This window comes from Mycolicibacterium wolinskyi str. Jessa 2025 (assembly GCF_049241375.1).
In the GTDB taxonomy this organism is placed as follows: domain Bacteria; phylum Actinomycetota; class Actinomycetes; order Mycobacteriales; family Mycobacteriaceae; genus Mycobacterium; species Mycobacterium wolinskyi.
In genome coordinates this window covers 5,946,974-6,060,336 of record NZ_CP185960.1, presented here as the reverse complement: position 1 = coordinate 6,060,336, position 113,363 = coordinate 5,946,974, and the positions used below count along the sequence as shown (strand labels likewise).

105 protein-coding genes, 3 tRNA genes and 2 pseudogenes (2 of these 110 running past the window's edge) are annotated in these 113,363 nt (G+C 66.2%); 68 read left to right on the top strand and 42 right to left on the bottom strand.

All coding sequences use genetic code 11. The annotated features are described in order from the left end of the window. Together ACOI2T_RS30030 and ACOI2T_RS30025 are read left to right on the top strand one after the other, a co-directional pair. Positions 1-1,054, top strand: partial view of an AAA family ATPase gene (locus ACOI2T_RS30030; RefSeq protein WP_409502164.1) — the 3' end only. It extends 1,364 nt beyond the left edge of the window; the window shows 1,054 of its 2,418 coding nt (coding positions 1,365-2,418); its start codon lies beyond the left edge, outside the window; the stop codon is at positions 1,052-1,054. Further along, a complete protein-coding gene (locus tag ACOI2T_RS30025; protein WP_409502163.1) occupies positions 1,051-1,386 on the top strand; it encodes a hypothetical protein in 336 nt (111 codons plus the stop codon). The genes ACOI2T_RS30030 and ACOI2T_RS30025 overlap by 4 nt, the downstream gene beginning before the upstream one ends. Positions 1,387-1,486: 100 nt before the next feature. Here the strand turns inward: ACOI2T_RS30025 and ACOI2T_RS30020 are convergent, their stop codons facing one another. Next, the gene (locus ACOI2T_RS30020) at positions 1,487-2,284 is read right to left on the bottom strand and encodes a hypothetical protein (RefSeq protein WP_409502162.1); all 798 of its coding nucleotides are present in this window, start codon (positions 2,282-2,284) and stop codon (positions 1,487-1,489) included. 129 nt (positions 2,285-2,413) lie between these two features. Here ACOI2T_RS30020 and ACOI2T_RS30015 point away from each other — a divergent pair, with 129 nt between their 5' ends. After that, on the top strand, positions 2,414-3,019 hold the full coding sequence (locus ACOI2T_RS30015) for a DUF2510 domain-containing protein (protein ID WP_409502161.1): 606 nt from the start codon (positions 2,414-2,416) through the stop codon (positions 3,017-3,019). A 634-nt stretch (positions 3,020-3,653) separates the two neighbouring features. Here the strand turns inward: ACOI2T_RS30015 and ACOI2T_RS30010 are convergent. After that, the gene (locus ACOI2T_RS30010; RefSeq protein ID WP_409502160.1) at positions 3,654-4,790 is read right to left on the bottom strand and encodes an SMP-30/gluconolactonase/LRE family protein; all 1,137 of its coding nucleotides are present in this window, start codon (positions 4,788-4,790) and stop codon (positions 3,654-3,656) included. Between the two features lie 171 nt (positions 4,791-4,961). Here ACOI2T_RS30010 and ACOI2T_RS30005 point away from each other — a divergent pair, with 171 nt between their 5' ends. Continuing rightward, complete coding sequence (locus ACOI2T_RS30005) at positions 4,962-6,074, top strand: hypothetical protein (protein WP_409502159.1); 1,113 nt, start codon at positions 4,962-4,964, stop codon at positions 6,072-6,074. 67 nt (positions 6,075-6,141) lie between these two features. On the opposite strand, the gene ACOI2T_RS30000 is transcribed toward ACOI2T_RS30005, so the two are convergent. Then, positions 6,142-6,795: a GntR family transcriptional regulator gene (locus ACOI2T_RS30000; protein WP_409502158.1), complete on the bottom strand. Its 654-nt coding sequence runs from the start codon at positions 6,793-6,795 to the stop codon at positions 6,142-6,144. A gap of 95 nt (positions 6,796-6,890) precedes the next feature. On the opposite strand from ACOI2T_RS30000, the gene ACOI2T_RS29995 reads away from it, so the two are divergent. From ACOI2T_RS29995 to ACOI2T_RS29980, 4 genes are all read left to right on the top strand, one after another. Beyond that, positions 6,891-10,274 (top strand): molybdopterin-dependent oxidoreductase, encoded by a 3,384-nt coding sequence (locus ACOI2T_RS29995; protein WP_409502157.1) that lies wholly within the window; start codon positions 6,891-6,893, stop codon positions 10,272-10,274. Positions 10,275-10,298: 24 nt separating this feature from the next. Next, on the top strand, positions 10,299-11,231 hold the full coding sequence (lhpI, locus tag ACOI2T_RS29990; RefSeq protein WP_409502367.1) for a bifunctional Delta(1)-pyrroline-2-carboxylate/Delta(1)-piperideine-2-carboxylate reductase: 933 nt from the start codon (positions 10,299-10,301) through the stop codon (positions 11,229-11,231). Between the two features lie 4 nt (positions 11,232-11,235). After that, a complete protein-coding gene (locus tag ACOI2T_RS29985; protein WP_409502156.1) occupies positions 11,236-12,663 on the top strand; it encodes a short-chain fatty acid transporter in 1,428 nt (475 codons plus the stop codon). A 197-nt stretch (positions 12,664-12,860) separates the two neighbouring features. Continuing rightward, the gene (locus tag ACOI2T_RS29980) at positions 12,861-14,378 is read left to right on the top strand and encodes a DUF6880 family protein (RefSeq protein WP_409502155.1); all 1,518 of its coding nucleotides are present in this window, start codon (positions 12,861-12,863) and stop codon (positions 14,376-14,378) included. 72 nt (positions 14,379-14,450) lie between these two features. On the opposite strand, the gene ACOI2T_RS29975 is transcribed toward ACOI2T_RS29980, so the two are convergent. Beyond that, positions 14,451-16,424 (bottom strand): OPT family oligopeptide transporter, encoded by a 1,974-nt coding sequence (locus ACOI2T_RS29975; protein ID WP_409502154.1) that lies wholly within the window; start codon positions 16,422-16,424, stop codon positions 14,451-14,453. A gap of 190 nt (positions 16,425-16,614) precedes the next feature. Between ACOI2T_RS29975 and ACOI2T_RS29970 the strand changes: the two genes are divergently transcribed. Further along, a complete protein-coding gene (locus ACOI2T_RS29970) occupies positions 16,615-16,986 on the top strand; it encodes a hypothetical protein (protein WP_421874964.1) in 372 nt (123 codons plus the stop codon). Here the strand turns inward: ACOI2T_RS29970 and ACOI2T_RS29965 are convergent. Then, positions 16,957-17,988 (bottom strand): TIGR03617 family F420-dependent LLM class oxidoreductase, encoded by a 1,032-nt coding sequence (locus tag ACOI2T_RS29965; RefSeq protein ID WP_409502152.1) that lies wholly within the window; start codon positions 17,986-17,988, stop codon positions 16,957-16,959. The genes ACOI2T_RS29970 and ACOI2T_RS29965 overlap by 30 nt on opposite strands. A gap of 274 nt (positions 17,989-18,262) precedes the next feature. Between ACOI2T_RS29965 and ACOI2T_RS29960 the strand changes: the two genes are divergently transcribed. Beyond that, the gene (locus ACOI2T_RS29960) at positions 18,263-20,593 is read left to right on the top strand and encodes an esterase-like activity of phytase family protein (protein WP_409502151.1); all 2,331 of its coding nucleotides are present in this window, start codon (positions 18,263-18,265) and stop codon (positions 20,591-20,593) included. Positions 20,594-20,706: 113 nt separating this feature from the next. Further along, positions 20,707-21,045 carry a hypothetical protein gene (locus tag ACOI2T_RS29955; protein ID WP_409502150.1) on the top strand — a complete coding sequence of 113 codons (339 nt, stop codon included), beginning with the start codon at positions 20,707-20,709 and terminating at the stop codon, positions 21,043-21,045. 83 nt (positions 21,046-21,128) lie between these two features. On the opposite strand, the gene ACOI2T_RS29950 is transcribed toward ACOI2T_RS29955, so the two are convergent. Next, positions 21,129-22,133 (bottom strand): hypothetical protein, encoded by a 1,005-nt coding sequence (locus tag ACOI2T_RS29950; RefSeq protein ID WP_409502149.1) that lies wholly within the window; start codon positions 22,131-22,133, stop codon positions 21,129-21,131. A gap of 76 nt (positions 22,134-22,209) precedes the next feature. Between ACOI2T_RS29950 and ACOI2T_RS29945 the strand changes: the two genes are divergently transcribed. Both ACOI2T_RS29945 and ACOI2T_RS29940 read left to right on the top strand, forming a co-directional pair. After that, a complete protein-coding gene (locus tag ACOI2T_RS29945; RefSeq protein WP_409502148.1) occupies positions 22,210-22,407 on the top strand; it encodes an antitoxin Phd in 198 nt (65 codons plus the stop codon). Continuing rightward, on the top strand, positions 22,404-22,784 hold the full coding sequence (locus tag ACOI2T_RS29940) for a type II toxin-antitoxin system death-on-curing family toxin (RefSeq protein ID WP_067856174.1): 381 nt from the start codon (positions 22,404-22,406) through the stop codon (positions 22,782-22,784). The genes ACOI2T_RS29945 and ACOI2T_RS29940 overlap by 4 nt, the downstream gene beginning before the upstream one ends. A 22-nt stretch (positions 22,785-22,806) precedes the next feature. Here the strand turns inward: ACOI2T_RS29940 and ACOI2T_RS29935 are convergent, their stop codons facing one another. From ACOI2T_RS29935 to ACOI2T_RS29925, 3 genes are read right to left on the bottom strand one after another with little or no spacing between them, the layout of a single operon-like run. Beyond that, complete coding sequence (locus ACOI2T_RS29935) at positions 22,807-24,444, bottom strand: peptide chain release factor 3 (RefSeq protein WP_421874961.1); 1,638 nt, start codon at positions 24,442-24,444, stop codon at positions 22,807-22,809. Positions 24,445-24,478: 34 nt separating this feature from the next. Then, complete coding sequence (locus ACOI2T_RS29930) at positions 24,479-24,868, bottom strand: type II toxin-antitoxin system death-on-curing family toxin (protein ID WP_409502146.1); 390 nt, start codon at positions 24,866-24,868, stop codon at positions 24,479-24,481. Further along, the gene (locus ACOI2T_RS29925) at positions 24,865-25,071 is read right to left on the bottom strand and encodes a CopG family transcriptional regulator (protein ID WP_067856365.1); all 207 of its coding nucleotides are present in this window, start codon (positions 25,069-25,071) and stop codon (positions 24,865-24,867) included. Before ACOI2T_RS29925 ends, ACOI2T_RS29930 begins: the two co-directional genes overlap by 4 nt. Positions 25,072-25,217: 146 nt before the next feature. Here ACOI2T_RS29925 and ACOI2T_RS29920 point away from each other — a divergent pair, with 146 nt between their 5' ends. The 3 genes from ACOI2T_RS29920 (at position 25,218) to ACOI2T_RS29910 (ending at position 27,704) form a co-directional block, all read left to right on the top strand. Further along, positions 25,218-25,778 carry an LOG family protein gene (locus tag ACOI2T_RS29920; RefSeq protein WP_409502145.1) on the top strand — a complete coding sequence of 187 codons (561 nt, stop codon included), beginning with the start codon at positions 25,218-25,220 and terminating at the stop codon, positions 25,776-25,778. A gap of 255 nt (positions 25,779-26,033) precedes the next feature. After that, complete coding sequence (locus ACOI2T_RS29915) at positions 26,034-27,290, top strand: L,D-transpeptidase (protein ID WP_409502144.1); 1,257 nt, start codon at positions 26,034-26,036, stop codon at positions 27,288-27,290. A 78-nt stretch (positions 27,291-27,368) separates the two neighbouring features. Next, positions 27,369-27,704, top strand: a complete 336-nt coding sequence (locus tag ACOI2T_RS29910; protein WP_409502143.1) for a hypothetical protein — start codon at positions 27,369-27,371, stop codon at positions 27,702-27,704. Positions 27,705-27,707: 3 nt separating this feature from the next. On the opposite strand, the gene zwf is transcribed toward ACOI2T_RS29910, so the two are convergent. Next, positions 27,708-29,198, bottom strand: coding sequence for a glucose-6-phosphate dehydrogenase (zwf, locus tag ACOI2T_RS29905; RefSeq protein ID WP_067856202.1), 1,491 nt, complete (start codon positions 29,196-29,198; stop codon positions 27,708-27,710). A 307-nt stretch (positions 29,199-29,505) separates the two neighbouring features. Here zwf and ACOI2T_RS29900 point away from each other — a divergent pair, with 307 nt between their 5' ends. Continuing rightward, complete coding sequence (locus ACOI2T_RS29900) at positions 29,506-29,655, top strand: hypothetical protein (RefSeq protein WP_110775241.1); 150 nt, start codon at positions 29,506-29,508, stop codon at positions 29,653-29,655. On the opposite strand, the gene recD is transcribed toward ACOI2T_RS29900, so the two are convergent. The 9 genes from recD to ACOI2T_RS29855 form a co-directional block, all read right to left on the bottom strand. Next, entirely contained in the window at positions 29,652-31,301 is a 1,650-nt protein-coding gene (gene recD, locus ACOI2T_RS29895; RefSeq protein WP_409502142.1) for an exodeoxyribonuclease V subunit alpha, read from the bottom strand. The genes ACOI2T_RS29900 and recD overlap by 4 nt on opposite strands. Beyond that, on the bottom strand, positions 31,294-34,524 hold the full coding sequence (gene recB / locus ACOI2T_RS29890; RefSeq protein WP_409502141.1) for an exodeoxyribonuclease V subunit beta: 3,231 nt from the start codon (positions 34,522-34,524) through the stop codon (positions 31,294-31,296). Before recB ends, recD begins: the two co-directional genes overlap by 8 nt. After that, the gene (gene recC, locus ACOI2T_RS29885; protein ID WP_409502140.1) at positions 34,521-37,706 is read right to left on the bottom strand and encodes an exodeoxyribonuclease V subunit gamma; all 3,186 of its coding nucleotides are present in this window, start codon (positions 37,704-37,706) and stop codon (positions 34,521-34,523) included. Before recC ends, recB begins: the two co-directional genes overlap by 4 nt. Before the next feature lie 24 nt (positions 37,707-37,730). After that, positions 37,731-38,954 carry an MFS transporter gene (locus ACOI2T_RS29880; protein ID WP_409502139.1) on the bottom strand — a complete coding sequence of 408 codons (1,224 nt, stop codon included), beginning with the start codon at positions 38,952-38,954 and terminating at the stop codon, positions 37,731-37,733. Then, a complete protein-coding gene (locus tag ACOI2T_RS29875; protein WP_409502138.1) occupies positions 38,951-39,409 on the bottom strand; it encodes a MarR family winged helix-turn-helix transcriptional regulator in 459 nt (152 codons plus the stop codon). The genes ACOI2T_RS29880 and ACOI2T_RS29875 overlap by 4 nt, the downstream gene beginning before the upstream one ends. Before the next feature lie 392 nt (positions 39,410-39,801). Next, positions 39,802-40,512 (bottom strand): crotonase/enoyl-CoA hydratase family protein, encoded by a 711-nt coding sequence (locus ACOI2T_RS29870; RefSeq protein WP_409502137.1) that lies wholly within the window; start codon positions 40,510-40,512, stop codon positions 39,802-39,804. An 18-nt stretch (positions 40,513-40,530) separates the two neighbouring features. Then, a complete protein-coding gene (locus ACOI2T_RS29865; RefSeq protein ID WP_409502136.1) occupies positions 40,531-41,388 on the bottom strand; it encodes a DUF8453 domain-containing protein in 858 nt (285 codons plus the stop codon). A gap of 62 nt (positions 41,389-41,450) precedes the next feature. Then, entirely contained in the window at positions 41,451-42,440 is a 990-nt protein-coding gene (locus tag ACOI2T_RS29860) for a phospholipase effector Tle1 domain-containing protein (RefSeq protein ID WP_409502135.1), read from the bottom strand. A 228-nt stretch (positions 42,441-42,668) separates the two neighbouring features. Then, positions 42,669-43,379 (bottom strand): MBL fold metallo-hydrolase, encoded by a 711-nt coding sequence (locus ACOI2T_RS29855; RefSeq protein WP_409502134.1) that lies wholly within the window; start codon positions 43,377-43,379, stop codon positions 42,669-42,671. A 126-nt stretch (positions 43,380-43,505) separates the two neighbouring features. Here ACOI2T_RS29855 and ACOI2T_RS29850 point away from each other — a divergent pair, with 126 nt between their 5' ends. The 13 genes from ACOI2T_RS29850 to rplA all read left to right on the top strand — a co-directional run bounded on the left by ACOI2T_RS29850 (position 43,506) and on the right by rplA (position 50,006). Next, positions 43,506-43,955 (top strand): RrF2 family transcriptional regulator, encoded by a 450-nt coding sequence (locus ACOI2T_RS29850; RefSeq protein ID WP_409502133.1) that lies wholly within the window; start codon positions 43,506-43,508, stop codon positions 43,953-43,955. Beyond that, a complete protein-coding gene (locus ACOI2T_RS29845) occupies positions 43,952-45,187 on the top strand; it encodes a globin domain-containing protein (RefSeq protein ID WP_409502132.1) in 1,236 nt (411 codons plus the stop codon). Before ACOI2T_RS29850 ends, ACOI2T_RS29845 begins: the two co-directional genes overlap by 4 nt. A 119-nt stretch (positions 45,188-45,306) precedes the next feature. Continuing rightward, positions 45,307-45,379: transfer RNA gene (locus ACOI2T_RS29840), tRNA-Thr, on the top strand. A gap of 50 nt (positions 45,380-45,429) precedes the next feature. Next, positions 45,430-45,503, top strand: a tRNA-Met gene (locus ACOI2T_RS29835). A gap of 38 nt (positions 45,504-45,541) precedes the next feature. Beyond that, positions 45,542-45,709, top strand: a complete 168-nt coding sequence (gene rpmG, locus ACOI2T_RS29830) for a 50S ribosomal protein L33 (RefSeq protein ID WP_003881823.1) — start codon at positions 45,542-45,544, stop codon at positions 45,707-45,709. A gap of 10 nt (positions 45,710-45,719) precedes the next feature. After that, positions 45,720-46,196: a (3R)-hydroxyacyl-ACP dehydratase subunit HadA gene (gene hadA, locus ACOI2T_RS29825; RefSeq protein ID WP_067856235.1), complete on the top strand. Its 477-nt coding sequence runs from the start codon at positions 45,720-45,722 to the stop codon at positions 46,194-46,196. Next, positions 46,183-46,611 carry a (3R)-hydroxyacyl-ACP dehydratase subunit HadB gene (gene hadB, locus ACOI2T_RS29820; protein WP_067856238.1) on the top strand — a complete coding sequence of 143 codons (429 nt, stop codon included), beginning with the start codon at positions 46,183-46,185 and terminating at the stop codon, positions 46,609-46,611. The genes hadA and hadB overlap by 14 nt, the downstream gene beginning before the upstream one ends. Before the next feature lie 13 nt (positions 46,612-46,624). Then, the gene (gene hadC / locus ACOI2T_RS29815) at positions 46,625-47,134 is read left to right on the top strand and encodes a (3R)-hydroxyacyl-ACP dehydratase subunit HadC (protein WP_067856240.1); all 510 of its coding nucleotides are present in this window, start codon (positions 46,625-46,627) and stop codon (positions 47,132-47,134) included. A gap of 172 nt (positions 47,135-47,306) precedes the next feature. After that, a tRNA-Trp gene (locus ACOI2T_RS29810) sits at positions 47,307-47,379 on the top strand. 70 nt (positions 47,380-47,449) lie between these two features. After that, positions 47,450-47,908, top strand: coding sequence for a preprotein translocase subunit SecE (gene secE / locus ACOI2T_RS29805; protein WP_409502131.1), 459 nt, complete (start codon positions 47,450-47,452; stop codon positions 47,906-47,908). Positions 47,909-47,934: 26 nt separating this feature from the next. After that, positions 47,935-48,723 (top strand): transcription termination/antitermination protein NusG, encoded by a 789-nt coding sequence (nusG, locus tag ACOI2T_RS29800; RefSeq protein ID WP_067856248.1) that lies wholly within the window; start codon positions 47,935-47,937, stop codon positions 48,721-48,723. A gap of 67 nt (positions 48,724-48,790) precedes the next feature. Then, positions 48,791-49,219, top strand: coding sequence for a 50S ribosomal protein L11 (gene rplK / locus ACOI2T_RS29795; protein ID WP_067856251.1), 429 nt, complete (start codon positions 48,791-48,793; stop codon positions 49,217-49,219). A 79-nt stretch (positions 49,220-49,298) separates the two neighbouring features. Continuing rightward, on the top strand, positions 49,299-50,006 hold the full coding sequence (gene rplA / locus ACOI2T_RS29790) for a 50S ribosomal protein L1 (protein WP_067856377.1): 708 nt from the start codon (positions 49,299-49,301) through the stop codon (positions 50,004-50,006). Positions 50,007-50,123: 117 nt separating this feature from the next. On the opposite strand, the gene ACOI2T_RS29785 is transcribed toward rplA, so the two are convergent. The 7 genes from ACOI2T_RS29785 to ACOI2T_RS29755 form a co-directional block, all read right to left on the bottom strand. Beyond that, complete coding sequence (locus tag ACOI2T_RS29785) at positions 50,124-51,374, bottom strand: RNA polymerase sigma factor (RefSeq protein WP_409502130.1); 1,251 nt, start codon at positions 51,372-51,374, stop codon at positions 50,124-50,126. Between the two features lie 6 nt (positions 51,375-51,380). After that, positions 51,381-52,076 carry a YciI family protein gene (locus ACOI2T_RS29780; protein WP_409502129.1) on the bottom strand — a complete coding sequence of 232 codons (696 nt, stop codon included), beginning with the start codon at positions 52,074-52,076 and terminating at the stop codon, positions 51,381-51,383. A gap of 88 nt (positions 52,077-52,164) precedes the next feature. Further along, on the bottom strand, positions 52,165-53,025 hold the full coding sequence (locus ACOI2T_RS29775; RefSeq protein WP_409502128.1) for a cyclopropane mycolic acid synthase family methyltransferase: 861 nt from the start codon (positions 53,023-53,025) through the stop codon (positions 52,165-52,167). A 199-nt stretch (positions 53,026-53,224) separates the two neighbouring features. Next, positions 53,225-54,097 carry a cyclopropane mycolic acid synthase family methyltransferase gene (locus ACOI2T_RS29770; protein ID WP_067856263.1) on the bottom strand — a complete coding sequence of 291 codons (873 nt, stop codon included), beginning with the start codon at positions 54,095-54,097 and terminating at the stop codon, positions 53,225-53,227. A gap of 163 nt (positions 54,098-54,260) precedes the next feature. After that, positions 54,261-55,166 carry an alpha/beta fold hydrolase gene (locus tag ACOI2T_RS29765; RefSeq protein WP_409502127.1) on the bottom strand — a complete coding sequence of 302 codons (906 nt, stop codon included), beginning with the start codon at positions 55,164-55,166 and terminating at the stop codon, positions 54,261-54,263. Then, a complete protein-coding gene (locus ACOI2T_RS29760) occupies positions 55,167-56,525 on the bottom strand; it encodes an ABC1 kinase family protein (protein WP_067856269.1) in 1,359 nt (452 codons plus the stop codon). Positions 56,526-56,609: 84 nt separating this feature from the next. Continuing rightward, positions 56,610-57,608, bottom strand: a complete 999-nt coding sequence (locus tag ACOI2T_RS29755) for an oxygenase MpaB family protein (RefSeq protein WP_409502366.1) — start codon at positions 57,606-57,608, stop codon at positions 56,610-56,612. A gap of 93 nt (positions 57,609-57,701) precedes the next feature. On the opposite strand from ACOI2T_RS29755, the gene ACOI2T_RS29750 reads away from it, so the two are divergent. Continuing rightward, the gene (locus tag ACOI2T_RS29750; RefSeq protein WP_067856275.1) at positions 57,702-58,301 is read left to right on the top strand and encodes a TetR/AcrR family transcriptional regulator; all 600 of its coding nucleotides are present in this window, start codon (positions 57,702-57,704) and stop codon (positions 58,299-58,301) included. Between the two features lie 8 nt (positions 58,302-58,309). Here the strand turns inward: ACOI2T_RS29750 and ACOI2T_RS29745 are convergent, their stop codons facing one another. Together ACOI2T_RS29745 and ACOI2T_RS29740 are read right to left on the bottom strand one after the other, a co-directional pair. Then, positions 58,310-58,912, bottom strand: coding sequence for a DinB family protein (locus ACOI2T_RS29745; RefSeq protein WP_067856277.1), 603 nt, complete (start codon positions 58,910-58,912; stop codon positions 58,310-58,312). Between the two features lie 3 nt (positions 58,913-58,915). After that, the gene (locus ACOI2T_RS29740; RefSeq protein WP_409502126.1) at positions 58,916-59,440 is read right to left on the bottom strand and encodes a DinB family protein; all 525 of its coding nucleotides are present in this window, start codon (positions 59,438-59,440) and stop codon (positions 58,916-58,918) included. A gap of 61 nt (positions 59,441-59,501) precedes the next feature. On the opposite strand from ACOI2T_RS29740, the gene ACOI2T_RS29735 reads away from it, so the two are divergent. After that, positions 59,502-60,467: a helix-turn-helix transcriptional regulator gene (locus ACOI2T_RS29735; RefSeq protein ID WP_409502125.1), complete on the top strand. Its 966-nt coding sequence runs from the start codon at positions 59,502-59,504 to the stop codon at positions 60,465-60,467. 49 nt (positions 60,468-60,516) lie between these two features. Here ACOI2T_RS29735 and ACOI2T_RS29730 read toward each other — a convergent pair whose 3' ends face one another. Further along, on the bottom strand, positions 60,517-61,065 hold the full coding sequence (locus tag ACOI2T_RS29730) for a nucleotidyltransferase family protein (RefSeq protein WP_409502124.1): 549 nt from the start codon (positions 61,063-61,065) through the stop codon (positions 60,517-60,519). Positions 61,066-61,127: 62 nt separating this feature from the next. Here ACOI2T_RS29730 and ACOI2T_RS29725 point away from each other — a divergent pair, with 62 nt between their 5' ends. Genes ACOI2T_RS29725 through ACOI2T_RS29710 form a run of 4 tightly spaced genes read left to right on the top strand, consistent with a single transcriptional unit; the run spans position 61,128 to position 67,576 of the window. After that, the gene (locus ACOI2T_RS29725; protein ID WP_409502123.1) at positions 61,128-61,886 is read left to right on the top strand and encodes an endonuclease/exonuclease/phosphatase family protein; all 759 of its coding nucleotides are present in this window, start codon (positions 61,128-61,130) and stop codon (positions 61,884-61,886) included. A gap of 18 nt (positions 61,887-61,904) precedes the next feature. Continuing rightward, a complete protein-coding gene (locus tag ACOI2T_RS29720; RefSeq protein WP_409502122.1) occupies positions 61,905-66,041 on the top strand; it encodes a glycoside hydrolase family 38 N-terminal domain-containing protein in 4,137 nt (1,378 codons plus the stop codon). Next, the gene (locus ACOI2T_RS29715) at positions 66,038-66,649 is read left to right on the top strand and encodes a DUF7158 domain-containing protein (protein ID WP_409502121.1); all 612 of its coding nucleotides are present in this window, start codon (positions 66,038-66,040) and stop codon (positions 66,647-66,649) included. The genes ACOI2T_RS29720 and ACOI2T_RS29715 overlap by 4 nt, the downstream gene beginning before the upstream one ends. An 18-nt stretch (positions 66,650-66,667) precedes the next feature. Further along, positions 66,668-67,576: an ROK family protein gene (locus tag ACOI2T_RS29710; RefSeq protein ID WP_409502120.1), complete on the top strand. Its 909-nt coding sequence runs from the start codon at positions 66,668-66,670 to the stop codon at positions 67,574-67,576. Here the strand turns inward: ACOI2T_RS29710 and ACOI2T_RS29705 are convergent. Next, a complete protein-coding gene (locus tag ACOI2T_RS29705; protein ID WP_409502119.1) occupies positions 67,477-67,899 on the bottom strand; it encodes a winged helix-turn-helix transcriptional regulator in 423 nt (140 codons plus the stop codon). The genes ACOI2T_RS29710 and ACOI2T_RS29705 overlap by 100 nt on opposite strands. Positions 67,900-67,977: 78 nt before the next feature. Between ACOI2T_RS29705 and ACOI2T_RS29700 the strand changes: the two genes are divergently transcribed. The 6 genes and pseudogenes from ACOI2T_RS29700 to ACOI2T_RS29675 all read left to right on the top strand — a co-directional run bounded on the left by ACOI2T_RS29700 (position 67,978) and on the right by ACOI2T_RS29675 (position 78,972). Next, positions 67,978-68,409 carry an anthrone oxygenase family protein gene (locus ACOI2T_RS29700; RefSeq protein WP_409502118.1) on the top strand — a complete coding sequence of 144 codons (432 nt, stop codon included), beginning with the start codon at positions 67,978-67,980 and terminating at the stop codon, positions 68,407-68,409. A gap of 339 nt (positions 68,410-68,748) precedes the next feature. Next, positions 68,749-69,276: a 50S ribosomal protein L10 gene (gene rplJ, locus ACOI2T_RS29695; protein ID WP_085146479.1), complete on the top strand. Its 528-nt coding sequence runs from the start codon at positions 68,749-68,751 to the stop codon at positions 69,274-69,276. 34 nt (positions 69,277-69,310) lie between these two features. Then, positions 69,311-69,700: a 50S ribosomal protein L7/L12 gene (rplL, locus tag ACOI2T_RS29690; RefSeq protein WP_067856314.1), complete on the top strand. Its 390-nt coding sequence runs from the start codon at positions 69,311-69,313 to the stop codon at positions 69,698-69,700. Positions 69,701-69,879: 179 nt separating this feature from the next. Then, positions 69,880-70,995, top strand: a complete 1,116-nt coding sequence (locus tag ACOI2T_RS29685; RefSeq protein ID WP_067856317.1) for an ABC transporter ATP-binding protein — start codon at positions 69,880-69,882, stop codon at positions 70,993-70,995. Positions 70,996-71,472: 477 nt separating this feature from the next. After that, positions 71,473-74,983, top strand: a pseudogene (gene rpoB, locus ACOI2T_RS29680) (DNA-directed RNA polymerase subunit beta). A gap of 35 nt (positions 74,984-75,018) precedes the next feature. Continuing rightward, positions 75,019-78,972: a DNA-directed RNA polymerase subunit beta' gene (locus ACOI2T_RS29675; protein WP_409502117.1), complete on the top strand. Its 3,954-nt coding sequence runs from the start codon at positions 75,019-75,021 to the stop codon at positions 78,970-78,972. Positions 78,973-79,101: 129 nt separating this feature from the next. Here ACOI2T_RS29675 and ACOI2T_RS29670 read toward each other — a convergent pair whose 3' ends face one another. After that, entirely contained in the window at positions 79,102-79,704 is a 603-nt protein-coding gene (locus ACOI2T_RS29670) for a maleylpyruvate isomerase family mycothiol-dependent enzyme (protein WP_409502365.1), read from the bottom strand. 102 nt (positions 79,705-79,806) lie between these two features. On the opposite strand from ACOI2T_RS29670, the gene ACOI2T_RS29665 reads away from it, so the two are divergent. After that, positions 79,807-80,559 carry a deoxyribonuclease IV gene (locus ACOI2T_RS29665; protein ID WP_409502116.1) on the top strand — a complete coding sequence of 251 codons (753 nt, stop codon included), beginning with the start codon at positions 79,807-79,809 and terminating at the stop codon, positions 80,557-80,559. Positions 80,560-80,649: 90 nt separating this feature from the next. Then, complete coding sequence (locus ACOI2T_RS29660) at positions 80,650-81,816, top strand: phosphatase PAP2 family protein (RefSeq protein WP_409502364.1); 1,167 nt, start codon at positions 80,650-80,652, stop codon at positions 81,814-81,816. Here the strand turns inward: ACOI2T_RS29660 and ACOI2T_RS29655 are convergent. After that, a pseudogene (locus ACOI2T_RS29655) lies at positions 81,754-82,020 on the bottom strand (cupin domain-containing protein); the annotation flags it as partial. The gene ACOI2T_RS29660 and the pseudogene ACOI2T_RS29655 overlap by 63 nt on opposite strands. A 118-nt stretch (positions 82,021-82,138) precedes the next feature. Between ACOI2T_RS29655 and ACOI2T_RS29650 the strand changes: the two are divergent. The 5 genes from ACOI2T_RS29650 to ACOI2T_RS29630 all read left to right on the top strand — a co-directional run bounded on the left by ACOI2T_RS29650 (position 82,139) and on the right by ACOI2T_RS29630 (position 87,521). Continuing rightward, positions 82,139-83,311 (top strand): hypothetical protein, encoded by a 1,173-nt coding sequence (locus ACOI2T_RS29650; protein WP_409502115.1) that lies wholly within the window; start codon positions 82,139-82,141, stop codon positions 83,309-83,311. Positions 83,312-83,368: 57 nt separating this feature from the next. Further along, positions 83,369-84,997: an acyl-CoA dehydrogenase family protein gene (locus ACOI2T_RS29645; protein ID WP_409502114.1), complete on the top strand. Its 1,629-nt coding sequence runs from the start codon at positions 83,369-83,371 to the stop codon at positions 84,995-84,997. An 88-nt stretch (positions 84,998-85,085) separates the two neighbouring features. Next, a complete protein-coding gene (locus ACOI2T_RS29640) occupies positions 85,086-86,024 on the top strand; it encodes a crotonase/enoyl-CoA hydratase family protein (RefSeq protein ID WP_409502113.1) in 939 nt (312 codons plus the stop codon). Positions 86,025-86,043: 19 nt separating this feature from the next. Beyond that, positions 86,044-86,757, top strand: coding sequence for a PaaX family transcriptional regulator C-terminal domain-containing protein (locus ACOI2T_RS29635; protein ID WP_409502363.1), 714 nt, complete (start codon positions 86,044-86,046; stop codon positions 86,755-86,757). Next, a complete protein-coding gene (locus tag ACOI2T_RS29630) occupies positions 86,754-87,521 on the top strand; it encodes a crotonase/enoyl-CoA hydratase family protein (protein ID WP_409502112.1) in 768 nt (255 codons plus the stop codon). The genes ACOI2T_RS29635 and ACOI2T_RS29630 overlap by 4 nt, the downstream gene beginning before the upstream one ends. On the opposite strand, the gene ACOI2T_RS29625 is transcribed toward ACOI2T_RS29630, so the two are convergent. After that, positions 87,518-87,928: a DUF3060 domain-containing protein gene (locus tag ACOI2T_RS29625; protein ID WP_085146487.1), complete on the bottom strand. Its 411-nt coding sequence runs from the start codon at positions 87,926-87,928 to the stop codon at positions 87,518-87,520. The genes ACOI2T_RS29630 and ACOI2T_RS29625 overlap by 4 nt on opposite strands. 20 nt (positions 87,929-87,948) lie before the next feature. Beyond that, entirely contained in the window at positions 87,949-88,278 is a 330-nt protein-coding gene (locus tag ACOI2T_RS29620) for a DUF3060 domain-containing protein (protein WP_409502362.1), read from the bottom strand. 203 nt (positions 88,279-88,481) lie between these two features. Between ACOI2T_RS29620 and ACOI2T_RS29615 the strand changes: the two genes are divergently transcribed. The 13 genes from ACOI2T_RS29615 to ACOI2T_RS29555 all read left to right on the top strand — a co-directional run bounded on the left by ACOI2T_RS29615 (position 88,482) and on the right by ACOI2T_RS29555 (position 101,827). Continuing rightward, positions 88,482-89,033 carry a DUF3558 domain-containing protein gene (locus ACOI2T_RS29615; protein WP_067842046.1) on the top strand — a complete coding sequence of 184 codons (552 nt, stop codon included), beginning with the start codon at positions 88,482-88,484 and terminating at the stop codon, positions 89,031-89,033. A gap of 1 nt (position 89,034) precedes the next feature. After that, a complete protein-coding gene (locus ACOI2T_RS29610) occupies positions 89,035-89,568 on the top strand; it encodes a DUF3558 domain-containing protein (RefSeq protein WP_409502111.1) in 534 nt (177 codons plus the stop codon). 86 nt (positions 89,569-89,654) lie between these two features. Continuing rightward, positions 89,655-90,269, top strand: a complete 615-nt coding sequence (locus ACOI2T_RS29605; RefSeq protein WP_067842052.1) for a TetR/AcrR family transcriptional regulator — start codon at positions 89,655-89,657, stop codon at positions 90,267-90,269. 279 nt (positions 90,270-90,548) lie between these two features. Next, positions 90,549-90,923: a 30S ribosomal protein S12 gene (gene rpsL / locus ACOI2T_RS29600; protein ID WP_007167812.1), complete on the top strand. Its 375-nt coding sequence runs from the start codon at positions 90,549-90,551 to the stop codon at positions 90,921-90,923. Further along, a complete protein-coding gene (gene rpsG, locus ACOI2T_RS29595; RefSeq protein ID WP_036429170.1) occupies positions 90,923-91,393 on the top strand; it encodes a 30S ribosomal protein S7 in 471 nt (156 codons plus the stop codon). The genes rpsL and rpsG overlap by 1 nt, the downstream gene beginning before the upstream one ends. Positions 91,394-91,518: 125 nt before the next feature. Beyond that, positions 91,519-93,570 carry an elongation factor G gene (fusA, locus tag ACOI2T_RS29590; RefSeq protein WP_234817011.1) on the top strand — a complete coding sequence of 684 codons (2,052 nt, stop codon included), beginning with the start codon at positions 91,519-91,521 and terminating at the stop codon, positions 93,568-93,570. A gap of 163 nt (positions 93,571-93,733) precedes the next feature. Next, positions 93,734-94,924, top strand: a complete 1,191-nt coding sequence (gene tuf, locus ACOI2T_RS29585) for an elongation factor Tu (protein ID WP_067842055.1) — start codon at positions 93,734-93,736, stop codon at positions 94,922-94,924. A gap of 249 nt (positions 94,925-95,173) precedes the next feature. Further along, positions 95,174-96,064 (top strand): hypothetical protein, encoded by an 891-nt coding sequence (locus ACOI2T_RS29580; protein WP_409502110.1) that lies wholly within the window; start codon positions 95,174-95,176, stop codon positions 96,062-96,064. A 93-nt stretch (positions 96,065-96,157) separates the two neighbouring features. After that, on the top strand, positions 96,158-96,976 hold the full coding sequence (locus tag ACOI2T_RS29575) for a cutinase family protein (RefSeq protein WP_409502109.1): 819 nt from the start codon (positions 96,158-96,160) through the stop codon (positions 96,974-96,976). A gap of 66 nt (positions 96,977-97,042) precedes the next feature. Next, positions 97,043-97,879, top strand: a complete 837-nt coding sequence (locus ACOI2T_RS29570) for an SHOCT domain-containing protein (RefSeq protein ID WP_409502108.1) — start codon at positions 97,043-97,045, stop codon at positions 97,877-97,879. A 251-nt stretch (positions 97,880-98,130) separates the two neighbouring features. After that, positions 98,131-99,651, top strand: a complete 1,521-nt coding sequence (locus ACOI2T_RS29565) for a basic amino acid/polyamine antiporter (RefSeq protein WP_409502107.1) — start codon at positions 98,131-98,133, stop codon at positions 99,649-99,651. A 14-nt stretch (positions 99,652-99,665) separates the two neighbouring features. Beyond that, a complete protein-coding gene (locus tag ACOI2T_RS29560; RefSeq protein WP_409502106.1) occupies positions 99,666-100,913 on the top strand; it encodes an arginine deiminase in 1,248 nt (415 codons plus the stop codon). Positions 100,914-100,975: 62 nt separating this feature from the next. After that, positions 100,976-101,827: a mycofactocin-coupled SDR family oxidoreductase gene (locus ACOI2T_RS29555; RefSeq protein WP_409502105.1), complete on the top strand. Its 852-nt coding sequence runs from the start codon at positions 100,976-100,978 to the stop codon at positions 101,825-101,827. A 19-nt stretch (positions 101,828-101,846) separates the two neighbouring features. Here ACOI2T_RS29555 and ACOI2T_RS29550 read toward each other — a convergent pair whose 3' ends face one another. The 4 genes from ACOI2T_RS29550 to ddaH are packed head-to-tail and all read right to left on the bottom strand — an operon-like array spanning position 101,847 to position 106,368. Next, complete coding sequence (locus ACOI2T_RS29550; RefSeq protein WP_409502104.1) at positions 101,847-102,728, bottom strand: universal stress protein; 882 nt, start codon at positions 102,726-102,728, stop codon at positions 101,847-101,849. Beyond that, the gene (locus tag ACOI2T_RS29545; RefSeq protein WP_067842069.1) at positions 102,725-104,230 is read right to left on the bottom strand and encodes an amino acid permease; all 1,506 of its coding nucleotides are present in this window, start codon (positions 104,228-104,230) and stop codon (positions 102,725-102,727) included. Before ACOI2T_RS29545 ends, ACOI2T_RS29550 begins: the two co-directional genes overlap by 4 nt. 27 nt (positions 104,231-104,257) lie before the next feature. After that, entirely contained in the window at positions 104,258-105,505 is a 1,248-nt protein-coding gene (gene rocD, locus ACOI2T_RS29540) for an ornithine--oxo-acid transaminase (protein WP_409502103.1), read from the bottom strand. Further along, positions 105,502-106,368, bottom strand: a complete 867-nt coding sequence (gene ddaH, locus ACOI2T_RS29535) for a dimethylargininase (protein WP_409502102.1) — start codon at positions 106,366-106,368, stop codon at positions 105,502-105,504. The genes rocD and ddaH overlap by 4 nt, the downstream gene beginning before the upstream one ends. 112 nt (positions 106,369-106,480) lie before the next feature. Here ddaH and ACOI2T_RS29530 point away from each other — a divergent pair, with 112 nt between their 5' ends. Together ACOI2T_RS29530 and ACOI2T_RS29525 are read left to right on the top strand one after the other, a co-directional pair. Next, positions 106,481-106,927 (top strand): Rv2324 family transcriptional regulator, encoded by a 447-nt coding sequence (locus ACOI2T_RS29530; RefSeq protein WP_409502101.1) that lies wholly within the window; start codon positions 106,481-106,483, stop codon positions 106,925-106,927. 70 nt (positions 106,928-106,997) lie between these two features. Beyond that, a complete protein-coding gene (locus ACOI2T_RS29525) occupies positions 106,998-108,182 on the top strand; it encodes an FAD-dependent oxidoreductase (RefSeq protein ID WP_409502100.1) in 1,185 nt (394 codons plus the stop codon). A gap of 54 nt (positions 108,183-108,236) precedes the next feature. Here ACOI2T_RS29525 and ACOI2T_RS29520 read toward each other — a convergent pair whose 3' ends face one another. Continuing rightward, entirely contained in the window at positions 108,237-109,517 is a 1,281-nt protein-coding gene (locus ACOI2T_RS29520; protein ID WP_409502099.1) for a VOC family protein, read from the bottom strand. Next, positions 109,514-110,029 (bottom strand): RNA polymerase sigma factor, encoded by a 516-nt coding sequence (locus ACOI2T_RS29515; RefSeq protein WP_067843545.1) that lies wholly within the window; start codon positions 110,027-110,029, stop codon positions 109,514-109,516. The genes ACOI2T_RS29520 and ACOI2T_RS29515 overlap by 4 nt, the downstream gene beginning before the upstream one ends. Before the next feature lie 116 nt (positions 110,030-110,145). Between ACOI2T_RS29515 and ACOI2T_RS29510 the strand changes: the two genes are divergently transcribed. Next, the gene (locus ACOI2T_RS29510; RefSeq protein ID WP_409502098.1) at positions 110,146-110,859 is read left to right on the top strand and encodes a phytanoyl-CoA dioxygenase family protein; all 714 of its coding nucleotides are present in this window, start codon (positions 110,146-110,148) and stop codon (positions 110,857-110,859) included. Here the strand turns inward: ACOI2T_RS29510 and ACOI2T_RS29505 are convergent, their stop codons facing one another. Together ACOI2T_RS29505 and mftR are read right to left on the bottom strand one after the other, a co-directional pair. Next, positions 110,860-111,903 (bottom strand): DUF2332 domain-containing protein, encoded by a 1,044-nt coding sequence (locus tag ACOI2T_RS29505; protein ID WP_409502097.1) that lies wholly within the window; start codon positions 111,901-111,903, stop codon positions 110,860-110,862. After that, entirely contained in the window at positions 111,900-112,502 is a 603-nt protein-coding gene (gene mftR / locus ACOI2T_RS29500; protein ID WP_458127387.1) for a mycofactocin system transcriptional regulator MftR, read from the bottom strand. The genes ACOI2T_RS29505 and mftR overlap by 4 nt, the downstream gene beginning before the upstream one ends. 92 nt (positions 112,503-112,594) lie before the next feature. Between mftR and mftA the strand changes: the two genes are divergently transcribed. The 3 genes in view from mftA to mftC are tightly spaced (at most 2 nt apart) and all read left to right on the top strand, a layout consistent with a single transcriptional unit that may run on beyond the window. Further along, positions 112,595-112,690, top strand: a complete 96-nt coding sequence (gene mftA / locus ACOI2T_RS29495; protein WP_084356358.1) for a mycofactocin precursor MftA — start codon at positions 112,595-112,597, stop codon at positions 112,688-112,690. Positions 112,691-112,692: 2 nt separating this feature from the next. After that, complete coding sequence (gene mftB, locus ACOI2T_RS29490; RefSeq protein WP_409502095.1) at positions 112,693-113,007, top strand: mycofactocin biosynthesis chaperone MftB; 315 nt, start codon at positions 112,693-112,695, stop codon at positions 113,005-113,007. Then, positions 113,004-113,363: the 5' end (the start) of a mycofactocin radical SAM maturase gene (gene mftC, locus ACOI2T_RS29485; protein WP_409502094.1), read on the top strand. The gene runs 819 nt beyond the window's last position; only the first 360 of its 1,179 coding nucleotides appear in the window; the start codon lies at positions 113,004-113,006; its stop codon lies beyond the right edge, outside the window. The genes mftB and mftC overlap by 4 nt, the downstream gene beginning before the upstream one ends.

The following is a 113,363-nucleotide window of genomic DNA, read 5'->3' as shown; positions in this document are numbered from 1 at the left end:
ACTGAGCGAGGTGATCGCCGCCGCGGAAACGCTTCGTGAGCAGGCCGCCGACGAACTCGCCCGACGCGAAGGCACGTGGGCGCCGGTAGCTGCACAACTGGCCGGCTGGGTCCGCCTCGAAGAACAAGCCCGCGATATCGACGACGAGCTCAAAGCCACCACCGCGGCGAAGAAGTGGGTCGGCGACCATGCTGCGGAGTTCCGCAATTTGCGGTTGAAACCGATTGCCGCGCAAGCACGTAACATCTGGAAGCAGCTGCGTCAGGAAAGCAACGTCGATCTCGCCGATATCTCGCTGGAGGGGGCTTCGACTCGACGGCGGGCCGTACTGGAAGGGTCTGTCGATGGCAAGCCCACCAAGGCGCTGTCGGTGATGAGCCAGGGCGAGCTGCACGCCCTGGCGTTGGCGTTGTTCCTGCCGCGGGCAACGTCGGTCAAGAGTCCGTTCCGGTTCGTCGTTCTCGATGACCCGATCCAGGCGATGGATCCATCGAAGATCGACGGCTTCGTACAGGTGCTTACCGAGATCGCGAAAACCCATCAGGTCATCGTCTTCTCTCACGACGACCGGCTCGCTTCCGTCATCCGGGAAACCGGGGTTGATGCCCGGCTCATCGAAGTGATACGGGAGACCGGGTCGCGAGTAACCGTACGGGACAACGTCAATCCCGCTCTGCGTCATGTGAGCGACGTCTTCGCGTTGATCAAGGACGATCGGATGCCAGACGATATCAAGCGTCGCGCAGCACCCGCTCTGTTCCGGATGGCGTTGGAAGCCGCTGCAAAGCAGTCGTTTTACGCCAGGAGGTCAATGGCAGGGGAGCTACTCACCGATTCCGAACAGGCGTGGCTATCGGCGAAGAAGACGTCGAGTCGGCTCGCGCTCGCGGTGCACGGTGATCCATCGACCGATCTGACGCCATGGCTCAAACCGGAACGCAAGCGGGCCCTGCGGATCTGCAATGCGGGCGCCCACGGCACCGCCGACCAAGTGTCGATCCACGATGCCCGCGACCTGGAGAAGACCGTGCGGGAAGTGCTGGCTCTGCGGTGAGCGCGCTGGAACTGCTCAGTCAGGCACAACGTGTGTTGGGCACGCCATGCGCCGAGGGGTTGTCATCGCGGTTGGCCGCCTTCCTTGCCCGCCAAGCACTCGAGGAGATCATCGACCAGCGATGCAAGGCCCTCGATGCGCACGCACCGTGGGCCAATGCGCGCAGCAAGTTGATCGTGCTCAAGACCCTCGACGACACGGAGGCCGCCTACCGCGCGGCGCTGGCCTGGAACCGGCTCAGCGTCGCCTGCCATGTGCACGCATTCGAGATGCAACCATCCACTGCCGAGATCGAGCATTTGTGCGGTGCCGTTGCTTCGCTGCTGCCGTGAACCGACTTTTCGTAGTCAGCAAGACCTCTTCTCGGCCATCCGTCATCACTCTGGTCGTGGCTTCTACCCCGCCACTAGCACGAGGACTGTCCTGACCCCATCACGTTCCTCCGGAAGCCTGCTGTTGCCGACGCCAGATTTCGGGCACCATCGTCGTCAGGTACGCCTTCGTGTAGACAGTGTTGCCAGGCTCGGCAGGTGGCGCGAGTTCGGTTGGCCAGCAGAGGTATACGCCAAGGACGCCGACCGTGGTCGCTTTGGCAACGTGGAAAGAGGTTCCCGTTGCCTCGACGCATTTGGTCCATGAACGCTCGACCGTGCCCGAGAATGTCGCCATCGGATTCCAGGGATTCTGGAACATCCCGGCGGGAATGAAACTCTCGGGCCCGAACCGTAACCGGTCCATCACCGTTCCGTTCGGCAGCGTCTGCGGCCGGGAAAGTGGGCCCATATCGGCCTCGGGGGAGGCGTCGAACGCGTTCTGGTTCGCGTAGATACTCACCTCTCGCGCGAGCCCCGTGATGACAGCCTCGAACGTTTCCTCTTGGCTGACCTTCGCGAGGAAGCGCCACTGACCGAAGTCGGCACAGAGGCGCGTGATCTCCGTACCTTGATCGTCGACCACATACGCGGCCATGGACTCAGTGCCCTCGACAGGGATGATGTTGGTAAGCGACGCGGCAGGATCACCGGCGAACCCGGGGACCGCCTCCACCTCTCCTCGGTCATTGACGTTCACGACAACCTCGGCGCCCGAGGGGTCTCGCCAGATCGCATTGAACCACCCGTTTGGCGTCGAGTACCCGCGCAGTTCATCCCAGTGTTCGCGAACGAACCCGGTGACGGCGTCCCAGTCGCGCAGCGGTAGCCCGATGCAATCAAACAGTCCATGGTCCATGCAGATGATGTTGTCAGCCGGTGCCGACAGCGAGCCGGATACTTCTCGGACTCCTCCCGACGAAACTGAATGTTGTCGGTGCCCCCTGTCATTCTGATCGGCTCGCCTCAGCCATGAAAGGAGTCAGCAATGACCGATCAGAACCGACCTTCCACACCGGCGCCGGGCTGGTATCCCGATCCGGGCGGCCAGCCCGGCCAGCGTTATCACGACGGCCGACGGTGGACTCAACACTTCGTACCCACACCGCCGACTGTGCCTGCACCCGCAGCGCCGGCGGTCGCGGTGGCGGTATCCGCAGGGGGTGGAACCAACCACGCACTGCACCTGGTCCTCACGGTGTTGACTTGCGGCTTGTGGCTACCGATCTGGATCTTGGCCGCCATCTTCGGCGGCGGATCATCATCGTCGGTGGCTGTCGGCACAGGTGCCGGTGCGATCGCGCGAACATCGAACCGTCGGCCATTGATCGTGGCAGCGGTAATCGGCGGGCTGCTCCTACTCGGTGTTGTCGCCGAGCATCCTTGGCTGCTCGTTGTTTTCGCTGTCCTGGGGATTCTGGCCGGCGTGGGGTTCTGGGCGCTGAAGTCTGCGCAAGCCCGTGAAGAGCAGCAGCGTCACGAGCAATTCCAACGCGACATGATCGCGAACCGCGCGGACTACGAAAACCGGCTCTACCAAGAGGGTGATCCTCGCGGAACCCATGGCCAATACATGCCGCCGGAATCCCCGTGAGGGAACTGGCGAAACATGAGGTTTGGCACGGGATCCACGGCAACTGGGGACCGTCGAGGGCGCAGACAATTGCGGCGCATCTGCTCATCTACGGCCTGGCATTCGATCTTGCGATACGTGTCGCCACATGGTTCGGGCTGCTCGTCTGGGTGAACTATGCCGCGGCGCTGCTCGTGCTGGCGTTCTGGGTGCTGGCCGCAAAGACCGTGAGGAATTGCATCGGTTCGAGGTCGACCAAACGTTGCTGGAACTCGCCAACCACGAGGGCGATGTCGACCGGGCCGCTTCGCCGCCGGCCCGGTCCTGGCGCAGCTCCACATGAGCGACGGCAATATCGAAGCCGCGTGGCAGGCCGCCGACCGCTACGGTCCCGGCTGAGCATGGAAGGAACTGGGCATCCGAGGCGCCGATGCGCGGCCGGTGGCGGGGGCCGATCTGTACCGGCCGGGGCTTGAGAAGGATTGCGTTACCCCGACTCGAAGTTGTATCCGGACATCGCCGAGCGACTGGCGACGAGGGCTGAACTGTATGAAAAATGCAGCCGCAGAGACGGGTTCGCGTCGTTCATCGCCCAGATCCGCCAGGAGTACGGCCGACGAGCCGCCCTGATGAAAGCGCTGGACGCGAAGAAACTCTAGACGGCCCCGTGTGACTCCACGTACAGCGCATAGAGCGAATGAGACGCCGCCATGTACAGCCGGTTGTTCTCCGGCCCGCCGAACGTGAGGTTGGCGCACCGTTCGGGCAGGCGGATGAATCCGATCGCCTTGCCTTGTGGGTTGAACACCTTGACGCCGTCGAGATCATCGGGCTTGCCGCGGAGTTGGTAGACCTGACGGCCGCCGACGTCGGTCGGCTGTTCCTGGAGCGCACCGTTGCTGCCCCAGCCGCACCAGAGATTGCCGTCGCGGTCGACGGTGAAACCGTCGAGCGCGCCCTGGTCGGCGGCGTCGATCAGCTTGGTCTTGTTGGAGACGGTGCCGTCGTCGGCGACGTCGTAGCTCCACAGGCTGCGGTTCGGGGTGCCCTTCCATTCGACGACGTAGAGCTTCTTCTCGTCGGGGGAGAAGGCCAGGCCGTTCGGATTGACCAGGTCGGTGATGACTGCCGTGATCTGCTTGTCCGGGGTGAGCCGGTAGACGTTGGTGGTGGGTTGCTGGGGCTCGGCGCGGCTGCCTTCCCATTCGCCATTGATCCCGAACAGCGGATCGGTGAACCAGATGGTGTCATCGGACTTCACGACGATGTCGTTGGGTGCGTTGAGGCGCTTGCCCTCGAAACTGTCGGCCAGCACCGTGATCTCGCCGTCCTCCTCGGTGCGGGTGACACGGCGCGTGTCCGAGTGCTCACAGGTGACGAGCCGGCCCTGGCGGTCCCGCGCATTGCCGTTGGCATAGTTGGCGGGGCTGCGGAACACCGAGAGGGTGCCGTCCTTCTCGTCGAACTTCATGATCCGGTTGTTCGGAATGTCGCTGCAGAGAAGGTATCTGCCGTCGGGGAAATAGGCCGGGCCCTCGGCCCAACGCATACCGGTGCCGACCTGCTCGAGTGTGCTCGAATAGATCCGGTACTTCGCGAAGCTCGGATCGAGGATCTCGACGGCCGGGTCGGGATAGCGCAGGTTCGGTCGGAACGAGGACGGCTCGGGCGGCGATGCGGGCAGCTGCGGCGACGACTGCGGTGGGGACGATTCCGAGCACGCGCTCGTGGCCATGGCGGCGGCCACGGTAGCTGCCGCGCCCAGGAGCAGGTTGCGCCGTGTGGTGTACATCGAATCTCTTTCAGTAGGGCCAGTATTGGCTCCGACCTGATTGTTAGCGTGAAATTACGCGTGATTCGGAGGGCGGTCTAATCCCTTTCCGGCATCGATCGATACCGCTGCGACATTGATCCGTGGGGCGAGTCAGCCGACATGTCACTGCCCCTGAGTAGCGTCCGCGTTATGAGTGACAAACGACGCGCGCGCCGGGCCAAACAGGTCCGCCGAGATGCGCGGCGCGCGAAGAAGCGCAACCTGGAAAACCGTACCGAACCGACGCTCACGGACATCGTGCGCCGCGCCATGGCGCGTGGGCATCCTGCTTATCTGCTGGACCTGGCCAGCAGGGCGATCCACGCGGCGCAGCGGGATACGAGCCGACTGAACAACATCCTGACCAACTTGATCGGCATGCGGAACCGGGAGACGTCGGCGTTGCTGGCCGTAGTTGCCGAACTTCTCGTCGACGAACCAGCGGCACAGCTCCGATGCCGACAGGAGCTCGCGGAACGCAACGATCATCTGCCGCGATGGATCAGTGCCCTACCACGGGTCGAGGCGTACCGGGCGGTGCGCCGAACCCATGTGCTCGGCGATGCCGACGAACTCGTCATCGGTGCGCGCCTCGACGGTCACCATGAGTTGACGGTAGCGGTTGCGATCGACCACAACATGTTGTCGGGAATTGTCGATGGCGGCGTGGTACCGGATCCGATCGACGAGGCACTCGCGCGGGTGGCCGAATCCAGCACCGATACCGATGTTGTCGAGATGAGCCTGGCTGACGCGCGAGCGTGGATCGAAAATGCGTTCATCAAGCAAACATTCATGCCGACGGCCGACAACTGGCCGCTGTACCGGCCACTGGTGCAGTGGTTGGTGCAGCGACTGCCGGAAGGTGGTACGCACCGGTCACGGGCGGTGGACTGGAAGGCGACCGAGGAGCTGTGCGACGCGTTCTTCGCGACCGATGCCGCGGCGCCGTTCACCGACCACAGCCATCGGGACTTGCTGCTAGAACTCCTCGATGATGATCGGGATCCGTCTCGGTGGAGTGCGGCGCGTGTGGAACGAGCGATCGGCGGCACGCAGTACTTCGACGACTGGATTCCGTTGGAGGTAGCGCTGGACGCCCCCGACTTGTTGCGCGCGTTCATCCCATTCGCTCACGCGCAGAGTGGGATTCGAGACGAGTTGACGTCGCAGACCGTCGCCGTGCTCGACGAGCTCAGGTCGAGTTACAAGCGCGAGATGCTGAGCCAGGCGGAATACTTGGGCCTCGACGACGCGGTGTAACGAACGCTGTGTGCGGACAATGCATCCCGCGTAGCGCCGGGCCTTCTTGTCCTTTAGACGGATAGCGTTACTGCTGATCGGTTCCGGCCCATTCGCCGCGCGTGTGTTCGAGATGTGCCCGCACAAGCCGGTCCACCGCGGAGGCGTCACCCGCGTCGATCGCGGCGAGCAGCAGCCGGTGCTCGGCCGCCGACGCACCGAGCTTGTCTTGCCGCGCCAGCGCTTTCAGTCCGTAGAGGCGGGTTTGGTCCCGCAGATTCGCCACGATGGACACCAGTCGCGCGTTGCCGAGCAAGCCCAGGAGTTCCAGGTGGAACGCCCGATCGGCTTCCAGAAACCGGATGACGTCACGGTCCGCCGCGGCCTGCTCGATGTCCTGGGCCAGCAACTCGAATCGTTCCCGCTCGCCCGCGATTCCGCGTTCAGTCAGCTGAACCATGGCCGGCACCTCAAGCAGCAGCCGCAGCTGGTAGATGTCATCGAGATCGGCATCGGACAGCGGCACCACCCGGAAACCCCGGTTGGGCACCGCCTCCATCAATCCCTCGTGCACGAGCGTGAGCATCGCCTCGCGCACCGGGCTGTTGGAGACGCCGAGCCGCTCGGCCAGGGCGGCCGCGGAATAGATGTCGCCTGGCTTGATCTCGCCGGAGACCAGCGCCTGACGTAGCACGTCGAGCGCTTGCTCGCGCAGGCTTACTCGACGCAGAGCCGTGCTCAATAGACCCCTCCGATCGCTGCCCGCTTGACAGGGTATCGCCAAGGCACAACTATAGCCGGTTATCGGTAATCGATTACCGGCCACTGAGGAGAGGGATGCCGATCCGCCACGGATACTGCACGCTGTGCCGTTCGCGGTGCGGTGCGCTCTACACCGTGGAAGGCGATCGGCTCCTTTCTGTCGCGCCTGATCCGGCCCATCCGACCGGCGCCGCGTTGTGCCCGAAAGGCCGGGCCGCCCCCGAGATCGTGCACAGCCCACGCCGGCTCACCCGGCCGCTGCGTCGTACCAAACCGAAGACCGCCGACGACCCCGGCTGGGTCGAGATCGGGTGGGACGAGGCGCTGACCGAGATTGCCACCCGGTTCGACGAGATTCGCCGAGAGAGCGGACCGGAGGCCGTCGCGTTTTCCGTGACCTCGCCCAGCGGTACCCCGATCTCCGACGGGATCGATTGGGTGGAGCGGTTCATCCGGCTCTTCGGGAGCCCGAACATCGCGTACGCCACCGAAATCTGCAACTGGCACAAGGATCACGCGCACGCCTTCACGTTCGGCCGCGGCATTCCCGCCGCCGACTACGCCAACACCGACCTGGCTGTGCTCTGGGGGCACAACCCGGCCCGGGTCTGGTTGGCCCAGTCCACCGCGATCGCCACGGCCCGGGCGCGCGGGGCGAGGGTGGCGGTGGTCGACCCGCGCTCGGCCGGCAGTGGTGCGCAGGCCGACCTGTGGGTACGTGTGCGGCCCGGCTCCGACGGGGCGCTGGCCCTCGGCGTGGCCAACCGGCTCATCGAAGCCGGCCGGCTCGACGAGGAGTTCGTCCGACGTTGGAGCAACGGCCCGTTGTTGGTGCGCGACGACACCGGCCGGTTCCTGCGGGGTGACGATCTGGTGGCCGACGGGCTTCCGTCGGAGTCGTACGTCGGATTCGACGGCCGGCAGGTGGTGCCCTACGACACCCGCTATCCGGCACCGGAAGGATTGGCGTTGGACGGCACAGTCGTCGTGCCCACCCGGGACGGAGATATGCGGTGCAGCACGGCGTTTCAGCGCTATCGGCAGCTCTGCGCCGAGTGGCCGCTGGAGCGGGTCGCGGCGGTCACGTGGGCGCCGGAGGCGGACATCGCCGCCCTGGCCGACGCGATCGCCGACGCGCAGCGGGTGGCCTATCACAGCTGGTCCGGCGTAGGTCAGCACACCAACGCGACGCAGACCGAACGGGCCATCGCCTGCCTGTACGCGCTCACCGGATCCTTCGACAACCCGGGCGGCAACGTGATTCACCCCGCGCTGCCCGTCAACGCGATCACCGGTTTCGACCAGCTCGGGGCGCAGCGGGCCAAGGCGCTCGGTATCGACGAACGTCCCCTCGGTCCTCCGTCGCAGGGCTGGGTGACGGCCCGCGACCTGTACACCGCGATCCTCGACGAAGAACCCTATCCGGTCCGTGCGTTGATGGGATTTGGTTCGAACCTGCTTGTCTCCCAGTCCGATCCGATCCGCGGCCGCGAGGCGCTGCAGCGCCTGGACTTCCACGTCCATGCCAACCTGTTCATGAACCCGACCGCTGAGCTGGCCGACATCGTGCTGCCGGTGAACAGCCCGTGGGAACGCGAAGCGCTCAAGACCGGCTTCGAGATCAGTCACGAGGCGCAGGAGCGGATTCAGTTGCGCCGCCGGATGGTGCCGCCGGTGGGGGAGAGCCGGTCGGACACCGAGATTGTCTTCGCGTTGGCGACGCGGCTCGGGCTGGGCGAGGAATTCTTCGGCGGCGACGTCGTGGAGGGATGGCAATACGTGCTCGACCCGCTCGGTATCACCGTGGCCGAACTGCGGGAGCACCCGGAGGGCATGCGGATACCGCTGCCGCGGCGCTACCGCAAGTACGCCGACCGGCTTCCGGATGGCAGCGTGCGGGGCTTTGCCACCGAAACCCGCAGGGCAGAGCTGTATTCCGAGCGCTTGGCGCGCCACGGCTACGCCCCGTTGCCCGGGTACGTCGAACCCGCCGACTCACCGGTGGGCGACGGTGCCGATCCGCGGTTTCCCTTGGTGCTCACCTCGACCAAGTCCAGCCGTTTCTGCCATACGCAGCACCGTGGCCTCGCGTCGCTGCGTGCCCGCGCGGCCGAACCCACCGTGTATCTCAGCCCCGAACTGGCCACTCAACGCGGGATCGCGGGAGGGGACTGGGTGGAGCTGGAAACCCGCCACGGCCGGATCAGGCTGCGCGCCGACCTCGACCCGGCGCTGCACGACAGGGTGGTGGTCGCCGAATACGGTTGGTGGGAGGCCGCTCCCGACGTCGGCCTGCCTGGATACGACCCGCTCACCGCTGACGGCAGCAACTTCAACCTGCTGGTCTCCGCCGATGACGCCGACCCGGTCAGCGGCTCGGTGCCGCACCGCTCGCTGGTCTGCGACATCCGCAAGGTGGCCGACGCTCGCCCGTTCTGGCCGGGCGGGCGGCCGTTCACCGTGACGAGTGTGGTGACGGAGGCGACCGACTCCGTCTCTATCCACCTGCAGCCGTCGCACGGCGCTGTCCCGCCGGATTTCCGCCCCGGTCAACACGTCACCCTGCACCTCGACGGCATGCCCGACGGCACCGCGAACCGGTCTTACTCGTTGTCGGGCCCGGCCACTCAGACCGACCGGCGCGGGTACCGGATCACGGTGAAGCGCGGGGACGGACCGGTGTCCGACCACCTGACCCGCGCGCTCCGCCCCGGGGACACCGTGCGGGTGACCGCTCCGGCCGGTCGGTTCGCCCTGCCCACCGAACCGGACCTGCCGGTGGTGCTGATTGCCGGTGGTATCGGCATCACGCCGTTCATGAGTTACCTGGAGACCATGGCCACACGCCATGCCCGCGACCGGATCTCGCTGTACTACGTCAGCCGCGACGGCGCCCACCACGTGTTCAAGCAGCGGCTGGCCGAACTGGTGACGGTGCTGCCCGGGCTCCAGATGCACACCTACTACAGCCGGCCACAGTCAAGCGATCGGCTGGGTCTGGACTACGACGTCGCAGGCCGGATCACCGCCGACGACGTCGCCGCCACGCTGCTCGCCGAGCGGGCCCGCTTTTACCTGTGCGGACCGGACGAGATGATCCGGCAGCTGCGCGCCGGGTTGGTCAGCCGTGGGGTCCCCGGATTCGACATTTTCGAGGAGCGGTTCAGCTCGCCCGTACCGACATGGAAACCCCCGCCCGACGCCGCCCACGCGGTGCGGTTCCTCCGCAGTGGCCGTGACGTGACATGGACACCGACCGACGGGAGTCTGCTCTCCCTTGCCGAGTCGCACGGCGTCGCAATTGGCAGCGGATGCCGCACCGGTCAATGCGAAAGTTGCGAAGTATCAGTGCTTTCCGGGGCGGTCCGTTACCTGGTTCCCGAAGCCGACCCCGCCGACGATAGCCGCTGCCTGACGTGTCAGGCGGTGCCCATCTCCGACCTTGCCATCGACGCCTGAAATCCTGGAGCAGACAACGTGCAGATGATCCCTGCGGCCGAGATCGCCGAGCGCCTGCCCTTCGATCGTCTGATACCCGCGCTGCGCTCGGCGTTCGTGACCGGCGCCGAGGTGCCGACCCGTCATCACCACGACATCGGCACTGCCGGAACCCTTCTGCTGATGCCGTGTTGGGTCGACGGCGGCTATCTTGGCGTAAAGATCGCCGGCGTGTTCCCCGGAAATCGTGACCACGGCCAGCCGTCGCTGCACTCGACCTACCTGCTCTGCGACGCGAGCACCGGCGAGCAGCTGGCAGTTCTCGACGGTGCCGAGCTGACCCGTCGGCGCACCATCGCCACCGCCGCGCTGGCCGCGGACTACCTGGCCCGGCCCGATGCGCACACCCTGCTCGTCGTCGGTAGCGGAGCGGTGGCGTCGCTGGCCGCGCACGCCTATTCCGCGATCCGTCCTGTGAAAGACGTGCTGGTCTGGAACATCCGCCCTGCCGGTGCCGAAACGTTGGCAGCGACGCTTCGTGGCGAGGGGCTCGACGCGCGGGTGGCGACGGATCTGGGGACCGCAGCCGCTGAGGCAGACATCATCAGCTGCGCGACACTGGCCACGGCGCCGCTGTTGCGGGGGGCGTGGCTGCGCCCCGGTGTCCATGTGGACCTCATCGGCAGCTTTCGTCCCGACATGCGCGAGGCCGACGACGAGTTGATCCGTGCCGGAAGCCTTTTCATCGACACACCCGACGCAATCGAGGAATCGGGCGACTTGACGCAGCCGTTGCATGACGGCGCCCTGAGTCCCGACGACGTCCGCGCCACCCTGACCGAGCTGTGTCGCGGGCAGCATGCCGGTCGACGGGACGCCGCGGAGATCACCGTGTTCAAGTCGGTCGGTACCGCGCTGACCGACGTGGCGGCCGCCACCGTCGTCTATCGATCCGTCACCGGCACATCGAGAGGGTAAAACCATGTCGCAGGCAACGCAGCAACGGGAGACGTTCCTCCAGCGCATCGCCGGTGGGTTGAGCAGATGGAGCTTGCGGTGGGTCCCCGACGCGTGGGTGGTCGTGGTGCTGCTGACGTTCGTCGTGTTCCTCCTGGCGTTCTTTCTGGGCCCGGGCGAGCTCGGTCTGGGCAAAGCCGGAGACCTGATCGCCGGGTGGGGTGACGGGTTCTGGGAGCTGCTCGAGTTCGGCATGCAGATGGCCATGATCATGCTCACCGGATTTGTGGTGGCCACCTCACCGCCGTTCCGGCGCGTGTTGACCTGGGTGGCCGACCGGCCGAAAGGACCTAAGAGCGCAGTTGCGGTGATGGCCGCGACCAGCATGATCCTGGTGCTGGTCAACTGGGGACTCGGCTTGATCGGGTCGGCAGTGTTGGTGCGCTACATGGCCGCTCGTCAACCAAAGGTCGACTACCGACTTCTCGTGGCGGCTGCCTATCTCGGAATGGCCGGCACCTGGCACGCCGGACTCTCGGCGTCCGCACCACTGCTCGTCGCCACCCCCGGAAACTTCGCCGAGGAATTCTACGGCCGCCTGATCCCCGTCAGTGAGACGATCTTCTCGCCGTTCAATGTGGTTCTCACGCTTGTGGTTATCGTGCTATGGGTCGTCATGACGCCACTGCTGCACCCGCGGGAAGATCAGACCGTGCCCCCGCCCGAGGGTATCGCCGAGGCCGACGACGTGGACGAGGAGAGCGTTCGTGCCGAGGGCCCCGGCGCGGCGACCGCTCCGGCCCGCCTCACCCCGGCCATGCGCATCGAGAACTCGCACTGGGTGAACATGGTGATCGGTGGCGTCGGGCTGATCTACCTGGCCATCTATTTCACCGGACTGGAGGGAGGCATCCTCTCCGGCATCACCCTCAACACCGTCAACTTCATCTTCCTGTTCATCGGCGTCCTCCTGCACGGCACGCCCGCATCCTTGCTCAAGCAGGCCGAGCGCGGTGGGGCCTTCGCCTGGGGGATCATCATCCAGTTCCCCTTCTACGCCGGGATTCTGGGCATCATCACGGCCACCGGATTCAGCGAACGCATCGCCGGCTGGTTCACGGCCATTGCCAACGAGCACACCTTCCCGGTAATGACCTACTGGTACTCCGGGCTGGTCAACCTCTTCGTGCCGTCCGGCGGATCCAAGTTCGCGATCGAAGCGCCCTACATCGCCGAGGCGGCGCAGAATCTGGGCGTCTCACCGGAATTGACCGTGATCGCCTACGCCTGGGGTGATATGGCCACCGACGCGATCCAACCCTTCTGGGCTCTGCCGCTCCTCGCGATCGCTCGCCTGGGATTCCGCGACGTCATGGGATTTCTGCTCACACTGTTCATCGCCTACGCCGTGGTCGTCTCGGGCGCTTTCCTCGTCGCACCGTTCTTCTTCTGACGGATGCTGCCAGCCTCACCGAGTCCGGCCCACCGATCGGGCACCATGGCGATATGCCGCTCTCTGAAACGACACTGCTCCAGGCAGCCGGCGATCTGATCTTCGCCCGAGGCGAAGACTACGTCCGTTATGTGCGAGGGCTCCGTATCACCGACCTCAAGGCGTACGCCTCGGTTCAGGCCAAACGCGTCTACACCGTGGAGCTCGACTGGTCAGGTCCGCTGCCCGATGGGGTCTGTACCTGTCCGCACAATGCCGAGGGCAATTTCTGCAAGCATCTGGTGGCGACCGGGCTCGCCGCGATCGACACGGGACGGGTCGCTGTCGACGACACACCCAGTACTGGAGATACGGAGTTGGAAGCCGCTGTCCAGGCGATGGGTGTCGACGAACTGCGTGACCTCGTCCTGGCGTTGGCCCAGCGCGATGACGGCGTCCGCCGCATGCTGGAGATTCGCGCCGCGACTACGTCGGGCGATATCGAGCAGGCCCAGGCTGAGTTCGAAACCTATGTGCGAGACATGTTGTCCTTCCGCGGGTATATCGACTATCGACGGTCTTTTGAGGTCGCGGAAGTGGCCAGTGAGATGCTCGACGAACTCGAGATCCACGTGAACAGTGGTGCGGCTGAAGTCGTGCGGCCGGCACTGTTGAGTGCAGTCACCCGGCTGCGCAAAATCATTGGACACGTCGACGACTCTTCGGGCTCAATCGCCGATCAATGCCAGCGGGCTGCCGACCTCTACGCCCTCGCCTGCCGGCTCGGTAAACCCGACCGCGTCAAACTCGCTAAGTGGCTGGTCAAATTCCGCGCTGACTCCCCGGGTTGGCCGCACGTGGTCCTGGCAGACTTTGTCGACGCGTTCGACGAGCAGGCACTCGCGACATACCGCCGCGCGGTGGCCGCTCTGGACCGAAAGCTGGAGGACAGCAAGGAGTTAGATCGGTTCGAGATCAATGCCATGCTGCTGGAACTCGCCGATCACGACGGCGACCTCGACCGCGCCATCACCCTGCTGAGTCAGCGGGAATACCCTCAGTACGGGGCGATCATCGACCGCTTACGCGCCGCGGGACGCAACGAGGAAGCCGTTATGTGGATTGATCGTGCGGTCGCCGACGGACGAATCAGCAGCTACGGCGGCGGCAACGAATTTTGGCTGAACCCCGACGACGTTGCCAGGACGTATCTGGAACTCGGCCGCATCGACGATGCCGTGGGTGTTCTCCGTGCCGACTTCGTCCGACAGCCGTCAGTTGAGAACTACCGAGTTCTCATCGATTTCGCGGCCGGCATCGACCGCGCCGGTACCGAACGCAGCTGGGCCTTGGAGCATGCCCGACAACTGGCAACTGACCGCTTCGCTGCGGGCGCGGTCCTCGTTCAACTCTTGCTGAGCGAGGATGACGTGGATGCTGCGTGGCAAGCCGCCGACCGTTACGGCCCAGGCCCGGCGTGGCGCGAACTGGCCGACCGCGGTGCCGAAGCTCGGCCCGTCGCCGCCGCAGACCTGTACCGGCCGCAGCTCGAGAAGGATCTGCAGTATCCCAACTCCGCGCTGTACCCAGATATCGCCGAGACACTGGCGACGATGGAAGAACTCTATGAGAAAGGCGGTCGCAGCGCGGATTTCGCGTCGTACATCGCGGAGATCCGCCAGAGCTACGGGAGGCGACCGGCTTTGATGAAAGCCCTTGACGCGAAAGGCCTGTGAACGGCGCAGCGGTTTGTCACTGCCCCGTGAGTAACGTCTGCGACGTGAGTGACAAACGACACGCGGGAGGGCTCACTCCTTCACCACTTCGCGCGCGGAAATGGTCCGAGCCCGCGTGTACAGCCACAGGAGGACCGCCGCGAAGCCCGCGATGCCGATGACTTCGGCGAGCGTGCCGTCGTTGCCGGTGAAGATCGCGAATGGTTCGTCGCTTCCCGTGCCGGCGACGAACCCGGCGAAGATGACGCCATAGAGGCTCTCGCCGACGATCATGCCGGTGGCCAGCAGCACGCCGAGGCGTTTCTTGCGCTCCACATTGCCGCCGGTGCGGTCGGCCCAGCGGTTGTAGAAGAAGCCGAGCAGTGAGCCGAGCGGGATGATCAGCGTCAGGCTCATCGGCAGGTACATGCCCATGCCGACGGCCAGCGGAGGCAGGGCGAAACGTGATGTGCGGGTGAGAATCTCGTCGGCGATGACGATCGCAACCCCGATCGCCGCGCCCAGCCCGATCAGCGACCAGTTCAACGACCCGCCGAACACCCCTTTGGCGAGCGAGGAGATCAGTGCGGCCTGGGGTGCGGCCAACGCATTGTCGGTCGCACCCGGCGCACCGAGGAACCCGAACGCGCGTTGCATCAGGTCGAGCACCGGCGGGATGATCGCCGAGCCGAACAACACGCCGATCACCAACGCCACCTGCTGTTTCCACGGAGTCGCGCCGACCAGCTGGCCGGTCTTGAGGTCCTGCAGGTTGTCGTTGGATATGGTGGCCACCCCGAACGTGACGGCTGCGACGAACAACGTGAAGGCGACGAGCGCGGTCGACTGGCCGTCGTCGGTCTGACCGAAGACCACCTTGATCACCAGCGCGGCGATGAGCACCGTCAGGATGCCGACACCGGAGATGGGGCTGTTCGACGAGCCGATCAGGCCGGCCATGTAACCGCAGACCGCGGCGATCACCAGGCCGATGACGAAGATGAACACCAGGCTCGCCACGATGATCGCGGCCGCGCTGCCCTGCAACGCGGTACCGCGGCTGAAGTCCCACAGCAGCACGGCAATCGGAATCAGCATCACCACCACGGTCGCGATGACGATGGGGAAGGGGATGTCGCGCTGGGTGATGTCGACCAGTTGGCCCTGCCGCCGGTCGCGAGCCGACGCCAGCGCTTCGGTGATGCCTTTGACGATCGGGCGCAGGATCTTCAGCAGCGTCCACACCGCGCCCACCGCGATCGCCCCGGCCCCGATGAAACGGACCTCGCTGGCGAAGACGCTGTCGATCACGTCGGCGATGGGTTCACCGGTTCCGAACGCGCCGATCGTGCGAATCGGCAGCATCACCCCGAACGAGATGACCAACCCGACGAGCATCGCGATGCCGACCGTCATCCCGACCAGATGCCCCACCCCGATCAACGCCAACGACAGGCTGGCGCCGAACATCGAACCGCCGGATCCGACGCGGAAATAGGCCGCCACATAGTTGGCGAGCACCTTGAGGTTGGCCAGCAGCCCGAATGCGGCCGACACGAGTGCACCGAACGCGATCACCCGGATACCGACGCGGTTTTCGGCGGCGCCGCCGCTGCTGTCACCGACCTTGAGCACCTCGGCGGCTGCCACCCCTTCGGGATACGGCAGGTCCGAGCCCGTCACCAGGGCGCGGCGCAGCGGGATGGAGTACATCACGCCGAGAATGCCGCCGACGGCGCACACCGCCACCGTGATCCAGTACGGGAACCCGGTCCACCAGCCGATCATGATGAGCCCGGGCAGCACGAAGATGATCGCCGAGAGCGTGCCCGCCGCCGAGGCGACGGTCTGCACGATGTTGTTCTCCACGATCGAGTGGTTGGCGAAGTTGCGCAGGATCGCCATCGAGATCACCGCAGCCGGGATGGCGGTTGCAAACGTCAGGCCCACCTTGAGGCCGAGGTAGACGTTGGCGGCGGTGAACACGAGCGTGATCACCCCGCCGAGGAGGATTCCGCGGACGGTCAGTTCGCGCAGCGTCGGTGTGGTGCGGTTTGTGACGGCCAACTCGGCATCCTCTCGCTTCCGTGTGCGGTCGGGAGCGCTAGGTTTGCCTGCCTCCGCAACCTCTCAGCTAACGGTAGGCGCCGAACTGCGGTGTGTCGGTGCAATCGATTCACAGACACGCGGACATAGTGGGATATCCGGTTTTGCAGGCAGCATCATCTGTTGTTGGAGGCGGAGGTCGATGCCCTTTTTGCATGCGCAAGTCATGCGTGAGTTTCTGTGGGGCGACGATGTCGTGTTGCTGGCGATGGATACTGCCGGTGCAGCAGTCGTCGGTGCCGCGTTGACCGAAGCGACCGCACGTGGTTCATCGCATGTGGAAAGCAACGGCGTCACACACCAATTCGAGTTACGGCAAGAAGGCGTCGATATTGAGATCAGCGACGACGGCGTGATGTGGCGAGTCGACCGTGCCGCAGCCGTCGAGATCGTTGAGAGACTTGCTGTATTCGGTGACGGCGCCGAGTCCGGCCACCACTATGTGGATATTCGCAGTCCCGCAGCTACCCTCGTGCTCTCCTGCGGTGAGTACTCACCTCAGTTCTTCGAACCGTTCGCCTAACCGTTTCGCGACGGCGCCATAGCGTTCGAAGCGGTCACGGTCGCTGAGAGCGTTGTAAAGGACGATGCGCGTGGCTATTCCGCCGTACTTCTCGATGAGTGCGTCGGCCAAGTTTTCCCACGTGGATTCGACGGCGAACGCCGCGATGTGCTCGTCGGTGATCTGCGCGGCCATGCCTTTGAAGTCGCCGGCCTTCTGTTTCTCGCGGATCCGTGCGGTGGTTCCCTCGAAACCGGCCTCATCCCAGATGAACGCGTAGTTCGGAGTGCTGCCATAGAAGCTCATGCTGGCGCGCACGAGCTCGCGTTCGTTGTGACGCTCCTCGTCGGTGTCGCCGACGATCGTCATGACCGGCACGATCACCGCGATGTCGGACGACGATCGGCGTGACTTCGATGCTCCGGCAGCAATATTCGGCAGGACATGGCGCTTGATATAGCCGGACTCGCCTAGTGGGTGGACGTGTACTCCGTCGGCGACCTCACCTGCCATCCGCAGCATCCACGGATTCACTGCGGCCACATCGACTTTCGGATCGGGCGCGTCGATCGGTCCGGGACTCCACTGCGGGGTGATGAAGTCGAGGTCGTAGAACTCGCCATGGTGGTCGAGGGTGCCGGTCCGAAACGCGGCGAAGCACGCCTTCACCGCGAGCACGTAATCACGCAACCGCGGGCCCGGATGTTCGAAGTCCACACCGTAGCGCCGGACGACATGGGTGCGTACCTGCGTGCCGAGCCCGAGCCGAAACTTCCCGCCGGCCGCCTCCTGGAGCTCCCACGCCGTGGCCGCGGTGACGAACGGGCTGCGTGGAAACGCCACCGCCACGCCGGTCGAAAGTTCAAGACCGGGTGCGGCTTGCGACGCCAGCGCGGCGTTGAGATAGGCGGTACGACCGGTCTCGGTGAACAGCAGACCCGAAAAGCCCGCGTCTTGTGTCCGCCGGGCGAGGTCGCCGATCTTGTTCAACGGCTGCGGAGTCGTCATCGCGTCGACGTACACCGTGGGAACGGTACGCCCGGTGAGTGCCCGATCGCAGGCACTTTGTCGCCCTGGCTCACGCAGGTTCGCTCCCGTTTGCGGCATTAGTGCGATATCGCATGTGATATCGCACTTCGAAACCGTGTGGCCGAAACTCCCGCGTTACTGATGTGACGAATGGGACCCATTGGTTCACCACCGACCTGTTTCCGAGAATTCACCCGCAGACCCCCAACCCGTCACCTGCCCACGCAAAGCTCAGCCGACGCATCGGCACAACTGAAGAGGGTGACGAATGAGGAAGGACGCGGCTCGCGCTGCAGCGCTCAGCACGGCAGTAGCGCTGATCTTGGCGGGATGCTCCACCGAGGGCGAGAAGGCCGACGAGACGAAGCCGGACACCCCGAAGGCGACGTCGCCGATCGACTGGAACCTCCCAGACGCGGACCGCTACCACCGCACCGCGACCTATCCGGTATACCTCAACAAGCCCGCCGAAGACCCGGTCGACAAAGAAACCGTCGCCGAGATCTCGACCGTCACCCCCGACGGCAACACGGTCATCTACACCGACGCCGCCGCCAAGCGCATCGGCTTCGTCGACATCAAAGACCCCGCCAAACCGGTTGGCCAGGGCACGCTTTCACTCGAAGAACTCGGCCACAAAGACGACCAGCCCACCTCGGTGGCGGCGGTCGGGGAGTTCGTCCTGGTCGTCGTCGACACCACCGGCGGTGACTTCGCGAACCCCAAGGGCCGCGTCGACATCGTCCGGATCGCCGACCGCACCCGCGTGCACAGCATCGACCTTGGCGGGCAGCCCGACTCTATCGCCATCAGCCCCGACGGCTCGTTCGCCGCGATCGCCATGGAGAACCAGCGCAACGAGGAGTTCACCCCGCCCGGCAAGGAGGAAGGCGACCTTCCGCAGCCGCCAACGGGATTCGTGCAACTCATCGATCTCAAGGGTGCGCCGAACACCTGGAAACCCCGCAAGGTCGACTTCGATGTCGAAGCGGCGCGGCAAGCCGGCCTGGACACGCCCGAAGATCTCGAACCCGAATACGTCAGCATCAACTCCCGCGGCCAGGTCGCGGTGACGCTGCAGGAGAACAACGGCTTCGCGATCATCGACGGTCGCACCGGGCAGGTGCAGAAAATCTTCAGCGCCGGAAGCGAATCCGTCGAAGGCATCGACACCAAAGAGGACGGCAACCTCGATCAGAGCGGCTCGATCTCCGACACGCCGCGCGAGCCTGACGCCATCGGCTGGATCGGCGACGATCACGTCGCAACCGCCAACGAAGGCGACTGGAAGGGCGGCACCCGCGGCTGGACGATCTTCGATGCCAACAGTGGTGAGCCCGTCTGGGATGCCGGCAACTCCTTCGAGCAACTCGCGGTGCGCACGGGCCTGCACATCGAAGGCCGCGCCGAGGCCAAGGGCCCGGAGCCGGAAGGCTTGGCCATCACTGAGCTCGGCGGCAAGCCGACAGCGCTGATCGCTTCGGAGCGAAGCAATTTCGTCGCCGTCTACGACGTCAGCGATCCGAAGAATCCGGTGTTCCGGCAGATCCTGCCTACGACGCCAGGACCGGAGGGCGTCCTGCCGATCCCGTCGCGAAACCTGCTGGCGATCTCCTCGGAGGCCGACGACGCCGAGGCGCGGGTGCGGGCCTCGGTGAACGTCTACGGGTACGGCGAGCAGTTCGCCGCCGACGGCAAGCCGGCATTCCCGTCCATCGTCTCCGGCGATGTCGACGGTAAGCCCATCGGCTGGGGTGCGCTCGGCGCGCTCTCGGCCGATCCGGAGAACGAGAACCGGCTCTACACCGCCACCGACATTGCCTATGGCCCGGCTCGCATTCTCGGCATCGATGTGTCGCAGAAGCCGGCTCTGATCGACACCGAGTTGGCGATCACCGAGGATGGCAAGCCCGTCACGCTCGACACCGAAGGTGTGTCCGCACGCCCCGACGGCGGATTCGTGCTGGCCGTGGAGGGCGAGGAAGGCCCGGGCAACCAGTTGGTCTACGTCGCCGCAGACGGCAAGATCGAGAAGCGGGTGCCGCTGCCGCAGGACATCGCGGCGGGACTCGGCGGGCAGGGCCTGGAAGGCGTTGCCGTCGACGGTGATTCGGTGTGGGTTGCGGTGCAGCGTGAAACCAAGACCGATCCGAAGGGCGTGGTGCGGATCGGCCGTTACACCCCGGACGGCGACAAGTGGGAGTGGTTCGGCTATCCGCTCGACGAGACGAAGGCCGAGGGCGACTGGATTGGCTTGTCCGAGATCGCCGTTCACGACGGTCAGCTGCTGGTGCTCGAACGCGACAAGCTCAACGGTCCCGACGCCCGCGTGAAGGCCATCTACCGCGTCGCCATCCCGGAGGGCGTGGGCTTGACCTCAGCCGGCCAGGCCCCACAGGTCCTGCAGAAGACATTGGCCCGCAACCTGTTGCCCGATCTGCAGGCGCCCAACGGCTTCGTGCAGGAGAAGGTCGAAGGGTTCGCGATCGCCGGGAATCAGAACCTGTACGTGGTCACCGACAACGACGGACTCGACGATGCCAACGGCGAGACGCAGTTCCTCGACCTCGGCCCGGCCGCGGAGGCGCTGAAGGGGTAGAACGGGCGTCGGGTAAACGGGGCTGGAGCTGCTCACCGCCGACTTGTCGGTCTCTGGGGACATACTGCCCAGAAAACCGTCAAAAAATTTGACGGTGCGACAAAGAGGACGCGATGGGGACAGCGAAGAAAGCACCGTGGTGGGCCACGGATCCCGAGCTGCAGGGGTTCCTGCGTCAGTCGTACGAGGAATTCGAGTGCGAAGTTGCCGCCCGTGAACCCGTGCCGGCGGACCTCGGGCCAGATCCCGTCATCGCAGATCTGCTGAGTGGGGCAAGCTTGCGCGAACTTGCCCATGCGCGAGACGATCTCGAACGAGCTCAAGAGCGTTACGACAACGCCGTACTCGCCGGCCGAAAGGCCGGGCTCTCATGGGGCGAGATCGGCGAGATTCTAGGCGTGTCAAAGCAGAAGCTACACAGTCGATACCGATCTCGCGATCTGTTGACGTAACTCCGCTCGATCTAGAGGTAGCCTTTGCTATCGGTCTCTACATCAGAAACGAGCAGATACGTACCACCGTCTGATCGCCCGCCTCACCACTCCCTCGCGATCCGCGCGAATGAACCGTGCACGGCGCTGCGGCTGACGAGGCGGACGTCCAACCCGCGGTGTTCGACGATGCGCAATGCACGCGCGATCGCGTCGTCGATCCACGCATCGTGGTTCCCGAACACACCACCGCCCACTCGGGTCAACAGCACGACATTCGAACCACCGGCGGCGGCCTGTTCGGCTGCCGCGAGGAGCGTCGCCTCGTAGGTGGCTTCGAGGACGAGTCGCGCGAATGGTTCCCAGTCCGGGCTGGGCACACCGTAGGCGACGGGCAGCGCGGAGCAGAACGCCTGGGACACAATTTGATTGCCGTCCGAGACGTCGGTGACCTCAACATCGCGGTGCAGGCCGATGGCCAGCATGCCGCGAAGTTCGTCGCGTTCGGTATCCGAGTAGTCGGTCAGCAAGTCGGCGACAGCGCCGAGGCCTTGTGGCGTACACAGCGCATACCCGTTGCGCATCTCCCACAGGTCGGCAACCGGCCGGCCCAGCCGGGTTGAGAATGCCGCACCGAGCCCAGCCAGTGTGTCGAGTTGGCGGTCACGGGTCTGCCCGGCTTGCCCGTCGACATCGGCGAAGTAGTTGCGGAAGATGGTCGCCGCGCCGGCCGCCATCGCGCAGGCCGGGCCCTGCGTGTGGTCGTGCTCATACCGCGTGACGCCGTCGTCGGGGGTCATATGTGGTGACGTCATCTCCAGCGCGTTGAACTGCGACGCGACCTGGATGGTCGCGCCCCGAAACTCGGGCGCGGCATGCAGCGCGCGGGCGTCGCCGATCAGGGGTCTGACGGTACTGCGTCGCCGGGTCGCCACGGGTGCGCGGCGGCGCAGCTCGGCCAACGACGGCAGCGTGAGTTCACCGATGCCATAGCGCTTTTCGTTGACGAGGGAGATCAACGTGGAGCCCTCAACGGTGAGGCGTTCGCGTGTTGCGTGGTAACCGAGCTCGCGGAATCCCGTCAGACGCTCGAACCAATCGACAGACATGGTGGCATCGTCGCATGTGCCGGTCGGCGTCGAATTTTGGTACCTGTTTAGGTACCAAATGCGGTATTGTCGATGTATGCCTTCGCTGAACATCGAATTTGACGAGAAGGAGATGGAGCAGATCCGAGCGGCTGCTCAGGCCGATGATCTGTCGTTGAAGAAGTTCGCGCACGCAGCTGTGATGGAACGCGCGAGCATGCATAAGCGCAGAGTCGCAGAGGCGGCCCGCCTCGTGGCTGAGCGTTCAGCTGAACTCAACCGACGCTTGGCGTGACCGAATACCTGGACCGCGATGACGTTCTCACCGCGGGGTCGATTGCGTTCGGCGGGGAGCTGAAGGTGCGCGACTACGGCTTGCTCGATGCCGCGGTCGCTCGTCCGCAGACAACTGTGTTCGGTGTTGATGCGTATCCGGAGATATGGGACAAGGCCGCTGCGTTGTTGCAGTCGCTGGCGCGTAATCATGCGCTGGTCGACGGTAACAAGCGCACCGCGTGGGCCGCGGCCTGGACCTTCCTGCATATCAATGGCTTCGAGCTGGCCGCGGACTTTGACGTCGATCGGGCCGAGGACCTCATGAACGAGGTGGCGACCAGGGATTGCGACGTGAGCGAAATCGCAGCATCGCTTTTCAGTTTTGCTGCGGCGTGAAGTACCCGCCGATTCCGGGCGGCTATCCCTCGGCGGCCACCAATGATCGCAGCTTGATGTTCGGGTTGTCGCGCTGGAAGCCCTCCAGGCGCCACGGCGTCGAGAACAGCACGAGCATCACACCGTCGGTACGCGTCAAAACCTCCGCTGACACTTGGCGATTCACAAAGTCGGCGTCCTCCGGGTCGACGATCCGCGCGACCTGATACGGCAGGGACTCCAACGAGATCGGCGCGCTGAGTTCGGTCGCCATGCGATGGGACGCCACCTCGAACTGCATCGGGCCGACGGCCGCGAACACCGGCGCCTGGTCGCCACGCTTGTCCGAGCGCAGCACCTGCACGACGCCTTCCTGCTCGAGCTGCTCGATGCCGCGGCGGAACTGCTTGTGCTTGCTGGGATCGGTTCCGCGGGCCACCGCGAAATGCTCGGGGGAGAAGCTCGGAATCGGCGGATAGTGCACGGGCACATCGCGATACAGCGTGTCGCCGGGGCGAAGGGCTGCCGCGTTGGCCAACCCGATGACGTCGCCGGGCCAGGCACCGTCGAGGGTCGAGCGCTGCTGGCCGAACACCGACTGCGCGTACTTGGTGACGAACGGCTTGCCGGTCGCGGCGTGGGTGAGCACGTCACCGCGCTCGAACGTGCCCGACACCACCCGCGCGTAGGCGATGCGATCGCGGTGCGCGGAGTCCATACCGGCCTGCACCTTGAACACGAACGCACTGAACGGCGCGTCGGTGGCACGCCGGACGCCGTCGACGTCGACCGCACCGCTGGGCGCCGGGGCAAGCTCGACAAGAACATCGAGCAGCTGGTTCACGCCGAAGTTCAACGCCGCCGACGTGAACAGCACCGGCGATGACTCACCGCTGAGGAACGCGTCGCGGTCGAAGTCGGAGCCGTCGGCCGACAGCAGTTCGGATTCCTCGACCGCGGTCTCCCAGTCCACACCGGCGGCGGCCGTCGCGTCCGCCGCGGGAATGTGCTCCTCGGGAGCCGCCGTCGCACCTCCGGCCGTCCGGGTGAACCGGATGTAGTGGCCCTTGCGGCGGTCCATCACGCCCTTGAAGTCACCGGCGATACCGACCGGCCAGGTCAGGGGAGTGGTGCGGAGCCCGATGCGCTCGTGGATCTCGTCCATCAGCTCCAGGGCGTGGCGGCCGGGGCGGTCCCACTTGTTGATCACCGTGATGATCGGAATGCCGCGATGCTTACAGACCTGGAACAGCTTGAGGGTCTGCGGCTCAAGGCCTTTCGCGGCGTCGATGAGCATCACCGCGCAGTCGACGGCCGTCAGCACCCGGTAGGTGTCCTCGGAGAAGTCGGCGTGGCCGGGGGTGTCGAGCAGGTTGATGACGCAGTCGCGGTACGGGAACTGCAGCGCCGTCGACGTGATCGAGATGCCGCGGGCCTTCTCCATCTCCATCCAGTCCGACACCGTCGAACGTCGCCCGGCCTTGCCGTGGATTGCGCCTGCCTCGGTGATCACCCGCGCATGCAGCGCGAGCGCCTCGGTGAGCGTCGACTTACCGGCGTCGGGGTGGCTGATGACGGCGAAGGTGCGGCGGCGCTGCCCTTCGGCAGCGATCCGGCCTGCGGACCGGGCATCGGACGTGGTGGGGGTGTCGAGGGCAGCGTCGAGGGCATTGTCGGTCATCTCGCCAGAAATGGTATGGGCGACCAGGGGTAAATCAGTAATCGGATTCTTGGTAGCTCCACTCGCGTAGTTGCCCGGCGATCTGATCGAGATCCGACTCGGCCCCCGTGGCGACCCGGATGACGAAGTCAAAGCGGTCGTCTTCCGGTGCGCTGATCCACTGCCCATTGATGGCCAGGAACGTGCGGCATGCGGTCCACGCCAGTCGCTTGTTCCCGTCGATCAACGCGTGGTTGCGGGCCAACGAGTGCATCAGGGCGGCGGCCTTGAGATGCAAATCCGGGTAGGCGTCCTCGCCGAACACCGAGGCGCGTGGCCGTGCCAGAGCAGATTCCAACAGGCCGTAGTCGCCGACCTTGACATCTTCGCCAACTGCGCGGCGGGCGATCTGCAGGAGGTCGTCGAGGTCGAGGTACTCGATCATGCGTCCTTGAGACGCTCCAAGACCCCGGCTTCCTCGGCCACCACGCGCTGTAGCGCCGTATCGACCTTCGTTCTGTGCGCTCGTCGGGCGATGTACTCATCGATCGCCGACAGCGCTACCGCTTGCATCGACCGTCCCTCGGCGGCAGCCTGCCGACGCAACGCCTCGGTCTGCTCGTCGCTCGTGCGCAGAGTCATACCCATGACCGCCCATGATACCGATTTGATACCACTCTCCACTGATATCGCCGGTGATATCGCACTTCGCAACCACATACGCATCTGCTGGCAGGTGCTGGTGTGACCATTGTGGTTACCTGAGATATCACCTGTACCAGTCCGGAGCCTTCATGAACATCTGCGTCTTCTTGTCCGCCGCCGACCTCGACGCCCGCTACACCGAGCCGGCGCGGGAGTTCGCCGAGCTGCTCGGCAAGGGCGGCCACACTCTGGTTTGGGGCGGATCAGACGTCGGGCTGATGAAGGTCGTTGCAGACGGGGTTCAGAAGAGCGGTGGTCGACTGGTCGGGATCTCCGTCGAGTTCCTGCGGACGAAGGCGCGGGCTGAGGCGGATGAGATGGTGTTCACCGCGAATCTCGGCGAACGGAAGGCCACGCTGTTGGCACGCTCAGACGCGATGGTCGTGATGGCAGGCGGCCTGGGCACGCTCGACGAGGCCACCGATATCCTCGAACTGCGTAAGCACCGGCACCACGACAAACCGGTGGTGCTGCTGAACACGGCCGGCTTCTACGACGGGTTGGTGATCCAGCTGCGGCGGATGGAGCAGGACGGCTTTCTGCCCGTGGCGCTCGACGAGCTGGTGTACGTCACCGATGAGCCGGCCGAGGCCCTCGCGTACTTGGAGCGTTGGCACACGGGGGTGCCGTCCGCTCTTGATGAGCGGTGATGAAGGCGCCGCGTGCACGTAAATCTGAGGGGCCACATGAGTTTGAAGTGTGATATCGCGGGTGATATCGCACTTTGAGACCGTCTGTGTGCTCCCTTCTGGAGGCTGGTGTGAAAGTTGAGGTCGGCCGCACAACGACCCGATCACGACTCGCCCACAGCGCGGAGGCGTTACGCCGACGAACCGACGACCCGGCTACGATTGAGCCACCGATCGGGATCCCGATCAAACTGGCCTTCGCCGAACCACATTGGAGTGATGTTGTCGTCTGTTCGTCGTGCCTGCCTTGCGGCCGCACTCGCTGTGCTCGCGGTCTTGGGTGGAGTCGCCGTCACGGCCTTGCCGGACTGCGGTGAGCACTGCCAGACGGTGGCGAGCCCTCCGCAGGGCGTCCCGCAGCCGTCGCCGACGGAGCCGGCCAAACTCGCCATCACCCCGAAGCCGAACGCCGAAGTCGATCCGCTGGCGCGCGTCATGGTGACGGCCACGACCGGAACCGTCGCGAGCGTGAAGATGGTCAACGACGCAGGCAAGGAGATCCCGGGGATCCTCACGCCGGACGCCAAGACGTGGAAGCCGACGACGTCGCTCGGCTATGGCCGCACCTACACGCTGACCGTCACGGCCAAGGGCCCCGGCGGGATGCCGACGAAGCAAACCTCGACGTTCACGACCCTGACCCCGGGCTACCAGGCCCGCGTCTACCTCAACGGCACATCCGGCGCACCACTGCAGGACGGCGCGAAGTACGGCGTCGGGATGGTGATCGTCGCGCGCTTCGGCGAGCCCGTCACCGACAAGGCCAGCGCCGAACGACGGATGACGGTCACCACCGAGCCGAAGGCCGTCGGCGCGTGGAACTGGATCGACGACCAGACCGCGCATTGGCGCCCGGAGAAGTACTACAAGCCCGGCACGAAGGTCACCGTGAACGCCGACATCTACGGTGCCCGGCTCGGCGACGATGTCTACGGCGCACAGGACGAGAAGATCTCGTTCACGATCGGTGACTCACACGTGTCGATCGCCGACGACAAGACCAAACAGGTCAGCGTGTTCGAGAACGGCAAGCTGGTCCGCACCATGCCGACCTCGATGGGCATGGGCGGCACCGAAACCGTCGGCGGCACCACGATGAGCTTCTGGACCCCACGCGGCATCTACACCGTGATGGATAAGGCCAACCCCGTCGTCATGGATTCCTCAACGTACGGCCTGCCCGTCAACTCCCGCCTCGGCTACAAGACGACGATCCCGTACGCGACGCGCATCAGCATGGACGGCATCTACCTGCACCAGCTCAACTCGACGATCTGGGCGCAGGGCAACACGAACGTCAGCCACGGCTGCCTGAACCTCAGCGGCGAGAACGCCGAATGGTTCTACAACTTCTCGGTGCCGGGCGACATCGTCGAGATCCGCAACACCGGCGGCGACCCGCTCAAACCCGACAACAACGGCGACTGGACCATCCCGTGGGACCAGTGGCGCAAGGGCAGCGCGCTCGCCTGATTGCGTAGGCGTCGCAGGAAACTGCCGCGTCCAGCCCCTTGGTGCAGCGCTTACGCTTGAGCTGACACCGGGGGTGAGATGGTCTACCAGCAGCCGCCCAAAACCAAATGGGCAGAAGCAGCTTCGATCGTCGGTCGGTGCCTGGCCGGAGCGTTCGGAGTGGCCGCGCTCGTCATCTGGTTGCTGATCGTGTGGACCGTCCTGAGTTCGGCGTACGCGACGGACCCGGCGGAGGATCCGCACGGCTACGGCTTGATCTTCGGCGTCCTGGCGTACATACCGTTCGGCCTGGCGTGGGTGCTCGCCCTTCCGCTGGCGTTGCCGAAACGGCTGCGGGCCCGGGGTATGCGAATCGCGATGCTGCTGTTCGTCACCGTCACCGTGTTGGGTGTCGTCGCGTTGTACCTGTCGTAAGGCCTACTCGCGCCACACGCGCTCGAACGGCAACCGCCACGCATTCGGCGCGATGAGCTGATGAATGGCATTGGGACCCCACGTCCCGACGGGGTACATCTTCACGATCGGCGGATCCTCCAGCAGCGGCGCCGACCGCTCCCACAGGGATTCGATGCCCTCGGCCGTCGTGAACAACGTGTGGTCGCCGCGCATCGCGTCGAGGATCAGCCGTTCGTAGGCCTCGAGTACGTCGGCGGCCGCGCCGCTCTCCTCGGTCGAGAACTGCATGGACAGTTTCTGCAACCGCATGCCGGGCCCGGGCCGCTTGCCGTAGAACGACAGCGACACCTTCGACTCGTCGGCCAGATCGAACGTCAGATGGTCGGGGCCCTGCGACCCGACACCGGACCCCGCCGGAAACATGGTGCGCGGGGCCTCTTTGAACGCGATCGAGATGATCCGTTGCCCCTCAGCCATTTTCTTGCCGGTTCGCAGATAGATCGGCACGCCGGCCCACCGCCAGTTGTCGATGCCGACCTTGAGCGCGATGAACGTCTCGGTCTCCGAATCCGGTGCGACCCCCACCTCGTCGCGGTAACCCTGATACTGCCCGCGCACGACCTCGGCCGGGTTGATGGGCAGCATCGACCGGAAGACCTTGTTCTTCTCCTCGCTGATGGCCCTCGGCTCGAGCGCGGTCGGCGGCTCCATCACCACGAACGCCATCACCTGGAACAGATGCGTGACGACCATGTCCTTGAAGGCGCCGGTGCTCTCGTAGAAGTTGGCCCGCTGGTCGAGCCCGAGCTTCTCGGGTATGTCGATCTGGATGTGGTCGATGAAGTTGCGGTTCCAGATCGGCTCGAACAGCCCGTTGGCGAACCGGAACGCCAGGATGTTCTGCGCGGCCTCCTTGCCGAGGAAGTGGTCGATGCGGAAGATCTGCGATTCCTTGAACGTCTTGTGCACGAAGGCGTTCAGCAGCACCGCGCTTTCGAGATCCGTGCCGAACGGCTTTTCCATCACCACCTTGGCCCGCTTCACCAGATCGGCGTCCTTGAGCATCGTGATGACGGACTGGGCGGCCTTGGGCGGCACCGAAAGATAGTGCAGCCGACGGGCATCGGCGCCGAGCTCGGCTTCTGCGGCGGCGACGGCAGCGGCCAGCGCCTGCGGGCCTGCACTCTGCGGCACGTAATGCACCTTGCTCGCGAAGCTTGCCCACTGCTCATCGGTGGGCTTGCGGGAGGCGAACTGGTCGATGGCCTCTTTGGCGTGCTTGAGGAACTGCTCGTCGGTGAAATCCTCCAGCGACGTCGCGACAACCCGGATGTCGGGGCTGAACGTCGACTGCTCCAGGTACGCGAGCCCGGGCAGGAGTTTGCGCTTTGCCAGGTCGCCCGTCGCGCCGAACAACACGATGACGTGCGGCGGCAGCGCCTCGTTGTCGTGCCGCAACGGGCGGGAACCGGGAGCCGGATAGGCGATAGATGACGGTTTGTCAGGGGCCACGTCCCGAATACTGGCACTCGGGTGTGCACTGATGGCGTCGCTTGGGTTAACTAACAGCCCACGCCTGAACGGGCGATCAAATTCAGCGACGATGCTTGTTAGCGGCCATTCCGCTCTCACCTGCGGGTTCGCATCTGAACCGCCCGAATCGTGCAAGCGATGCGCCGAAATCGACAGCTGAATGGATTCATCAAGCTGAGCTATACATTTTGCCGCGAAATTGTTAACCAAACTGACGCGCGATCTGCCTGTGGTTCAGCGCACAAACGATGTAGATTGTGACCGCAGTCATAGAAAGGGCAGGTCAATGGTCGGAGCATTTGTAGGCGTAATGATGCTGGTGCTCGGCATCGGTGCGATCGCTGGTGTTGTCGTGGCCGTGGCGATGGGCTTGCCCACCCTGGCCATCGCGATCGGACTGATCTCCGGCGCGTTCTTCGCGGGGAAGGCCGTCTAAAGCCTCAACCGCTCCCGCAGGCCGGTCGCTCGCACGGCCTGCCGGTCGATCGCGGCGCGCACTTCCGCCTCGGCGCCGACGACGCGTACCCGCGTCCTCGCCCGTGTCACCGCGGTGTAGAACAGCTCACGCGTCAACAACCGCGAGTCCTCCGACGGCAGTAACACGGTCACCTCATCGGCCTGGCTGCCCTGGGACTTGTGGATCGTCATCGCGTGCATGGTCTCGACGTCGGTGAGCCTGCCGGTCGCGAACGATCCGGACCCGCCGACGACGGCACGCATGCCGTCGGGCGTGGCGACCGTGACGCCGGCGTCGCCGTTGTAGAGCTTGAGCCCGTAGTCGTTGGCGGTCACCAGGATTGGGCGCCCGACGTACCACGAACTCCACAGCGGCTCGCCGGTCTCCTCGGTCAGCCAACGCTGCACCTGGCGGTTCCAGTGTGTGACGCCGAACGGTCCACGCCGATGCGCACACAGCAGGCGATGCTCGTCAAGCGTCGACAACGCGGTGCGCGCATCACCGAGTATCGCGGCCTGACGCAACCGAAGGGCGTGTGGCACAAGCACACCCCGGAGTTGTTCGGTCGCGTTGTCGCGCACCCATTCGATGTTTTCACCGCCCGCTGCCAGCACCTCGATTGCCGACGACGCGTCGCCAGCCCGGATTGCCGATGCCAGCGCGCCGATCGACTCACCGAACCGGTGCGAGGTCTTGAGCGCCGCCACGCCGCGCGAACCCAGGCCGTCGACGAGGTCGGCCAGCACCGCGCCGGCCTCGACCGAAGCCAGCTGATCGGGATCGCCGACGAGCAGCAGCCGCGTCTGCGGGCGCACGGCCTCCAACAGCCGCGCCATCATGGTCAGCGACACCATCGACGTTTCGTCGACCACGATCACGTCGTGCGGCAGGCGGTTCGCGCGGTGATGCCGAAACCGCGACGACGTATCGGGCCGCGGGCCGAGCAGCCGGTGCAACGTCGTGGCCTGCAGACCCGACAGCCGCGATCGGTCGACCGCATCGAGCCGGTCCACCTCCAACTGCACGGCTTCCTGCAACCGGGCCGCGGCCTTGCCTGTCGGCGCGGCCAACGCGATGCGCAGTGACGGCCGGCCCGCCAGCGCGGCCTGCTCGGCGAGCAGTGCCAGCAGGCGCGCGACCGTCGTCGTCTTACCGGTGCCGGGCCCACCCGTCAGCACCGTCAACCCCTGTGACAGCGCGACATTCGCCGCCGCGCGCTGTTCCTCGAAGCCCGCGGGGAACAACCGCGTCACGTCCGGTGCGGCACTCTCCGTGCGTGCGCCGACAAGGGCCAGCACGTCATCGCACACCTGCTGCTCTTCGAGCCAGTACCGGTCCAGGTACAGCAGATCGCCGAACAGTCGCAGCACCGGGGGAGTACCCAGCAGCGGGCTCGACTTGACCGCTGCCAACCAGGCATCGGGCGACGGCCACGGCAATGACGGCAATTCGACCTGCGCTGCCACCGACCGCAGATCCACGCATACCGAACCGCTCCGCAGTGCGCGCACTGCCAATGCGACCGCGAGCTCGACGGACTTGTCCGGCTCCTTGGCCAGCGCGGTCAACCGTTGTGCCACATGCACATCGGCGGGCTCAAGAATCTCGGTGAACGCGTCAAGCATCGAGCAGCTCCGACAGTGCGACCACCAACGCCGCGGGCGGTTCCCAGCTGAACACGCCGGCGGGATGTCCGTCGACGACGGGCGTCGCCGCCCCGCACATCCCCCGCACGAACAGATACATCACGCCGCCCAGATTCGCGGCCGGGTCATACCCGGGCAGCCGCCAGGTCAGGAAACGGTGCAGCACAACGCTGTACAACAGCGCCTGCAACGGATAATCCGAATGCAGCATGGCCTCGACCATGCGCTCCCGGCCGTAATCCGCGGCCGTCAGCGACGCATCACCCGTACCCAGCCAGTTCGTCTTGTAGTCGACGACGACGAACCGGGAGTCGAGCCGCAGCACCGCGTCGACCGAACCGGACAGATACCCACGCAATGGCTGGGTGCCCAGCACACCGGCCGACAGCCGGTCGGCGTACACCGCCATCGGATCGCCGGCGGGCAGATGCTTCCGCAGCAGGGCACCGACATCGGACAAGCGCGCGAACGACCCGCCCCGCAGATCACCGCCGGCCATCGGGAACTCGAAATCCAGTTCGCGCAACCGGTCCCGCAGGCCGATCTCGCGCAGTGTCACGCCGGGTGCCAGCGGACCCAGCGGGGTGCCGTGCATCGGCACGAGCGCCGCGGCCAGCTCGGCTGCCTCGACTTCGAGAGGCCAGCGCGCCGCGTGCACCTTGATCTGATGCTCGAGTTCGGCGGCGAGATCCGGTGCGAACGGGTCGGTCGTTTCGAGCACCGCGTGCACGAGCGATCCGAACGCCGCGCCGGTGGGCATGGACGCCATCGGTGACGGCACATCCGCACCCTGGGCGGGGGCGACGACGGGTATGTCGTCGGATTCGTCGTCGAGCTCGATGACCTCGGGCTCACTGGACACCCCGGACGTTTCAGCGGCCCGCAGCAGGCCCGAATACGACGTGCGCCGCCACGCGGTGTCGATCGCGCGGTGAAAATGCCGAACATCCAAGTCTTCTCGTGGGGCCTCGGGTGGTACCGGCGTGAAGGCGCCGATGACGGACTCCTCGACCACGGGCCCACCCACCCACGCCCGTAGCCGCTCCAGCGCCTCCTCGTCGGGCACCTTGGCGGGTACACACCTGTCGGGAACCGCGGACTCGCCCGGCGCCCGGCCCCGCAACAGCCGCGACAGGCCACCGTTGGGTTCGTCGTTCGACGGCGCCCACCACGCCACCACCTGGGACTGCGCGCGCGTCATCGCCACATACGTCAGCCGGCTGTCGTCGGCCGCAGCCTCGGCACGGCCGGCCCGTGCGACCGCCGGATCCACACCGCCGATATGCAGGCAGCGTTTGCCCTCGTCGTGGAACAGCACCAGATCCGGTTCGGGGACATAGCGATTGAACGCGAACGGCAGGTACACGATCGGGAACTGCAGGCCCTTGCTGACCCACACCGTCATGATCTGCACGGCCGCCGCGTCGCTGTCGAGACGGCGATTGCGCTCGGACTCGCCGCCACCTTCCGAACGCTGGGTTCGCAGCCAGTCCCGCAAAGCGGGCAGCCCGAAGCCCTCTCGGTGCGCGGTGTCCTGCAGCAGCTGCGTCATGTGCGCGAGGTCGGTCATCAGGCGTTCCCCGCCCTGCCACGACAGCACGCGCTTGCCCATGCCCGCGAGTTGCGCGGCCTCGAAGATCGCCGCGACCCCACGCTCCCGCGCATGACCGGCCCACGCGCGCAGCGTGTCCGCGACACGGTCGGTCAACGCGTCACCGCCTGCGGCAAGGGATTCGGCGGTTTCGCCGAAGAACATCGTGGCCGCTGCGGCGCGGACGAGGCCGGGCCGGTGGGGCTGGTCGAACGCCTCCAGCAGATACAGCCAGTCCTCGGCGGCCTCGGAGTTGAACACATCCGAATCGCCGGTGTAGACCGCCGGGATGCCGGCCTCGATCAGTGCGGTGTGGCACGCGCGGGCATCCTTGTGGGTCTCGGTGATGACGGCGATGTCGCGTGCTGCGACGGGCCGGTCACAGAACGTGGCGCCGCTGGTCAGCAGCGCACCGATGTCGGCGGCGAGGTCCTTGCCGATGTGGGTGCGCAGGTCGGCGATCGGAATCACCCTGGTGCCGCCGCGTTTTCGCGTCACGACGCGCAGCCGGAACGGATCGTTGCGCGGCGCACCGGCCAACCGGTGGCCCTGGTGATGGGCCTGTACGTCGTGCACGACGATGTCGGGGCCACCGAGCTCGGCGCCCCGCAGCACCGCCTGCAGCCGATCCACCAGCGCGCTGTCGCTGCGCCAGTTCGTGCCGAGCGTCTGCTTGTCCCCCGCGGTCGCGGCGGCCCGCAGGTACGTGTCGATGTCCCCGCCGCGGAATGCGTAGATCGCCTGCTTGGGATCACCGATCAGGATCAACGTCGCGTGCCCGGAGAACGCCCGCTCGAGCACCTGCCACTGCACCGGGTCGGTGTCCTGGAACTCATCGACCATCACGATCGGCCAGCGCTGCTGCATCCGTACGCGGGCCGCGGAGTCCTCATCTGCCAAAGCATCGGCCAGCCGGGTGAGCAGGTCGTCGTAGCCCAGGATGCCGCGACGGCGCTTGCGGATCTCCAACTCCGACAGCACATTGCGTGCGAACGCGAGCCGGACCGCGGCCGGCGAGTCGGGGTCGGGGTCGAGCGGGCGGAGTTCGGTGGCCGGGTTGTTGACCACCACGCGGGCGAGCTTGAGTGCCTCGGCGTAGCCGAGTTCCGGATCGTCGCGTTGCGCCCCGAAATGCGACAGATAGAGGTCGTCGACGATCTCGCACACCACGTCGTCGAGGCTATCGACGAGCGTGACCCCGGAGTCGCTGTCCCCGGCCACGCCAAGCGATTTGAGCACGATCTGGCAGAACTGATGCGTGGTCGCGATGGTCGCGGCATCAAAACCCGCCAGGGCGTCACGCAGCCGCTGCCTGCGGGCCTGCTGGTCGGCGGCGACGAGGTACACCTCGAGATCGTTGGCGGCGCGCGCCGGATCCTGGAATGCCGCGAGCGCGTCGACGATCTGGCAGCGCACGCGTTCGCGCAACTCCTGGCTCGCGGCCCGGCCGAACGTGATGAGCAGCATCTGATCCAGCGTCGCGGCGCCCTCGGCCACCAGCCGCGTCACCAGACCGGCCAACGCGAACGTCTTGCCGGTACCGGCGCTGGCCTCCAGGACCGTCGTCGTATTGCGGGCGGGCAGCGGCCCGAGCAGATCGAAAGTCTTCACCGGGGCGACCTTTCGGCGCGCAGCATCGGCAACCACAGGCGTTCGGCGTACTCACCCAATCCGACCAGGCGGCTCAGCGGCGCGCCACGGCCCCACGCCCGCACATGCGCGGGCTGCTCGTCCTCGCCGGGATACCTGTTGCTGCGCCAGCGGTATTCGGCTTCCCGCTGCGGGTCGTCGCCGGCATGCCGGGCTGCCGCCCACGCATAGGACGTCTTGACGGGCAACGGCAGCGGCTCACGCCGGCCCGCGTCATAGATCGTCACCAGATCGGCCAGCAGCTCGACCGGATCGTCCGGACGCCCCAGCCCCTCGACCCGCGGTGAACTACCGCGCTTGGGCCTGCCGATGCACACCGCCGACCAGTCGCGGTCCGGATAGCAGGCGGCCAACGCCAGCAACGGAATCCACGACTGCAGCAAGTGTTTGCCGTCGAGCTTGGAGTACGTCACCGACACCAGCCGCTCCCCGAACACGGGCGACACCGTTCCGGTCAGCCGGCGCCCGGTCCCCAGATCGACATCGACGTCATAGGCCTGGCCGTCGGAATCGCGGTAACGCAACGCCTCGGTGGCCAGCAGTGCGCATTGGTCACGCAGGGCGATGGCCCGGCGCCAGCCGAGTTGACCCGGCGGCAGGGTGCCGCGGCGCCACTCGGCCTGCTGGGCGTCGGCGGGCGTCATGCCGCGCAGGATGTCGCCGAGCATCCGGTCGCCGACGGTCCATTCCTCCAGGGCATCGATGTCGACGGGCATCTCGTCGGACACCCCTTCGACATCCCATGGCAGCGTGTAATCCAGCGACCGGAAGAAGCCCTTGACGGGATCGTTGAAGAAGCGGGTGAGATCCTCGAGCGCCACGTCATCGGCAGGGGGAGGCGCTAGCGGGCCCGAGAAGAACGGCGGCCGTTCGGCCCGCTGACCGCTGCTGGCGCGCGCCGCGGTGAGTGCGGTCGGGTCGAATGTGAACGGTTCGCCTGGCACCATCTCGCCGGGAATGACGTTGCGAATGTCGAACGGCTGCAACGGATGTTCGGTCACCACGTCGACGGGCCGTTCGGTGGTGATGCTGAGCGTGTCGAGTAGTTCGGCGAGCGGCACCGCGGGTGGACGGGGCTGGCCGGAGTATTCGTTGGCCCCGGTGTAGGTGACGACGAGCGTCTGCGTGGCCGCCCCGATCGCGTCGAGCAGCAACTGGCGATCCTCGGAACGGATGTCGCGCTCACCCGTCATCGGGTCGCGCGCGAGCGCGTCGTCACCGTCGACGGCGCCGAGCCGCGGGAACACCCCGTCGTCCAATCCGATGAGGCACACCACGCGGTGTGGCACCGAACGCATCGGCACCATCGTGCAGACGGTGAGCGTGCCGGTGCGGAAGTTGGCCCGGGTGGGGCGGCCAGCCAGATGCCGGTCGAGCAGTGCGCGGATATCGCTGAGCCGCAACGATGTCGGTGTGGCTCCGGCATTCTCGGCAATCTCGGCGAACTCGCGCTGCACCTGAGCCGCGGGCCACTCCTCGTCGGCGAGCGCGAGCGCGTCGATACCGGCGGTGAGCGCGGCGAGCCAGTCGCCGAGTGGGCGGCTACCGCTGAGCTGATGGACCGCTTGGCGCAGCTTTTCCACATAGTCGGCGAACCGGCCGGCAAGCTCGACGCGGTTACTGCTGACGTCGTCGAGCGGCAGCGTGGTATCGAGCCAGGCGTGGGAGTCGTCGGACATCGCGACCCCGGCCAGCACGCGGTCCATGCCGAAACGCCACGTGTTGTGCAGGAACTCCACCCCGTAGGGGCGGCGGTGCTCCTGGTCGAAGCCCCAGCGGATGTTGGCTTCGCGTACCCACGCCGTGATCGCGTCGAGGTCGTCGTCGGTGAACCCGAACCGGGCGCGCACCGGGCCGGACTCGGCGAGGTTGAGAACTTCGCTCGCGGTCGCCCGTCCGCCGGCCAGCACGAGCAGTTGTGCGGCCACCGACAGCAGCGGATTGGTCTGCACGAGTGCGCGATCCGCGAGCCGGACCCGCAATCGGTGCGCCGGGTGGGCACCGTGCACCACGTCGCCGAGCCCGAATCCGGCCGTGATCAACGGTGCATACGTTTCGATGTCGGGGCACATCACGAGGATGTCGCGTGGTTCGAGCGTCGGGTCATCGGCCAGCAGGCCGAGCAGCACTTCGCGCAGAACGTCGATCTGCCGGGCCGGGCCGTGACAGCTGTGCACCTGCACCGACCGGTCATCGGGGCGATGCACCCGCCCGGCCGGGCGGACCGCGTTGGCCGCGATGTCGGACTGCAACCAGCCCAGCAGCGTGTCGGGATGGTCGGTGCCGCTGAGAAATTCGTCGGTGTCGGGGACCGGCAGGGTGCGCTGCAGTTCGCGTAGGTCACGGCCGAGAGTGGCCAGCAGCGGATGGCCGACATCGCGATGGCTCGTGTCCTCGCGGCGGGGGAGCGCGCCCTTACGCCCGGCCAGCGACTGCCACAGGTTGTCGCTGGGGTGGGGCAGCCACAGGTGCAGATCGTGTTGGGTGGCGAGCGCGGTCAGCAGTTCGACCTCGGTCACCGGAAGGCGGGTGTGCCCGAACAGGGACAGCCGCTGCGGCAGCTCGGATGGTGATTCCTGCAGCCGGGCAAGGGCTTTCGCGTGCCGGACATGAGGTGGATCGGCGTCGACGCGCTCCACCAGGGCATGCCACAGCGGTGCCTGCCAGGACAAGTCGTCGGGCACGCCGGCCCAGTCGACCAGTAGATGCGGACGCTGCCGGGCGTAGGACGCGAACAGCCCCGCCAGTCGGCGCGCGACCGCGTATCGCCTGCCTTGCCGCAGCTCGTGCTCCTCGCCCATCTCGAAATGCCCGAGATGCGTGGCCAACGTCGTACACCACGGTTCGTCGAGGTTCTCGTCGATCACCGCGAGCAGCGGCCACACCATGGCGTCGGGGGACCAGGGATCCTCGTCGGCCGTGCCCGTCAGCTCCGCGATGAGCGAGCGGGGGTTGCGGAACTCGACCGCGGCACACACGCCGAGCCGATTCGACAGCCGTTGGCTGAGCCAGCGTTCGACGCCCTTGGCGGGCACCAGCACGAGTTCCTGCGCGAAGGGATCAGGTAGCGGATCCGCGAGCAGCGCACCCAGCCCGTCGGCCAGCAGATCGGTGCGCTCGGCCCGGTGTAGGTGCAGTGCCATCGACACCCACCCTATGAGACCGGCCTAGGAGTGCCACGATTTTTGTACGGCCAGCGTGACCACCAACGTCAACGCCGCGGCGATGACGAACGCCACCCGGACGTTAAACAGGTCGGCCGCGCCGCCGAGCAGGGCCGCCGCGAACGGGCGCGACCCAAGGAACCCGACGAGCCACAGCGCCATGATGCGTCCGCGCAATTCGTCGGGGGCACGCTCCTGCACCACGGTGCTCAGGCCCGTCATCGCCCAGCCGAAGCCGAGACCCGCGATCGCGAACCCGGCAAGCGCCACCGCGGTGACCGAGCCAGCGGCCAGCAGTCCACATCCGATCACGAGCAGCCACAACCCGATCGACGACACCCGCGCCGACTCGAGCCGACCACGCAGCACGGCGAGTACCGCCATGCCCAGGGCCGCGCCGATACCGAAGGCCGCCGACAACCACCCGACCAGGCGGGTACCGCCGCCGAGGTCCTCGGCCATCGACGGCGTCAGGGTGATCGACGGGTCGGAGGCGAACCCAACGGTCGTCACCGCGATCAGCGCGAGCAGCAATGGCCGGTCGCGCCACACGTAGCGCAGGGCCGCTCGGACCCGGTAGTCGCCGTCGGGGCTGCGCTCCGGGCGCGTCGGGAAGGTCACGAGCACCAGGAAGAGTGCGAACACGAGGTGCAGGCCCGCGCTGATCGCGAAGCCCGGCGCCGCACCGAGATGCGCGGCCAGGTACGCGCCGATGGCCGGGCCGAGGATACGGCCGATGGTCATCGGAATGCTGTTGAGCGCCATCGCGGTTGGGAGCTCACCTTCGCGGATCAGGCTCGGCACGATCGACTGCATGGCCGGGCCGCCGATGACGAACCCGAAGCCGACGAGCGTCGAGCCCACGAGCACCGGTATCGCCACGGCGCTGCCCTGCAGATCAGGTGCGACGCCCAACCACACGGCCGTCGAACCCGAACCGGCGATACACAACACCCGCCCCAACAGAATTTGGCGGGCGGGATTGCCGACGTCGGCCCACTTGCCGCTCGTCGGGCTCAAGATGAGCTGGGGGAGGAACTGCGCGACGCCCACGAGGCCCACCATGACGGCCGAGCTGGTCGCGTTGAAGATCACGATGGCCGCGACGATGCCGTGCGTCCACACCGCGACGACCGAGAACATCTTGCCCCAGAACAGTGCCCCGAAAACCGGGTCGAACATGAGGCGCAACGCGCCCCGCGGTCGCAAGGTCACGTCGGCCGTCACGAGGCGACTTTCCGTTCGAAGTCGGTGACGAGCCGCTCCAGCAAGTCGACGAGGGTGTCGACGTCGTCATCGGACCAATGCGCCACGGTCTCGGCGACCATGTCCCGGCGCCGCGCGGTCACCTCGGCCAGCGCGTCACGGCCTCGATCGGTCAGCATCAGCACGCACCGTCTCTGGTCCTCGGCGGACAAGGTCTTGGTCAGCAGGCCGGCCGTGACAGCAGACGTGACGGTGCGGCTCGCGGTGGAATGTTCGACGCCCATGTATTCGGCGACCTCGCCGATCGAGGCGCCGTGGCCGGTTTTCTCGCGTTGTTCGACGGCGCGGAGCACGCGCAGCGTCGACAAAGTCGGCACCGTGGTCGCGGCATCGATCAGACGGCGTCGCCATCCGGGACGCTGCCGCACGGTGTGCACGCGCACCAACAGTTCGTCGAGTCGGTTGTAGCGAGGCACGTTATATGCATAGCACATGCATATATCTCGGAGAAAATGGATCAGGTGGTGCTGTTCCCGCCTTTGCGCGACAAAGTCGCGGAAATCGGCACAGGGGTCTCGCTGTGCGCTCCAGTAACAGCGGGTCAGTCACGTGCGGCACTGGAAGCGCAACAGCCTCTCGTGCAACGGGTTTCGGCGTGCCCGCATGCGAGCGACTTTGTCGCTGACAATCGGGCAGCCCTGATGCTGTGATAGGAGTGCCTGATGAGCCGGAGGGGAGCAGTGTGATCCGGCCGGTGGGTCACCCGATACACATGATGCTCCAGAGGCGAATCGAGCGACATTGTCGCGCATAGGCGGGCGCAGAGGCACCTGGCCTTCGGAGAGCTGGCGACGCGGACCGAAGGCTCTCAGCCGGCGAATTCGGTTGCCAGCCCGTCAATTCCCGCCCGAATCGCCGTCACGGCGTCGGCGCGCGCCTTGAGCTTGCTGGCCACGTGGGCGGTGGTGTGCAAGGTGGCCGCGGCTTCGGCGGCGACCTCCTGAGCGCGCGTGAGCACGTCACCTTGCTCGACGATCTCGTCGAGCCAACCACCGGCAATCGCCGCGTCGCCCGCGAACGTCGCAGCCATCGAGATCCCCCGCTGAAACGCCGCACGCGTCAACCGCATGCGCATGATCTCGATTGCGGCGACCGGCAGCGTCATGCCGATCGCGACCTCGTTGGCCTGGCATCGTGATTTCGGCGAACCGACCCGGTGGTCACCGGACAGCAGCAGAAACGACCCCATCGCGATCGCCGGCCCGGTCGCGGCCATGATCACCGGGACCGGGAACGTCAGGCAGCGTACGGCCAGCTCGAAACCGCCTGCCAGCATTCCGAGCGCGGCCTCCGTGTCGCCCGAGGCGAACACGCTCAGATCGAACCCACCGCTGAACACCCGCGAGTTGCCGGCCAGAACAAGGGCTTTCACCTCACCGCTGCCGGCAGCCTGCGCGGCCTGGTCGAGCGCGGCGTTGATCTCGGTCTGCATGGCCGGGGAAAGTGCGTTGACCTTGCCATCGTCCAGCGTGACGGTGGCGACGGATTCATTCAGCGCATAGCTCACCAGGCTGCTCATTGGACAGATGGTACGGACTCATTCCGCGCGGTGACGACGCCCGGTACGCACCGGCGGGGGGTTGATGAGATCGGTCTCGGGATCGTCGTCGTCGAAGTCCTCGTCGTCTTCCTCATGTGTGGCGTCGTAGCGGCTCTTCCACCGCTCGCGCACCTCCGCGCCCAGCGCCTTGATCCGGTTGATCTCGGAACGCAACGTCTGCTCGTCGGTCTCCTTGGCCGCGTACTGGAAATACGCCAGCACACCGCGCAGGAGTTCAAGCTTCTGCTTCTCCTGGCGCGCGCGATCGTGCGTCGTCAGCAACTCCATGCGGTCGACCGGCGGCAGCGTCGCCCAATCGAGCACCGCGGTGTTGCGGAACTTCTTGCCGGTGGATTTGCCGCCGGTGACGGGCTCGTCGTAGTAGGTGATCGCGCCGTCGAACCGGGACGCGATCGCCTCGCCGAGCTGCTTGCGATCCAGCGCGGAATCCCACACGATCCGCCACTCCTGCGACGGCGCCAGGTACGGGATCTCGGCGGGCAGGTTCAGCGGGACGATGTCGACATAGTTGTCGTCGTAGGAACTTTCGTACTTGCCGACGGTGGGCGGGTTCGCGAATTCGAACCGCAGGCCGTACGCCGGCCGCTGGCCATAGTTGCGGATCACGAGCTCGACGAGATGCCAGTCGGAACTGCTCGGTTCCATGAACATCGCGACGTTGGGCTGCGTGAGTTCGGCCCGGCGTTCCTTGGCTTTCAGAAACTGCCGCCACGCGTAGATCAGCGCGACGATCACGACTGCAATGGCAACCCATGCCGCGAGCGCTGTCCACGCGCCCGGGTCAAAACTAGCCAACTCGCGCCCCCGATCCGCGATTGAGTCGAAAATCCCCACCAAAGGCTTATATCACGGACCGAGACCCCTGGCAGTGGTCATGCGCAGCAAACTTCGACGGGCTACGAGGCGGCCGCGGTCAAAACCTCTCCCTCGGCAGGCGCCTCGACCGCGGTGGGCACCAGCCGCTCACCGCGAGACAGCCAATCGGTGTCGGCCCACTCGATGCGGGCCGGCAATCGCCGCCAGTACTGCGGATGCGAACGCAGATAGACCTCGACGCTGGCGTGCACCCTGGCGTCCAGAGGCGGCCGGCGCACTCCGAAGGTCTGGGCCGAACCGGCGAGTGCGTCCGCATCGCTCGGCGACGAGTTGCGTTCGAACACTTGCAGACCCGCCTCGACCGCGCCGTCGATCATCCAGTCCAGCGCGATGTCGGCAAGCGGCCAACATGCGCCTGCTCCGCCGGCGATATCGCAGTGCGCACCGCGGAACCACACCTCGTCGAGACGGCTGTCGCGGCGCATCGCCCGTCGGCCGCCGCCGACCGCAACCGCGTGACGACCCGTCTCGACGTTGGACAACAGACCCGCGCTACCGCGCACGCCGGGAATGGCCTTCGCGTCCCACATCCCGAGGAACCGCACGGGGACGACGGCTTCGTCGTCGCCGAGCAGTTGAGCGGTGAGCTTGCTGACGCGTTGCCAATCCTGTGCCGTGCGCGTCGTGCGTGGCAGTACATAGGTGGCCAGTGCGTAGTCGAGCAGTTCATCGGAACGGTTCGGCAATAGTCCGACCGTCCCGAGGAGGGCGGCGAGTTCGCAGGCGCGGTGGCCGCCGTACCCGCCGCCGAACAGGAAGAGGTGATCGCCGGGCTCCCAACTGTCGCGGAGGAAGTCGTAGGCCTCGACGATCGCCGAGCGGGCTTCGGTGACCGCGTTGCCGCGGCGAGGTAACGAACGTCTTGTCCGCGCCGTGGCGCCCGCCCCGGGGTGGTACCAGTTGATTTGATCGGAACTGTCCAGCAACCCGAACAGTGCCTGCGTGTTGGTCGCGTCACGCGAGCCCGGATGTTCATCTGCGTGGTCGAAGCACAGCACGATGTTCTTCACGACGACCCCCGGCGGTCGGACAAAAAGGCTTACTGAAACAGTTTGCCGGGCGAGAGCGAGAGTGTCCTGAGTATTGCACTACTCGATTGGCTGATCTCCACGGATTTTTGCCTAGTCAACGGCATGAACAACGAATTCCGTGGCAGTAGCGCCGATAGGCGGAGGAATTACCCCGCTGTCGGCGCGGCCGAAGAACGGATTCCGCAATTAAACGCCGTCAAGTGTGCGTTATGCGCCCATCAACATGCGCCACTGCTCGAGATTCGACGCGCGATACACGTAGTTGCTGCGCTTGACTTTGTCGAGCGGGGCGCTCGGTTCGGTCGAGTACCAGTGCCCCGGGTAGACCGTCGGGTCGCCGGGAAGCTGGGCCAGGGCCTGCAGGCTGCGGAACATGTCGTCGACGTCGCCGCCAGGAAAGTCGGTACGGCCGCAGCCGTCGAGAAACAGGGTGTCGCCCGCGACCAGGCGGCCGTCGAGGAGGAAGCACTGACTGCCCGGCGTATGGCCCGGGGTGTGCAGCAGTTCGATGTCGACGGCGCCGACGCTCACCTTGTCGCCGTGTTCGTGGCGCGTGAGATCGCTCATCGCGATACCGGTGACGCGCGAAACCCAATCGGCCTCATGGGTGTTGACATGTACCGGCACGCTCTCGCGCTCGAGCAGCTCGGCCAGGCCTTTGAGCGTGAAGCCCATCATCGAGCCGCCGACGTGATCGGGATGGTGGTGGGTGACGAGCACACCTGACAGGTGCATGCCGTCGGCTTCCAGGGCATCGACGAGATCGCCGGCCGCGTAGGCCGGATCGACCACGACGGCGTCGCCGGTTTCGCGATCGCCGATGAGGTAGGCGAAGTTGCGCATTTGCTGGGCGATCATGTCGTCGGCCGCGAAGTCGCGGCCAGACAGCAGCTGGCGGAAATACAAGCGGTCGGCCATGCGCCCACACTATTGGCCGGGCCTGCCGAGCCATACCCGCAGGTCTAAAAACCGCACGTCACGGGGTGTTTAACGGCACACGCGGAAAAGTCGCATCGACAATGCGGAATTACTAGCGTTTGAGTCATGCACCTGACCCGATTCACCGACCTGGGACTGCGCACGCTGATGCTGCTGGCCTCCGGTGAGTCCGAGGACCGGCGCGTCACCACCCGCACGATCGCGAAGGGCGCCAACGCGTCGGAACATCATGTGGCCAAGGCGGTCTCGCGGCTGGCGGAGTTGGGCATGGTCTATGCCCGGCGCGGACGGGTCGGGGGACTGGTGCTCACCGAAGCCGGCCGTACCGCCTCGATCGGCTGGCTCGTGCGCGAACTCGAAGGCGATCGCGAGGTCATCGAGTGCGGGGGCGACAGTCCGTGCCCGCTGATCGCGGCCTGCCGGCTGCGCCGCGTCCTGGCCGACGCGAAAGAGGCGTTCTACCGCGAACTCGACCGCTACACCGTCACCGATCTCACGGCCGGCACCAGCCTGCCGATCGTTCTGCAACTCACCGGAGAAAGGAATCCGCAATGACCGTCACCAGCCCCGAGCCGTCGGCTGTCCGCGACGAACTCGAGCCGCAGCACGCCGAGATCGTCTCGGCCACACTGCCTCTCGTCGGCGCTCACATCGACGAGATCACCTCGGCGTTCTATCGGCGGTTGTTCGAGAACCATCCCGAGTTGCTGCGCAACCTGTTCAACCGCGGCAACCAGGCCCAAGGTGCGCAACAGCGCGCGCTGGCGGCCTCGATCGCGACATTCGCCACGCACTTGGTGAACCCCGATCTGCCGCACCCGGCGGCGCTGCTGTCCCGCATCGGGCACAAGCACGCGTCGCTCGGGATCACCGCCGACCAGTACCCGATCGTGCACGACAACCTGTTCGCCGCGATCGTGGAAGTCCTGGGCGCCGAGACCGTGACGGCCGAGGTCGCCGCCGCGTGGGATCGCGTCTACTGGATCATGGCCGACACCCTGATCGGCCTCGAACGCGATCTGTACGCCGCGGCGGGCGTCGAACCGGGCGATGTCTATCGGCGCCTGCGCGTCGTGTCCCGTGTCGACGACCCGTCCGGCGCCGTCCTCGTCACGGTCCGTGCGTCTGATCCGGTGAATTTCGTTCCCGGGCAATATGTTTCGGTAGGCGTGACATTGCCCGACGGCGCTCGCCAGCTACGGCAGTACAGCCTGGTCAGCGTTGCCGGGTCGACCGACCTGACGTTCGCCGTCAAGCCCGTCGACGCGACCGCGACCCAACCGGCCGGCGAGGTGTCGAGCTGGATCCGGGCCAACGTCTGCGTCGGCGACCTGCTCGACGTCACGGTGCCGTTCGGCGATCTGCACACCGAGGGCACCGACGGCCGCCCGCTCGTGCTGATCTCGGCGGGCATCGGGATCACCCCGATGATCGGCATCCTGGAGCACCTGGCCGCCAAGCTCCCCGACACGCATGTGCGGGTGTTGCACGCCGACCGCAGCGACAACGCCCATCCGATGCGCGAACGCCAACACGAGCTGATCGACGCGCTGCCCAACGCGTCGCTCGACGTCTGGTACGAGGACGGCCTGACCGGCGGGGCGCCTGGCGTGCACGCCGGCCTGCTGAACCTCGACGGCATCGAGCTGCCCGCCGACCCCGACATCTACCTGTGCGGCGGGGCCGGATTCGTCCAGGCCGTGCGTGGCCAGCTGACCGGTCGCGGCGTGCCCGCCGAGCGCGTGCACTGCGAGCTGTTCTCGCCCAACGACTGGCTGCTCGATTGATCTACGCAGCTAGATAGGCCCTCGGCAGCCGTGCTGACCAGCGGTTTGGTGCGGTTGCCGGGTAGGCTGTACCCTCTTTAAGGCCCCGCGGCACGCGTCGCTGGGCCTGAAGTAGGCAGGCCCCCTTAGCTCAGTCGGCAGAGCGTTTCCATGGTAAGGAAAAGGTCAACGGTTCGATTCCGTTAGGGGGCTCGGTGGACGCTAGGTACTCCAAGCGCGGGGTGCCTCCCGCGTCGATCCGGGGCGGTGTAGCTCAGCTGGTTAGAGCGCACGACTCATAATCGTGAGGTCGGGGGATCGAGCCCCCCCACCGCTACAGGACCTAGCAATTGAACGTGGAAGAGGGCAGCTGACGTGGCGTCGAGTACCGACGTACGGCCGAAGATCACTTTGGCGTGCGAGGTGTGCAAGCACCGTAACTACATCACGAAGAAGAACCGCCGGAACGATCCCGACCGGCTGGAAATCAAGAAGTTCTGCCCCAACTGCGGAACCCACCAGCCGCACAAAGAGTCGCGGTAGCCCAACGCTCGTGGGTCTTTCGTCGAACATCGTCGGGATGCATTACCGCTATCCCGAGTACTACGAGGTTGGTCGCGAGAAAATCCGTGAGCACGCCGTCGCGGTCAAAAACGACGATGCGTACTACTTCGACGAGGCAGCCGCGGCAGAGCTCGGCCACGAGTCCCTGCCCGCGCCGCTGACCTTCATTTGCATCTTCGGTTACACAGCGCAGTCGGCGTTCTTCGAGAACGCGAACATCGCCATCCAGGACGCCCAGATCGTCCAGGTCGATCAGGAACTGAAGTTCCTCAAACCGATCAAGGCCGGCGATCGTCTCTACTGCGACGTGTACGTGCATTCCGTTCGCAAGGCGCACGGCACCGACATCATCGTGACCAAGAACATCATCACCGACGACGCCGGTGACGTGGTGCAGGAGTCCTACACGACCCTCGCGGGTCGTTCGGGTGACGGAGAAGAGGGTTTTACAGATGGCTCTGCGTGAGTTCAGTTCGGTCAAGGTGGGTGACACGCTCCCAGAGAAGATCATCCCCCTGACCCGCGGTGATCTGGTGAACTACGCCGGCGTTTCCGGCGACCTCAACCCGATCCACTGGGACGACGAGATCGCCAAGCAGGTCGGTCTCGACACCGCGATCGCTCACGGCATGCTCACGATGGGCCTCGGTGGCGGCTACGTCACCTCGTGGGTGGGCGACCCCGCCGCCGTCAAGGAGTACAACGTCCGGTTCACCGCGGTGGTGCCGGTTCCCAACGACGGCGTCGGCGCCGAGATCGTCTTCAACGGCCGGGTCAAGTCCGTCGATCCCGACGACAAGCTCGTGACGATCGCCATTTCGGCCACTGCCGGCGGAAAGAAGATCTTCGGTCGCGCCGTCGCAACCGCACAACTGGCTTAGGGAGGTACGGGCCATGGCGCTCAAAACCGACATCCGAGGCATGGTCTGGAAATACCCGGATCCATTCCTGATCGGCCGCGAGCAGATCCGCCAGTACGCCAAGGCCGTCAAGGCCATGGATCCCGCCAGCCACGACGAGGCCGCCGCCGCCGACCTGGGCCACGACGCTCTGGTCGCACCGCTCACCTTCGCCTCGACCCTGGCGCTGCTGGTGCAGGAGCATTTCTTCAGGCACGTCGATGTCGGCATGGAGACGATGCAGATCGTCCAGGTCGACCAGAAGTTCATCTATCACAAGCCGCTCATGGCGGGCGATCAGCTCCACGCGGTCATGGAGATCCAGTCCGTCGACGAACGCTTCGGCGCCGACATCGTGGTCACCCGCAACGTCTGCACCAACGACGACGGCGAGATGGTCCTCGAGGCCTACACGACGATGATGGGCCACGAAGGCGACAACTCGATCCAGGTCAAGTGGGATCCCGAAACCGGCAAGGTCATGCGCAGGGCCGCGGGGGAGTGACCGGTCGAGTAGGCGATTAGTAACTCACTGCCGCGCCGGGGTACACTCGGCACTCGGGGTTTTTCCCATTTCAGCGCGCTTCCGTCCGCTTTGATCGAGCGAACGGGGAGCGCGCGAATTGTGTGAGCCCCGGACACTGGACGTGATGACGGCGTCAGCCGGGTATCACCGAAGGGGCGTAGCTCAACTGGCAGAGCAGCGGTCTCCAAAACCGCAGGTTGCAGGTTCAAGTCCTGTCGCCCCTGCTCAACTGAATATTCGACAGCGTGTGGACACTGGAAGGTGACCACACAAACCAGGGACGAAAGGCATGCGGTGAGCGACGAGCGCGAAGGTGCCGGCTCCGCAGACGACACTGGCACCGAAACCGGCACCGACTCGGGAACGACTGGCTCCACGCACGGTCAGACCGCGGTGGTGACCCGGCCGCTGCGCCCGACGGGTAAGCGGACGCGTCGCGGGGCGGCCAGTGATGCCGACAGCGGGACCGAGACCGAAACCGAGACCGAGTCGGCCGACGCCGACAAGAACGGCTCCGGCAAGGCCAAGAAGGTCAAGAAAGACGCGACCGGACCGTCGCGCAACCCGATCATGTTCGTCGTCAACTACCTCAAGCAGGTCGTTGCCGAACTTCGGAAGGTGATCTGGCCCAACCGCAAGCAGATGGTCAGCTACACCACCGTGGTGCTGGTCTTCCTGGCGTTCATGGTCGCGCTCATCGCCGGTGTCGATTACGGCCTGGCGCGACTGGTGTCGCTGGTGTTCGGCACCTGATTTGGAATTGAGAGAGGACTGACAACGTGACCACGTTCGACGGCGATGAGACACTCGCCGACGAGACCGCTGAGTCTGAGGATGTCGTCGAAGCGACCGAGACCGCCGAGGCGGAGTCCGTCGACGAGACCGATGCGGCGCCCGCCGCTGACGAGGCCGCTGCCACCGAGGCTCCTGCTGCCGACGAGGACGAGGATCCGGCCGTCGCGCTCAAGAAGGAGCTGCGGCTGAAGCCGGGCGACTGGTACGTCATCCACTCTTACGCCGGTTACGAGAACAAGGTGAAAGCCAACCTCGAGACCCGCGTGCAGAACCTCGACGTCGGCGACTACATCTTCCAGGTCGAGGTGCCGACCGAAGAGGTCACCGAAATCAAGAACGGCCAGCGCAAGCAGGTCAACCGCAAGGTGCTGCCCGGCTACATCCTGGTGCGCATGGAGCTCAACGACGAATCCTGGGGCGCGGTGCGCAACACCCCCGGCGTCACGGGCTTCGTCGGTGCGACGTCGCGGCCCTCGCCGCTGTCCCTCGACGACGTCGTGAAGTTCCTGCTGCCGCAGGGCGCGGCCAAGAAGCCGGCCAAGGCCGCAGCCGCGGCGTCGGCCGCCTCGACCGAGGCCACGCTGGAGCGCCCCGAGATCCTGGTGGACTTCGAGGTCGGCGAGTCCGTCACCGTCATGGACGGCCCGTTCGCGACGCTGCCCGCATCGATCAGCGAGGTCAACGCCGAGCAGCAGAAGCTCAAGGTGCTGGTGTCGATCTTCGGTCGTGAAACACCTGTCGAACTGACCTTCAACCAGGTCGCAAAGATTTAGCCGGTAACGGCTAGAACAGCGGGCGCGACGCGCGCCCTCGGATGAGCAAGTAAGGAACAGCACACGCATGGCCCCCAAGAAGAAGGTCGTCGGGCTGATCAAGCTGCAGATCCAGGCCGGGCAGGCCAACCCTGCCCCGCCGGTCGGTCCTGCACTCGGCCAGCACGGCGTCAACATCATGGAGTTCTGCAAGGCGTACAACGCCGCGACCGAGTCGCAGCGCGGAAACGTCATCCCCGTGGAGATCACCGTCTACGAGGACCGCAGCTTCACGTTCGCACTGAAGACCCCGCCTGCCGCCAAGCTGCTGCTCAAGGCTGCCGGTGTGCAGAAGGGCTCGGGCGAACCGCACAAGACCAAGGTCGCCAAGGTGACCTGGGATCAGGTGCGCGAGATCGCCGAGACCAAGAAGGCCGATCTCAACGCCAACGACATCGACGCAGCGTCGAAGATCATCGCCGGCACCGCCCGGTCGATGGGCATCACCGTCGAGTAGCGGATCGACGCCAAAGGAACGCGTGGGAGGGCTGGCATCGGCCCGCAACCACGACTCCAACAACACGATTGGATTTTCAATGAGCAAGAACAGCAAGGCATATCGCGAGGCGGCTGAGAAGGTCGACAAGACCAAGCTCTACTCGCCGCTCGAGGCGGCGAAGCTCGCCAAGGAAACCTCCTCCAAGAAGCAGGACGCCACAGTCGAGGTCGCCATCCGCCTCGGCGTGGATCCCCGCAAGGCCGATCAGATGGTCCGCGGCACCGTCAACCTGCCGCACGGCACCGGCAAGACCGCCCGCGTCGCGGTGTTCGCCGTGGGTGAGAAGGCCGAGCAGGCCACCGCCGCCGGCGCGGACGTGGTCGGCAGCGACGACCTGATCGAGAAGATCCAGGGCGGCTTCCTCGATTTCGACGCCGCGATCGCCACCCCTGACCAGATGGCCAAGGTCGGCCGGATCGCTCGCGTGCTGGGCCCGCGCGGGCTGATGCCGAACCCGAAGACCGGCACCGTCACCCCCGACGTCGCCAAGGCCGTGCAGGACATCAAGGGCGGCAAGATCAACTTCCGTGTCGACAAGCAGGCCAACCTGCACTTCGTCATCGGCAAGGCGTCCTTCGACGAGGCCAAGCTGGCCGAGAACTACGGCGCCGCGCTCGATGAGGTGCTGCGCGCCAAGCCGTCGTCGTCGAAGGGCCGTTACCTCAAGAAGGTGACCGTCTCGACCACCACGGGTCCGGGTATCCCGGTTGACCCGGCGGTGACCCGGAATTTCACGGAGGCGTAGCTCGCGGAGCCGACCATCGGCACGGAGGCGTAGCTCGCGGAGCCGACCATCGGCACGGAGGCGTAGCTCTTCTAGCCCGAGTGGCCAGTTGTGACACAAGATTCGTCGAATCGCGTGTCATAACTGGCCATTCGGCGTTTCGGGGCTGAGTTCGGCGAGGCGCCTGCGCAGGAACGCGGCCGCAGGCTCGGATGGTCCCGGGCTGTCGTGCTCGAGAGCGACGCGGTACCAGTGCAGCGCTTCGGGAACGCGTCCGGCCCGGCGCAACAGGTCGGCGCGGATCGCGGCCGTCGTATTGGAGCGTGAGAGCCGGGGATCGGTAGCGACGGCGTCCAACGCGGCAAGGCCGGCGTCGAAGCCGTCGCGAAATCCGATGGCCAGGGCGCGGTTCGCGGCGACGACGGGCGAGTCCATGATCGCGAGCAGCCGGTCATAGGCGAGGCAGATCGTCGCCCAGTCGGTGGCCCGCCAGCTCGGGGCGGTCGCGTGCAGCGCCGCGATGACCGCTTGGGGCAGATAGGGTCCGGTGGCTCCCTCGGCGAGCCGCAGCTGCTCGAGTCCACGCGCGATGCGGCCCCGGTCCCACCGGCTGCGGTCCTGTTCGTCGAGCGGGATCAGCGCGCCGTCGTCGTCGACGCGCGTGCGACGCCGCGAATCATGCAGGAGCACAAGGGCTGCCAGTGCGTGGGCGTCGTGGTTGGCGGGCATCAGTGCGCACAGTTCACCGGCCAGGCGTACCCCTTCGTCGCAGAGCTCGTCACGGATGGCGGACGGGCCGCCGGTCGGAAAGTAGCCTTCGGTGAAGACCGAGTACACGCAGCCGAGCACGTGCGGGGTGCGTTCATCGAGCAGTTCGGCGGGCGGCACCCGCAGCGGGATGTTGGCCTTGCGAATCTTGTTCTTGGCGCGGGTGATTCGCTGCCCCACCGCTGCCTCGGACTGCAGCAGCGCGCGGGCGATCTCGGTGACGGTGAGCCCCGAGATCAACCGCAATGTCAGGGCCAGCTGCGAGCTGCGGTCGAGTGCCGGGTGAGCACACGTGAACATCATCCGCAGCTCGTCGTCGCGCACCGGGTGTAATTCACCCACGGTGTCGGCCCGCGCCGTGACCTCGTCGTACACGGCAGCGAATTCCTTTCCGGGACGCGCAGTTTCACGCCGCAACCGGTCCAATGCCCGATTGCGCGCCACCGTGGTCAACCACGCACCGGGGTTGGTGGGCACACCATCGGACGGCCATACTCGCAGCGCCTGCGCACAGGCCTCCTGGACGGCGTCCTCGGCGACGGTGAGATCACCTGACCAGCGGGCGATCGTGGCGACCGCCGGACCCCACTCGCGCCGGAAGACGCCGTCCAGTTCGGTCATCGACGCCTACAGGCCGGAGACACCGGCCAACCGGCGCAGTTCAACCGCCGATGCCGGGATCATCGACGCCAGCTTGACGGCCTCGTCGCGATCGGCGGCGCGCAGCACATAGAAGCCGTTGGCCACCTCGGCGCCTTCGATGTAGGGCCCGTCGGTCAGCACGACGTCGTTGTTGCGCACCCGCACCGTCGTCGCGGTCGACGGCGGGTGCAGCGGCGCGCCGGAAAGAATGTGTTCGCCTGCCGCGTTACCGAATTCGGTATGGGCGCACACCCCGGATTCCCACTCCTCGGTGCTGGGAGCGCAGACGTTGTCCTCGGGTTCGAGCAGCAGCGCGAGCCAGTCGCTGCCCAGTTGCTCGCTCGGCGGATTCCAGCCGACCATCGGCCACACCTCGACTGCGCCGAACGTGGCCACCGGGATGTCGCGGGCAAGCTCGAGTGCCTCGTCGAGGTTGTCGGATTCGAGAACGTAGTAACCGCAGGCCACTTCGGCGGCCTCGGCGAAGGGCCCGTCGGTCACCACCGGGGCGTCGGGCCCGCCCGTGATCCGGGCGGCGTGCGCGGTCGGCGCCAAGGCGTCGCCCGCGCGGATGGCCGAACCGGCCTTGGCGTGAAATGCCTGGAATGCCGCCATACCCTCGGTGGCCTCGTCAGGCGTCAGCTCGCGTTCCTGGCTGATCAGCAGGGCGAAGTAGTGCATCGTCGTCTCCTCCGGCTAGGGAGCGGAACCCGGTTGGTCCCACTCTCTACCCATCCGACGAACGGCGTTGCCTCAATCCGACAACTGGTTACTTCTGCAGCGTGAACTGGTGGACGCTGATGTGGCCGGACGCGAAGTACTTCTGGCAGCCGTTGAGGTACTTGTCGTAGCGGTCGTAGACCTCTTGGCCCTGCAGCGCGATCGCCTCGTCCTTGTGTGCCTCAAGCGCGTCCGCCCAGATCTTCAGCGTCTTGACGTAGTGCGGGCCGATCTCCTGCAGCTGCGTGAGCTTGAACCCGGCCTCGAGCGCCTTTTCCTTCTCCATCTCCACCGAGGGCAGGCGGCCGCCTGGGAAGATCTCGGTCATGATGAACCGGGCGAACCGGGCGTCTTCGAACGTCATGTGCAGGCCCAGCTTCTGGCCCTGCCGCAGGTCGAATCCGGTGATGTTGTGCAGCAGCATGATGCCGTCATCGGGCAGCGCGTTGTAGGCCGTCTCGAAGAACGCCGGATAGCGCTCGAATCCGAAATGCTCGAAGGCGCCGATCGAGACGATGCGGTCGACCTTGTCGTCGAACTCTTCCCAGCCCTGCAGCCGCACCTCGACGTTGCGCTTCGTCGGCACCTTGGCCAGCTTGTCGATCGCGTACTCGCGCTGCTCGCCGCTGAGCGTCAGGCCGATGACGTTGACGTCGTACTTCTCGATCGCCCGTGCCATGCAGGCACCCCAGCCGCAGCCGATGTCGAGCAGCGTCATGCCGGGCTCCAGCCCGAGCTTGCCCAACGCGAGGTCGAACTTGGCGATCTGAGCCTCGTCGCCCGTCATGTCTTCGCGCTCGAAATAGCCGCACGTGTAGCCCATGGTCGGGCCGAGGAACAGTTCGTAGAATTCGTTGGAAATGTCGTAGATCGACTGTAGTTCTTCGTATTTCGGAGTCAATTTAGACATGTACGAAATGCTCCAAGCCTTAGAGTTCTCCCCGCCGAGTCGCCAGCCTACAACAGGTCTGCCCAGGTAGGGCTCGACTACTGTCAATCAACACCGATGGCAAACACAAAAAAGACCCGGTTGTGACCACGACGTTATCGGTGCCTGCGCAAACCGATCAGGCACCGACGTCCGACAGCGAAGCGACAACCGACACGGGCTACTTCTGCAGCGTGAACTGATTGACGTCGATATAGCCGATCCGGAAGGCGTTCGCGCATCCGGTGAGGTAGTGCATGTAGCGGTCGTACATCTCCTGGGACTGGATTTCGACAGCCTCGTCGTGCTTGGCCTCCAGGTTGGCCGCCCACATATCGAGCGTGCGCGCGTAGTGCAACTGCAACGACTGCCTGCGCGTGAGCGTGAACGAGGCGCGCGCGGCATGCTCCTCGACCATTTCGATGGACGGCAGCCGCCCGCCGGGGAAGATTTCGGTGAGGATGAACTTGATGAACTTCGCGAGCTCGAAGGTCAGCGGGATCCCTCTGTGGTGGGCTTCGCGCGGATGCAGCGCCGTGATCGTGTGCAGCAGCATCACCCCATCATCGGGCAGTGCGTCGTAGGCGAAGGTGAAGAAGTCGTCGTATCGGTCGTGACCGAAGTGCTCGAAGGCGCCGATCGACACGATGCGGTCGACCTTCTCGTCGAACTGTTCCCAGCCGGCCAAGAACACTCGCTTGTCGCGCGGGCTGTCGGAGTTCGCGAAGCGCTGCTCGACATGAGCCTTCTGATTCTTGCTGAGGGTCAGGCCGACGACGTTGACGTCGTAGCGTTCGATGGCACGCATCATCGTCGCGCCCCAACCGCATCCGACATCGAGCAACGTCATGCCCGGTTCAAGGCCCAGCTTGCCGAGGGCCAGGTCGATCTTGGCGATCTGCGCCTCTTCGAGCGTCATGTCATCGCGTTCGAAATAGGCACAGCTGTAGGTCCTCGTGGGATCGAGGAACAGGGCGAAGAAATCATCGGACAGGTCGTAATGCGCCTGTACGTCGTCGAAGTGCGGCTTGAGCTCTTGCGGCTGTTTGGCCATCGCGTTACCTCTCGGGGCGGACCGACCGGAGAGCTGCACCAGGCCCCGTCTTGACCTAGCTGGCCCCCCAGACTGCAGCAAAGCGTAAACCGCGTGTGGTCAGCTACCGAGTGCTATGGCTCAGGCAAAGGCGTCGGCTGCGTATTGACGTTGCGAACGCAAACTACCCGGCGTTGGCGAAGTTGGTCTTGAGCTCGCCGACGATCTCATCCCAGACGGGTTCGGGCAGCTCATGCCCCATGCCGTCGATGAGCACGAGCCGCGCGCCGTCGATCGCCTCGGCGACCGCCCGACCGCCGGCCGGACGCATCAGTCGATCGGCGCGGCCGTGGATCACCACGGTCGGCGCGGTGATGCGCTTGTCGTGCTCGCGCAGGCTCCCGCTTCCGAGAATCGCGGCGAAGTGCCGCGCGATGCCTGCCGGGTAATAGGCGCGGTCGTAGAGTTCGGCCGCTTCGGCCCGGATCTGTTCTTCGAGCGTGGGATAGCCCGGGCTGCCGTTGAGCCTGCTGATGCGGACGGCGTTGTCGATGATCGTCTGCCGCGAGGAGTTCGCAGGCGGGCCGGTGATGACCGACAACAGCTGCTTGAATCCTGGCGGGGGCAGGAACGCCTGGTTGTTGCTGGAGAAGATCACCGCGAGCGTCTTGGTGCGTGGCGCATGCTGCGACGCGAACACCTGCGCGATCATGCCGCCCATCGACCCGCCGACGACGTGAGCGCTGTCGATACCGAGATGGTCCAGCAGGGCGGCCGCGTCGTCGGCCATGTCTTCGAGCGTGTAGACCGCCGGGCTGCGCAGGCCCAGGAACGAGCGGGCCATGCGGATCGGGAGTGACGAGTCGACGCGCCGGCCGGACAGTTTGGTCGACAGCCCGACATCGCGGTTGTCGTAGCGGATGACCCGCAGACCTTGGTCGACGAGCTTCTCGCAGAACCCGGTGCGCCACAGCAGCAGCTGCGCGCCGAGACCCATGATGAGCAGCACCGCCGGATCGTTGGGGTCGCCCATGTCCTCGTAGTAGATGTCGAGATCGCCGGACTTGGCGTACCCGGTGCGTATCTGCATCTATGCCTCGAGCTCGTCTTTGTGTTCGCGGCTGACCTCGACCATGAAGTTGGCGAAGTACCCGGTGAGTTGAGGGTCGCTCATCATCTGCCACTTCGGGGCGAGCAGCTTCATGTACCGCTCGACGTACAGGAACTGCTTGCCGATCAGCACGAGCTCGCGGGGGAGCTTGACGTCGTAGGCATCGGCCAGTGCCGACAATTGCCTGCCGATTTCCGCATACGACATATCGCCCAGCGACTTCATGGTCAGGGGCGTAGCAAACGCTTCGAGGTCTTTGGCGGCCTGTCCCTCCGGTTTCACCGTGCCGACCGCGCCCATCAGCACGACGATCTTGCCCGCCGCGGCGTGGTCCTTCTTGACCAGCAGTGCGTAGACGAGTTCACGCAACAGCCAGCGGGTGCGCGGATCGATGCGCCCCATGATGCCGAAGTCGAAGAACACGATCTTGCCGTCGTCGTCGACGTAGAGATTGCCCGCGTGCAGGTCGCCGTGGAACAGGCCGTGCCGCAGCCCGCCCTCGAACACGCTGAACAGCAGGGCCTTGACCAGTTCGGTGCCGTCGAAGCCCTTCTTGCGGATGGCGGCCACGTCGTCGATGCGCACGCCGGTCACGCGCTCCATGGTGAGCACGCGCTGGCTCGTCAGATCCCAGTACACCTGCGGAACCCGGATGTTCTCGCCAAGCGGCGATGCGTGCATGTGCGAGATCCAGGCGTCCATCGACTGCGCTTCGAGGCGGAAGTCGAGTTCTTCGGCGAGGTTGTCGGCGAAGTCGGCGACGACGTCCTGCGCGGACAGCCGGCGTCCGAGCTTCGCGAGCTCGACGAGCTGCGCGCCCCGTTTGAGGATTTGCAGGTCGGCGGCGACCCGGCGACGGATACCCGGCCGCTGGATCTTGACGACGACCTCCTCGCCGCTGTGCAGCGTCGCGTAGTGCACCTGGGCGATCGAGGCCGACGCGAACGGCTTGTCGTCGAACGACTTGAACAGGTTGTGCGGATCGTCGCCCAGTTCTTCGCGGAACAGCTGCTGCACCTCGTCGGAGTCCGCGGGCGGCACGCGGTCGAGCAGTCCGCGGAACTCGCGGCTCAGCGGTTCACCGAACGCGCCCGGGCTCGACGCGATGATCTGCCCGAACTTGACGTACGTGGGCCCGAGATCGGAGAACGTCTGTGGGATCTGCTTGACGATTTTCTGCTGCAGCGAGCCGCGGCCGAGGATGTTGGTGACGACGCGTGCGCCGGTGCGGGTGATCTGCCAGCCCGTCGCGCCGATGCGGGCAGCCTCTACCGGCAGTGGCACCCGATCCAACTTGGCCACCTCGCGGTGCTTGGTTTTCGGCGGCGTAGTGCTCATTTCTGCAGTGTCTCAAAACCCGCGGTACTGCCAAAAATATGTGTGCTGCGCGTCACACCGCCGTTACGCCCGCGGAACTGTGCGTCACACGGTTGCAAAGCTGTGCTCGATCTCGTCGCGGCGCAGCAGCGCGTCGCTGCCCGGGACGTACGTCGGCTCGGTATGCGGTGCGAGCGCCGGGTCGATTCCGTCGGCCACGCGGGCCTTGGCCTGCCGGAACTCTGGCGTCGGCCCGGCCGCCAACTCGAGGCCGTTGATGATCGACCACGCCATGCTGCGGCGTGCGGCCCGTTCCACGAAGTTGGGGGACTGGTGCTGAATCAACTGCATGGCCCACTTGGGCATGGTGTCGCGGATCGCCCAGTCGATCGCGCTCTGCGGCAGCCCCAGGTTGGGGCCGGTGGCCATGGCCGCGCCGTGCGTCAACGCGAGCCGGGGGAGGTAGGACTCCAGGCAGTCCAGGGTCTCGGCCTTGGTGGTCGGCAGGTCGGTGCCGCCGAGCGCATGGCCGACCCGGACGAATTCGCCGTAGTAGCGGTCAAGTTTCTTGCCGCGCAACGGTTGTGGGTGATAGAGCTCGTGCGCGGTGGCCAGGCCCCACACCACCGTGGCGTAGTTCCAGCGCAGCCAGTCCGGATCGTCGGCGTCATAGACGGCGCCGTCGGGGCGGGTGCCCTTGATGGTGTGGTGCATCGAGCGGACGGTCTTGGCCAGCCGCTCGGCGGTGTCGGTCGAGCCGTAGGCGGTGCCGATGAAGAACGCGATCGAATGGCCGAGCCGTACGGCCGCGCCCGCCGGATCGATGCGGGGGCTCGCGACGCCGTTCTCGTCGCGTTGCACGAGCCGCGAGTGGTGCATGCCCATCCAATAGATCGACGGGTCGAGGCGTTCCATGTACGCCGCACACTGCAGCCCGAAGATCAGGGCGTGCAGATGCGAATGCACATGCCACACCGCGCTGCCCGGCCCGAACCAACCCGGATCACCCTGAGGACCGGCGAAATCCATGCCGCGGAAATAGTGCTTTCGGATGTCTCGGTCGAACTTCTGATTCAGCCATTGCCCGACGAATTCATGCGGCATAAACACGGGGTGAGCTCCCTTGTGCGCGGTTTGGTCACGGCTGTAACCACAATACAGTTTGGCTACAGGTGTGACCAGACATAGGCTGTAGCGATGTCGACCCCGACCCGATGGGCCGGCGTGCCGTTGACGGATCGCCGGGCCGAACGCCGAGCACTGCTCGTCGACGCGGCGTTCCGGCTGTTCGGCGAGGGCGGCGAGGCCGCGGTGTCGGTGCGTTCGATATGTCGCGAGTGCGGGCTGAACACGCGCTACTTCTATGAGAGCTTCGCCGACACCGACGACCTGCTCGGTGCGGTGTACGACGAAGTCAGCGCACTGCTCGCGGCCGATGTCGAAGCCGCGATGGCCGATGCGGGCGATTCGCTGCGGGCCCGCACCCGGGCCGGCATCGCCGCGGTGCTCGGATTCAGCTCGGCCGACCCGCGGCGCGGGCGCGTGCTGTTCACCGACGCGCGCGCCAACCCGGTGCTCGCGGCGCGCCGCGCGGCGACGCAGGACCTCCTGCGGGAGGCCGTGCTGAGCGAGGGCGGACGGCTCTACCCGGGCTCGGATCCGGTCGCCGCCCAGATCGGTGCGGCCATGTACACCGGTGCGATGGCCGAACTGGCCCAGCAGTGGCTGTCAGGCAACCTCGGCGACGATCTGGACGTCGTCGTCGACCATGCCCTGAAGCTCGTGCTGGGCCGCTGAGCCTGGCGTCAGGCCTGTCCGGCCGGCCGCCAGCGCTTGATCCAGTCGGTCTCTGGCCACTGTTCTTCGGCCGCCATCAACTCGTACATCGTTGCGCGGTCGATGGATTCGCGAATGATGTCGGCATGCCCGGCATGCCGGCTCAGTTCCTCGATGAGGTGCATCGCCACCCAGCGCACCGACCAGTTGTCGATGTCCTGCGGGAACCACGGCACGCCGTGCGGCACCGGCACGGCGGCGTCGAGATCCTGCTCGGCGAACACCCGCAGCGTCTCCGCATTCTGCGCCTTGAGTGCCTCCAGCAGACCGGCCAGTGTCTCGTCCTCGCGCATGACGTACTGATCGGCGTACTCGGCCATCTGCTCTTCCATCGGACGCGGGTCCGGTGGCGGGGCGGCGGGCGCGTGCGCGGCGCGGTCCGCCCAGCCTTTCTGGACCCCGGCGGCGTGCTTGACGAGCCCGCCGACCGACAGCGTGCTCACCGACGGCGTCGCGCGGGCTTGTTCGTCGGTCAGGCCATGGGCCACCGCGAAGAACGCGTTCTGCTGAAACGCCAAGAACTCCAAGAGGGTCTGGCGCTCGTCGGCGGCGGGAGGGGGCATACCGGGCATTGTTCAGTTCTCCTTGCTATGGGCTGTGTGTGCGTAAAGATCACGGATGCAAGCGATTTCGGCGCCGTGGTGGATGACCTCCCGGTTGATGTGCAGAACTAGCGTGGCCATGGAGTATTCGTCCCAGGGCGCCTCGGCCGGACCGCACGGCCGGTCGAGGTCATCGTTGCTGAGACTGCGTACGCCGTCGATCCAATTTCGGTAGGCGTCGTCGAGCTGGTTCAGCGCGGTGGCGGCGTCGGTCGCGTACGACCAGGACTGGTAGTCGGCGGGCGGACCGCCGAAGTGTGAGTGGTTGCGCATCGCCAGGACGCCGACGATCACATGGGCCAGCCGCCACGCGATCGTGGTGAACGGTGCGGGCTGCGGTTGGGGATAGGTGAAGTCGATCGAACCGTCGGGATGAATCGTCCAGCAGTCGGGGACGGGCTGCCAGAAATACTCGGCGTCCGTCAGGCCCTCGAGCCTCGGGCGCAACTGGTTCGTCCAGTGGAAATCCAATTGGAAGGCGAGATCGTCGTTCCTCATGCGACTACCTTCGCAGCCATATAGGACAGTTTCGGTCCTAAAACTCCGGCAGACTGTTGCCATGTCCGAAACGACCAGCCGGGTGCTGCAGCTGCTGGGCTTGCTGCAGTCGCGTCGCGTGTGGACCGGCGAAGAACTCGCCGAACGGCTCGGGGTCACCGGGCGCAGCGTGCGGCGCGACATCGAGCGGCTGCGTGACCTCGGCTATCCGGTCTACGCGAGCAAAGGCCACGGCGGCGGCTACCAGCTCGGTGCAGGCGCCGCGCTGCCCCCGCTGCTGCTCGACCCGGACGAGGCCGTGGCGATGGCCGTCTGTCTGCGGCTCGCGGCCGGCGGCAGCGTCGCCGGTGTCGGCGAATCGGCGCTGCGCGCATTGTCGAAACTCGACCAGGTCATGCCCGCGCGGCTGCGCTCACAGGTTTCGGCCGTGCACGACGCGACCGTCACGCTGGCGCCGACCTCGTCGGACTCGCCCGTCGACCCCGACGTCCTGATGACCTTGGCCCGGGCCTGCCGCGACCGCGAACACGTCGGTGCGGGCTACACCGACATCCGGGGCAACAGCACGCAACGTCGGCTGGAGCCCTACCAACTGGTGACCACCGGACGGCGCTGGTACCTCATGGCCTACGACCGTGACCGTGCGGACTGGCGCAGCCTGCGGCTCGACCGCATGTCGGACGTCCGGGCCATGGGCAGCACGTTCACCGCGCGCGACGCACCCGATGCCGCCAGCTATGTGCGGCGTTCGATCAGCTCCTCGCCCTACCGCTACGTCGCCCGGGTCCGCTATCACGCGCCGCAAGACGTTGTCGCGCAGAAGTTTTCGGCCGCGTCGGTGACGGTGGAAGCCGACGGGCCCGACGCGTGCATCCTCACCGCGGGCGCCGACGACCCCGAACGCATGGTGCTCTACTTCGCCACTGTCGGACACGATTTCGAGGTGCTCGAACCGCCCGAGGTCGCCGCCGCGGTGCGCACAGTCGGTGAGCGTTTGCGGGCCGCCTCCTCCGGCGAGCAGACGTGAACGTACCCAGAACACGGCCGTACCCGGTGCTTTCGCGTCTGCTCGGCGGTTAGGTGATTCCCAAGCGATCGGTGAGCACCAGAAAGGCCGCCGCGAAGTCGTTGTCGGCGGTGGCTTCGCGAACCTTGTCCCAGTCGACCTGCTCACGCACCGCGCGGGCAGCGGGCAGCAGCGCCGCGAAGTCACAGTGGTGTTCGTTGAGCGAGCACAGTTTTTCCGATACCACCAGCGTCGGCGGCAACACCGGCATTCGGATCGCGAGCACGTCGACCACATCGGCGGACTCCAGCGTCGCGGCATCCACCGACACGCCGTTGAGCTGATAGAGCACATCGACCAGGACGTCGTCGCCGGAGTACGCCTTGAACAGCCAGTCCTCGGGGGTGCGCACGATCCGGAAGCCGGCCTTCTGCAACGTCACCTCGGCGGCTTCGGCGTCGACCTCCGCGACGACGAAATCGACGTCGTGCACGGGCTCGGGAGCGCCGTACACCCACAGCGCATAGCTCCCCGCGAGCGCGAACTCGGGCCCGTGCGCCTTGAAGGCCGAGGCCGCGCGTTTGAGCGCGTCGCGCAGTTCGTCGTTTCTATCGAGCACGTGACCATCCCGGATTCGTCGACGGCGGTTGCTGGAGCTTTCCAGATGGGTACCAAGTACCCATGCGAGTGGCCACCTTCAACATTTTGCACGGACGCAGCGTTCACGAGGGCAATGTCGACCTCGACAGGCTGGCGGCCGCGGTGTCCGAACTCGACGCGGACATCCTCGCGTTGCAGGAGGTCGACTGCGACCAACCGCGCTCGGGGAAAGCCGACCTGACCGCTGTCGCGGCCAAGGCCATGAACGCTGTCCATCACCGATTCGTCGCCGCGATCTCCGGCACGCCGGGCGCCACCTGGATGGCGGCCACCGGGCGCGAACAACCAGGAACCGCCGCGTACGGCATCGCGCTGTTGTCGCGCTTTCCCGTCGAGAACTGGCAGGTGCTGCGCCTACCGCGCATCCCGGTGCGATTCCCGATGTACCTGCCCGCGGTCCGCGGGATACGGGTCGTCCACGAGGAACCCCGGGCGGCCGTCGTGGCACGCGTCGACACTCCGCTGGGACCGATGACCGTGGCGAACACGCACCTGTCGTTCGTGCCCGGTTGGAACAAAGTCCAGCTGCGCCATCTGGTGCGCGACCTCAGAGGTTTTCCCGGGCCGCGGCTGCTCGTGGGCGATCTGAACATGGGGCCGGGCCGACCGGCGAACTGGCGGGCGCTGGGATCCGCGTTGACGTTTCCCGCCGACGCCCCCGGCCAACAGCTCGACCACATCCTGACCGACGACCCCGCGCTGACAGTCACCGAATGCGCGGCGCCGCACCTGCCGATTTCCGATCACCGCGCGCTCGTCGTCGACATATCCGAGCCATGACGCCGTAGGGTCGGTGAGGTGCACGTCACGTCAGTAGAGACGACGGAGCTGTTCGCCGGCCCTGCCGATGCGCCCCGGCAGCTGGTCCGGGTGAGCTACACCGGCTGCGTATCGCCCGGCGAGGTGCGGGTGACCGGCGACGGGCTGGCCGGGCAGGCAACGGTCGAGCCCGAGGACGGCGTGGTCGAAGTGCCGGTGGTGGTGGACAACCCGGTGCCGGGCGAGATCCGCCGCGCCCGCGCCGAGCATGTCGAATTCGATTTCGCCGTCGCCGAACCCGGCTGGACGATGTACATGATCAGCCACTTCCACTACGACCCGGTGTGGTGGAACACCCAAGCCGCCTACACCAGCGTGTGGACCGAGGACCCGCCGGGCCAGTGCCGCCAGACCCACGGCTTCGACCTCGTGCACGCCCATCTCGAAATGGCGCGCCGGGAACCGGAATACAAGTTCGTGCTGGCCGAGGTCGACTACCTCAAACCGTACTGGGACGCCCGCCCGGAAGACCGTGCCGACCTGCGCCGGTTCATCGCCGACGGCCGGGTCGAGATCATGGGCGGAACCTACAACGAGCCGAACACGAACCTGACCAGTCCGGAAACCGCCATCCGGAACTTCGTGCACGGCATGGGTTTTCAGCGTGACGTGTTGGGTGCCGAGCCCGCGACCGCGTGGCAGCTCGACGTGTTCGGGCACGACCCGCAGTTCCCGGGGATGGCTGCCGACGCCGGCCTGACATCGAGTTCGTGGGCGCGTGGCCCGCATCATCAGTGGGGCCCGATGCAAAACGACGGCGATCCCGAACGCATGCAGTTCCCCAGCGAGTTCGAGTGGATCGCCCCGTCCGGGCGCGGCCTGCTGACCCATTACATGCCGGCGCATTACTCGGCGGGCTGGTGGATGGACTCGTCGGCGTCACTGGCCGAGGCCGAGGCCGCCACGTACGCGCTGTTCACCAAACTCAAGCGTGTCGCGCTGACGCGCAATGTGCTGCTGCCGGTCGGCACCGATTACACCCCGCCCAACAAATGGGTCACCGAGATTCACCGCGACTGGAACGTGCGTTATGTATGGCCGAAGTTCTTGTGCGCGTTGCCCAGTGAGTTCTTCGCCGCGGTGCGGGCCGAGCTCTCCGAACGCGGTGTCGAGGCGTCGCCGCAGACCCGGGACATGAATCCCATCTACACCGGCAAGGACGTCTCCTACATCGACACCAAGCAGGCCAACCGGGCGGCCGAGGACGCCGTGCTCGACGCCGAACGGTTCGCGGTGTTCGCGGGCCTGCTCGGCGGGGCCGACTACCCGCAGGCGGCGCTCGCGAAGGCGTGGGTGCAACTCGCCTACGGCGCTCACCACGACGCCATCACGGGTTCGGAATCCGATCAGGTCTACCTCGACCTGCTGACCGGCTGGCGCGACGCGTGGGAGTTGGGGGTCACCGCGCGCGACAATGCGCTGGCCCTGTTGTCCGAGGCGGTCGACGGTTCCATCGTGGTGTGGAATTCCCTGGTGCACAAGCGATCTGACATCGTGACGGTCCACCTGGACGAGCCGTTCACCGGTGCGGTGCTCGACAGTGACGGCAATGAGATGGACGTTCTCGTCGAGCACGGCGGCGCGACGGTGAGCTGGCTCGCGCGTGATGTTCCGTCGCTGGGCTGGCGCTCGTACACGCTTTCCGACGGCACCGCCGGCGGCTGGGAGCCGCTACCCGGTGACCGCATCGCCAACGACCGGTTCCGGTTGCGGGTGGACGCGGCACGGGGCGGTGGCGTCGTGTCGTTGACGCGTGACGGCCGCGAGCTCATCGCCGACGGCGCGGTGGGCAACGAACTTGCCGTGTACGACGAGTATCCCGCGCATCCCGAAGCGGGGGAGGGGCCGTGGCATCTGCTCCCCAAGGGGCCGGTGGTGCGCTCGTCGTCTGCTCCCGCCGACGAGATCGCCTGCTATCGCAGTGCGCTCGGCCAACGGGTGGTCGTGCGCGGCCGCATCGGTGACCTGTTGCGGTACACGCAGACCATCACGCTCTGGAACGACGTGGACCGCGTGGACTGCCGAACCACGATCGACGAATTCGTCGGCGCCGACCGGCTTCTGCGGTTGCGCTGGCCGTGCCCGGTGCCCGGCGGGCTGCCCGTCAGCGAAGTCGGCGATGCGGTCATCGGGCGCGGATTCGGCCTGTTGCACGACCGTTCGGGCGAGGCCGTCGACGCCGCGCAACATCCATGGACGTTGGACAATCCCGCATACGGCTGGTTCGGGTTGTCCTCGGCGGCACGCATTCGCGTCGGACCAAACGCGGCGCGTGCGGTTTCGGTGGCCGAGGTGATCACCGGCGACGCCGCTGACATCCGTGACTTGATGGTGGCGCTCGTGCGGGCCGGCGTGACCGCCACGTGCAGCAGCGCCGACAAGCCCCGCTATGGCGACCTGACGGTGGACTCCAACCTGCCCGACACCCGGTTCGCGATCGGCGGGCCCGACGAGAATGCTTTCACCGCAGCGGTTCTCGCCGAGGCGGACATCGCATACACCGACGAACTGAAGCGTCAGATCGACGAGTCCGGCTCGGCGCGCGTGTGGGTTCCCGCGGCCGCGTCGCTCCTCGAGCAGTGGGTGCCCGGGGCCGACCTGCGCGGCGTGCGTGCGCTGCCGGTGCTGATACTCGCAGGCGGGCTCGGGGCCGTGATCGACGATCTGGCCGATGCGGAGATACGCGTCGAGCAACGGGCACCGACCGGCGTCGAGCCGTTCGAATCACGCACCGTCGCGGTTCTCAACCGCGGGGTGCCGAGTTTCGCGGTCGACCCGGACGGGACCCTGCACACGTCGCTCCTGCGGTCCTGCACGGGCTGGCCGTCGGGCACGTGGATCGACCCGCCGCGCCGCACCGCACCGGACGGCTCCAACTTCCAGCTCCAGCACTGGACACACACGTTCGACTACGCGGTTGTGGCTGGCGACGGTGACTGGCGGGCAACGGGTGTGGCAGCGCAAGCTGCCAAATTCAACCGGCCGCTCCGTGCGGTCACGGTGCAGCACAGCACCGAGGGTGGGCTACCGCCGTGGGGATCGCTGCTCGAGATCGAGCCGGCCGGCTCCGTGCAACTGGGTGCACTCAAGGCCACCGGTAACCCGCTGGCCTCGGGAAGTGTGCGCAGCGTCGACTCCGCCCAGAGCGTGACCGCGAGGCTTGTCGAGATCACCGGCACGGCAACGGATGTGAAGATCTGCTCCGGGCTGCGCTCCGTCATGGCAGCGGCTCACCTAAACCTGTTGGAGGAGCCGGACTCCCGTGCCGCTGAACCAGGCCAACTGCGCCTGCACGGCTACCAGATCGCGACGGTGTCCACGCAGTTGAATCTGCCGAAGGTGCTGCGTGCCGACCATCGGCAACTGGCGCCCGAGGCCGAGGCGGCGCAGCCGCTCTATGCGCGCTACTGGCTGCACAACCGCGGGCCCGCACCGCTGGGTGGGCTGCCCGCGGTGGCCCATCTGCACCCGGAAAACGTTGTGGCCGAACCGGGCTCGGAGATCGTCGTACGGCTGACCGCGGCCAGTGACTGCACTGACGCCCCGCTGCACGGCCGCGTCAAGCTCGTGGTGCCGTCGGGCTGGGCCGCGCAGCCCGACGAACTACCGTTCGTCCTGCCGCCCGACGAGCACCTGGAAACCGAAGTGGTGTTGACCATTCCGGCGGGTGCCGAGGCCGGGCTCTACCCGGTGTGCGCCGAACTCGCGGTCACGGGGGCCGACTCGTCCGGGCTGCCGCCGTCGTGGCGTCAACGCGTCGAGGACGTCTGCATCGTCACGCTCGGCGAACCGGACGCACACGTGCTGAAACTGGTGACCGAACCGAAGCCGGTCGAGGTGCGAGCCGGCGAAACGGCGCGGCTGTCGCTGACCGTCGGTACCGACGCCCGCGCCGGGCTGTCGGCCGAGGCGCATCTGATCAGCCCGTGGGGCACGTGGGACTGGATGGGCCCCGCCGCGGTCGGGACGCATCTGCCGCCCGGTGGCTCGGTCGAGATCGGGTTCGACGTCGCTCCGCCGGCATGGGTCGAGCCGGGCGAATGGTGGGCCTTGATCCGGGTCGGCTGCGCCGGGCGGCTGATCTACTCACCGGCGGTGAAGGTGACCGTGCGATGAGCGTGGCGGCACTGGTGTCGGGTGAACCCGTTCTGGTCAAGGAAATCGACGAACGTGAGGCGCAGCTGCGGGCGACGAATTTGGCGTCGGCACTGCCGCGGCCACACACGAGCGAAGGCAGACAACTCCGCCGCTGGCTGACACAGCTGATCGTGGCCGAACGGGTCGTCGCCGCCGAGGCGGCCGCACGAGGCTTGACGGCGTCGGGCGTACCGGCCGAGGACACGGTGGTGCCGGACACCGCGGCGCGCCTGGAGATCGGCAGCGTCGCAGCCTCGGCTCTGGCCGACCCGGTGGCACGGGCAGTGTTCGCTGACGTCACCGCGGCCGTCCGCGTCGACGATGCTGACGTGACTGCCTACCACGCTCGCAACCCGATGCGTTTCGCCGCGAAACCCGTTGTGGATGAGCAGGGTTGGCGCAGTCGTCCGGTGGAACCCCCGCTCGACGATGTGCGGGAGCGGATCGCCGAGCACCTGCTCGCCGCGGCCCGCAGGCGCGCATTCCGGCTGTGGCTCGACTCGCGCTGCGCCGAACTCGTCCAGCTCTCACCCGGATACGAGCATCCCGGTGATCCGCGCCAGCCCGACAACACCCACAAGCACTGATGAGCAATGCTGCACCCAATGAGCGCTCTCACTCTCGCCCTCGACATCGGCGGTACCAAGATCGCGGCCGGGCTGGTGGACCCCGACGGGTTGCTCGTGCACCAGGCCAAACTGCCCACGCCGGACGGCGACGCCGAGACCGTATGGGCCGTCGTCGAGCAACTGCTCGCCGAGACGATGAAGGTGGCCGACGGCCGTGTCGACGGCGTCGGTGTTGCCTCGGCAGGGCCGATCGACCTGCCCAGCGGCACCGTGAGCCCGATCAACATCGTTGAGTGGCACCGCTTTCCGATCGTCGAGCGGGTGGCCGCGGCGACCGGGCTTCCGGTCCGGCTCGCCGGTGACGGCGTGTGCATGGCGCTCGGCGAGCACTGGCGTGGCGCGGGGCGTGGCGCCGACTTTCTGCTCGGCATGGTGGTGTCGACGGGGATCGGCGGGGGACTGGTGCTCGACGGCGCACCCTATGACGGCCGCACCGGCAACGCCGGTCACGTCGGCCACGTCATCGTCGCTCCCGAAAGCGGTGCGTTGTGCACGTGCGGCGGGCACGGCTGCGTCGAGACGGTCGCGTCCGGGCCGAACATGGCCAGGTGGGCTCGCGAACAGGGTTGGGACGCCCCGCCGGAAGCGGACGCAAAGGAGCTCGCGGATGCCGCCAACGCCGGGGATCAGTTGGCGCTCAAGACGTTTCAGCGGGGTGCCACGGCAATTGCGGCGATGATCGCGTCGGTGGGTGCGGTATGCGACCTCGACCTGGTGGTCATCGGCGGTGGCGTGGCGAAATCCGGGGCGCTGCTCTTCGACCCGCTGCGGGCGGCGCTGAACGACTACGCCGGGCTGGACTTCCTGCGCACGCTGCGGGTGGTGCCCGCCGAACTCGGCGGGGACGCGGGCCTGGTCGGGGCGGCTGCCCTTTTGCGTGGCTGAGCGCGTTGCATGTGAGTGCGGCCCCAGTCGCACAGTGTCTGCAGAACCGGCGCGAGCGTCATCCCGTACTCGGAGATCGAGTAGTGCACGCATGGCGGCACGGTGCCCGCGTCATGGCGGTCGATGATCCCGGCGTCGACGAGATCGTGCAGATGGCGGATGAGCATGCGTTCGGTGATCTCGGGGATGCTGCGCCGCAGCTCGGCAGTGCGCATCGGCCCGTCGACCAGGCGCCACAGGATGGTGCCCTTCCAGCGGCCGTCGATGACCGACAGCGTGGCGTCGATCGGACATTCGCCGATTTCTTTCTTCGACACCGGCATGGCATGGCTCCTCGGCTGAGTGCTGACTAATTTGTCAGTACCTTGTTTTTTGGCAGCTTACTGAGCAGGGTCGATGTTGTGAAAGAGATCATCGAGATCCTCGCCGTCGTGGTCACCGGCGCGCTGGTCGGCGTCGAATTCGGAGTAACCGCCTTCAGTCACCCGATCCTGGAGCGGCTGCCGGAGACCGCGTACTCGCAGGGGCGTTCGGCCAGTGCGCGGATTCTCGGCAAGGTGATGCCGTTCTGGTACGGCTTGGTCGTACTGCTGCTGCTCACCGTCGTGGTGCTGCAGCCCGGGCCGTTGTTGTTCGCCGCGGTGGTGGTGATGGGCGCCGTCATGCTGCTGACCTTCACACTGCTTGTGCCCGCCAACAATCGCGTGGCCGCTTGGGCCGGCCCCGCCGACGTCTCGCGTGAGCTGGCCGGGCGCTGGGACCGGCTGCACTGGGTGAGAGTGGCCTTGTTGGCCGTGGTGTTCGTGCTGTTGGTGGTGGGAAGTGGGCGCTGACGCGTGGTGAGCGACCGCTGCGGCACGCTTTTTGCGGCGTGTTGACGTACAGACACGGTCGCTCGCGGTGCAGGGTGAGGTGCAGGGAACGTGAATTAGGAAGTCAGGCGGGTGTTCGGGTACCCTGGCCGAGTTCCACCGAAGACCGTCGGTCACCGATGAGCGCTTGTGCGAAGAGCAAGTGGCTCGGAAATCGGTTGAAGGTCCGGGAGTTCCCGGCGGCCCACGCAGGAGGACGAGGTAGAAGCATTCTTGCGCGCCCCGACCTGTCTGCGTCGGGGCGTTCGTCATTTCCGGCCTTCATGTGGTGGACGACCCAACCATCACGAGGAGGCAAGCATGGCCCAAGCTGAAAAGGCCACCGCGGTCGCCGACATCGCCGAGAAGTTCAAGGAGGCGACGGCCACCGTCGTCACCGAGTACCGCGGCCTGACGGTGTCCAACCTTGCCGAGCTGCGCAGGTCGCTGGGTGACGGAGCCACATACACGGTTGCCAAGAACACCTTGGTCAAGCGTGCGGCTGCGGAAGCCGGCATCGAAGGTCTGGACGATCTGTTCTCCGGGCCGACCGCCATCGCGTTCATCAACGGCGAGCCCGTCGACGCCGCCAAGGCGATCAAGAAGTTCGCCAAGGACAACAAGGCCCTGGTCGTCAAGGGCGGCTACATGGACGGCAAGGCGCTGTCCGTCGCCGAGGTCGAGCGGATCGCCGATCTGGAGTCGCGCGAGGTGCTGCTGTCCAAGCTGGCCGGCGCGCTGAAGGCGAAGCAGTCCCAGGCCGCGGCGCTGTTCGTGGCGCCCGCGTCCCAGGTCGCCCGCCTGGCCGCAGCTCTGCAAGAGAAGAAGGCCGGCGAAAACGCCGCCTGACAAACCACCACCAAGAGATAGATAAGGAATCACCATGGCAAAGCTGTCCACCGACGAACTGCTCGACGCGTTCAAGGAAATGACCCTGCTGGAGCTCTCTGAGTTCGTCAAGCAGTTCGAGGAGACCTTCGACGTCACCGCCGCCGCCCCGGTCGCGGTTGCCGCCGGCCCGGCCGCCGGTGGCGCGCCCGCCGAGGCCGCCGAGGAGCAGTCGGAGTTCGACGTCATCCTCGAGGGTGCCGGCGACAAGAAGATCGGCGTCATCAAGGTCGTCCGCGAGATCGTCTCCGGCCTGGGCCTGAAGGAAGCCAAGGATCTGGTCGACGGCGCTCCCAAGCCGCTGCTGGAGAAGGTCACCAAGGAAGCCGCCGAGGAGGCCAAGAGCAAGCTCGAGGCTGCCGGCGCTTCGGTCACCGTCAAGTAATTCGCGATTCTGCGAAAAGAGCCCCCGGATCAGCGCGATCCGGGGGCTCTTTGCTGTTTGTGCCGGGGCAAATCGGATACATCGGCACAACCATGATTCCTCGGTGCGCAGTGCGCTATGGTGACTCAAGCCACAGGCCAGAGCCGGTGGCACGGTGAGGCGTAGGCGGAAGGATCTTTATGGGCGTCCAAATCGACGTGAACGGACTGAGCAAGTCTTTCGGATCGTCCAAGATCTGGGAAGACGTCACGCTGTCTGTCCCGGCCGGTGAGGTCAGCGTGCTGCTGGGCCCGTCAGGTACCGGTAAGTCGGTGTTCCTGAAGTCCCTGATCGGCCTGCTGCGCCCGGAGCGCGGCTCCATCATCATCGACGGCACCGACATCCTCGAATGCTCGGCCAAGGAGCTCTACGAGATCCGCACGCTGTTCGGTGTGCTGTTCCAGGACGGCGCGCTGTTCGGCTCGATGAACATCTACGACAACACCGCCTTCCCGCTGCGCGAACACACCAAGAAGAGCGAGAGCGAGATCCGTGAGATCGTCATGGAGAAGCTCGCCCTGGTCGGTATGCCCAACGACGGCCACAAGTTCCCCGGTGAGATCTCCGGCGGTATGCGCAAGCGCGCCGGCCTGGCCCGTGCCCTCGTGCTCGACCCGCAGATCATCCTGTGTGACGAGCCGGACTCCGGTCTGGACCCGGTCCGTACCGCCTACCTGAGCCAGCTGCTGATCGACATCAACGCCCAGATCGACGCGACCGTGCTGATCGTCACGCACAACATCAACATCGCGCGGACCGTGCCCGACAACATCGGCATGCTGTTCCGCAAGAAGCTGGTCATGTTCGGGCCGCGTGAGGTGCTGCTGACCAGCGAGGAGCCCGTCGTCAAGCAGTTCCTCAACGGCCGCCGCATCGGCCCCATCGGCATGTCCGAGGAGAAGGACGAGGCCACCGCGGCGGCCGAGCAGGCCCTGCTCGACGCCGGTCAGCACGACGGTGGCGTGGAGGAGATCGAAGGCGTCCCGCCGCAGCTGACCGCGACGCCGGGCATGCCCGAGCGCAAGGGCGTGGCCCGTCGCCGGGCGCGGGTGCGCGAGATCCTGCACACCCTGCCGCCGCAGGCCCAGGCCGCCATTCTGGAGGAGCTCAACGCCCACGACGCGCAGCAGGGCGGCCAGGTCCAGACCCAGACGGCTCCGGTGGACAATTACGACGAGCCGACCGCACGGCACAGCCGCCCGATCGAGGACGACGCTCCGACGGGCGCCATCGAGGTGCCCAAGCAGCAGGCCTGACCGAAACCGACATCGATCCGGCGCGCCCATCCGTGGGTAGCGCCGGATCGGCGTTTGACGAGGGGCGATCGCGGAGGCGTTCGCCGGCGCTCAAGATCAGTTATCGCGACAAATCCCACCCCAAACAGCGTGTGAGCCCTTGACGGACGGCCCCAAACGGGCCAATCTGTTGGGCAGCATGTGTGAAGGGTCGAGTCGCCAGCCAGCGCCGGGTGACCCATCTCATGCAATGGATGTGTGGTGGTCGAGGAATGCTCGTTGAATAACTGGCGGACGTGCGCTATCGTTGGACGTTGCGCTGGCTGCATCCTGCCCACCTCACCTGTACCTGACACCGTGGTCCTAGCCTGAGTCGTTTGCTCAGTACCTAGTCCTGTGCCGTGCGTCCAGGGTTTTGGACAGGCGGTATCCAGCCGAACCGACGCAGAATTCGCGACAAAAGGTCCGGTGCAGGCCGGCGCCTAATAGTCGCATGAGGTGCTGGAAGGATGCATCTTGGCAGTCTCTAGCCAGAGCACAGCGAACGCTATCACCAATAACTCCGTCCCAGGAGCACCGAACCGAGTTTCATTTGCCAAGCTCCGCGAGCCGCTTGAGGTTCCGGGGCTGCTCGACGTTCAGACCGATTCCTTCGACTGGCTCGTCGGGTCCGACGAATGGCGCCAGAAGGCCATCGATCGCGGTGAGACCGACCCCAAGGGCGGTCTCGAAGAGGTGCTCGAAGAGCTCTCGCCGATCGAGGACTTCTCCGGCTCGATGTCGCTGTCCTTCTCCGATCCGCGCTTCGACGAGGTCAAGGCCCCGGTCGACGAGTGCAAAGACAAGGACATGACGTACGCGGCCCCGCTGTTCGTCACGGCCGAGTTCATCAACAACAACACCGGCGAGATCAAGAGCCAGACGGTCTTCATGGGTGACTTCCCGATGATGACCGAGAAGGGCACCTTCATCATCAACGGCACCGAGCGCGTCGTCGTGTCGCAGCTCGTCCGTTCGCCCGGTGTGTACTTCGACGAGACCATCGACAAGTCCACCGAGAAGACGCTGCACAGCGTCAAGGTCATCCCCGGCCGCGGTGCGTGGCTGGAGTTCGACGTCGACAAGCGCGACACCGTCGGCGTCCGTATCGACCGCAAGCGCCGTCAGCCGGTCACCGTGCTGCTCAAGGCGCTCGGCTGGACGAACGAGCAGATCGTGGAGCGCTTCGGCTTCTCCGAGATCATGATGGGCACGCTGGAGAAGGACAGCACCTCGGGTACCGACGAGGCGCTGCTCGACATCTACCGCAAGCTGCGCCCGGGCGAGCCGCCGACCAAGGAGTCCGCGCAGACCCTGCTGGAGAACCTGTTCTTCAAGGAGAAGCGCTACGACCTGGCTCGCGTCGGCCGTTACAAGGTCAACAAGAAGCTGGGCCTGAACGCCGGCCAGCCGATCACGTCGTCGACGCTGACCGAGGAAGACGTCGTCGCGACGATCGAGTACCTGGTGCGTCTGCACGAGGGCCAGACCACGATGACCGTCCCCGGCGGCGTCGAGGTCCCTGTTGAAGTAGATGACATCGACCACTTCGGCAACCGTCGTCTGCGCACCGTGGGTGAGCTGATCCAGAACCAGATCCGCGTGGGCCTGTCCCGCATGGAGCGTGTCGTGCGTGAGCGCATGACCACCCAGGACGTCGAGGCGATCACGCCGCAGACCCTGATCAACATCCGTCCCGTCGTGGCGGCGATCAAGGAGTTCTTCGGCACGAGCCAGCTGTCGCAGTTCATGGACCAGAACAACCCGCTGTCGGGTCTGACCCACAAGCGTCGTCTCTCGGCGCTGGGCCCCGGCGGTCTGTCCCGTGAGCGCGCCGGCCTTCAAGGTCCGCGACGTGCACTCCAGCCACTACGGCCGCATGTGCCCGATCGAGACCCCTGAGGGTCCGAACATCGGTCTGATCGGTTCGCTTTCGGTGTACGCGCGGGTCAACCCGTTCGGCTTCATCGAGACGCCGTACCGCAAGGTCGTCGACGGTGTGGTCACCGACCAGATCGACTACCTGACCGCCGACGAGGAGGACCGCCACGTCGTGGCGCAGGCCAACTCGCCGATCGACGCCGACGGCCGGTTCACCGAAGACCGCGTGATGGTCCGCCGTAAGGGCGGCGAGGTCGAGAACGTGGCCCCGTCCGACGTCGACTACATGGACGTCTCGCCGCGCCAGATGGTTTCGGTCGCGACCGCGATGATCCCGTTCCTCGAGCACGACGACGCCAACCGCGCCCTGATGGGTGCCAACATGCAGCGCCAGGCCGTTCCGCTGGTGCGCAGCGAGGCCCCGCTGGTCGGCACCGGTATGGAGCTGCGTGCCGCGATCGACGCAGGCGATGTCGTGGTCTCGGAGAAGACCGGTGTGGTCGAAGAGGTCTCGGCCGACTACGTCACCGTGATGGCCGACGACGGCACCCGCCACACCTACCGGATGCGCAAGTTCGCCCGGTCCAACCACGGCACGTGCGCCAACCAGCGCCCGATCGTGGACGCCGGGCAGCGGGTCGAGTCGGGCCAGGTCATCGCCGACGGGCCGTGCACCCAGAACGGTGAGATGGCCCTTGGCAAGAACCTGCTCGTGGCGATCATGCCGTGGGAGGGCCACAACTACGAGGACGCGATCATCCTCTCGAACCGCCTGGTCGAAGAGGACGTGCTGACCTCGATCCACATCGAAGAACACGAGATCGACGCCCGTGACACCAAGCTGGGCGCCGAGGAGATCACCCGGGACATCCCGAACGTCTCCGACGAGGTGCTGGCCGATCTTGACGAGCGCGGCATCGTCCGCATCGGCGCCGAGGTCCGCGACGGCGACATCCTGGTCGGCAAGGTCACCCCGAAGGGCGAGACCGAGCTGACCCCGGAGGAGCGCCTGCTGCGTGCCATCTTCGGTGAGAAGGCCCGCGAGGTCCGCGACACGTCGCTGAAGGTGCCGCACGGTGAGTCCGGCAAGGTCATCGGCATCCGCGTGTTCTCGCGCGAGGACGACGACGAGCTGCCCGCCGGCGTGAACGAGCTGGTTCGCGTGTACGTGGCCCAGAAGCGCAAGATCTCCGACGGCGACAAGCTCGCCGGACGCCACGGCAACAAGGGCGTCATCGGCAAGATCCTGCCCGTCGAGGACATGCCGTTCCTGCCCGATGGCACCCCGGTGGACATCATCCTGAACACCCACGGTGTGCCGCGTCGTATGAACATCGGCCAGATCCTGGAGACCCACCTCGGGTGGGTGGCCAAGGCCGGCTGGAACATCGATGTCGCCGCGGGAACCCCGGACTGGGCGAGCAAGCTGCCCGAGCAGCTGTACTCGGCTCCGGCCGACAGCATCGTCTCGACCCCGGTGTTCGACGGTGCGCAGGAAGGTGAGCTGCAGGGCCTGCTGGGCTCGACGCTGCCCAACCGCGACGGCGAGGTCATGGTCGACGCCGACGGCAAGGCGACGCTGTTCGACGGCCGGTCCGGCGAACCGTTCCCGTACCCGGTGACGGTCGGCTACATGTACATCCTCAAGCTGCACCACCTCGTGGACGACAAGATCCACGCGCGGTCCACCGGCCCGTACTCGATGATCACCCAGCAGCCGCTGGGCGGTAAGGCGCAGTTCGGTGGCCAGCGGTTCGGTGAGATGGAATGTTGGGCCATGCAGGCCTACGGCGCCGCCTACACCCTGCAGGAGCTGCTGACCATCAAGTCCGACGACACCGTCGGCCGCGTCAAGGTGTACGAGGCGATCGTCAAGGGCGAGAACATCCCCGAACCCGGTATCCCGGAGTCGTTCAAGGTGTTGCTCAAGGAGCTGCAGTCGCTGTGCCTCAACGTTGAGGTGCTGTCCAGCGACGGTGCCGCGATCGAGATGCGTGACGGTGACGACGAGGACCTGGAGCGCGCTGCCGCGAACCTGGGAATCAACCTGTCCCGCAACGAGTCCGCGTCTGTCGAAGACCTCGCCTGATTGTTTTCTAGTCCCGAAAGGGGAAAGGGAGTTACGTGCTAGACGTCAACTTCTTCGATGAACTCCGCATCGGCCTCGCCACCGCGGACGACATCCGTAACTGGTCGTACGGCGAGGTCAAGAAGCCGGAGACCATCAACTACCGCACGCTGAAGCCGGAGAAGGACGGCCTGTTCTGCGAGAAGATCTTCGGACCGACTCGCGACTGGGAGTGCTACTGCGGCAAGTACAAGCGCGTCCGCTTCAAGGGCATCATCTGTGAGCGCTGCGGCGTCGAGGTGACCCGCGCCAAGGTGCGTCGTGAGCGGATGGGCCACATCGAGCTGGCCGCGCCCGTCACGCACATCTGGTACTTCAAGGGCGTGCCGTCGCGGTTGGGCTACCTGCTCGACCTGGCCCCGAAGGATCTGGAAAAGATCATCTACTTCGCGGCCTACGTGATCACGTCGGTCGACGACGAGATGCGCCACAACGAGCTGTCGACGCTCGAGGCCGAGATGGCCGTCGAGCGCAAGGCCGTCGAGGATCAGCGTGACTCCGACCTGGAGGCCCGCGCCCAGAAGCTCGAGGCCGACCTGGCCGAGCTTGAGGCCGAGGGTGCCAAGTCCGACGTGCGCCGCAAGGTGCGCGACGGCGGCGAGCGCGAGATGCGTCAGCTTCGCGACCGCGCCCAGCGTGAGCTGGACCGGCTCGAGGAGATCTGGACCACCTTCACCAAGCTGGCCCCCAAGCAGCTCATCGTGGACGAGGTGCTCTACCGCGAGCTGCAGGACCGCTACGGCGAGTACTTCACCGGCGCCATGGGCGCGGAGTCGATCAAGAAGCTCATCGAGAACTTCGACATCGACGCCGAGGCCGAGTCGCTGCGCGAGGTCATCCGCAGCGGCAAGGGTCAGAAGAAGCTGCGTGCGCTCAAGCGCCTGAAGGTCGTCGCGGCCTTCCAGCAGTCCGGCAACTCGCCCATGGGCATGGTGCTCGACGCCGTCCCGGTGATCCCGCCGGAGCTGCGTCCGATGGTGCAGCTCGACGGTGGCCGCTTCGCCACCTCGGACCTCAACGATCTGTACCGCCGTGTCATCAACCGCAACAACCGGTTGAAGCGACTCATCGATCTGGGCGCGCCCGAGATCATCGTGAACAACGAGAAGCGCATGCTTCAGGAGTCGGTGGACGCGCTGTTCGACAACGGCCGTCGCGGCCGTCCGGTCACCGGACCTGGCAACCGTCCGCTCAAGTCGCTGTCCGATCTGCTCAAGGGCAAGCAGGGCCGCTTCCGTCAGAACCTGCTCGGTAAGCGCGTCGACTACTCCGGCCGTTCGGTCATCGTGGTCGGCCCGCAGCTCAAGCTGCACCAGTGCGGTCTGCCGAAGCTCATGGCACTCGAGCTGTTCAAGCCGTTCGTGATGAAGCGTCTGGTCGACCTCAACCACGCGCAGAACATCAAGAGCGCCAAGCGCATGGTCGAGCGTCAGCGTCCGCAGGTGTGGGATGTCCTCGAAGAGGTCATCGCCGAGCACCCGGTTCTGCTGAACCGTGCACCCACGCTGCACCGCCTCGGGATCCAGGCCTTCGAGCCGCAGCTGGTCGAGGGCAAGGCCATCCAGCTGCACCCGCTGGTGTGTGAGGCGTTCAACGCCGACTTCGACGGTGACCAGATGGCCGTGCACCTGCCGCTGTCGGCGGAGGCGCAGGCTGAGGCCCGCATCCTGATGCTGTCGTCGAACAACATCCTGTCCCCGGCGTCCGGCAAGCCGCTGGCCATGCCGCGTCTGGACATGGTGACCGGCCTGTACTTCCTGACCACCGAGGTCGAGGGGGACACGGGCGAATACCAGCCGGCCACCAAGGACAGTGCTGAGCAGGGTGTATACAGCTCGCCTGCCGAGGCCATCATGGCCCTCGACCGCGGCGCATTGTCGGTGCGCGCCAAGATCAAGGTGCGGCTGACCGATCTGCGTCCGCCGGCCGACGTCGAGGCCGAACTGTTCCCGAACGGGTGGCGCCACGGCGACGCCTGGACCGCGAACACGACGCTGGGCCGCGTGCTGTTCAACGAGCTGCTGCCGCACGGGTATCCGTTCGTCAACGAGCAGATGCACAAGAAGGTCCAGGCCCGGATCATCAACGATCTGGCCGAGCGCTTCCCGATGATCGTGGTGGCGCAGACCGTCGACAAGCTCAAGGACGCCGGCTTCTACTGGGCCACCCGTTCGGGTGTCACCGTGTCGATGGCCGACGTGCTGGTGCCGCCGCAGAAGCAGGAGATCCTGGAGCGGCACGAGGCCGAGGCCGACGCGATCGAGCGCAAGTACCAGCGTGGTGCTCTCAACCACAAGGAGCGCAACGACTCGCTGGTCAAGATCTGGCAGGACGCCACCGAAGAGGTCGGTAAGGCGTTGGAGGAGTACTACCCGGCCGACAACCCGATCATCACGATCGTGAAGTCCGGCGCCACGGGCAACCTCACCCAGACGCGCACCCTGGCCGGCATGAAGGGCCTGGTGACGAACCCGAAGGGTGAGTTCATCCCGCGTCCGATCAAGTCCTCGTTCCGTGAGGGCCTGACGGTGTTGGAGTACTTCATCAACACCCACGGTGCTCGTAAGGGTCTGGCCGACACCGCGCTTCGTACCGCCGACTCGGGTTACCTGACCCGTCGTCTGGTGGACGTGTCGCAGGACGTCATCGTGCGCGAGACCGACTGCGAGACCGAGCGCGGTATCACGGTGCACCTGGCCGAGCGTGCCGCCGACGGTTCGCTGATCCGCGATGCGCACGTCGAGACCTCGGCGTTCGCGCGGACCCTGGCAACCGACGCGGTCGATGCCAACGGCAACGTGATCGTCGAGCGCGGCCACGACCTGGGCGACCCGGCCATCGACGCACTGCTGGCGGCCGGCATCACGCAGGTGAAGGTCCGCTCGGTGCTGACCTGTGCCTCGGCGACCGGTGTGTGCGCCAAGTGCTACGGCCGTTCGATGGCCACCGGCAAGCTCGTCGACATCGGCGAGGCCGTCGGTATCGTCGCCGCGCAGTCGATCGGTGAGCCCGGTACGCAGCTGACCATGCGTACCTTCCACCAGGGTGGTGTTACCGGTGGCGCCGACATCGTCGGTGGTCTGCCCCGCGTGCAGGAGCTCTTCGAGGCTCGCGTTCCGCGGAACAAGGCGCCCATCGCCGACGTCGCGGGCCGGGTCCGGCTGGAGGAGAGCGACAAGTTCTTCAAGATCACCATCGTTCCCGACGATGGCGGCGAGGAAGTTGTCTACGACAAGCTCACCAAGCGTCAGCGTCTGAAGGTCATCACCCACGAGGACGGCTCGGAGGGCGTGCTCTCCGACGGCGACCACGTCGAGGTCGGCGACCAGCTGATGGAAGGCTCCGCCGATCCGCACGAGGTGCTGCGTGTCCAGGGCCCCCGCGAGGTGCAGATCCACCTCGTCAAGGAGGTCCAGGAGGTCTACCGGGCCCAGGGCGTGTCGATCCACGACAAGCACATCGAGGTCATCGTCCGGCAGATGCTGCGTCGCGTCACGATCATCGATTCGGGCTCGACGGAGTTCCTGCCCGGCTCGCTGACCGAGCGTGCCGAGTTCGAGTCGGAGAACCGTCGCGTCGTCGCCGAGGGTGGCGAGCCCGCGGCCGGCCGTCCGGTGCTGATGGGTATCACCAAGGCATCGCTGGCGACCGACTCGTGGCTGTCGGCGGCCTCGTTCCAGGAGACCACTCGCGTGCTGACCGATGCGGCGATCAACTGCCGCAGCGACAAGCTGAATGGTCTGAAGGAGAACGTGATCATCGGCAAGCTGATCCCGGCCGGTACCGGCATCAGCCGCTACCGCAACATCCAGGTGCAGCCGACGGAAGAGGCTCGGGCCGCTGCGTACACGATCCCGTCCTACGAGGATCAGTACTACAGCCCGGACTTCGGCCAGGCCACCGGTGCCGCGGTGCCGCTGGACGACTACGGCTACAGCGACTACCGCTAGCTAGCCACGGAAAAGCCCCCGCTTCGGCGGGGGCTTTTTCGTTCGTCCGTTTGCGTGCCTCCTCGGCCGCGATTGTCACGCGAGAGTGGCTGTCGGCGTCGACCGTCACTCTGGCGTGACAGTGGCGGGTCAGGGCGTGGCGAGCGCCGGCAGTCCGGGGCCGTCGAGTTCGCCGAGCGCTACGCGCCGACCCGAGATCGCCAACAACAGGGCCAGCGCGGTGCCGCTCACCTCAGGCCCGTCGCCCATGGCCAAATCGGTATCGGTCGCGGTGATCCGCACGTGCGTGAGAAGTTCCTTCGCTCCGCCGAAAGACCTTGAGGTGCGGGCCTGTTGGCGCAGTGACCTGGTGACGGCTTCGGCGGCATAGGCGCGCGTGATGCCGAGCGGGCGACGGATGTCTTCGCCGTGCACCACTTCCTCGACGAGTCGCGTGTCGAGGGGCGCCGGGGGTGTCGACGTCCGTGACGCGGCGCGACGCAGCCGCTCCAGCGTTTCGTGCGGCGACGCGCCGCGGGCACGTGCGACGCCACGGGCGTTCTGCCGGTCGAAGTCGAAGCGGGCCCGCGCCATGTCGAGCAGGAAACCCACACGCGTGGTCATCGCCACGTCGACCAGATGTGCGACGACATCGTGCACACTCCACCCGTCGCACAGCGACGCCGTCTCCCACGCCGCGTCGTCGAGACGCTCGAGGTCGGCGATCAGCGCCGCGCGTTCGGCATGCACCATCGGCCACACGTCGTTGCTCACACTTCATACGACTGAGCGGGCAGACGAAAGTCATCGCAAAGCGCCCGCCGACGTGTCGCACGGTCTCACTAGACTGGCCGCGTGCTCATTGGTTCGCATGTAGACAACACCGACCCGCTGGCCGCAGCCGCTGCTGACGGCGCCGACGTCGTGCAGTTCTTTCTCGGCAACCCGCAGAGCTGGAAGAAGCCCAAGCCTCGTGAAGACGCCGAGGTGCTCAAGGCTTCGACCGTGCCGCTGTATGTGCACGCGCCGTACTTGATCAATGTCGCGTCGGCCAACAACCGCGTCCGGATCCCGTCCCGCAAGATCCTGCAGGACACGTGCGACGCTGCCGCCGAGATCAACGCCACCGCGGTCATCGTGCACGGCGGCCATGCCGACGACAACGACATGGAGGCCGGGTTCGTCCGCTGGGTGAAGGCGCTCGACGCGCTCAACACCGACGTGCCGGTCTATCTGGAGAACACCGCGGGCGGCGATCACGCGATGGCCCGGCACTTCGACACGATCGCCCGGTTGTGGGATCACATCGGCGACAAGGGAATCGGCTTCTGCCTGGACACGTGCCACGCGTGGGCAGCGGGTGAGGCGTTGATCGACGCCGTCGAACGCATCAAGGCCATCACGGGCCGCATCGACCTCGTGCACTGCAACGATTCGCGGGACGCGGCGGGTTCGGGTGCGGACCGGCACGCCAATTTCGGCGCCGGGCAGATCGATCCGCAGCTGCTCGCCGCGGTGGTCAAGGCCGCCGACGCGCCGGTGATCTGCGAGACCGCCGAGGAAGGCCGCAAGGACGACATCGCGTTCCTCCGGGAGCACGCGAGCTGAGCTTCGCCGTCCGGAACACCGGCCGAACGACGGGTGACACGTAGGTGAACTAGGCTCAAGTGTGTGTCCACGATTGACGAGAAGCCGTCAATCGCCCCGTCGGAGGCCGAACCCTCCGTAGACGACAACGACCGGCGAACGCGCAGGCTTCGCATCCTGCGCTATACCGCGATCGCCGTTTGGGCTTCTGTTGTCGTATATCGCACGATCACCGATGGTTTCGCCTTCAACCGAGAGCTGTTGCTGCTCTACATCAGCACCGGTCTGCTGGCGGCGAGCATCGGTCAGGGCAGACGCATGCTCTACGTCATCCGGGACTGGCTGCCGTTTGCGTTGGTGCTGGTCGCCTACGACCTGAGCAGAGGTGCGGCGACGCTGATCGGCCGGCCCACGTTGTGGCAGTGGCAGGTCGACGCGGATCGCTGGTTGTTCTTCGGAACGGTGCCAACGGTCTGGTTGCAGGAACGCCTCAAGCTGCCGCATCCGCCGTGGTGGGAAGTGGTGATCAGCACCGTCTACATGTCGTTCTTCATCCTGCCGTACGTCGTGGCGGGGGTGCTGTGGCTGCGCGACCGCGACGAGTGGAAGCGATTCGTGCGGCTGTTCGTCGGTTTGTCGTTCGCGGCCCTGGCGATCTACGCACTGTTGCCTGCCGCCCCGCCGTGGGCGGCGGCCCGCTGCACCTCGGCCGACGTCGACGGCGGGCCATCGGGACCGCGGTGCATGTTCCGTTCGGCGCGCGAGGTTTCCGACGGTGGTCTGCTCGGGGCCATGCAGAGCAGTCAGGACGGCGCCAACGACTGGATCGAACGAATCGTCGCCCGCGGCTGGGGCAAGCTGAACCTGCACTCGGCGACCGCGCTGATCGATCAGGGGCAGGCGAGCGTCAACCTGGTGGCCGCCATACCGTCGCTGCACGCGGGCCTCACCGCGGCGGTCGCCGCGTTCTTGTGGCACCGCGTGCACCGCAAGTGGCGGCCGTTGCTTGTGGCTTATCCGCTCATCATGGCGTTCACGCTCGTCTACACCGCCGAGCATTACGTCATCGACATCCTGCTGGGCTGGGCCTTGGCGGCCGTGGTGGTGTTCGCGCTGAACCGGTTCGACGCGCGGCGCCGGTCACGCGCCGGTCAGGTAGATCTTGCGGAGGGTCTCGGTGACGGTCCAGACCGTGCTGGTGCCGGCCTTCAGGCGGACGAGGCTGCCGGGGCCGAGCTGCATGGCCGGGCTGCCGTCGGCGAACTCGACCGAGCCTGATCCGGACAGCACGACGAACACCTCGTCGGCTTCCACGTCGGTCATCACCCCGGGCGTCATCTCCCACACGCCGATCTCCAGGTCGCCGAACTCGTCGAGCGCCACCGCGCCTGTCTGCGGCGCGCCGCTGACCGATTGATCGGCAGGCACCGGCTCGAGAGTCAGGTCGAGATCGGCGGCCGGCACGAGGGTGTTCGGATTCATCGGATCAGTATGCGGAGGGCGCGACGTCCGGCCGAATCGAGTAGTCGACTACTCGCGCTGACGACGGTCGGCGAAACTTACGCTTCCGTCTATCAGCCTGGCCAGGTGAGGAGGCAACGTGACCATCACGGAGGCGCCACCCGAGTCACCGTCCCGCATGCCCGCCATCGATGCCGTCAGACCCGTCGGAGGTCCGGTGTGGGTGGCCTGGCGCGAAGGCACCCTGACGCGGGCCTACGAACTCGAGACGTTGGTCGACTACCTTGCACTGGGCAATGCGCGGGACGTCGGAGGTTCGCTCTCGAGGGCGATCAAGAGTCACCTGGACGCGGCTCGCGACGCGGCGGGCGGTAAGCGGCCCGAACTCGGCAAGCGAATCCGGTTGTCCCGCAACGGTCCACTGCTCGAACGTGCGATGAGCAACCTCGACGCGGCCGAGGCGCAGCTGCTCAATCTCGCCCCGCCCTCGTATCTGGCCGGGCAGCTCCCTTCACTGCTGAGGCATGTGCAGCGTCATCTCCGGTCGAGCGATCCGGGCCGCCAGGCGATGGAGCGGCTCGCCAAGACCCTCATCACGACCGACCGCGGGTCCATTGCGCCGGTGGTCGAGCAGGAGCGGGACACGATCGTCTCCACCGTCCGGGCGGCGAGCTCGGAAGCGTTACGGGAGAACGTGCGGCTGCGCAGCTTCCGCAACATCGTGGTCAGCACGACGCTGGTGTTGACGGTTCTGGTCATCGCGCTCGCGATCATCGGCTACAACGACCCGAAGTTGATTCCGCTGTGCTTCGCCCCGGAGGACGCCAACGAGGTGACGGTCGTGTGCCCGACCGCGGAGTCAGTGCCGTTCGCACCGGTTCGGGCTGGTGTGGATCCGCCCGACGAAGGAGCGATCGAGACGGGTGCCAAGGTCGCCGAGACCGCCGGCAAGTGGGATCTGACGGTCGTCGCACTCGTCGGGCTGGTCGCGGCGGCGATCGCGTCGGCCGCCACGCTCAGCCATGTCAAGGGCTCGTCGGAGCGCTATGGCATCCCGGTCGCGTTGGCTGCGCTCAAGCTTCCGACCGGGGCGCTGACGGCCGTGCTGGGGATCCTGTTGATGCGCGGTCAGTTCGTCCCAGGATTGAACGCCTTGGATACGCCCGCTCAGATTCTCGCGTGGGCGTTGGTGTTCGGGTATGCGCAGCAGATCTTCACGAGGCTCATCGACCAACAGGGCCAGACCGTGCTGAACAGCGTGCGCTCCACCGAGGACAGCCCCGCGCCGGACCACAAACACGCGCGGGCCTGACCCAAGGCGCCTATTACAACTATTGTGCAGTTGTCGAAAAACTGTAACACTGGGCGCATGGCTGATACGCACGTCGTCACCAATCAGGTACCGACACTTGAGGACTACAACCCGGCCACCTCGCCGGTGCTCACCGAGGCCCTCATCCGCGAGGGCGGTGAGTGGGGCCTCGACGAGGTGAACGCGCTCGGTGCGCTGTCGGGCAGCAGGCAGGCCCAGCGCTGGGGTGAGCTCGCCGACCGGAACCAGCCGGTCTTGCATACGCACGACCGGTACGGTCACCGCGTCGACGAGGTCGAATATGACCCCGCCTATCACGAGTTGATGAACGTGGCGATCGGCCACGGGCTGCATGGGGCACCGTGGGCCGACGACCGCGCCGGTTCGCACGTCGTGCGCGCGGCGAAGACGTCGGTGTGGACGGTCGAACCCGGCCATGTCTGCCCGATCTCGATGACCTACGCGGTCGTTCCCGCACTGCGGTTCAACCCGGAGCTGTCGTCGATCTATGAGCCGTTGCTGACCAGCCGCGTCTACGACCCCGAACTCAAGCTCGCGACGACGAAAGCCGGCATCACCGCGGGCATGTCGATGACCGAGAAGCAAGGCGGTTCCGACGTGCGCGCGGGCACGACGCAGGCCACGCCGAATGCCGATGGCAGCTACTCGCTCACCGGGCACAAGTGGTTCACATCCGCCCCGATGTGTGACATCTTCCTCGTGCTCGCACAGGCACCGGGTGGTCTGAGCTGTTTCTTCCTGCCGCGGATCCTGCCCGACGGCAGCCGCAACCGCATGTTCCTGCAACGCCTCAAGGACAAGCTCGGCAACCACGCCAACGCGTCGAGCGAAGTCGAATACGACGGCGCCACAGCATGGTTGGTCGGTGAGGAGGGGCGCGGCGTGCCCACCATCATCGAGATGGTCAACCTGACGCGGCTCGATTGCACGCTGGGCAGCGCCACGAGTATGCGTACCGGCCTCAGTCGGGCCGTGCACCACGCCCAGCACCGGAAAGCGTTCGGCGCCTATCTGATCGACCAGCCGCTCATGCGCAACGTGCTGGCCGATCTCGCGGTCGAAGCCGAGGCCGCCACGATGCTCGCCATGCGCATGGCCGGGGCCACCGACAAGGCGGTCCGCGGCGATGAGCGCGAGACGCTGCTGCGCCGGATCGGTCTGGCCGCCGGCAAGTACTGGGTGTGCAAGCGCGCGACGCCGCACGCCGCGGAAGCCATGGAATGCCTGGGCGGCAACGGTTATGTCGAGGACTCCGGTATGCCGCGGCTGTACCGCGAAGCGCCACTCATGGGCATCTGGGAAGGATCCGGCAACGTGAGCGCGCTGGACACCCTGCGCGCCATGGTGACCCGGCCCGAATGCGTCGAGGTGTTGTTCGACGAGCTGGCCAAGACCGGCGGCCACGATCCCCGGCTGGACGCACATGTCGCCACGCTGCAGTCCGACCTGGGTGAGCTGGAGACCATCCAGTACCGCGCCCGCAAGGTCGCCGAGGACATTTCGCTCGCACTCCAGGGTTCGCTGCTGGTGCGCCACGGACATCCGGCGGTCGCCGAGGCGTTCCTGGCCAGCCGGCTCGGCGGCCAGTGGGGTGGCGCGTTCGGCACCCTGCCCACCGGGCTGGATCTCGCGCCGATCATCGAGCGTGCGTTGGTGAAGGGATGACCAGTCTCGCCGAACAGACACGTAGGTACCCGAAAATGCCCGTTTCAGGGGGCTTTCACGTCTGCTCGCGCTGGGGAAGGGGCCGCGCATGACACACGCGATCAGACCGGTGGACTTCGACAACCTCAAAACGATGACGTATGAGGTGACCGACCGGGTCGCCCGCATCACGTTCAACCGGCCCGACAAGGGCAATGCGATCGTCGCCGACACGCCGTTGGAGCTTTCGGCGCTCGTCGAACGTGCGGACCTGGACCCCAACGTGCATGTCATCCTGGTCTCCGGCCGGGGCGAAGGGTTCTGTGCCGGTTTCGATCTCGGCGCATACGCGGAAGGTTCGTCGTCGGCGGGTGGGGGGAGTCCGTATCAGGACACCGTGCTGTCAGGCAAGACCCAGGCGATCAACCACCTGCCGGATCAGCCGTGGGATCCGATGATCGACTACCAGATGATGAGCCGGTTCGTGCGCGGCTTCTCCAGCCTGATGCACGCCGACAAGCCGACCGTGGTCAAGATCCACGGGTACTGCGTGGCGGGCGGCACCGACATCGCCTTGCACGCCGACCAGGTGATCGCGGCCGCCGACGCCAAGATCGGCTATCCGCCGATGCGGGTGTGGGGCGTGCCCGCCGCCGGATTGTGGGCACACCGGCTGGGGGATCAGCGCGCGAAAAGGCTTCTGTTCACCGGAGATTGCATCACCGGCGCACAGGCGGCCGAATGGGGGCTGGCCGTCGAGGCGCCGGAGCCGGAAGACCTCGACGAACGCACCGAACGCCTCGTCGCCCGTATCGCGGCGATGCCGGTCAACCAGCTCATCATGGCCAAGCTGGCATGCAATTCGGCATTGCTACAGCAAGGTGTGGCGACCAGCCAGATGGTCAGCACGGTGTTCGACGGCATCGCGCGGCACACCCCCGAAGGGCACGCGTTCGTCGCCGACGCCCGCGAACACGGATTCCGAGAGGCGGTGCGTCACCGCGACGAGCCGCTGGGTGACTACGGACGTAAGACATCCGGGGTGTGAGGTGGCCGCGCTCAACCGGATGACGGCCCGTTCGGTCGTGCTGAGCGTGCTGCTCGGTGCGCACCCGGCCTGGGCGAGCGCGGCCGAACTCGTCCAGCTGACAGCGGATTTCGACATCCGCGAACCGACTCTGCGGGTCGCATTGACGCGAATGGTGAGCGCGGGTGACCTGGTGCGCTCGGCGGACGGATACCGCCTCTCGGACCGGCTGCTGGCCCGGCAGCGCAGGCAGGACGACGCGATCGATCCCAAACTGCGTGCGTACGACGGCAGTTGGCTGACTCTCGTGATCACCAGTGTGGGCACCGACGCGCGCACCCGGGCGTCACTGCGGAACACGCTGCAGCAGTGCCGGTTCGCCGAACTGCGCGAAGGCGTGTGGATGCGGCCCGACAACCTCGACCAGGTGTTGCCAACCGAGATCACCGATCGGGTACGCGTTTTGCACACGCGCGATGACGAGCCCGCGGAACTCGCCGCGACATTGTGGGACCTGCCCGACTGGACCGGCACCGCGGGCCGCCTGCTCGACGAGATGTCTTCGGCCACGGATGTTCCCGGCCGATTCCAGGCCGCGGCCGGCATCGTGCGCCATCTGCTCACCGATCCGGTGCTGCCGGGCGAACTGTTGCCGGCCGATTGGCCGGGCACCGCACTGCGCAAGGCTTATAAGGACTTCGCCGCCGAACTCGTCGCGCGGCGCGACCGCACAGAACTGATGGAGGCGACGTGACCGAACCCGTCCGGATCGAACGCAATGGTGCGGTGACCACCGTCATCATCGACCGTCCGCATGCCCGCAATGCGGTCAACGGGCCCACCGCGGCGGCGTTGTTCGCGGCGTTCGAGGAGTTCGATGCCGACGACTCGGCGTCGGTCGCGGTGTTGACCGGCGCGGGTGGAACATTTTGTGCCGGGGCCGATCTGAAGGCTTTCGGCACCCCCGAGGCCAACCAGGTGCACCGCACCGGGCCGGGGCCGATGGGGCCGAGCCGGATGGTGTTGTCCAAGCCGGTGATTGCCGCGGTGAGCGGCCATGCGGTGGCCGGAGGACTGGAGCTCGCGTTGTGGTGCGATCTCCGGGTCGTCGAGGAGGACGCCGTGATGGGCGTGTTCTGTCGCCGCTGGGGCGTGCCGCTCATCGACGGGGGGACGGTGCGGCTGCCACGGCTGATCGGTCAGAGCCGCGCCATGGACCTGATCCTCACCGGACGTGCCGTCGACGCCGCCGAGGCGCACGCCATCGGGCTGGCCAATCGGGTGGTGCCGAAGGGGCAGGCCCGGGCGGCCGCCGAGGAGTTGGCCGCTCAACTCGCCCGGTTGCCGCAGCAGTGCATGCGCGCCGACCGTCTCTCGGCACTGCATCAGTGGGGCGAATCGGAAGAGACGGCAATGGATTTCGAGTTCGCGAGCATTTCACGGGTGGCCGAGGAGTCGCTGGCCGGGGCCAAACGCTTCGCGGCGGGGGCCGGCAGGCACGGGGCGAGTGCGGTCTAACCCTTGCTGACGGAATTGCCGCTGCCGGTGTTGGTGACCTTGGGGTCGCCGTCGCGGTAGGTGATGGTGTTGTTGAGCCCGACGACCGTGAGGTCCTTGTCGATCTTCTCGAAGTTGATCTTGTTGTCGGACCCGCCGATGTTGACGTTGGCGCACGTGCCCTTGACGGTCAGCGTGTTGTTCGCCCCGCCGACCGTCAGCGACTTGCCGTCGGCGCAGTCGATGTCTGCGGTGGTGCCGACGGACATGTAGTTGATCGTGTTGCCGACCTCGACGTTGAGCCCCGAGGAGCCGGCCGTCGCCGACGGGCTCGTGGTGTCCTGACTCTCCGAACCGCAGGCCGCCAAGCCGAATACGGCGACGGCGGCAGCGGCGGTGCCGAGGATTTTCGTCATGTGGGCGCGCATGTACTCCCTTGCTTCCTTACTCAGGCGGGTACGCGATCGAGTCGGTTCGTCATACCCAGTTCGCGGCCGCGGTCGACCAACACCGGCGCACCGTTCTTGAAGAACACGGTCTGATCCCAGCCGTACACCGTGATGTCGTTGATCACGTTGTCGGCGATCACCACGTTGGACGACCCCTGCACAGTCACCGCCCAGCACGTTCCCAGCGCGTTGACCTGGTTGCCCGTGCCGTTGACGAACAGGGTGGAGTTGTTGCAATCGATCGTCTGCTCGATGCCCTGGCCCGTGACGTGGGTGTCGCCGTTCTTGGCTGCCGCGGTGGGCGTGCCGACGGCCAGCACGGCCGGCATGGCGATGAGGCAGGCGGCGAGTGTCCGGCTCGCGGTGGTCAAGCTCGCGCGCCGACGCGGTCTCCAATGCACGGTGTTCCCCTTCCGATCCGCTGGTTTGAAGAGTACGTGGCGGCGTCGGCGTCACGGCAACTGTTCGCGAGTTCGGCCGGCAGGCGCTGATCGGTCGCGGGAGTTGCCGGTGCTCGGTAGCGTGTTCTCCGATGTACCGGCGTGTTATCGAGGCTGCTGCCATCGCGGTCACAGCCGTGGTGACGGCCGCGGCGTGCTCGCAGACGATCTCGGGGACGGCGCAACGCGCACAGCCCGACCCTTCCGACCCGAACCGAAGCTACGGCTATGTCGACGACCGGTGCGGGCTTCTGGTCGACAGCACGGTGCAGGAGATCCTCGCCGCCGACAATGTGGTGCGCCCCTACAGCGGCGCGGTCTGCCAGTACGTCCTGTCCCGCAAAGGCGCACCCGACGGCCCGCCGGCGATGCTCGACGTCATCTTCTCGTGGTTCGAGACTGGAACCCTGCAGCGGGAGCGCACGGTGGCCGAGGAGCGTGACGCGCAGATCACCGACACCGTCGTCGAACGTCATCAGGCCTTCCTCGCCAGGCGCGACGTGACCGGCGCGGCGTGCTCGGCCACCGCGGCGGCCGGCCCCGGCGTGCTCAGCTGGTGGGTGCAGCTGCGTGGTCAGAACACCGGCGATCCGTGCAAGGACGCCGAGAAACTGTTGTCCCGAACGCTGCAGTCGGAACTCTGACGTGCCCGGTCGTGCGTTACCAGCCAGACTCGTCGCCGGCCTCGCCGCAGGCGCCGCACTGCTCGCCGGGTGCGGTTCGCCCGACGCGCCGGACACCCCGGCCCCGCCGGCGCCATCAGGCGGGGGATTTCAGAGTGCGGACTGCAACGGGGTCACCGACGACGATGTCCGCAACGCCGTCGGCTCGTCGATGTTCACGAGAGTCGTGGTCAGCGACTCGGGCTGCTTCTGGCAGGAGAACACCGTGCTGGGCACGTTCGGCGCGGGCATGGGCATCTCGACGTGGTGGTACCGCGGCAGTGACATGGACACCGAGCGGTCGTTGGAGCAGCGGGCCGGCCGGACGCTGACCGAACTCTCGATCGACGGCAACAAGGGGTTCAAGGCGGCCGACGCCAATGTCTGCAGCATCTATGTGGCCAAGGGTGGCGACGTCATCACCTGGTCGATCCAGACGATGAACCCGGCCGTGCTGCCGGATCTGTGCGCGATCACCGAGCAGCTCGCCCAACTCAGCCAGGACCGAGTGAACTGACCTGCCGGGTTCTTCGGACTGGAGGGACTAGAGTTTCACGGCGACCCGCACCAGGGTCGCAACCTCGACCCAAAGGTAGTGCGCACATGTCAGTTCGGCCGGAGCCGCAGACGGCGGGCGGCCGGTCGCGATCGGCCAGGACCACGAGGCTCAGCCGCGACTCGATCGTCAACGCTGCGCTGACCTTTCTGGACCGGGAGGGCTGGGACGCGCTGACCATCAACGCGCTGGCCAGCCAGCTCGGCACCAAGGGGCCGTCGCTGTACAACCATGTGCACAGCCTCGAAGACCTGCGCCGCACGGTCCGGATGCGCGTGGTCGACGACATCATCGAGATGCTCAACACCGTGGGCCAGGGCCGGACGCGCGACGATGCCGTCATGGCGATGGCCAGCGCCTATCGCAGCTATGCCCATCACCACCCGGGCCGCTACTCGGCCTTCACCCGGATGCCGTTCGGTGGCGACGATCCCGAGTACTCGGCGGCGACCAAAGCCGCGGCGGGCCCGGTCATCGCCGTCCTGGCGTCCTACGGCCTGGAAGGCGAGGACGCGTTCTACGCGGCGCTCGAGTTCTGGTCGGCGCTGCACGGCTTCGTCCTGCTGGAAATGACCGGCGTGATGGACGATATTGACACCGATGCGGTTTTCACCGACATGCTGCTGCGATTGGCCTCCGGGATGGAGCGTCGACAGCCGTAGGCTCTGACCTGCGATTAGACGACTGCGCACGAGTTTGTTTCGGCGCGGTCGGCCCTGGTATTGTGGTGGATCGTGCCTGGCCGGAAAGGCGCATGCGGCTGAGGAGTTTCGCAAGCGTGCCCGCACGCCGGGCCAATTCGCATGTCTAACACGCATCGGAATTCCGCCGGTGCGGGCGCGTGCGACACGCCCGGACGCGGGGTACACGTCTGGGGCGTAACTGCAGTACAGAGACTTAAAAAGAACGAGCAACACAAGCAACACAGAGAAAGCCGGTACATGCCAACCATCCAGCAGCTGGTCCGTAAGGGCCGCCGCGACAAGATCGCCAAGGTGAAGACCGCGGCCCTCAAGGGCAGCCCGCAGCGTCGCGGCGTGTGCACCCGCGTGTACACCACCACGCCGAAGAAGCCGAACTCGGCACTTCGCAAGGTCGCGCGCGTGAAGCTGACCAGCCAGGTGGAGGTGACCGCCTACATCCCGGGCGAGGGTCACAACCTGCAGGAGCACTCGATGGTGCTGGTGCGTGGCGGTCGTGTGAAGGACCTGCCCGGTGTCCGCTACAAGATCATTCGCGGTTCGCTCGACACCCAGGGCGTCAAGAACCGCAAGCAGGCCCGCAGCCGCTATGGCGCGAAGAAGGAGAAGAGCTAATGCCGCGCAAGGGACCGGCGCCCAAGCGTCCGTTGGTCAACGACCCGGTCTACGGGTCGCAGCTGGTCACCCAGCTGGTGAACAAGGTTCTTCTGCAGGGGAAGAAATCGCTGGCTGAGCGCATTGTTTATGGTGCGCTCGAGCAGGCCCGCGACAAGACCGGCACCGATCCGGTGGTCACCCTCAAGCGCGCGCTCGACAATGTGAAGCCCGCCCTCGAGGTGCGCAGCCGTCGCGTCGGTGGCGCGACCTACCAGGTTCCCGTCGAGGTTCGCCCCGATCGTTCCACCACGCTGGCCCTGCGCTGGCTGGTGAGCTTCTCGCGGCAGCGCCGGGAGAAGACCATGGTCGAGCGTCTTGCCAATGAGATCCTGGACGCCAGCAATGGCCTTGGTGCCTCCGTCAAGCGGCGTGAGGACACCCACAAGATGGCCGAAGCGAACCGGGCCTTCGCGCACTACCGCTGGTGATCTCGACGCCCGTTGCAGTGCTGCCGCGGGCGTAACACCAACAAATATTCAAGCGAAAGAGTGGGAAGACTTCCGTGGCACAGGACGTGCTGACTGACCTGCACAAGGTCCGCAACATCGGCATCATGGCGCACATCGACGCCGGTAAAACGACGACGACCGAGCGCATCCTCTACTACACCGGTGTGAACTACAAGATCGGTGAGACGCACGACGGTGCCTCCACGACCGACTGGATGGAGCAGGAGCAGGAGCGGGGTATCACCATCACCTCCGCCGCCGTGACGTGCTTCTGGAACCAGAACCAGATCAACATCATCGACACCCCCGGGCACGTCGACTTCACCGTCGAGGTGGAGCGGTCCCTGCGGGTCCTCGACGGTGCGGTCGCCGTCTTCGACGGCAAGGAGGGCGTCGAGCCCCAGTCCGAGCAGGTGTGGCGTCAGGCCGACAAGTACGACGTGCCGCGAATCTGCTTCGTCAACAAGATGGACAAGCTCGGTGCGGACTTCTACTTCACCGTGCGCACCATCGAGGAGCGCCTCGGCGCCAAGCCTCTGGTGATCCAGCTGCCGATCGGCGCGGAGAACGACTTCATCGGCATCATCGACCTGGTCGAGATGAAGGCCAAGGTGTGGCGTGGCGAGACCGCGCTCGGTGAGAAGTACGAGGTCGAGGAAATCCCGGCCGATCTCGCCGACAAGGCCGAGGAGTACCGCACCAAGCTCATCGAGACGGTCGCCGAGACCGACGAGGCGCTGCTGGAGAAGTACCTCGGTGGCGAAGAGCTCTCGATCGACGAGATCAAGACCGCCATCCGCAAGCTGACCGTGGCCAGCGAGCTGTACCCGGTCCTGTGCGGCAGCGCGTTCAAGAACAAGGGCGTGCAGCCCATGCTCGACGCGGTCATCGATTACCTGCCGTCGCCGCTGGACGTCGAGTCCGTGCAGGGGCACGTCCCCGGCAAAGAGGACGAGATCATCAGCCGCAAGCCGTCCACCGACGAGCCTTTCTCGGCGCTGGCGTTCAAGATCGCGGTGCACCCGTTCTTCGGCAAGCTGACCTACGTCCGCGTGTACTCGGGCACCGTCGAGTCCGGCTCGCAGGTGGTCAACTCCACCAAGGGCAAGAAGGAGCGGCTGGGCAAGCTGTTCCAGATGCACGCCAACAAGGAGAACCCGGTCGAGCGGGCGTCCGCCGGTCACATCTACGCCGTGATCGGTCTGAAGGACACCACCACGGGTGACACCCTGAGCGACGCCAACGAGCAGATCGTGCTGGAGTCGATGACCTTCCCCGATCCCGTGATCGAGGTGGCCATCGAGCCCAAGACCAAGAGCGACCAGGAAAAGCTCGGTACGGCGATCCAGAAGCTGGCCGAAGAGGATCCGACCTTCAAGGTTCACCTGGACCAGGAGACCGGCCAGACCGTCATCGGCGGTATGGGCGAGCTTCACCTGGACATCCTGGTCGACCGGATGCGTCGCGAGTTCAAGGTCGAGGCCAACGTCGGCAAGCCGCAGGTGGCTTACCGCGAGACCATCCGCCGTGCCGTGCAGAACGTCGAGTACACCCACAAGAAGCAGACGGGTGGCTCGGGCCAGTTCGCGAAGGTCATCATCAACCTCGAGCCGTTCGTCGGCGAGGACGGTGCGACCTACGAGTTCGAGAACAAGGTCACCGGTGGCCGCATCCCGCGTGAGTACATCCCGTCGGTGGATGCCGGTGCGCAGGACGCCATGCAGTACGGCGTGCTGGCCGGCTACCCGCTGGTGAACCTGAAGGTGACGCTGCTCGACGGCGCCTACCACGAGGTCGACTCCTCGGAAATGGCGTTCAAGGTGGCAGGTTCGCAGGTGCTGAAGAAGGCCGCGCAGGCCGCTCAGCCGGTGATCCTGGAGCCCATCATGGCTGTCGAGGTCACGACGCCCGAGGACTACATGGGTGACGTGATCGGCGACTTGAACTCCCGCCGTGGTCAGATCCAGGCCATGGAGGAGCGAAGCGGTGCGCGCGTCGTCAAGGCGCAGGTTCCGCTGTCGGAGATGTTCGGCTACGTCGGCGACCTCCGGTCGAAGACCCAGGGCCGGGCGAACTACTCCATGGTGTTCGATTCGTACGCCGAGGTTCCGGCGAACGTGTCGAAGGAGATCATCGCGAAGGCGACGGGTCAGTAGAGCATCGATGGCCGCTTGCGGCCGAGGCGCGACACTGAGCCGGAGCCGAGCAATGAGCGCGCGAAGGCCACCGGCCAGTAGGTCGGCGGTCGTCGGGACCACACAACTGAACACATCAACACTGCTTTAGAAAAAGCACCAACAAGTCCAGGAGGACACCACAGTGGCGAAGGCGAAGTTCGAGCGGACGAAGCCGCACGTCAACATCGGGACCATCGGTCACGTTGACCACGGCAAGACCACGCTCACTGCAGCAATCACCAAGGTTCTGCATGACAAGTACCCGGAGTTGAACGAATCGCGCGCATTCGACCAGATCGACAATGCGCCTGAAGAGCGTCAGCGCGGCATCACGATCAACATCTCGCACGTCGAGTACCAGACCGAGAAGCGGCACTACGCTCACGTGGACGCTCCCGGCCACGCCGACTACATCAAGAACATGATCACCGGTGCCGCCCAGATGGACGGCGCGATCCTGGTGGTCGCCGCTACCGACGGCCCGATGCCGCAGACCCGCGAGCACGTGCTGCTGGCCCGCCAGGTGGGTGTGCCCTACATCCTGGTCGCGCTGAACAAGTCGGACGCGGTGGATGACGAGGAGCTCATCGAGCTCGTCGAGATGGAGGTCCGCGAGCTGCTGGCCGCTCAGGACTTCGACGAGGAAGCCCCGGTCGTGCGGGTTTCGGCGCTCAAGGCGCTGGAAGGCGACGAGAAGTGGGTCAAGTCGGTCGAGGACCTGATGGACGCGGTCGACGAGTCGATCCCGGATCCGGTTCGTGAGACCGACAAGCCGTTCCTGATGCCCGTCGAGGACGTCTTCACGATCACCGGCCGCGGCACCGTGGTCACCGGTCGCGTCGAGCGCGGCATCATCAACGTGAACGAGGAAGTCGAGATCGTCGGCATCCGCCCCGACACCACCAAGACCACGGTCACCGGTGTCGAGATGTTCCGCAAGCTGCTCGATCAGGGCCAGGCCGGTGACAACGTCGGTCTGCTGCTGCGCGGCATCAAGCGTGAGGACGTCGAGCGTGGCCAGGTTGTGGTCAAGCCCGGCACCACCACCCCGCACACCGAGTTCGAGGGCCAGGTCTACATCCTGTCCAAGGACGAGGGCGGCCGCCACACGCCGTTCTTCAACAACTACCGTCCGCAGTTCTACTTCCGCACCACCGACGTGACCGGTGTGGTGACGCTGCCGGAGGGCACCGAGATGGTTATGCCCGGTGACAACACCGACATCTCCGTCAAGCTGATCCAGCCCGTCGCCATGGACGAGGGCCTGCGCTTCGCGATCCGCGAGGGCGGCCGTACCGTCGGCGCCGGCCGGGTTACGAAGATCAACAAGTAGGCTCGCCTACGTGATCAACAAGTAGTTGATCTGACGCCATCATTGCGGCGCCCACCCGAAAGGGTGGGCGCCGCTTTGTTTTTGGTGACGACGTGATTCGGCTCACGTTCGGGGGATGCGACATGCGGATTTTGCGTGCGCAACTACCAGGGAGTCGCCCATTTCACCTGCCGCGGTGATAGTTTGCCGGGGGAGCGTTGTCGAAAAGTAGTAGCCCGCGCAATTGATCGCTACGAGTCGAGGTATCAGGTGGACGTCGATGTAACCGAACCGATCCCGGAGGTGACGACGCTCGCCGAGCGGGTTCAGGGCCAGCTCAGTCCGTCGCGGATCATTGCCGGTATCTCGACAACTGTCGCCGTCGTCGCGGTCGGCGCGCTCATCTGGGTCACCGGACAGCAGCCGGACACCGCGCCACCCGAGAGCCCGAGCCCGGCGGTCGCATCCGGGCCCGCCGCGCATGCCCAACCGGTGGCCGCGCATCCCCCCGCACCTCAAGCGGCGTCACCCGCACCGCCGTCGACGCCGGCTCCTGCGCCGGCCCCGTCGGCGGCACCGGCTGCAAGCTCGACGGGCGGGCTCGCTGATCTGTTCAAGCCGCCTACAGCCACCGCGCCCCGCTCTCCCTCGACGTCGGAGACATCCGGAGATTCGCAGGCACCCACGATCTCTTGGCCCGGGTTCGACACCGGGTTCAGGCCGGACGCCTCCTGGGCGCCGAGTCTTGCCGCCGCGAATGCGGCCCCAAGCGCGGACGCTGTCATCGCCGCGGTGTCGGGCACAGCGGGATGGGTCGGCGGCGGGGCACTGGACGTGTTGGGCGACATCATCATCGCGTCGAGCAACGGCCGTCAGAATCCCGGCGTACCGCAGCCGACCAGCCTTGCCGCGCTGATGCTCGGGCCGGCCGCCACGGCGGGCACCGGTCTGCCGAGCCTGCCCCCTCCGCCGCAGGTGGACTGGTCCAAGCTGCCGCCGCCGAACGTCGACCTGTCCAAGATTCCGCCGCCGCAGATGCCGCAGGTCGATTGGTCGAAGATCCCGCCGCCGCAGCTCCCGCCGCCGCCCCAGATGCCGCGGATCGAGGACCCGTTCGCCAAGCTGCCGAGCATCACGCGCGCGGTCGGTCTGCCGTTCTGATTCACCGGCGCGCGGTCGGCCGCGCGTCGATGTAACGCATGTGACCGTTGTGGCGATGAACGACCCGTAGACCATGGGTAGGGGGTTCGGCTGATGTTTCGACGGTTGAGTGCACTGGTCAGCGCCGCAGCAATCGCAGGTGCGGCTTTGATCGGTCTGACGGCGGCGACGGCGTCGGCGAATCCCACATGCCCGGACGTGCACTGGATCGGCGTTGCCGGCTCCGGCGAGCGCACCGATCCGGCGGTCAACGGCGGCATGGGGCGCCCGGTCTACCAATCCCTGCAGGATTTCTCCCGACTGGTCCAGCAAGACGGCCGCACCATGACAGCTGAGGCGGTCGTCTACCCGGCGACCGAAGTGCCGGCCGACGGCGACCTGCTGGGCTGGGGCGGCTTCATGGGCAGCGTCGACACCGGTGTGGCCGCACTGGGCAGCCAGTACGCGGCGTTCACCCAGCGGTGCCCGGCCACCTCGGTGGTGCTGGCCGGCTACTCACAGGGCGCGATGGTCGTCCACCGCAATCTGCACGCGCTCGCAACGAGCCCCAATCTGGCCGCCGCACTGCTGATCGCCGACGGCGACCGGTTGCCGACGGACCCGACCATCAACCTCGGCTCCGTCACCGGCGTTCCCGGCGCCGGCAAAGGTGTCGCCCAAGACTGGCCGATCCTGGCTCATGCCCCGGCCGCGCTACCCGTGTCGGTCGCAAGCCGCACGATCAGCGTGTGCAATCTCGGTGACGCCGTGTGCGACTACGATCCCGAGGCCGAAGAGGTGACGGCGGCCGCGATAGCCGTCCACACGAGCTATGCCACCGCCGGCGGCGGGCAGCTGCCCTGGACCTGGACGCTGTACCAGCTGGCGTCGCGGTCGGCCATGGGCAGCCAGATGGTTCCGCCCGGCGCCTGATAAAACCGCCTGACCGGCCGCTCGACGCTACGCTGATTGCGCCGGGCGCGACGACGGGAGCAGGCGATGTCCACATTGTGGCGGTATGTCCGTATCCAGGCATTCGTTCTGCTGTGCGGGATCGTCGGTCCCATATTCCTGACCATCTACTTCGTGAGCGGCGCTCAGCCCATGATGAAGTGGATGTTCTGGGCGGGTCTGCTCATCACCGCCGTCGACGTGTTGATCGCCCTGGCCATCACGGCCTACGGCTCGAAGACCGCGGCCAAGAACCAGCAGCTCGAACAACAGGGCGTGCTGGCGCTCGCGCAGGTCACCGGTATTCAGGAGACCAACACGCGGATCAACGAACAACCGCTGGTGAAGCTCGATCTGCAGATCTCCGGTCCAGGCATCGCGCCATTCGCCACCCAGGACCGGGTGATCGCGTCAGTCACTCGGTTGCCGATGATCACCAACCGCCGGCTGGTCGCCATCGTCGATCCGACCACCCACGAGTATCGGATCGACTGGGACAGAAGCAGTTTGGTCAGCGGGTTGATGCCCGCCACCTTCTCGGTGGCCGAAGACAACACCACTTATGACCTCACCGGCCAGACCGAGCCCCTGATGGAGATCCTGCAGATCCTCAAGGCGCACAACATCGGAATGAACAACATGATCGATCTGCGCGCCAATCCCGCGGCGCGCGAACAGGTGCAGGCAGTGGTGAGGCGCGCGGCGGCCCAGAAGACCGCGGCGCAACCCGCACCACAGGCCGCGCCCGCCGCGGCGCCCTTCATGGCCCCGCCGGAGCCCTCGACCGCGCAACGCCTGCAGGAACTCGAGACATTGCGTGCGACGGGTGCCATCACCGAGGCCGAATACACCGCCAAGCGGCAACAGATAATCGCCGATCTCTGAGCCTACGACCGGGCGGTGGTAACGTCGCAGCGTGCGGTTGAATTCATCGCAGGCACACGCTGAATGACCGAAATGCCGGCACCTCGCATGGTCCGCCCGTCATCACTGGCTGACGCATTCGGTCCGGCCCCCGACGGCGCACCGCGGCCATACGCCCTCGGCAACATCGCTTCTCCGTTGCGCAACGTGGACTACCGTTACATCAGGTTCAAGATCGTCAAGCTGCCTACTCACAGAGTTGGAGACGAGCCATGACCGCCACCGAGGAACAGACCGAGAAGGCCGACGGCAAAGTCAGTCTGCCCACACTGACGGCGATGGTGATCGGCTCGATGATCGGGTCGGGCGTATTCCTGCTCCCGCGCCGATTCGGTGCCGAATCCGGTGTCGCGGGTGCGTTGATCGCGTGGACGATCGCCGGAACCGGAATGTTGATGCTGGCTTTCGTTTTTCAGCGACTGGCCAATCGCAAGCCCGATCTCGACGCGGGTGTCTACGCCTACGCCAAGGCCGGCTTCGGCGATTACGTGGGCTTCAACTCCGCCTTCGGGTTCTGGGCTTCGGCATGCGCGGGCAACACGTCGTACTGGGTGCTCATCATGGCGACGGCGAGTGCGTTGTTCCCCGCGCTCGGATCCGGCGACACGGTGCTGGCAGTGCTCATCGCCTCGGCCGGGGTGTGGCTGTTCTGCTTTCTGATCCTCCGGGGCGTCAAGGAGGCGGCGATCATCAACCGGATCGCCACGTTCGCCAAAGTCGTTCCCATCCTGGTATTTATCGTCATCACGGTCATTGCCTTTCAAGCTGACGTGTTCACTGCGAACTTCTGGGGCGGCGACGGAAACTACTCGTGGAATTCGCTGTTCGAACAAGCCAAAGGCACGATGCTCATCACGGTTTTCGTGTTCATGGGTATCGAAGGGGCCAGCGTCTACTCGCGGTTCGCACGTAAGCGTGAGCATGTCGGGCGCGCCACCGTAACCGGGTTCCTGTCCGTGCTCGCGGTGTTCATGCTGGTGACGCTGTGCTCGTACGGCGTGATGCCGCAGGAGGAACTGGGCCAGGTCGACGATCCGCCGATGGCGGCCGTGCTGGAATCGGTGGTCGGGCCGTGGGGTTCGGTGTTCATTCGCATCGGGGTGCTGTTGTCCGTGCTGGGGGCGTACCTGGCCTGGACGTTGATGGCCGCCGAGATCCTGTATCTCCCGGCCAAGAACGACGACATGCCGAAGTTCCTGACGCGCACCAACTCTCAGGGCGCCCCGGTCACCGCGCTGATCATGGCGACCGGTTTGGTGCAGCTGCTGCTCATCCTCGTGCTCTTCACCGCCAACGCGCTGGACTTCATGCTGGATCTGACGGCGGCCCTGGCGTTGGTCCCGTATCTGTTGGCCGCGGCGTACGCGCTCAAGCTCACCATCACGCGGGAGACATATGACGATCGACGATCGCTGGTGCCCGACATGATCGTGGCCGCGGTGGCGACTGCCTATACGTTGTTCCTGCTCTACGCCGCAGGTTTGGATCACCTCCTGCTGTCGTGTCTGCTCTATGCGCCGGGAGCGGTGCTCTATGTGATTGCGCGGCGTGAGCGCGGCCTGCGCATATTCCGGCCCGCCGAGGCGTTGCTCTTCGGCGCGATCGTGATCGGTGCGATCGCCGCCGTGGTGAGCCTGGCGACCGGCGCGATGCACCTAGATCTGCCGAACCCGGTGGAGCCGACGGGACTTGTGCATCTGCCCGACCCGGCATCGACGACCGGAGTCAAGTGATCGAAAGGACTGAGATGACCAATCTTTCAGACACCTACGGCGTGCACTCCGAAGTGGGCAAGCTGCGCAAGGTGCTGGTGTGCTCGCCCGGATTGGCGCATGAACGGCTGACCCCGACCAACTGTGACGACCTCTTGTTCGACGATGTGCTGTGGGTGCAGAACGCGCGCCGCGACCACTTCGACTTCATGGACAAGATGCGCGACCGCGACGTCGAGGTGGTCGAGCTGCACAACCTGCTCACCGAGACGATGGATATCGCCGAGGCCAAAGCCTGGCTGCTGGACCGCAAGATCGTCGCGAACGAGGTCGGTCTCGGCCTCGTCGACGACACCCGAGCGTTTCTGGACTCGTTGACCTCGCGCCGGTTGACCGAGTTGCTGATCGGTGGCATGTCGATCCGTGATCTGCCCGCCGAAATGCAGTCGGGCTACCGGGCTTTGGCGCGCGAGGCCACGGGCGTTACCGAATACCTGATGCCGCCACTGCCCAACACGCTCTACACGCGCGACACCACGTGCTGGATCTACGGCGGGCTCACGCTCAATCCGTTGTTCTGGCCGGCCCGGCACGACGAGACCTTGTTGATGAAGGCGATCTACGAATTCCATCCCGACTACATCGGTTCGACGGTGTGGTGGGGCGATCCGGAGGAAAGCTGGGGTCTGTCGACGATCGAGGGCGGCGACGTCATGGTGCCCGGCAACGGCGTCGTGCTGATCGGCATGAGCGAACGCACCTCACGTCAGGCGATCACGCAGGTCGCGGCCGAGCTGTTCGCGGCGGAGGCGGCCGAGAAGGTGATCGTGGCAGGCATGCCGAAACTGCGGTCGGCTATGCACCTCGACACCGTGTTCACCTTCGCCGACCGTGATGTGGTGACGATCTACCCGGGCATCGTCGACTCGATCGAGCCGTTCATCCTGCATCCCAGTGACACCGACCCGGGCGTCGAGGTCGAGGAGGCCACCAAGCCCTTCGTCGAGACCGTCGCCGATTCACTCGGGCTGAGCAGTCTGCGCGTCGTCGAAACCGGCGGCACCGCCTACGACTCGGAGCGCCAGCAGTGGGACAGCGGCAACAACCTCGTCGCCGTCGAACCGGGGGTCGTCTTCGCATACGACCGCAACACCCACACCAACTCGCTGCTGCGCAAAGCCGGTGTCGAGGTGATCACCATCGTCGGCGCCGAGCTCGGCCGCGGGCGCGGCGGCGGCCACTGCATGACCTGCCCGATCATCCGCGATCCACTGGATTGGTAGGGATCTGGAACACGTTCTACTTCTGCTGTTAGCCTGGGCCGGGGATCACGAAAGGACCGGTGATGGCGGCAGGCAGTGGATCGCTCGAAGGGCGCGTGGCATTCATAACCGGCGCTGCGCGCGGGCAGGGGCGCGCGCATGCGATCAGGCTCGCCAACGAAGGTGCCGACATCATCGCGATCGACGTGTGCGCCGCCGTCGACGACACCATCACCTACGCGCCCGCGACGTCGCAGGAGCTCGCCGAGACGGTCAGCGCGGTCGAGGCGACCGGCCGCAAGGTGCTGGCGCGCGAGGTCGACATCCGCGACCTGGCCGCCCAACAGCAGGTGGTGGCCGACGGCATGGAGCAGTTCGGCAGGCTCGACATCGTGGTGGCCAACGCAGGTGTCCTCAGCTGGGGCCGGCTGTTCGAGATGTCGCCCGAGCAGTTCGACACCGTCATCGACGTCAATCTCAACGGAACCTGGCGGACCATTCGGGCCGCGGTGCCCGCGATGATCGAGGCGGGCAACGGCGGATCCATCATCATCGTGAGCTCGTCAGCCGGTCTCAAGGCGACCCCGGGCAACGGTCATTACGCCGCCTCGAAGCACGGCCTGGTCGCCCTCACCAACGCGTTGGCCCTGGAGGTTGGGGAGTACGGCATCCGGGTCAACTCCATCCACCCGTACTCGATCAACACCCCGATGATCGAGCCCGAGGCGATGGCTCAGGTGTTCGCGAAGTACCCGAGCTACCTGCACAGCTTCGCCCCGATGCCGCTGCATCCCGTGGGCCTCGACGACGAGGGTCGCTCGACATTCATGACGCCGGAAGAGGTTTCCGACGTGGTCGCGTGGTTGGCCGGTGACGGCTCGGCGACCCTGTCGGGCAGCCAGATCGCCGTCGACCGCGGCGTGATGAAGTACTGATCTTTTCGGCTCGCGCAAGCTAGCCGGGCAGTACGAGCACCGGAACAGGACTGTGCCGCAGGATCTTTGACCCGCGCTCGCCGAGGAACACCCGGGCCACCACACCGGCGGGTGTGGTGCCGATGGCCAGGATCTCGCCGTCGAGCCAGTCGACCGCGTCGAGTGCTTCGTCCCAGCCGTCGCCGGTGACGACCTCGAGCTCGACGTCGTCATCGACGATCCGGTCATCCTTCAACTGCTGCAACGATTCCCGCGCCTGGGCGGCCCACTCCTGCAGGATGGCATCCTCGCTCTGCAGTCCGACGAGCGGTGGGAACATGCTGCGCCCGCGGACGGCGAACGTCACCACCCGCATCGAGGTGTCGAGCCGTTCGCTGATGGACGCGATCCGCCGGACGACGCCGACGGACTCGCGCGTGCCCGGGTAAGCGCACGTGATCCGCGACAGCACACCGCTTTTCGGCCTGCGATATCCGCGTGGGCTGATCGCCAGCGGAACCGGGCACGAATGCAGCAGCCGGTCGGCGGTGGAACCGACGACCACCTGCCCGAGCTTACCGTCCGCAGCCGAACCCAGCACCAACGCTTCGGCATCCAGTGATGCGACGGCCTCCAGCAGACCGTCCGAAACCGACCGGTGCGCGAACTTGTGGAAGCTGACCTCGAGTTCGTCGTCCAGTGCGGCGATGCGCTCGCGGGCCTGTTCGGCCGACGAGGCCGCCAGTTGTGCTGCGTACTGGGCATATTCGGCGTCGATGCGGGCCGGCGACGGCGTCATCCACGGCCGCGGTACAACTGTTGCCACGGCCAACGACGTCTCAAGCGTCCGCGCGGCGCCGACCGCGAGGTGCAGGGCCGAAGATCCGCCCTTGCCCACCAAATAGCCGACGACGACGGTCATGCGCGATCCTCAGGCCGCGTCGTCATCACATCGTCCTCGCCCGCCGCCGCGCCGGGGATGTAGCCGTCACCACCGTCGTTCAGTGCGCTGTGGTGGCGGCTCCACACCAGGTAGAACAACAGCACAGCGCTGACCCACAAGCCGAACCACAGCCACGTGATCGCGGGCAGGCCGTACAACACGAACAGACAGGCCGCGACAGACAGGATCGGCGTCACCGGATAGCCGGGAACCTTGAACGAGCGAGGCAGATCCGGTTCGCGGACCCGCAGGATGATCACACCGACCGACACCACGACGAAGGCGATCAGCGTGCCGATCGACACCAGGTCCCACAGGTAGTCGAGCGGCACGAACCCGGCCAGCGTGCCGGTGACGACCGCCACGATGATGGTGTTGTTCACCGGGGTCATGCTGCGTGGATTGACCTTGGCGAACATCGATGGCAGCAGGCCGTCGCGGCCCATCGCGAACAAGATGCGTGTCTGGCCGTACATCACGACCAGCGTCACCGAGAAGATCGAGATCACCGCGCCCGCGGCCAGAATCGTGCTGGCCCAGGTCTGGCCATGCAGGATGTTCGTCAGCATCACCGACAGGCCGGCTTCGGCTTGTTCCTCGGACCCGAACTCGTCGGCGGACTGGGTGCCCAGACCGGCGAATGCCACGAGGACGTAGACGCTGGTGACGACGATCAACGCTCCGATGATCGCGCGTGGCATGGTTTTCTGCGGGTTCTTCACCTCGTCGCCTGCCGTCGACACGGCATCGAGCCCGATGAAGGTGAAGAAGATCGTGCTGGCCGCCGCGGTGATGCCGACGAATCCCTTGTCCCAGAACCCGGCGAAGTGATCGGTCGTGAAAGCCGTGAACGCGACCGCGATGAACAGGCCCAGCACAGCGAGTTTGAGGATCACCATGACGGTGTTGACGAGTGCCGATTCGCTTGCCCCGCGGATCAGCAGCAGCGCACACATGAAGATCAGGATCGTGGCGGGCAGATTCATGATGCCCGGTTCCTCACCCCACGGCGCGGCGGTCAGCGCGTGCGGCAGGCGGAACCCGAACAGGTTGTCGAGGAGCTGATTGAGGTATCCACCCCAGCCGATCGCGGTCGCAGACATCGAGACGCCGTACTCGAGCAGCAGACAGGCCGCCACCCCCATGGCGACGAACTCGCCCATCGTGGTGTAGGCGTACGAGTAGGTAGATCCCGAAACCGGTACAGCGGAGGCCATTTCCGCGTAGCAGATCGCCGATAGGCCGGCCGCGACACCGGCGAGCACGAACGAGACGAGGACAGCTGGGCCGGCTTCGGGCACGGCCTGCTGCAGCACGATGAAGATGCCGGTGCCGACTGTCGCGCCGACACCGAACAGTGTCAGCTGAAATGTCCCGATGCTTCGCTTCAGATGGTCGGAGGCACCGTGGGCGACCGGAGCGCCGATGACGGGCCTTCGGCGCAGCATCTGTCCCGTCAGGCTGGTGGCTGGGGCTGACATCGTGCCTCCTAGGTGCCGGTCAGGCGATTATGGGCGCGCCTGACTCAAAGTGTCGGCAAATCGGTCAACAGCCCAGTCGATCTCCTCGGCGGTGACGACCAGCGGCGGAGCGAACCGCAGCGTCGAACCATGCGTGTCCTTGACCAGCACACCCCGTTCGGCCAGCCCCATACTGAGCTGCTTACCCGTGCCGAGAGCTGGGTCGATGTCGACGCCGGCCCACAGCCCGAGGCCGCGCACGGCGAGCACGCCGTGACCGATGAGCTCGCGCAGCCGCTCGTGTAGATGCGCACCGAGTTCGGCTGAGCGGGCCTGGAATTCGCCGCGTTGCAGCATCGCCACCACGGTGCTGCCGATCGCCGCCGCCAACGGATTACCGCCGAACGTCGATCCGTGCTCGCCGGGGTGCAGCACACCGAGCACGTCGCGGTCGGCGACGACCGCCGACAACGGCACCACACCGCCGCCGAGCGCCTTGCCGAGCAGATAGACATCGGGAATCACGCCCCAGTGGTCACAGGCGAACGTGCGGCCGGTGCGGGCCAGGCCGGATTGGATCTCGTCGGCGATCATCAGAACGTTGCGCTGCGTGCAGATCTCGCGCACGCGGGGCAGGAAGTCGTCGGGCGGGACGACGATGCCCGCTTCGCCCTGGATCGGTTCGATCAGGACCGCGACGGTGTTCGCATCGATCGCGTCTGCCAGTGCGGCCGCATCACCGAACGGCACTGAGCGGAATCCGGGTGTGTACGGGCCGAAGCCGCGGCGCGCGGTCTCGTCGTCGGAGAAGCTGATGATCGTGGTGGTGCGTCCGTGGAAGTTGTTGCGCGCCACCACGATGTTGCTCTGGCCCGCCGGGACGTGCTTGACGTCGGTGCCCCATTTGCGGGCGACCTTGATGCCGCTCTCGACGGCTTCGGCGCCGCTGTTCATCGGCAGCACCATGTCCTTGCCGCACATCTCGGTCAGCGCTCGGGCGAACGGGCCCAGCCGATCCGAATGGAATGCCCGGCTCACCAGCGTCAGTCGGTCCAGCTGCGCGTGCGCGCTCGCGACGATCTCCGGATTGCGGTGGCCGAAGTTGACCGCCGAATACGCGGCCAGGCAATCGAGATAACGCCGACCGGCGACGTCGGTGATCCAGGCGCCATCGGCACTGGCGGCCACCACCGGCAGGGGCGAGTAGTTGTGTGCGACATGGCGATCGTCGAGTTCGATCGCCGCCGTTGCGGCACCTGAGGTGGCCTCGTTGTCCACGCTTTCCAGGATGGTCATGAGTGCAGCTCCAGGGTGCAGCATTTGACGGATCCGCCGCCCTTGAGAAGTTCGGAGAGGTCGACGCCGATCGGCTCGAACCCGGCGTGGCGCAACTGTTCGGCGAATCCGGTGGCGGCCGCGGGCAGCACGACATTGCGTCCGTCGGATACGACGTTGAGGCCGAGCACGTAAGCGTCGGCGCTCGATACTTCGATGGCATCGCCGAAGAGCTGCCGCAGGCGTTCGCGGCTGGCGTCGCTGAAGGCAGGCGGGTAGTACGCGACCGTCGTGTCGTCGAGCACGGCCAGGGCGGTGTCGAGGTGATAGAAGCGCGGATCGACGAGCTCGAGACTCTCCACCGTCAACCCGGTCAGGGCGGCGATCTCGTCGTGGGCGCGCCGATCGGTGCGAAAACCCCATCCTGCCAACAAGGTTGACCCGACGAGCAGCAGATCGCCCTGGCCTTCGTTGACGTGCTGAGTGGTCAGCGGCTCGAAGCCGCTCCGGGCCATCCACTCCGCATAGGCGTCGGCCTCGGCTGCGCGCTGCGGATAGGCGAACCGCGCGACGACGGCGGTCCGCCCGACGAGGAATCCGCCGTTGGCGGCATAGACCATGTCCGGCAGGCCGGCGCGCGGCGTCACGAGATCCACGGTGTGGCCCAGGTCGGCGTAGATTCCGCGCAACTCGTGCCACTGGGCCAGCGCGCGTTCGGTGTCGACCGGCGTGGACGTATCCATCCACGGGTTGATGGCGTATTCGACGGTGAAGTACTCGGGTGCCGTCATGGCGTAATGACGGGTGCTCGATTTGCGGGCATGGGGCGGTGCGGCGACGTCGGTGGGCATGACAGCGGGCATGACATCGTCGGAAATCGTCATGAATCGACGATATGAACCCATGATCACGCAATCAATCACTGCTTGTTGCTTGTGATCCATCGATCCGTTGCGGAGAATCGGGAATTGCGGCAGTTTATTGCGTGGAGGCGACATGGACCGGCTGGACGAGACCGACGAGCGGATTCTGGCGGAGCTCGCCGAGCATGCGAGGGCGACGTACGCCGAGATCGGCCAGCGGGTGAACCTGTCGGCGCCCGCGGTCAAGCGGCGGGTGGATCGCCTGGTGGCCGAGGGCGTGATCCGTGGTTTCACCACTGTGGTCGACCGCAACGTGCTCGGCTGGCGCACCGAGGCTTACGTACAGGTGTTCTGCCACGGCACAATTGCGCCCGATCAGCTGCGCGCGGCCTGGGTGGGCATTCCCGAGGTCGTGAGCGCGGCGACCGTCACCGGCACCGCCGACGCCATCCTGCATGTGCTGGCCCGGGACATGCGCCACCTCGAAGAGGCGCTCGAGCGCATCCGCGCCTCGGCCGACATCGAGCGCAGCGAGAGCATCGTCGTGCTGTCCAACATCATCGAGCGGGCGCGCGGGTGACGCGGGCCGTGCACCGGCGCAAATGTAGGGTGGCGCACAACGCTCAGGCGCCATCGTGTAAAAACCCCACGTGACTTCATCTTCGCAACCTGGGGGCGTTGTGATCGTCGGCGGCGGTCTGGCCGCAGCCCGGACTGCCGAACAACTGCGCCGTTCGGAGTACCCCGGGGCCATCACGATCGTCAGCGACGAGGACCATCTGCCCTACGACCGGCCACCACTGTCGAAGGAAGTGCTGCGCGCCGAGACCGACGACGTCACGCTCAAGCCCGCCGAGTTCTACGCCGAGAACAACATCACGCTGCGGCTGGGGTCGGCGGCACAGTCGGTGGACACCGCCGCCAAGACGCTGAAGCTGGCCGACGGCAGCGAAATCGGCTACGACGAGCTCATCATCGCGACCGGCCTGGTGCCGAAGCGCATTCGCTCGTTCCCCGATCTGGCCGGCATCCGGGTGCTGCGTTCCTACGACGAGAGCATGGCCCTGCGTGAGGACGCAGGCAAGGCCCGGCGTGCCGTCGTGGTCGGTGCCGGGTTCATCGGCTGCGAGGTGGCGGCCAGCCTGCGCAAGCTCGGCGTCGACGTGGTTCTGGTGGAACCGCAGCCGACGCCGCTGGCTTCGGTGCTCGGCGAGACGATCGGTGCCCTGGTGACGCGTCTGCACGAAGCTGAGGGTGTTGACGTGCGTTGCGGTGTCGGCGTGATCGAGGTGCGCGGCTCCGATCACGTCGAGCGGGTGGTGCTGGGTGACGGCACCGAGCTCGACGCCGATCTGGTGGTCGTCGGCATCGGCTCGCATCCGGCTGTCGACTGGCTCGAGGGCAGCGGTATCGAACTCGACAACGGCGTGGTGTGCGACGAGGTGGGCCGGGCCAGCGCGCCGCACGTGTGGGCGATCGGCGATGTGGCGTCGTGGCGTGACCACGTGGGAGATCAAGCGCGCGTTGAGCATTGGAGCAACGTCGCCGACCAGGCGCGCGCGCTCGTGCCTGCGCTGCTCGGTCAGGAATCCTCCGCGGTTGTTTCGGTGCCGTACTTCTGGAGCGATCAGTACGACGTCAAGATCCAGTGCCTCGGTGAGCCCGAGGCCGACGACGTCGTGCACGTCGTCGAGGACGACGGTCGCAAGTTCCTGGCCTACTACGAACGCGACGGGGTCCTGGTCGGCGTGGTCGGCGGCGGTATGCCGGGCAAGGTCATGAAGGCCCGCGGCAAGATCGCCGCAGGCGCTCCCATCTCCGACATCCTTCCCTAGCGTTTGTGCACGTTCCGTAACGCCCGGCGTTACGGAACGTGCACAAATCGCTCTCTAGAACTGGCCGAGGTAGAACCGGCCACCCTGGTCGTCGGCGCACATGGCCGTGAATCCGTACGGTTGCTGCGCGGGTTCCTGCAGCACCGTGCCCCCGGCTTCGCGTACCCGTTCCACCGCGGCTTCGACGTCGGCGACGGTCCACATGGGTACGGTCGTCGCGGCCGCGGCGCCGCCGGCCATGCCCGACATCGGCTGACTGCCCTGCACACCCCAGCCGTCGTCGATGCGGCCGGGTTCGAACGTCCAGAACAGCACGCGGCTGTAGAACGCCTTGAAGGCCGCCGAGTCGGGAACCTCGTAGGTGATATACGAAAGTTCGCCTGGCCCTGCGCCGTTCAACTCCGGCCTGGGTGTGCCTGCCTTCGGCTCGAACACTGCGAACGGCGTCCCGGCGGGATCGGTCGCGTCTAGCACGGTGCCGAAGTCGAACTCCTGAATCTGGCCGGGCTGACCTCCGCCCGCGGCGATAGCCTGGCGCGCGCCGTCCAGGTCGGTCACGGCGTAGCAGCAGAACATCGTGGGCCTGCCCGCGACGCTGAAGATGCCGATGTGCTGCTTGGTGTTGGTGACCTGACCGGTGGCCGCGTCGTAGGTCCAGCCCAGCACGTGTCCGTAGAACGCGGCGGCGCGGGCGGCATCCGGCACCCACACCGACACGTAGCCGACGTCGCCGTGCTGGATCGGGGTCGCCGATCCGGTCGCCGGCCCGGACAGCATCCACCGATGCCCGGACGGATCGATGATGGCCGCATTGCGGGTGCCGTAGTTCTCGTACGGTTCGCGCTGCACATGCGCGCCCCGGGTGCGAGCACGTTCCAGCGCAGCGTCGGTGTCCGGTACATGCAGCATGAGGCTCACGGAATTGGCTTGTGGCGCAGGAGCTCTGAGCCCGATTTCGGGATACTCATCGGCCAGGTACAGCACGCCACCGCCGATCGCGAGTTCGGCGTGACCGATGCGGCCGTCGTCCATCACGATGGGTTCACCGACCTGGACCGCACCCAAAGCCTCTACGTACCAGGCGATTGCGGTGCGGGCGTCGGGCACGGCGAGATAGGGGATCGCGGCGGGCCGCGGAGCAGAGGCGGCGGTTGCCGGCTCGTTGAGTTCTGCGATGGCAGCGTCGGTGCCGGTCATGACAACTCCTTCGGTTCGGTTGGGCAGCGTGAGCGCCGATTCCAGACGTGCGCGCAACCGGGCGGCGAACTCCGGATCCGGGGCAACCGGAAGCTCGCCGTCACTCAGCACGGTCAGCGGATCGTGGCTGTTTCTCATGACGTCCCTCCCTCCGGTTGCGGGTATTGCGCTCGGAATGCTCGGCGGGCCCGCACCAGCAGTGCCTCGGTGGCGTGCACGGTGCGGCCGATCAATTCGGCGCATTCGGGCACCGTGCAGTCGTCCATGTAGCGCAGCGCCAGCACGGTGCGATGTTGTTCGGGCAGCCTTGCCAGAACGCTTTCGGCCACGATGCGATCGAGTTCGGCATCCCAGTCGTCGGCCGGGTCCACCGCTTCGGGCAGTTCGGCCACCGGGATGTTGAACCGGTCGTGTCGCCGCCGGTAGTGATCGGCGAGCTTGTGGCGGGCCACGCCGATCAGCCACGGCACCGAGAGCGGCGGTGGAGACGGCTTGCGGGCGGCATCCATCGCCGCCAGGAATGTCTCCGACGTCAAATCCTCAGCAGTTCCGCGGTCACCGCAACGCCGGATGAAGTACCCGTACACCACCGGCAGGGCTTCGTCGTAGAGCGTCAGCAGTGCCCGCGGAGCGTCTGTCTCGGCGCTCACATCTCTATCGTCGCCGCAGGCGCCCGAACTCCGACGGGTCTGACCGAAGTTTTTTCCGACCACTCGAGGCTGAAAATCATTGGCGTGCCGAGCGCGGTTTGCGTCATGGTGGTGGCGTGATCGACGTCAACGAATTCATGCGTGACGGATTTGTCAAGGTCGAGCAGGCCGCGCCGGTGGAAATCGCCGATGCGGCAAGAGATCTCCTCTGGAAGCAGATCGGGTTGTCGCCGGATGAGCCCGCGTCCTGGACACAGCCGGTGGTGTGGGCGGCCGATCTGACCGGTCAGGGCCCCTTCGGTGAGCTGGCCGGCAGCCGGGTGCTGTCGGAGGCGCTCGACCAGGTGTGCGGACCGGGCGGCTGGGCGCCGCGGGGTGCGCTCGGCAACATCCCGATCCGGTTTCCGGTCTCGCCACCGGCAGAAGACCGAGGCTGGCACATCGACCTCAACACACCGGTCTCCGCCGAGCACTGGGTGATCAGCGGCAGGCCGCACACCATGCTGCTGCTGACGTTGTTGTCGGAGGTGGGGCCCGACGATGCGCCGACGCGTATCCGGGTGGGTTCGCACCGAGACGTCGCCGCCGTACTCGGCGAGGACAGCGTCGAGTTCGCCGACTCCGGCAAGTTGGTGGACGACGCCAGCGCGGGCCGGCCGGTTGCGCTTGCCACGGGGCGTCCTGGCGACATGTATCTCGTGCACCCGTTCACCGTGCATGCGGCTGATGAGCACCGCGGCGCCACACCACGTTTCATGTCGCAGGCGCCCATCATGTTGACTGAGCCGCTGAGTCCGTCGAGTCCGTCGGCGCTGGCCTGCGTGTGGTAGCTACTCCCAATGCACCGGCGGGCCGTGCGGCGCACATGAGCCCAGGATCCGGTCGGCGCCGTCCGGCCAGCACCGCACGCGGATCAAGAACTCGTGATGGGCGTCCGGGGCGCGGCGCTGAGGTTCGAGGTTCAGCCATGCGAACGGGGTGTTCGCCGTGGCGGCGGAGCCGAGGGCCTTCAATCGAGTTTCGACGGCGTGCTGTTCGGCCGCGCCGAGGTATTGCCAGGTGACGGAGTGCCACAGCACGGTGAGCGTGCCGGGTGACAATTGCAGCCGTGAGACCGCCTCGGCCGCGGGCATCCGGTCGAGGTCGGCATCGACGCGGCGGGCGATGTCGATGGCAGCGCTCAGCCGGTGCAGCCTGGCGGTCATATCCGGCCAGACATAGCTGAGCAGGGTGAGCCTGCCGTCCTCGGTGCGCGCGTCGACGGGCGCGATGTCGAAACCGTGGCGTTGCGCGATCCGCAGCGGGGCCGCCGGCGGTAGGGCGCCGTGCCACGCATCCTCGATGACGACCGCCGAATCGGCGGGACCCCACTGGCCTCCGGCATGGCGGTAGAGGTAGTGATCGGCACGCAGGTTGAGGCCTGCGCTTGAGCCGATCTCGAAAAGCCTTACCGGCAGCGGGAATCGGTCGACGAGATGCAGCAGGCCGCCGATCAGGGCAGCCGATCTGCCGACCTCGTTCGTCTGGGGCGGCTGGTCGAGCATCGTGCGCAGGTATGCGGTCTGCCGTCGCGCCGTGGCGAGGATCTCGGGCCACGCGGCCGCGGCGTCCCAACGGCCGCCGACGCTGGGATACCACGCCGCCAGGGCGGGTGCGCGGCCGTCGAGCACAATCCGGTGCAGCCCGCCCAGCAGGCGCAGGGCCAAGCCAGACGGTCCGGGATCGTCCTCGTGCCCCGTCAGCACGTCGGCGAAGATTCCGCGCGATCGGATGTCGTCGAGCACGAGATCGAGCAGCTCGGCATACATCGGCGAACCCAGCGCAGTGCAGGCACGCGCCTGCACGTCGAAGGCGCTGAGCAGGCGATCGCTCACGGACTCCCCAACACGTCAAGGCCTGGACGGGCGATTTCGAAGGCTTGGGCGATGGTATCGGTCAACGAGACAGACTCGTCGGCGAGCCACTTCTCGTAGGCCGACAGGGCGACTCCGAGCATCAACCACGCGACGGTCTGCGGCAGCAGATCGCTGCCTTCCGCACCGATGCGATGTGCCACGTAGGTGGCGATCACGTCACGCCAGCCGGCATACATCGTCATTGAATAAGCCTGTAGCGCTTCGGTTTCCAGGATCACCCGCATACGCTGGCGGTGTTCTGCCATCTCGTGCTCGGCGTAGGTGTTGAACGCCAGCAGGGCTTCGCGAAGCGCCTCGCCGAGTGATATCTGCGGGCTCAGGGTGGCCAGTAGTTCGCGCAGGTGTTGCAGGTGGGCGTCGAAGTCGCCCCACGGTATGGCGCTCTTGGAGGCGTAGTACCGGAACAGTGTGCGCCGCGATATGCCTGCCGCGGCAGCGATGTCGTCGACGCTGACGTCGTCGAATCCCCGGGCCGCGAACAGTTCGATGGCCACGCCGGCGATGTGGTCCTGAGTCGTGGAGCGGCGCCGGCCCACGCGGGGCCCGGGTCCCTGCATCAGATCCACCTCTTCCATTCTGGCACTCAATGCCATATCCTTGCGATCTCGATCACAATTGTCGAGACCCTACGCGACGAAAGGGAGCGTTTATGGAAACGAATCAGCACGCCGAGACCGAGACCGAGCTCGTCACCGAGACTCTCGTCGAAGAGGTTTCGATCGACGGTATGTGCGGGGTTTACTGACCGTGTCTGCACAGGTCGCCGACACGGCTGAACAAGCCGGGGTCGCGTTCGATCCAGATGCCGGCTGGCGGTTGCATCCCCAGGTGGCGGTGCGGCCCGAGCCGTTCGGCGCCCTGCTGTACCACTTCGGAACTCGCAAGCTGTCGTTCTTGAAGAACCGGACGGTCGTCGAGGTGGTCAAGTCTCTTGCCGATCACCCCGACGCCCGCTCGGCCTGCCGGGCCGCGGGTATCGACGATGCCCAGCAAGCGCCCTACCTGCACGCGCTGAGCGTGCTGGTCTCCTCGAAGATGCTCATACCCGGGAAAAGCCAATGACTTCTGTTCAGCCCGTGCCGCGGCTCATCGAGCAATTCGAGCGTGGCCTCGACGCGCCGATCTGCCTGACGTGGGAACTCACCTACGCGTGCAACCTCGCCTGCGTGCACTGCCTGTCCTCGTCCGGCAAGCGCGATCCGCGTGAACTGTCGACGCAGCAGTGCAAGGACATCATCGACGAGCTGGAACGCATGCAGGTGTTCTACGTCAACATCGGCGGTGGGGAACCCACTGTGCGCCAGGACTTCTGGGAGCTCGTCGACTACGCGACCGCGCATCACGTCGGCGTGAAGTTCTCGACCAACGGGGTGCGCATCACGCCAGAGGTGGCTGCGAAACTGGCGGCCAGCGACTAC

What these genes read in the sequence shown, in the direction of transcription:
- ACOI2T_RS29955 (WP_409502150.1), top strand. Translation starts at nt 20,707, where the DNA reads ATGGGGACAGCGAAGAAAGCACCGTGGTGGGCCACGGATCCCGAGCTG.
- ACOI2T_RS29545 (WP_067842069.1), bottom strand. Translation starts at nt 104,230, where the DNA reads ATGTCAGCCCCAGCCACCAGCCTGACGGGACAGATGCTGCGCCGAAGG.
- ACOI2T_RS29715 (WP_409502121.1), top strand. Translation starts at nt 66,038, where the DNA reads ATGAGCGTGGCGGCACTGGTGTCGGGTGAACCCGTTCTGGTCAAGGAA.
- ACOI2T_RS29605 (WP_067842052.1), top strand. Translation starts at nt 89,655, where the DNA reads ATGTCAGTTCGGCCGGAGCCGCAGACGGCGGGCGGCCGGTCGCGATCG.
- rocD (WP_409502103.1), bottom strand. Translation starts at nt 105,505, where the DNA reads ATGACCATCCTGGAAAGCGTGGACAACGAGGCCACCTCAGGTGCCGCA.
- ACOI2T_RS29635 (WP_409502363.1), top strand. Translation starts at nt 86,044, where the DNA reads ATGACGGCCCGTTCGGTCGTGCTGAGCGTGCTGCTCGGTGCGCACCCG.
- hadB (WP_067856238.1), top strand. Translation starts at nt 46,183, where the DNA reads ATGGCTCTGCGTGAGTTCAGTTCGGTCAAGGTGGGTGACACGCTCCCA.
- ACOI2T_RS29910 (WP_409502143.1), top strand. Translation starts at nt 27,369, where the DNA reads ATGGTCTACCAGCAGCCGCCCAAAACCAAATGGGCAGAAGCAGCTTCG.
- ACOI2T_RS29640 (WP_409502113.1), top strand. Translation starts at nt 85,086, where the DNA reads ATGACACACGCGATCAGACCGGTGGACTTCGACAACCTCAAAACGATG.
- ACOI2T_RS29950 (WP_409502149.1), bottom strand. Translation starts at nt 22,133, where the DNA reads ATGTCTGTCGATTGGTTCGAGCGTCTGACGGGATTCCGCGAGCTCGGT.
- ACOI2T_RS29560 (WP_409502106.1), top strand. Translation starts at nt 99,666, where the DNA reads ATGACCAATCTTTCAGACACCTACGGCGTGCACTCCGAAGTGGGCAAG.
- ACOI2T_RS29575 (WP_409502109.1), top strand. Translation starts at nt 96,158, where the DNA reads ATGTTTCGACGGTTGAGTGCACTGGTCAGCGCCGCAGCAATCGCAGGT.
- ACOI2T_RS29925 (WP_067856365.1), bottom strand. Translation starts at nt 25,071, where the DNA reads ATGGGTATGACTCTGCGCACGAGCGACGAGCAGACCGAGGCGTTGCGT.
- recD (WP_409502142.1), bottom strand. Translation starts at nt 31,301, where the DNA reads ATGCTTGACGCGTTCACCGAGATTCTTGAGCCCGCCGATGTGCATGTG.
- fusA (WP_234817011.1), top strand. Translation starts at nt 91,519, where the DNA reads ATGGCGCACATCGACGCCGGTAAAACGACGACGACCGAGCGCATCCTC.
- ACOI2T_RS29765 (WP_409502127.1), bottom strand. Translation starts at nt 55,166, where the DNA reads ATGCAGATACGCACCGGGTACGCCAAGTCCGGCGATCTCGACATCTAC.
- ACOI2T_RS29850 (WP_409502133.1), top strand. Translation starts at nt 43,506, where the DNA reads ATGCACCTGACCCGATTCACCGACCTGGGACTGCGCACGCTGATGCTG.
- ACOI2T_RS29645 (WP_409502114.1), top strand. Translation starts at nt 83,369, where the DNA reads ATGGCTGATACGCACGTCGTCACCAATCAGGTACCGACACTTGAGGAC.
- ACOI2T_RS29570 (WP_409502108.1), top strand. Translation starts at nt 97,043, where the DNA reads ATGTCCACATTGTGGCGGTATGTCCGTATCCAGGCATTCGTTCTGCTG.
- ACOI2T_RS29960 (WP_409502151.1), top strand. Translation starts at nt 18,263, where the DNA reads ATGAGGAAGGACGCGGCTCGCGCTGCAGCGCTCAGCACGGCAGTAGCG.
- lhpI (WP_409502367.1), top strand. Translation starts at nt 10,299, where the DNA reads ATGATCCCTGCGGCCGAGATCGCCGAGCGCCTGCCCTTCGATCGTCTG.
- ACOI2T_RS29670 (WP_409502365.1), bottom strand. Translation starts at nt 79,704, where the DNA reads ATGGTGCATGCCGAACGCGCGGCGCTGATCGCCGACCTCGAGCGTCTC.
- mftA (WP_084356358.1), top strand. Translation starts at nt 112,595, where the DNA reads ATGGAAACGAATCAGCACGCCGAGACCGAGACCGAGCTCGTCACCGAG.
- hadC (WP_067856240.1), top strand. Translation starts at nt 46,625, where the DNA reads ATGGCGCTCAAAACCGACATCCGAGGCATGGTCTGGAAATACCCGGAT.
- ACOI2T_RS29870 (WP_409502137.1), bottom strand. Translation starts at nt 40,512, where the DNA reads ATGAGCAGCCTGGTGAGCTATGCGCTGAATGAATCCGTCGCCACCGTC.
- ACOI2T_RS29550 (WP_409502104.1), bottom strand. Translation starts at nt 102,728, where the DNA reads ATGACCGTCGTCGTCGGCTATTTGGTGGGCAAGGGCGGATCTTCGGCC.
- mftR (WP_458127387.1), bottom strand. Translation starts at nt 112,502, where the DNA reads ATGCAGGGACCCGGGCCCCGCGTGGGCCGGCGCCGCTCCACGACTCAG.
- rplK (WP_067856251.1), top strand. Translation starts at nt 48,791, where the DNA reads ATGGCCCCCAAGAAGAAGGTCGTCGGGCTGATCAAGCTGCAGATCCAG.
- rpsG (WP_036429170.1), top strand. Translation starts at nt 90,923, where the DNA reads ATGCCGCGCAAGGGACCGGCGCCCAAGCGTCCGTTGGTCAACGACCCG.
- ACOI2T_RS29775 (WP_409502128.1), bottom strand. Translation starts at nt 53,025, where the DNA reads ATGTCTAAATTGACTCCGAAATACGAAGAACTACAGTCGATCTACGAC.
- ACOI2T_RS29520 (WP_409502099.1), bottom strand. Translation starts at nt 109,517, where the DNA reads ATGAGAAACAGCCACGATCCGCTGACCGTGCTGAGTGACGGCGAGCTT.
- ACOI2T_RS29855 (WP_409502134.1), bottom strand. Translation starts at nt 43,379, where the DNA reads ATGGCCGACCGCTTGTATTTCCGCCAGCTGCTGTCTGGCCGCGACTTC.
- ACOI2T_RS29740 (WP_409502126.1), bottom strand. Translation starts at nt 59,440, where the DNA reads ATGAGGAACGACGATCTCGCCTTCCAATTGGATTTCCACTGGACGAAC.
- ACOI2T_RS29615 (WP_067842046.1), top strand. Translation starts at nt 88,482, where the DNA reads ATGTACCGGCGTGTTATCGAGGCTGCTGCCATCGCGGTCACAGCCGTG.
- ACOI2T_RS29745 (WP_067856277.1), bottom strand. Translation starts at nt 58,912, where the DNA reads ATGCCCGGTATGCCCCCTCCCGCCGCCGACGAGCGCCAGACCCTCTTG.
- ACOI2T_RS30020 (WP_409502162.1), bottom strand. Translation starts at nt 2,284, where the DNA reads ATGGACCATGGACTGTTTGATTGCATCGGGCTACCGCTGCGCGACTGG.
- ACOI2T_RS29565 (WP_409502107.1), top strand. Translation starts at nt 98,131, where the DNA reads ATGACCGCCACCGAGGAACAGACCGAGAAGGCCGACGGCAAAGTCAGT.
- ACOI2T_RS29760 (WP_067856269.1), bottom strand. Translation starts at nt 56,525, where the DNA reads ATGAGCACTACGCCGCCGAAAACCAAGCACCGCGAGGTGGCCAAGTTG.
- ACOI2T_RS29555 (WP_409502105.1), top strand. Translation starts at nt 100,976, where the DNA reads ATGGCGGCAGGCAGTGGATCGCTCGAAGGGCGCGTGGCATTCATAACC.
- rplL (WP_067856314.1), top strand. Translation starts at nt 69,311, where the DNA reads ATGGCAAAGCTGTCCACCGACGAACTGCTCGACGCGTTCAAGGAAATG.
- ACOI2T_RS29995 (WP_409502157.1), top strand. Translation starts at nt 6,891, where the DNA reads ATGCCGATCCGCCACGGATACTGCACGCTGTGCCGTTCGCGGTGCGGT.
- ACOI2T_RS29780 (WP_409502129.1), bottom strand. Translation starts at nt 52,076, where the DNA reads ATGCACTACTTCGCCCTGCTGATCAGCCAGGAACGCGAGCTGACGCCT.
- ACOI2T_RS29735 (WP_409502125.1), top strand. Translation starts at nt 59,502, where the DNA reads ATGTCCGAAACGACCAGCCGGGTGCTGCAGCTGCTGGGCTTGCTGCAG.
- ACOI2T_RS30015 (WP_409502161.1), top strand. Translation starts at nt 2,414, where the DNA reads ATGACCGATCAGAACCGACCTTCCACACCGGCGCCGGGCTGGTATCCC.
- ACOI2T_RS29530 (WP_409502101.1), top strand. Translation starts at nt 106,481, where the DNA reads ATGGACCGGCTGGACGAGACCGACGAGCGGATTCTGGCGGAGCTCGCC.
- ACOI2T_RS29845 (WP_409502132.1), top strand. Translation starts at nt 43,952, where the DNA reads ATGACCGTCACCAGCCCCGAGCCGTCGGCTGTCCGCGACGAACTCGAG.
- ACOI2T_RS29985 (WP_409502156.1), top strand. Translation starts at nt 11,236, where the DNA reads ATGTCGCAGGCAACGCAGCAACGGGAGACGTTCCTCCAGCGCATCGCC.
- ACOI2T_RS29710 (WP_409502120.1), top strand. Translation starts at nt 66,668, where the DNA reads ATGAGCGCTCTCACTCTCGCCCTCGACATCGGCGGTACCAAGATCGCG.
- ACOI2T_RS29750 (WP_067856275.1), top strand. Translation starts at nt 57,702, where the DNA reads ATGTCGACCCCGACCCGATGGGCCGGCGTGCCGTTGACGGATCGCCGG.
- ACOI2T_RS29620 (WP_409502362.1), bottom strand. Translation starts at nt 88,278, where the DNA reads ATGCCGGCCGTGCTGGCCGTCGGCACGCCCACCGCGGCAGCCAAGAAC.
- ACOI2T_RS30010 (WP_409502160.1), bottom strand. Translation starts at nt 4,790, where the DNA reads ATGTACACCACACGGCGCAACCTGCTCCTGGGCGCGGCAGCTACCGTG.
- ddaH (WP_409502102.1), bottom strand. Translation starts at nt 106,368, where the DNA reads ATGACGATTTCCGACGATGTCATGCCCGCTGTCATGCCCACCGACGTC.
- recC (WP_409502140.1), bottom strand. Translation starts at nt 37,706, where the DNA reads ATGGCACTGCACCTACACCGGGCCGAGCGCACCGATCTGCTGGCCGAC.
- ACOI2T_RS29900 (WP_110775241.1), top strand. Translation starts at nt 29,506, where the DNA reads ATGGTCGGAGCATTTGTAGGCGTAATGATGCTGGTGCTCGGCATCGGT.
- ACOI2T_RS29725 (WP_409502123.1), top strand. Translation starts at nt 61,128, where the DNA reads ATGCGAGTGGCCACCTTCAACATTTTGCACGGACGCAGCGTTCACGAG.
- ACOI2T_RS29625 (WP_085146487.1), bottom strand. Translation starts at nt 87,928, where the DNA reads ATGCGCGCCCACATGACGAAAATCCTCGGCACCGCCGCTGCCGCCGTC.
- ACOI2T_RS29785 (WP_409502130.1), bottom strand. Translation starts at nt 51,374, where the DNA reads ATGACCGAACTGGACGGCGTCTTCCGGCGCGAGTGGGGTCCGGCGGTC.
- ACOI2T_RS29945 (WP_409502148.1), top strand. Translation starts at nt 22,210, where the DNA reads ATGCCTTCGCTGAACATCGAATTTGACGAGAAGGAGATGGAGCAGATC.
- rplA (WP_067856377.1), top strand. Translation starts at nt 49,299, where the DNA reads ATGAGCAAGAACAGCAAGGCATATCGCGAGGCGGCTGAGAAGGTCGAC.
- ACOI2T_RS30005 (WP_409502159.1), top strand. Translation starts at nt 4,962, where the DNA reads ATGAGTGACAAACGACGCGCGCGCCGGGCCAAACAGGTCCGCCGAGAT.
- rplJ (WP_085146479.1), top strand. Translation starts at nt 68,749, where the DNA reads ATGGCCCAAGCTGAAAAGGCCACCGCGGTCGCCGACATCGCCGAGAAG.
- ACOI2T_RS29920 (WP_409502145.1), top strand. Translation starts at nt 25,218, where the DNA reads ATGAACATCTGCGTCTTCTTGTCCGCCGCCGACCTCGACGCCCGCTAC.
- ACOI2T_RS29770 (WP_067856263.1), bottom strand. Translation starts at nt 54,097, where the DNA reads ATGGCCAAACAGCCGCAAGAGCTCAAGCCGCACTTCGACGACGTACAG.
- rpsL (WP_007167812.1), top strand. Translation starts at nt 90,549, where the DNA reads ATGCCAACCATCCAGCAGCTGGTCCGTAAGGGCCGCCGCGACAAGATC.
- ACOI2T_RS29930 (WP_409502146.1), bottom strand. Translation starts at nt 24,868, where the DNA reads ATGATCGAGTACCTCGACCTCGACGACCTCCTGCAGATCGCCCGCCGC.
- ACOI2T_RS29705 (WP_409502119.1), bottom strand. Translation starts at nt 67,899, where the DNA reads ATGCCGGTGTCGAAGAAAGAAATCGGCGAATGTCCGATCGACGCCACG.
- ACOI2T_RS29755 (WP_409502366.1), bottom strand. Translation starts at nt 57,608, where the DNA reads ATGCCGCATGAATTCGTCGGGCAATGGCTGAATCAGAAGTTCGACCGA.
- ACOI2T_RS29935 (WP_421874961.1), bottom strand. Translation starts at nt 24,444, where the DNA reads ATGACCGACAATGCCCTCGACGCTGCCCTCGACACCCCCACCACGTCC.
- ACOI2T_RS29685 (WP_067856317.1), top strand. Translation starts at nt 69,880, where the DNA reads ATGGGCGTCCAAATCGACGTGAACGGACTGAGCAAGTCTTTCGGATCG.